This is a genomic window from Nesterenkonia marinintestina (assembly GCF_025420485.1).
Taxonomy (GTDB): Bacteria; Actinomycetota; Actinomycetes; order Actinomycetales; family Micrococcaceae; genus Nesterenkonia; species Nesterenkonia marinintestina.
This window is the reverse complement of record NZ_JAOEFD010000004.1, coordinates 1-113702: the sequence shown is the minus strand read 5'-3', so window position 1 is coordinate 113702 and position 113702 is coordinate 1. Positions and strand designations below refer to the sequence as shown.

Below are 113702 nucleotides of genomic sequence, written 5' to 3'. Positions count from 1 at the left end.
GACTTCAGCGCCGCCGTGGCGCAGGGCCGCAGTCAGGCTGAGACCGATCCGCAGGCGCACTTCGTGGACGACGAGTGTTCCCTGGATCTCTTCGCCGGGTATGCGGTGGCTGGTCGTCGGCTGGCCGGTCAGCTGCGGGCGCTGTCGGTGCCGGTGGATGAGCGGCATCCGCTGTTTGTGTACCTGCCGTGCGGGGTCGGCGGGGCGCCGGGAGGGGTGACCTTCGGTCTGAAGGAGGAGTTCGGGGAGGCGGTGCGGTGCTTCTTCGTGGAGCCGACGCATGCTCCGTCGGTGATGCTCGGTCGGCTGACCGGGCGGAATGAGGGCATCGCGGTGGATGAGATCGGTCTGGACGGGCTGACGGCGGCCGACGGCCTGGCGGTAGGGCGGCCCTCGGAGTTGGTGGGACGTCATATGGGCGGGCTGATCGACGGTTTCGTCACCGTCAGCGACGACTCCCTGCTGGAGACCGTGCGCCGACTCCACGATGCCGAGGATGTGATCGTGGAGCCTTCGGCGGCTGCGGGATTGGTTGCCGCCGGGATGGTGGGTCAGGCCCTCGACGACGACGGCTCGTCCCGGCCCGGACTCACCAGTGAGGCCTACAGCCGTGCGACCCACATCGCCTGGCTGACCGGCGGCTCCATGATGCCCGAGGCCGAGCGGCAGGCCCTCCTCACACCCCCGCCCCCACGATGACTCTGCAGTTCGTGCTGCTTTGAGCGCGATTTCGTTCCCAGAGCAGCACGAACAGCAGAGTCAACGGGGCGAGTGATCGAATTACGAGAACCCATGGTCCTTGGCCAGCCGAGAGTTCGCCCGTTTCCATCTGATCCCGAAGGCATCGGTGAAGAGCAGGGAGGTCACTATCCACTGTCGGTTCTTAGTCACAGGCCGTATTGCGTGATCAACCGAGTGGCGCTCCTCAGGAAACGTCCAGTTGTACTGCGGGTGGGCGGTGACGACGTAATCTCCAGGAGGTAACACGGCAAGCTTCAACGGTGACTGATGTTGAGGTTCGTGACCCTGTTTCTGAGCATAAGTGCTGTGAACTTCAACTTCGTAGACCGGCGAGGTTGAACTGTTGTGAAGCAACAAGCCGTGTCGTTGGTCTTCCGGGAGTTCCTCACAGTAGATACACCAGGCTGCGACGGCACTTGCTTGTGCTCTTTCATCGCGCTCCGCCGCAGTTCGATCCCGTTCACTTTCAATGGAGTAAAGGCGCTTGGATGTACGTGCGGCCCAGATTGCTGCAACCAGTGCCCCCAAGGCGACAAGCGCGTAAGCCCACTCCGCGATGTTCCCCCACATATCAGGGTCCTTTCGCTCCGACTTTGCGGTCCCGATCATGCCATCACACCGATGAGGCTGATCGCATCTCCAGATTCGACGCCGCATCTTCGTCGAGCAGGACGGTGACCTGCGGATGATCCTGGAGGATGCTGGCCGGGCAATCTGTGGTGACCGGTCCTTCGACCATGGCCTGCACTGCCGTCGCCTTCTCCTCTCCGACAGCGATGAGGACGATCTCTCGTGCCTCGAGGATGGTGGCGAGCCCCTGGGTCATGGCGTACTCGGGGACACGCTCGATGTCACCGTCGAAGAAGCGCGAATTCGCGTGTCGAGTCGAGTCCTCCAGCCGAACCAGGTGGGTCCGCTCGGTGAACGGAGTCCCGGGTTCGTTGAAACCGATGTGGCCGTTCTCCCCGAGCCCCAGCAGCTGCAGATCCACGCCCCCGAGCGAGGCGATCGTCGCCTCGAACCGCGACGCCGCCGTGACCGGATCCACCGCATCGGCATCAGGCACGTGCAGGTCCACATCCCGCAGCCCGGTATGCTCCGGTCCCACCAGAGCTTCACGGAGCACGGCACGGTACCGCTGAGGTGCGTCGGCTGGTAGGCCCCGATACTCGTCCAAAGCCACTGCGGCCACCTGCGTCAGCGCGGCTTCGCCGTCCTGGTGCTTCGTCCGCAGCAGCTCATAGACCGTGCGAGGACTCGAGCCCGTCGCCACCCCGAGCGTCGGCATTGCATCCGCAGCGTCGAGTGCCGCGCCGATCCGCCCCACTGCAGCGGCGGCGATGTCCCGCGGATCAGAGAACACCTCGACATCCAATGTTCACGCACCCCCTTGTCGCCCCTGTCTGAGCCCACACGTCGACAGGCTCACCGCGCCCCGTCTCCAGAATCGCACGGAACGGGCGACGGATGACGTCGATGTCTTGAGCGATGGGCCGAAATTCGGGGAGCGGTTTCGCCAGCAGGAACTTACGATAGGGCTCGCCCTTTGTGACTAACGCTTGAACACTTCGATCGATGAACAGAAGCCTGCCGAAGTGCATCGCGAGGACGATGTCGTCAACGGTGGCGCCTCGATTCAGAATTGCTCGATCTCTGGAACGACCGGGATGGTCGATAAGGGGACCTGAATCTCGCCGTCAACACCAGGATCCATGCCAGCCACTCATCGGCGCCCACGAGTCCCAAGTCACCATCGGCAAGGTCTGGACCAAACCGATAGATGTCCAGCAAGTCCGCGTCCTCGATGGAGTATCCGACTGTTCGCGTCGAGTGCGTGAGCGTTGACGCAGTAGTTCCTTGCCTGCGCAGCGCAAGAGTCATGAGAACTGAGGAAGTTTCTCAGGACATCTGGTCTCAGCTCCGCCGGTGTGGGGAGCGCACATTCGATACCCACCTGAGCTGGTACGCCGAGGGCTCATCCCCGCAGATGCGGGGAGCACCGGGACTATGCGGTGATCGCCGCGGCGGTGCTGGGTTCACCCCCGCAGATGCGGGGAGCACTCCACCGCCCGGGACTCCTCGACGGAGCCGGCGGGCTCACCCCCGCAGATGCGGGGAGCACTCCCTGGGGAGACCTGGCGATTCAAGACGACCGGGCTCACCCCCGCAGATGGGGGGAGCACGTGTCTCCACGGCGGACCGTGTAGCTCGCGGCGGGCTCACCCCCGCAGATGCGGGGAGCACCGCAGCCCCTCTGCAGCACCGGCGAAGCGCGTGGGCTCACCCCCGCAGATGCGGGGAGCACTCAGCGGCATTTCCGGAGTGGTGAGGAGTCTCGGGCTCACCCCCGCAGATGCGGGGAGCACTAAATCGCCGGCTTGCCGTAGACGGGGAAGATGGGCTCACCCCCGCAGATGCGGGGAGCACGACATCGCAGCAATAGCCGAAGTCTGGCACTACGGCTCACCCCCGCAGATGCGGGGAGCACACCCGACGACCTGGACCCGGGCTCACCCCCGCAGATGCGGGGAGCACACGGAGGGACGGGGCTTAGGGGGATTAGGTCGGGGCTCACCCCCGCAGATGCGGGGAGCACTTCCGCACCGTGGCCGAGGAGGCCGCCGCCGAGGGCTCACCCCCGCAGATGCGGGGAGCACACCCGACGGCCCGCACCCGACGACCTGGACCCGGGCTCATCCCCGCAGATGCGGGGAGCACCTCGATGACACTCCCGCTGACGGCGCACTCTACGGCTCATCCCCGCAGATGCGGGGAGCACCTGCCCGTACTGCTGGCGTTACCCGTAGTGCCGGGCTCATCCCCCCAGATGCGGGGAGCACGGAATCTTTTTCTACTCAATCCACGAAGAGGAGGGCTCATCCCCGCAGATGCGGGGAGCACGTTCTGACTTACCCCTCCTAAAGGAGGGCCACGGGCTCATCCCCGCAGATGCGGGGAGCACTTCCAGGCGCGCATCTTGGCCTCGGTGCTCCAGGGCTCATCCCCGCAGATGCGGGGAGCACAAGCCGGTCAGTGCCACTGTCCCCGCATAGTCGGGCTCATCCCCGCAGATGCGGGGAGCACCGGATCGGACCACCCCGTCTGACTCGGCGAAAGGGCTCATCCCCGCAGATGCGGGGAGCACGTGCCCTGAGTCTCGATGGTCACCGACCGGGCGGGCTCATCCCCGCAGATGCGGGGAGCACATCGTCTTCGGCGAGTATCCCGCCCGCGACCCGGGCTCATCCCCGCAGATGCGGGGAGCACGACAAGGTGGGCGTTCGCACGATGCGTGACGTGGGCTCATCCCCGCAGATGCGGGGAGCACGTGGCGATTGCTTCGCTCGCCGTCTCGGTTGCGGGCTCATCCCCGCAGATGCGGGGAGCACGGCACCGTGCGCGGGGCCTCGGAGGCACCCATGGGCTCATCCCCGCAGATGCGGGGAGCACACGGCAACGAGGTGTCTGGTAGGGACGCCTTGCGGCTCATCCCCGCAGATGCGGGGAGCACGCCGTCCCACCGTCGCCGTCTCGCCACGATCCGGGCTCATCCCCGCAGATGCGGGGAGCACCAGTCGGTGTGATCCAACTCGTAGGCCGCTGAGGGCTCATCCCCGCAGATGCGGGGAGCACCAACGCCCCGGACTGGTGGTCTGGCCTGGATGCGGCTCATCCCCGCAGATGCGGGGAGCACATCGAGAAGTACTCGGACAAGATCGAGGCTCGGGGCTCATCCCCGCAGATGCGGGGAGCACGGTGGTCGGCTCGGCAGAGACCACCGACTACGGGGCTCATCCCCGCAGATGCGGGGAGCACCGCCCTAGTGGGCATGACCGCCCGCGCTTCCCGGGCTCATCCCCGCAGATGCGGGGAGCACCAGGGCGTAGTGATAGTCGTCCCAGCGGTACTCGGGCTCATCCCCGCAGATGCGGGGAGCACCCGCCGGAGGTGGCACCGGAGGCCGCACGGGAGGGCTCATCCCCGCAGATGCGGGGAGCACGACTCATCGGCCATGGTCGCCAGTGCGGACTTGGGCTCATCCCCGCAGATGCGGGGAGCACGTGATCGCTTCGTCTCGGGTGGTGTACATGGTCGGCTCATCCCCGCAGATGCGGGGAGCACCACCGCCGTACCGGCAGGTCGGGATGACCGAGCGGCTCATCCCCGCAGATGCGGGGAGCACGCGGCGGGGGAGGACGTGGAGGGGCTGGCGAGGGGCTCATCCCCGCAGATGCGGGGAGCACGAGTTCGAGACCGGCTCTGGCGAGGTGGTCGAGGGCTCATCCCCGCAGATGCGGGGAGCACACCACTACCCGCAGGGCAAGCTCCTTGGCGGCGGGCTCATCCCCGCAGATGCGGGGAGCACAGTACGCACATCTCCTACTTCGACCAGCGGGTGGGCTCATCCCCGCAGATGCGGGGAGCACGGGACGGTCATCGTCTTCATCGGATTCATGATGGGCTCATCCCCGCAGATGCGGGGAGCACGCGGTCACATTGACGCCCAGCTCGAAGAAGCAGGGCTCATCCCCGCAGATGCGGGGAGCACGGCGCCATGAACATGATCGAAGTAACCAGAGAGGGCTCATCCCCGCAGATGCGGGGAGCACATCGCAATGACACCCGGCTCCGCGCCCCCCGACGGCTCATCCCCGCAGATGCGGGGAGCACGTGACCTTCCACGGCCCCATCGTGGACCCGGTGGGCTCATCCCCGCAGATGCGGGGAGCACTCCACGATGATCCCGGCCAATGGCTTGCGGGCGGGCTCATCCCCGCAGATGCGGGGAGCACTTGCAGAGGTAGTTCTGGGTTGGTCGGTCGCAGGGCTCATCCCCGCAGATGCGGGGAGCACCAAGGAAGCCGCCGATCTTGACCAGTGGAGTGGGGCTCATCCCCGCAGATGCGGGGAGCACCCCTGAAGGCATGGGAGTTAGGGGGGAGGTCTAGGCTCATCCCCGCAGATGCGGGGAGCACCGGATGCGCACGGGCCTAGCCTGCTGATACAGGGGCTCATCCCCGCAGATGCGGGGAGCAGCTGGGCCGATGCCTGCCGCGACCGTGCGTTGGGGCTCATCCCCGCAGATGCGGGGAGCACGAGCGGGTGGGCGCGTGCGGGGTGTATGAGTCGGGCTCATCCCCGCAGATGCGGGGAGCACATGCAAGGCTCATCGTTTGCGTAGCCGCGTTGCGGCTCATCCCCGCAGATGCGGGGAGCACCTCGCATGGGTGTATGGCTCAAGCACCGTGAACGGCTCATCCCCGCAGATGCGGGGAGCACCGAAACCCCCATGCCGAACGGCAGGGGGTGGTGGGCTCATCCCCGCAGATGCGGGGAGCACTCGACCTGCCCGCCGCAGAGATCACTCGCAGGCGGCTCATCCCCGCAGATGCGGGGAGCACGGGATGACCATCGGCCACATACACGGCCACCAAGGCTCATCCCCGCAGATGCGGGGAGCACGGTGACCACGCGCCTGCCTTCCTCTGCGAGTCGGGCTCATCCCCGCAGATGCGGGGAGCACGTGGGTGCGCCCTTGCGGTGTGCGGCCTGCTGGGGCTCATCCCCGCAGATGCGGGGAGCACCAGGTGGCAGAAAACTTCCATGCGTCATCCTCGGGCTCATCCCCGCAGATGCGGGGAGCACATTGCGATCTGGCGCAACAGCATCCGGCCGATGGGCTCATCCCCGCAGATGCGGGGAGCACTTGACATCTCGCAACCCCAACACGCGACCAGTGGGCTCATCCCCGCAGATGCGGGGAGCACCGATTTTTGACAGCGGCGTGTCACCAGAGGTCGGGCTCATCCCCGCAGATGCGGGGAGCACGATGCGGACCAGTGTCATGTCTCAGCCTCCGGGGGCTCATCCCCGCAGATGCGGGGAGCACGAGTTCACCACGGGCACCGGCGAGCACGTGGAGGGCTCATCCCCGCAGATGCGGGGAGCACCAGGTGGCACGCACGGGAACGCATCTATTCCTGGGCTCATCCCCGCAGATGCGGGGAGCACGATCAGAGGCCACGCGAGAAGTTGTTGATCAGGGGCTCATCCCCGCAGATGCGGGGAGCACTCGAAGGCTTCGCCCAGTGTCGGCCCCGTGTGCGGCTCATCCCCGCAGATGCGGGGAGCACGTCGGCTGCAAAGACTCCCCATACGTGGATTGGGGCTCATCCCCGCAGATGCGGGGAGCACTCGACCAACTGGCGGCAGATGGCGGCCTGGTGGGGCTCATCCCCGCAGATGCGGGGAGCACGTGCGCGGACGGCCATAGACCCGCCGCCACTCGGGCTCATCCCCGCAGATGCGGGGAGCACCTGGTGTGCTGGGCATGCCTCTCCTTGTCGGTGGGCTCATCCCCGCAGATGCGGGGAGCACTCGAGCTGCACGGTCGCCCCAGCAGTCCGCCAGGGCTCATCCCCGCAGATGCGGGGAGCACCCCCGCACGTTCGACCCGCCGGCCGGGGATAAGGGCTCATCCCCGCAGATGCGGGGAGCACCAGTCCATCAAGGAGCCCATCGGTGAGATGGAGGGCTCATCCCCGCAGATGCGGGGAGCACTCTTTCTGACCTGCGACGATATCAGTCTTTAGGTTGAATCGGGTGCACTTTGGTCGTCGGCATCATAGCGGCGGCGCCATGTTCCAGCTTGGCTCCGGCGCTGTCCGCGGGCGATGCTCCATCCTGTACGTCGCTTCGATGTTCGCCTGCGGGCGGGGCGGCGCATTACTGTAATTCCGTCGAGGTCGACGGGTTCCCAGTGGTGGTCATGGACTTCGAAGCTCAAGCGTTGCTCGTTGGGCGTGCTGTACACGAGAAGTGCGCGACCGTCACGGCACATCGATGTGACGCGAGACCACAGCTTCGTCCGGACTCGGCTGTTGACATTGCCCACGTACACTCCAGGGCTGATCTCCAGCAACCATTTGGTCAGATCGCCCCGCAACCCTGGGGGTGAGGACGTGAGTACAAGTACGATCATTGCTACGCCCCGTAGCTTCTGCCGGCTGGTACTTCACCATCGTCACTCCACAGAGTCACCGTGTCGCGGTCACGATCGGCCGTGATCTCTGGATCCCTGTTGTCAGAGGACAAGAGATCATAGATATCAGAAGTGCAGCGCTCGAGGAGCTTCGTCTTCACCACGGCGTCGCGGAGGCGTCGTCTGACTGATGTCGTCAATGATTCATCGGCCGATGCCGCAGCATCAAACGATGCGGGAATCGTCGTTTCGGCCTTATAGAGGTCAGCGATGTCGTAGACAAAAGATCTACTCGTCCCTGCGTGGACGAAACCGAGTCCCGGTGAGCATCCAAGCCCAGAGATGACCGAGTGCACGATCCCGTAGAGAGCCGCGTTCGCAGCTGTCAGCGCCTGATTCACGGGATTGCTCGCGTCGATCTCACCGGGCTTGTAATTGCGCCCACGCCAGTCGATCCCTACCCTCCGGGCCTGCTCAGCGTAAAGGCGGCGGACTCGGACACCTTCTCGACCTCGGAGCTGATGCATCGAGAGCTTCGAAACATCCTCTCCAGGAAAACGCATCTGGTACATCTTCCGAGCCACAGCCACACGTGAACGATTGTTGGAGACCAGTCGCGCCTGCTGTACGAGCAGATGATTGTTCTTCGCGACGGCAGACCCATGCGCGTAGAATCTCACTCCCCTCTCACCTGCCCAGATGACGCTCACTCCACAATCACCGAGCAGAGCCATAGCGGCGTGACTGACCCGAGTTCCCGGTCCCAACAGCAGGCATCCGAGACCAGCTGCAGGCAGATGCACCGTTCCCTCTTCATCTGTAGATGTGATGGCATTCTCGTCCCGGTGAACGACGGCCCGCTCGAGGTAGACGAACGAGATGCGGTCCTCAATACGCAGCAGTTCCCTCGGAACTGGTGGCGGGATACCCGGCACGCTCATCTCAGATTCGTTTCAGAGTTAACAGCCCGCATCCGTATGCCTTGCCTCTGCCGATCCCGTCGACGAGTGTCGCTCGAAAGGCGTCGGCGTCCTCAATGACCAATGACCCGTCGAACTGGGCCTGTCGGAGCGTAACTGTGGTGCGGCGAGCTGAATCAGGTGAACGTCTTCCAAATCGTTGATCGGTTCGCCCCGTCACCTCCGCCGTCAGGCTGCTCGGATCGGTCACTGAGCCGACTGAGAATCCGTGACGACCTGACCGATCGGTCAACCATGCCAACTGTTGATCAGGTGTCACATGCGGAACCACCTTTCCCCGACGCCCCTCTCGGGGGATGGACTTCACGGGGTTGGCTCGGAGTCGGAAGCCCCACTGCTGGCCTTTGCGCAGGCGTGAGAGAAAAGGGTCATACTCTGTGAACCTCGGTAGAGCCTGTTCCCACCCTGTGCCTTCGTGGAGAGCAGATAGGTCGGGTTTCTCGGGGGAAACGATGTAAAGGACCTGATCATGTTCTGAGGCGTCCAGGCGCCACAGAGCACGGCCTTCCTGCGATGGCTGGCTCTGAGGAGGGAACGCGTTGAGGACCGCGGCATGCAGACTCTGCGGGTCACTCATGTAGCGGCGTGCTTCCCGTCGTCTGGGATTCACCTGAAGTGCACTGAACCAAGTCATCCGTTGCTCACCGCCTCAAAGAAGACGTCGACGTCATCGTTGCCGTGGCGATTCTCCTTGATGACCGGCTCACCGGTGACGACTTCTCGCCATCCGTATCTCCGATGCCTCTGATCGAAACTGATAGGCACATCGCGTTGAGAGTCGCCTCGTTCTCCGGCAGTCGAGTCTCGGTATATCGGCAGATGCACCCGGCGCGATCTCTGTCGCTGGTGCCAGGGCCTTGCCTGCCACTCTGCTGCGCGAAGCGCCTCATCGATAGGCAGTTCGGTCGTGCCGAGGACGATGTCGGGATTGGCAGGACAGGAGCGGCGCCCGAGATAAAGCGGGAACTCCGGCGTACCCAGGGCTGTCTCAAGCGAATCGATGAGGGGCGCGGGACCTTCGACGGCGGCCACGAAGACGGCGTCAGCCAGGTAATACCGTGTGCTCAGCGGCATAGAGCGGTTGGACCGCCAGTCGATCGCCGTCTGGAAGTCTCGGAGCAGTTCGCCCGGCTGGTCGACACGCACGCCGAAAGTCAGTTCCGCGAGATCTTCGACCGGATCCGACCGTCGTCGGCCCTGGGCTGCGGCTAAGAGTCCTAGGACTCCTGACTTCGTCGGTTCGCTGCGTGTCTGACGGGTAGTGAACCGACTGTCGTCACCCCAGGCCTGCATCGGTCCATGGAGCTTCAGCAGCAGCGTCGTCACTGGCGCTCCTCCCGCAGCTCCTGGGACAGCTCAGTCAGAAGCTCGTTCTGCGTGACTGTCGGTCCGATGGGTGACAGCGCAGGAGCCAGGTCCTTCAGAGCCACCACCCAGGTGCGATTGCCCTTCGGCGTTCCGAAGGTTTCCTCCAGCGACGTCGCTTCGCGTGCGAGCTTCTCGGCTGCGGCGACGCGGCGATTGCTCGTCGAGTCCGACGGAACTGGCTCCTCGAAGGCGTTGACCCAAGACACCGGACGATCTGTGCGCAGCGCAACGACGACTGCCTCTGGGAGTGTGCGGTTGGCGAAGGTGTTCTGCTTCCCCGTGGGCATCGAGGTGATGAATGAACGGACGAAGGCGGCCGTCGCTTCCCTGGCAGCATCCTCTGAGGCCAGGTTTTCGCCCAGACGCTCGATATCAACTGTGGCGTACCGGTAAAGCGTCGACGACATCATCTGGACAGTGCCGATCATGGCGGCGCCGGTCTCCTCGGCGTCGTCGACGACGTCGTCCACAGCCGTGAAGTAGTCGAACTCGGGTTCCGCGGCGGACACGCCCAGAGCATGGGCCACCTGGACCGACGCATCCACGTTGAAATCCGCGGCGTCAGCCACCATTCGCCCGAACATGGCGATGTCCACGCTGTGCCGCTCGTCCAACAACGGCTCCACCTGCTTCTTCGTGTACTTCTCACCGTCGTTCTCAACGATGAACTCGGCGAGACGCTGAATCTGGTGGGCGCTCAGGAAGAGCAGGTATTTGGTCTCCCAGAGGTCCTCCGCATCGCGAGGGTCGTCCTCGTCCTGGGTCTTGTCCTTGGTGACTTCGATCTTGGCCGTCTTCAGAGCCTTCTCCACAGCCTCGGCCGCCCTGTCCTTCTCCCAGGAGCCATCGATGTCAGTGATGGCCTTGACGACTCTTGAGACGATTCGTCGGGTTCGTACGCCGAGTTCGTCCGGCCGCAGATGCTGTTCGAAGTCCTTCCTCATGGCGCGCTTCCACGCCTGCGACGACACGCGCTGGCGGATCACGCCGCCGAAGGTGGCAGTCTTGGGTGCTCCGGTGTCGTCGCGGTTCAGGTTATTGGGCGGAACGGTGTGCAGTGCGTGGATGTCGAGGTACAGCGGCATAGTCAGAACCTTTCAGCAGAGGGATTGGCGGATCAGGTGGTCTCGGAGGGCTGTTTCGCGCGACCTGCGGCCGCACCGCGGGCAAAGCCCCGACCCCATCGGAGGGCGACCCGTTGGCGCCCACCCGGACGCCGCAGAGCGGCGAGATCTTCCGCGAGCAGTCCATAGTCGGTGGAGATCGACGAGGCACGGAGGAGCTGGACGAGACTGCGCAGATGATGAAGAGTCGAAGCTTCGCCGGGACTGAGCAGGAGGGCGTCGAAGCGCGCCTTCGTCGACTCGGAGTTCCGTGCGACAGCGAGCCTGCCGACGCTGTGGCCGAAGTTGTGGCCTCGGTTCTTGGCTGTCACATGCATGGCCGACGGTATGGCTTGCTGATGCATAGCCCAGTGGGTCAGTGCTGTGAAGGCCGCCCATTCCTGTCGACTCGGTTCATCCGTGGATGTCCAATCGTCTGGAAACTCCGGAAGGAGCTTCCCCACGACCGTCGTCCACGCCATCAGACTCTGCTCAGGACTCCTTCCCACGGCGTTCCTCAGTTGGGCACGCGTGGCCGTCTGGCCGCGACCTTCAATGACCGATTCTCCTGAGGATGAGGAATAGAGCCGATGAATCGCGGACCGCACGGCATTGGCCAGGGAAGGACTCTGCAGTTCTGGTGTGTCGCCCCCGTCAGCAGGGAGGTCTGTCGTCTGTTCTGTCATGTCATTCGCCTTCCGCCTGTGCTGTCTCTGGATGCTTGCGGTCGAGGTCTGTTGTTGGGAGCAGCTCGTCCAACCGTCTCTGGAAACGCCCCCAGGCAGCGGCACCGGAGACGAGGCGAGGTGATTCGGCTCCGACGTAGGTGCCGATCATCGCCTTGGGTGAGGCGGATCTCAGGAGAGTCCGTGCTTCATCGATCACGGCGCGCCGAACGAGGTCTTCCCACTTCTGTGCGGCGTCATGCATATCGGCATCTGGGACGATGCCGACCACCCACTGCGCGAAATGCGACTGGAGTCCGTGGAGGACGGCTGCGCGGGGGGCAGATTGAAACTCGTAGTCGCCGCCAGCCGCCTGAAGCAGTGTGCCGGCGAACTGTCCGAGTGCCACGGTGGCGTCGAGTGCGACCCGCCCCGCGTTCACGACGGCCTGAGCCAGCCGGTCTTCCCTGGAGAGGAGGAAGCTCATGCGCAGCGGGAGCACTGTATGGATGGTGTCGGCGTGGGAGGACTGCTGGGCGCCGTATCGTGCTCCGATCAGCTCGGTGACGACCGTGAAGTCCTCCGGCAGCTTGGTAAGCGCCAGTCCCTGCAGTGCGTCGACAGTGCTCGGTATCCGGCCTGTCGGGGCGGAGCCCTCTGCCTCCGACTGCGGAGTGCGGGCCAGGATTGGGGCCAGACCGCGCCAGATCGTCAGGTCCGGATCGTGCTCCTGAGGCATGTGGACCGTATGGACCTTCGTCGACTGGTTCCGGCTGTAGCGGTAGGCCGTCATCGGATCGAGGAACTGGTTCTTGTTTTGGATCTTGTCACCGTTCGAGACCAGCACACCCACGACGAGGTCCTCGTCGCGATGCAGGCGGACGCGCCGAGACTGCCAGGTGAGAGTGTCACAGGGTCCCTCAGGACTGACCGCGTCAGCCGCCCGTGGTGCGGGTCCGTCGGGATCCCGCTCCCACGGCGGCGCATCCTGTTTGTTCTCCATGTAGAGAGACTGGATCAGAGATGCGGGGGTGTTCAGCAGCAGCGTCTCGCGCAGCGTCCGTCCGTGCAGGACGACGGCGCCGACCTGACCGCTCCAGCCCGGTCCGATGGGGTAGCCTTTTCCGCCTTTGACACGAGGATCGCCGACCGCACCCGGCTTGATTCCGGAGTAGTCGTAGGCCTGGATGCAGACCAGCCAGCGCGCCGCCTCTGCGTAGTCCAGGGCGGCTCGGCCTTCATCGGCCCGGAGGGCGAAGTAGTCGTTCTCAGCTTCGGGGATGAGTCGACTAATGGGACTGTAACTCTCATCTGCCTTCTGCAGGTCGGCGACCTGGAAGAACGGAGCAGTCGGGTGGAACAATGAGAATCGGTCACTGTGGGACTGCAGATATGCGTGGAGCGGACCGATGACTTGGTGCCGATCACCGTCCAGGAAGAGATCGGTCCACCACTGCTCGGCGTCTGTGCGGCGGCGGCCCAGCTCGCCGGCGGTGAGGTGCGCTCGCCAGAAGATGGACAGAAGAAGCCTCAGCATCGCTGTCGCCTGATGCGGGCTGTCGCCGCTGATGCGGGAGATGTCGTCGCAACAGTCCAGCACCCCCCTGAGGGAAAGCAGCTCTTCCTGTCCATCGATCATGAGGCAGGTGACCCATGGCTCCTCGAGGAGGTCGAACTTCTTCGATGTCGTCGGTGGCGTCTCAGTCGTCATGACTCTCCCTGTCTTCCTGCTGCACCTGAGCGCGCCAGGCGTCGTGGGTGTGGTCGACCAACCCTAGTTCGAGGTCGTACTCGAGCTCGTGACCGGCGACCGTCGTTCGCAGCGAGTCGTCGAACCGGAGCATCAGCTGCCCGCGCAACAGTGACGACTGCATCCACGCGGGATCTGTCTGCCCTTCGAGTTCGTCGATGAGGGTGTCCAGTGGGTCCGGCTGTCCTCGACGTGCCCTGGCGAATCGGGTGGGAAGCCTCAGGGTGGACGAGGCCAGACGTCGTTCCTGCGAGCCCTGGGGGATGACGCCCTCATGGATCATCTGCGGCCTTGTGTCGGCGGAACCTTCTGGCATCGGTGAGTAGGAGTCACCGGTGGTCACAACGGGGATGACTTCGATGCTCGGGTCAGCGTCACGGACCCGAGCCAGGCCCTGTTGCTCCCCGAGGTTCGTGCCCTCGTCCACAGCACCCACCTTGCTGGCGAAGGTGTCCGTCAGGGTTCCGTGATCCGGGGACTTGATCTGGAAGTTGCGCGCCCGGCTGCGGCGCTCACGCTCTTCGACCTGCCACTCTCTTCGTGTGTCCTCGAAGTGTTCGGACCAGGAATCTGGAACGGAGGGGGCCTCATAGGCGGCATGGACGAGCCGGGGAATGTCTGTCGGGAGCTCGATCTCCGTCTCGGGGCTAGTCAGGCTCAGTGCAGCGATGCTGCTGAGGAGCAGGGGCTCGGGATAGACGAAGTTCACGCCAGGGGAGAAGGTCGGAGGACGTTCACCTGGTGCCGAATTCAGAAGCCCGCGGATTTTGACGCGAGGCTGGTGCGCCCACCGAGGACGGTCACGCAAGTTCCTCTTGTGTCGGTGCAACCGGCCGGTCCGCTGGAGGAGGAGGTCAGCAGGAGCGACATCAGTGATCAGGTGGTCGACGTCGAGATCCAGAGACTGCTCGATCACCTGTGTAGCGACGACGACACGTCGGTGAGGTCGGCCTGAGTCCCTGCCGGCATGCGGTCCCAATTCCTGCAGCAGCTGGCGTTCTTTGGACAATCGGTGGGAGGCCGTGAATTGGGCGTGCAGAAGCACGGCGTCGTCGCCGACCATGTTGCGAGCGATACGGAAGGCGTCCTGGGCGCGGGATACTGTGCTGCACACGACGGCGGTGCATCCGCCCTCATCACGTGTGAGGAGGAGGGCATTGTGGAGTGCGGCGTCGTCATCGGCGATGACAGTGAGAGTGACCTGAACCGACTTGCGGAAGCTGCCCGGCGTCACGGTCTGCTCGCGATCATCGGTGACGAGTGTGAGTCGGGGATAGTCGACTCCGTCCGTACTCGCTGCGGGGCCGGTCGGACCTTCCGGCGTGATCGCAGGTTCGTAGTCGATGTCGAGCCCTGCTCGGTAGGCGTCCATGAGTTCGCGACGACGTGTGGCCGGCAGCGTCGCGGACAACAGGACCACGGGTGCTCTGTACTTCCCCAGCCAGTGCAGGGCGGTCGCCAGGTAGGCCGACATGTAGGAGTCATAGGCGTGGCACTCATCGATGATGACCACCTTGCTGCTCAGGCCCAGATGCCGGAGCATCACATGCTTGCTCTGGAGCGCCATGAACAGCACCTGGTCGACCGTCCCGACGACGGCGTTGGACAGAATTCCCTTCTTGCGTCCGCTGAGCCACTGGTGTGCCACAGTCGGTGCGCGCACCTCGTCGCCGTCGATGCCCTGAAAGCGAAGGGTGCGCATATCCGGATTCAGCTTGCTGCGTGAGTGTCCGAGAAAGAGCGACATGGGGCGGTCGGCCGTCGTGGTGGACTCAGCCCAACGTGCGACTCGGGTGAGCAGTCCGTCCGCTGTTGCAGTGGTGGGCGCGGCGACCATGACTCCTGATGATCCAGATCTTTGAGCCAAGACTTCGGCACTGAGGAGAGCACCCTCAGTCTTTCCCTCGCCCATGGCCGCTTCGATGACGAGCATGCCGGTCTCACCTGGGGTTAGGGAGCGACACAGCTCCAACGCAGAGACCTGTGACGGGTGCGCCTTGCGGTTCTCGGGCCAGTCGAATCGGGCGGCGAAGTCATCAGTAGTCTTCCCTGTATCCGGGAGGTGAGGCGACCAGGGGGTGGTCGGGCGGATGGCGATGACGGCGGCCCGCGCCCTCTTCGGGTCGGAGCTATGACCGGTTGCTGTCATAGGACAGGCTGTGGGGTTCGAGGCGATCCAGTCCGTCATGATGGTCAGCCCTGTGATGATCATCTGCGTCTGGGGCGACAGCTTCGTTTTCGTCAAGAGCGGGATTACCTCGTCTGCGCCGGTATGAGCCGCCAGGGAATCGAGGAGTTCGGTGTGCAGGGTCATCCACTGAGGGTCCATAGCCGCGCGGTAGCGACGCGCCTCGTTAAAGGCGGCTGTGCTGGCCGGCAATCCGTGGTGGGAGCCTGCGACTGAGGCCAATGTTCGCGCAGTGCGTGGGGGGATTCCCCAGCGTGCATCTAGGTAATGAGTGATGATCGCCGCGCCCAGAGTTGAGTGCGCGAGCTTTCCGGGGAACTGTGCGTCCCGCTCTAGGGGGAGTCCCGCGTCGCTGATCTTGTCGACCAGGTACCTGTGCTCCGGCCGGTCTTCGATCTGCCTCAAGAATGCCGGATCGGCTTTCGCGACGTCGTGGCTGCCGGCCAGCCAGGCCACCTTCCGAGTGACGTTTTCTGAAGAGATGCCGAGATTCCCCTCGACAAGCCGTCGCTGTGACGGTGCCACCCACTCGTTCCAGAGGATCTCTGCCACCCCAGCACTGTCGATCATGTGCTGGGGGAGTGAGAGCCATCCACTCTCGTCGCCACTCTTAGCCCAGATGCTCCAACCACCGAGCGGCCATGCGGTGCGCTGAAGCATCTGGGAGCCTTTCGTGTGATGAGAGTCACAATGCCTTACAGCTTAGCACGGGACGACCAATAAAGAACCACAGCGAATCAATCGTTAGAGGTCGTGACTGCGCTTCTGTTTGCCTCGTGATCTTCAGAAGCGTATGACAGAGTTGCCACTGCCCCGCGCGGCGGGGGTGAGCCCGATTGATTCGCCGCTGTGACTGACGGTTCGAACTGCTCCCTGCTTCAGCGGGGATACCTACCCCTTACTCGAGCTGGTCCGGAGGAAGAGGTGCGGGAGTCATCGTAGAGGTCTACTTGCCGCTACCCCTCGAGAGTGAAATCACCCGCCAAACTGTCGGCGGGTGATTTCACTCTCGACGGGTGAGAACGCGCGAAGCATCAGGCAATCGTGCAGGGGGTCGGAACGGTCACCCCAACTCGGGATTGTGCCGGCGCAGGGACGCTTGGACACGTCCCTCGCCCGGTGTCACCCGTGCGCACAGCTGGTTGCCCTGGGTGGGCATGACGAACGGGCCCTTGTCCGTCTCGCGGTCGCCCTTCTCCACCAGGTGCTTACCGGCCACCGGCCACAGGTTCAGCCCCGGCTTCTCCTTCTTCGGGCGCACTCGCCGCAGCCCGAACTGGTGCATCAGCGCCACCCGCTGGGCCGGCACATCGGCGAACATCAGGGCCACCCCGGTGTGCCGGGACAGCCGCACTGCGTGGGAGAGCAGCACCTTCTCAAGATCCCCGATGTCGTGGGACCCTGCGCGCTCGCCGTCGACGGCGAGGGTCGTGATCTCGGTGACGTGGACGATCAGCGCCGCCGCCTGGGTGCCGGCGTAGCCCTTCTTCAGCAGCTGGGCGATCAGCCCCATGGGCGGTCCCATCCGTACGAACCCGGCGCGCTCGCCGTCGACTTCCGCGATGAGGTCGAACTGCGCGGCACCGGCTGCGGCGTTCCAGTCGTTCCGCTCAGGATCGGCCTGCTTCGGAGCCTCGGTCACCGCCTTCCGGAACCCTCGGTACCCCTCGGAGAGTCCTGCGCGCACACCGCTCTGATAGTGCGGATGCTCGAAGCGTCCGTTCCCCGGACGGGAACCGGCGGCCTCCGCAAGCTCCACGCAGAAGTCCGCATCGTCGCTCGTGGCAAGGCGGATCGTCACCTCCGGAAGCTTCGTCTCGAGCGGGCCTTCCAGCAGTGCGGTCAGATGCGGTGACGTCATGGCCACCATTATGGGTCAGTGCGGAGGCGCCGTCTGCGGGATTCTTGGACCGAGCCTGCATGTTTCAGGCGCAGACCCTGGATCACTGCAGGTCAGAGAGATACAGTCACACTCACATCGCCCATACCGATCTGTCAGGAGGCGAGACGATGTCTGAGACACCGAACCCCGAGCGAGACCGCCGTGATCCCTACAGTGAGCCGGGCCCTGGGCACTATGACGACCGTCCTCACCGTGACGGAGGTCTGAGCGAAGACGCGCGCCGCGACGTGCCACGGGATGCGGGGGGCCACCCCGATCGCCGCCACGACGAGCCGTACCGAGACGACGTGCGTCACGACGGCAGGCACGACGATTTCAGACGGGATGTGCATCACGACGAGGTCCGCCACGATGGCAGGCACGACCACGTGCGGCACGACGACGGTTACCAGCGAGAGGTGCATCATCACCACGAGGCGCCGCCGGCCTACGCGGCCCACCCGGATGCGGTTCCGCCTCGCCGTTCCAGGGGTCTCGGCGTCGCCGCCATGATCTGCGGCATCGTCGGTCTTCTGCTGCTGTTCGTCCCGCTGCTGCAGCTCGCCAGCCTGATCCTCTGCCCGCTGGCCATCATTCTGGGGATCATCGCGGCGAAGAAGCGGGAAGGACGGGGCCAGGGCATCGCCGGCATCATCACCGGAGCTATCGGCCTGTTCCTGATCGCTCTCGGGGTCGTCATCGGCATCATCTATGGCGACGACATCATGGATCGGCTGAACCAGCTCGAGCAGGAGGCCGGGGCGATCATGACCCTGCTCTCCTGATCAGGGGATCAGGGCTTCAGAGGTTCCCGCCCTCACAGCCACGTGGGGGCGGGAACCTCCGAACCCGATGCCAGCCCCTCGCCGCCGCGGCCAGATGCCCAGGCCACCACGGCCCACAGCGGACCGCTGATGCGCAGCGACTCCGCGGACGAGTCCTCAGACGTGGAGGCCTCCAGGTCAGGCCGACCCTCGACCGACACGACGAACCGGCGGCCACTCTCCCGCGCGCGGAGGCTTCCGACGACGTCGACGAAGAGCTGCTCCAAGAACTCCTCCGGCATGTCGGCGAAGCCGAAACCCGCATCCAGGTCTGCGGCGTGGATCCACACCTCTCGGGCCCGCATCCACACGGTCTGTCGCACCGGGATCATCGTTCCCTGCCGGGTCCGGACCTCGGCCTCCCAACGGTCCGCGGGCAGGGCGTCCCAGCCTGTGGCCAGCGCCTCAGCCGACTCGCGGTCCAGTCGACGCAGCTGCTCGCCGGTCAGCTCCGCACCCCGGGCGATCTCCTCGTCGCGCGCCTCCTGGGAGGCGTACATCGGGTGTTCCACCCCGGTGCGGGCCCACTCGGTGAGCCGTCCCAGCGCGCGGGCGTTGAACGCGACATGAGCGATCAGATGCCGCCGCGTCCACCCCTCGAGGAGAGTCGGAGCATCTAACTCCGCGTCATCGAGCGTCGCCACCAGATCGCGCCAGCACTGCGTCCCGTCACGGACGAGGTCAAGCTCCGCCGTTCCGTTCATCTGCACCGTCCTTTGTACCCCTTGCACGTGAGGTATGCCTGTTCAGACCCTATCGACCAGGGCGAAGACGCGGCACGGGCTTCCCGTCCCGCCGACGATCGGCAGCGGCGAGACGATGATCATCGCTCCGGTGGACGGGAGCTCACCCAGCCGCTGGAGAGACGTGATGCCGTACTTGTCGTTGCCCAGGAGATGGTAGTGGGCCGGGAACGGAGGATCGAGCTCGGCGCCGCGACCAGCATCGATGCCGACGGTCTCGACGCCGATCCCAGACAACGGCGTTTCCTCCGCCAGCCACCGCGCGCATTCGGCGGAGACCCCGGGCGTGTGCGACCCTGTCGCGTCGGTGTTGAGGAACGCCTCCTCATCGTCGGCGAATCGGTCCCATCCGGTGCGCAGCAGCAGCCAACCTCCTTCGGGCAGCCCGCCGTTCTCGACTTCCCACCGACGGACGTGATCGACCTCCAGGAGGAAGTCCGGATCCGCCGTCACCTGCTCCGTCAGATCCATCACCGCGGCCGGGCCGACCAGCCGCTCCGGGGGGATCTGCGAGACGTCCAGCCCGTCCCGCCCCGAGACCCAGTGCACCGGTGCGTCGATGTGCGTGCCGACATGCTCACCGGTATGGATGTTGTGGTGCTTCCAGAACGGACCCGGCTCGTCGTACGCGCTGACCTGATCGAGGCTGAAGTCGATGAGGTTCGGGAAAGGCTCCGGAAGGGTGAGGGTCGGAGTCGTCTCTGACAGCCGGTTGGTGAGATCGACGACCCGCACCTCCCCGCCCCGGAGTGCCCCGAGGATGGCTGCGACTGCCGTCATGACCCTGCCCCCTGCCGGTGCTGCTCCGGGTTGACCGTCGTGCCGGCCTCCACCTCGATCGCGGTGGCCGTCGGCTTCTCCCGCGGGATGCCGGCCAGACACAGGGCGGCCATCCCGGCCACAGCGGCGAAGATGTAGAAGTTCCAGGCGAAGCCGAGCGCCGAGGCCGCGATCCAACCGCCCAGGATCGGGCCCATGATCGCGCCGACCCGAGCGAAGCTCAGGGCCCATCCGGCCGCCGTCGCCCGGGCATTGGGCGGGTAGAAGTCGGTGATGTAGCCGGTGAGGATCGCCGAGGTGCCGATGGCTCCGAGCCCGGCGAACCCGACGAGGATCATGTTCACCCAGAACGGGTAGTCCATCATCAGCAGGATGACGCCCAGGCCGCCCAGCACGTAGAAGATGGCGAGCACCGGTCGGCGACCGAAGCGGTCGGCGGCCCATCCCAGGGCCAGCCCCCCGAAGCCTGCCGAGAGGCTGAACACCAGCAGGAACGTCAGCGAGCCGCCGAGGTCGTAGCCGGCCTCACGCATGATCGAGGGCAGCCAGGTGTTGAGTCCGTAGACCAGCAGCAGTCCGCAGAACAGTGCGACCCAGAAGAGGATGGTCGACCGCAGGAACTTCGGCGAGAAGATGGCCGCCAGCACCTGACGCCACGGGACCTCCGAGACCTTCTCCGACTCGGCGATGCGGATCGTGTCGGGGTCGAACGGCCGGATGCCGAGCTTCTCGGCCTGCGCACGGGCCTGGTCGATCTGTCCCTTGTTGACCTGATATTCGAGCGACTCCGGCAGCATCTTCGCGATGACCGGCAGGAAGACGATCGGCACCGCCCCGATGCCGACGACCCAGCGCCACATCTCCGGGTCGTCCGAGTTGGTGAAGGTCACCAGTGCCACCAGCGCGGCGACGACGATCCCGAAGGAGTACGCGGAGAACATCAGCGTGTAGTTCAGCGACCGGCGCCACGGCGGGGAGAACTCGATGGTCATGGCGGCGGCGATCGGAATGAGCCCACCCATGCCGAGGCCACCGATGAACCTGAAGATGCCGAAGACCTCCGGGGTCGGCGCCAGTGCCACCCCCAGGGCGGAGGCGTTATAGATGACGAAGGCGAAGAGCAGCACACGACGGCGACCGATGAGGTCGCTGAGCTGACCGATGAACAATGCACCGATCAGCATGCCGATCAGGGCGTAGGATCCCAGACCGCCGAGCTCCATGGGGGAGAGGCCCCACGGTTCGTATTCGGCCAGTGCGGGCAGCACCGCGCCCAGGACGCCGATGTCGTAACCTTCGGCCAGTACGGCGAACCAGCAGGCGCTGAGCACCAGGACGGTGACCCTGTCAGGGATGTTCCAATCCGCCCGGGCCTGGGCGTTTCGTGCAGCGGACATGACGTCCTCCTCGGTGTGGGTCCGGACCACTCGGGTACGGGGTGATCTCTTATGTCTTCGCTCGGTGAGCGATCAATGTCCTCTGAACGCCTCGGACAGCCACCATGAGCCGCCGTCGGAGGCGATCTTCGCGTCGACCACCAGCGGGGCGGCCACGCCGGCGCGTATTCGTTCCGCCGCCCGGGCCAGGTCGCCCTCGTTCCGAACGGTCATCGCCTCTGCGCCGAAGCCTCTCGCGATACTCGCGATGTCGGTCTCGGGGAAGGTGACGATCGACATCGACTCCTCGTCCACGTCGAAGTGATGCACCTCAGCCCCGTAGGCGGAGTCGTCATAGACGATCACGAGCAGCGGCAGCTGCAGACGGACTGCCGTCTCCAGCTCGGCGACCGACATGAGGAAGCCGCCGTCGCCTGCGCCCAGCACGGTGACCCGCTCGGGTGCGGCCATGGAGGCCCCGATCGCTGTGTACAGGCCCAGCCCGATGGACTGGAAGGCCTGTGTCATACAGAATCCGCGGGCATCGGGTACCGCCAGGTGTGCTGCCGGATAACCCATGAAATTCCCTGAGTCGACCGTGACCACCCGTTCCGCGGGTATCGCCTCGTCCAGCACGTTCGTCAGACGCCGAGGGTCCACGCGGCCTTCGCCGGTGATGTCCTCGAAGTCCTGGTGGCTCCGCCGAGCAGAGTTCGCGATCTGTCGGCGCATCGCCGCATCGCGCAGTCCGGTCCGGACGGGTTCGGTGCTCCGCAGCTCGTCCAAGACATCTTCGGCGGTTAAGGCCGCATCGCCGCGTACCCCCAGGGTGATGGCGCGATGTGCGCCCAACGCCTGCTGCTCGACGTCGATCTGGACGACCCGGGTCTCCGGGCCGATGAGAGAACCGTGGCGCATGGTCCACATGTTCAGTGCACAGCCGAAGGCGATGATCAGATCCGCCGAGGTGATCGTCTCAGCGGTGAAGTCGGAGGAGAATCCGCCGGAGATCCCCAGAGAGAAGGGGTCATCGGCGAAGAGCCCATGAGCCGCCGCGGAGGTGGCCGTCAGGGCTCCGGTGTGCTCTGCCAGAGCGCGGATCTCCGCACCTGCCTCGCGGGCGCCCCGTCCCGCGACGAACACCGGGCGACGGGACCCGCGCAGCAGTTCGGAGAGCTGTACCACCGATCTCCGGTCCGGGCGGACGGGAACAGCAGGCGTGACCTCCGGCGCTTCCGTCTGCGAATCCGAGACTGTCTGAGCGCCGACATCGGTCGGGACGGAGAGCACCACCGTCCGTCGGTCCTGCCACGCGGTGCGGAAGGCCCGCACGGTGTCGCGGACTGCAGTGGCCGCGGAGAGGATGCGGGCCGGCTCGGCGCCGACGCTGCGGGCCAGGCCGTCCTGGTCGATACGGAAGTTCGACAGGCGTGCGGTGGTACCGGTGTCGGCAGTGAGCACGATCATCGGTGTGCGGCTCTTCGCGGCCTCAGCGATACCGGTCACCGCGTTCGTCAGCCCGCAGCCCTGGTGCGTCGAGACGACAGGTACCGTGCCGGTCATCCGAGCGAAGGCGTCGGCCATGGTGGCCGCGCCGCCCTCGTGTCGGGCGGCCACGTACCGCGCGCCGTGGCGGCGCAGTGCGTCCACGAGGTGGAAGTTGCCGCTGCCGACCACGCCGAAGACCGTGGTGACCCCCAGTTCAGCCAGCGTCCGACCGACGGCGTCGGCCACAGTCGTTTCGCCTCGGGCGGCGGGGGTGCTCATCGGTTTGCTCCGACGGGTTCGGCGACCTTCTCCGACGGCCTCCACCGCAGGTGGGTCGGCTGTCCGTCGTCGTCCTGCCGGACCAGCGCAAGCCGGGGTCGGACGGCATCGGTGCGTCCTGCCGGCGGTTTCCGGCGTCCGGCCCGGAACTGGTCGGGCCAGGTGGCGCCCGCCACTCCGTCGATGCCCTGTTCGGCCGCCGCGTTAAGCGTCCAGTGGGGATTGTAGAGATGCGGGCGGCCCAGAGCGCAGAAGTCGGCGCGGCCGGCCAGCAGGATCGAGTTCATGTCGTCGTACGAGGAGATGGCACCTACTGCGATGACCTTGGCACCGGCCGGCTCGGCCACGTCCTGGCGGATACGGTCGGCGAACGGGGTCTGATAGCTGCGTCCGTAGGCCGGCTTCTCCTCCTTGGTGACCTGACCTGATGAGACGTCGATGGCGTGTGCACCGTGTTCGATGAACGCCCTGGCGATCTCCACCGCGTCGTCGACGGTGTTGCCGTCGGTGTGCCAGTCGGTGGCGGAGATCCGCACGGTCAGCGCCCGATCCTCCGGCCACACGGCGCGTACCGCGTCGAAGACCTCGAGCGGGAAGCGCAGACGGTTCGTCAGCGATCCGCCGTACTCATCGGTCCGACGGTTCGCCACCGGTGAGAGGAACGAGGACAACAGGTATCCGTGGGCGGCGTGGACCTCCAACAGGTCGAATCCGGCCTTCCGCGCCCGGTGGGCCGCCTGCACGAACTGCTCGACGACGGCGTCCATATCCGTCCGGTCCATCTCCCGAGGCACCTGGTTCTCGGGCCCGTACGGCAGCTGAGAGGGACCGATGGTCTCCCAGTTCCCCTGGTCCAGAGGCTGGTCGATGCCCTCCCACATCAGCTTCGTCGACCCCTTGCGGCCGGAGTGGCCGATCTGTGCACCGATCTTGGCGGTGGAGTGGCCATGCACGAAGTCCACGACTTCGCGCCAGGACTCGGTGTGCTCCTCGGTATAGAGCCCCGAACATCCCGGAGTGATCCGACCCTCTTCCGAGACGCAGACCATCTCGGTCATCACCAGGCCTGCGCCTCCCAATGCCTTCGATCCCAGATGCACCAGGTGGAAGTTCCCGGCGACGCCGTCGTCGGCCGAGTACATGTCCATCGGTGAGACGACCACACGGTTCTTCAGCGCCAGCGGCCCGATCTCGCCCGGCTGGAACATGGCCGGCACCACCTCGTCGCGTCCCTCGACCGCGGCGAAGTCCTCGTCCACCAGCTGCGCGAACTCCGGGTCCCGCACCCGCAGGTTCTCCTGGGTGATACGGCGGGAACGGGTCAACAGGTTGAAGGCGAAGCGCATCGGGTCCTGTCCCACGTAGCGGCCGATGTCCTCGAACCACTCCAGGGAGGCCTGCGCGGCACGCTGCGTCGACTCCACCACGGGTCGGCGTTCGGTCTCATAGGCCTCCAGCGCGGCGTCCACGGAATCGTGTTCATGCAGGCACGCGGCCAGCGCCAACGAGTCCTCCATCGCCAGCTTGGTGCCGGAACCGATGGAGAAGTGGGCGGTGTGGGCGGCGTCACCGAGCAGGACGACGTTGCCGTCCCGCCACCGCTCATTGCGCACAGTGGTGAAGTTGATCCATTTGGAGTTGTTGGCCAGCAGCTCGTGACCTGCCAACTCTTCGGCGAACAGCCCACGGAGCCGGTCGACCGCGTATTCGTCGTTGACACCCGGAGGGAACACCTCGTCCTCGGTCGCGTCGAAGCCGGCGGCCCGCCATACGTCCTCGTGCATCTCTACGATGAAGGTCGAGCGCTCCGCCGAGTAGGGGTAGGCGTGCACCTGTATGACTCCCCATTCGGTCTCGCGGATGAAGAAGGTGAACGCCTCGAAGACTTGGTCGGTGCCCAGCCACATGAACTTCGAATGCCGCGGGTCCAGCGTGGTGCCGAAGGTCTCCTCCCGCCCGCGCCGCACACCGGAATTGATGCCGTCGGAGGCGAGCACCAGGTCGTACATCGTCGACAGTTCGTCGACCGGCGGGGCGTCGGTGCTGAAGCGGACGTCGACGCCGACCTCCACCGCACGCGACTGCAGCAGATGCAGGAGCTCATGTCGGCTCATCGCAGCGAAGCCCTGCCCGCCGACGGTCATCTGCCGCCCCCGGTAGTTGACGTCCATGTCGGTCCATCGGGCGAAGCGCCGCTCCATCTCCTCGGCGAAGACGGGGTCGGCATGTTCGATGCCGCCCAACGTCTCGTCCGAGAAGACCACACCGAAGCCGAAGGTGTCGGTCGCCGCGTTGCGCTCCCACACGGTGATCTCGTGCGTGGGGTCGAGCTGCTTCATCAGGGCGGAGAAGTAGAGGCCACCGGGGCCACCGCCGATCACTGCGATCTTCATATGGACTCCTCGGGTCGTAGGTGGGTCAGCTCGCCTGCAGCTGGCCGCGGAGCTTGAAGTGCTGGAGCTTCCCGCTGGGGTTCTTCGGGAGCTCGTCCACGAAGCGCACGTCGCGCGGGTACTTATACGGAGCGATGGTGCTCTTGACGTGGTCCTGCAGACTGCGCCGCAGGACGTCGTCGCCCTCGACGCCGTCGCGCAGGACGACGAAGGCGCAGACCACCGAGCCGCGGTCTTCGTCGGGCTTAGCCACCACGGCGCATTCCAGAACGTCATCGTGGGCGGACAGGGCCTCCTCCACCTCGGGGGCGCTGATGTTGTACCCGGAGGAGATGATCATGCTGTCCGAACGCGCTTGGTAGACGAACGAGCCGTCCGCTGTCCGGACGAACGTGTCACCGGTGATGTTCCATCCGTCCTGTACATAGACCGACTGCCGGTCATCAGCCAGGTAGCGGCACCCGGTGGGTCCGATGACGGCGAGCCGTCCCTGTTCCCCGTCGGGGACATCCTGACCCATCTCGTCGACGATCTTGGCGCGGAAACCGGGAATCGGGCGTCCCGTCGTCCCGGGGCCCGGTTCGTCCTGGGTGGTGGAGATGAAGACGTGGAGCAGCTCGGTGGCGCCGATGCCGTTGATGAGTGTCAGCCCGGTGTGTTCCTGGACCTCGTGCCATGTGGACTCCGGAAGATGCTCCCCGGCCGAGACCCCGAGTCGCAGGCCACGCAGACGGTCCCCGCAGCCTTCTCTGATGATGGCCCGGTATGCGGTCGGTGCGGTGAACAGCACGGTGACGGTATGCTCCGCGACGAGCTCGGCGAGCTCGACGGGGGTGACCCGCTCGGTCAGCAGCGCCGAGGCCCCGAACCGCAGAGGAAAGACCACCAGACCGCCCAGTCCGAAGGTGAACGCCAGGGGCGGCGACCCGGCGAACACGTCGTCCGGTGCGGGTCGAAGGATATGACGGGCGAAGGTGTCCGCGTTGGCCAGGACGTCGCGATGGAAATGCATGGTCACCTTCGGCGCCCCGGTGGATCCGGACGTCGGCGCGAGAAGGGCGACATCGTCCTGCGAAGTCTCCACGGCCTGGAACGGATCGCGATAGTGGCCAGCCCGGCTCACGAGGTCCTCCGGACCCCCACCTCCGATCGTGACGACGGGGACCTCTGTCACCTCGTCAGTGAGTCCGTCTACGAAACGGTGGTCGGTCAGCAGCACGGTGGGCCGGGTCAGATCCACCAGCTTCTGGACTTCGGCGGGGCGCAGGACGGGCATGGTGGTGACGGCGACCGCTCCGGCCTTCAGCACACCGAGCCAACTGGCGACCAGCCAGGGATTGTTGGGTGACCGGAGCATCACACGATTTCCGGGCTCCACCCCCATCTCCTGGGTGAGGACGTGGGCGACCTGGTCAGCTCGCAGCTGCAGGTCGCCGTAGGACCACCGTTCGCCGTTCGGAGTGAGGAGAGCGGGCCGATCGGCACCGAAGGCGTCGACGGCCTGATCGATCAGCACCTCGGCGGCGTTGAGCCGATCGGGGTAGTGAAGCTCCGGCAGGGTGAATTCCATCGTCGGCCACTGCTCCTGGGGTGGGAGATTGTCGCGGCAGAACGTGTCATGGTGTGCGCTGGTGAGAAGTACCATCGATGGTCCTCGTGTGCAGGGTTCGGAGGTCACTGGGACCCGGGACGGATGAGACCCTCTTGTGCGACGGTAGCGACGAGTTCGCCGCCACGCGTGTAGAAGCGCCCCAAAGAGAGGCCTCGCTGTCGGCCAACGTCGAGGCTCTCCTGGAGGTAGAGCAGCCACTGGTCGACACGTGCCGGCCGGTGGAACCACATGGCGTGGTCGAGACTGGCCGTGACGAGCCCCGGCGAGGACCAGCACAGCCCCTGGGCCCGGAGTGAGGGCTCGAGGATCGTGTAGTCGCAGGCGTAGGTCAGCGCGGCCTGGTGGAGAGCGGGTTCGTCCGGAAGCTGGTCGTAGGAGCGGACCCATACCGCCTGGTGGGGCGACCTGTCCTCGTCATGTTCTAGGTAGAGGGGGCCGGGGACATGGCGCATGTCGAAGCTGCGTCCCCGTGCCCAGTAGTCCGCCGCCGGGTCGGCGGAGTCCGGAAGGACCTCCGCGGAACTCGGCAGAGACTCCGGATCGGGGATGTCCCGTCCCAGGGGAGCTGCCGCCTCGGACAGCGGGGTGTGGAACTCGGCTCCGTCGGCCTCGGGCGTCAGGGAGCCGATGCTCAGATAGACGTCCTTGTCGTTCTGTACGGCGCGGACGTGGCGGGTGGAGTAGCTGCGGCCGTCGCGGATCACCTCCACCTCGTAGGTGATCTCGGCACCGATGTCGACCGGTCGCATGAAGTAGCTGTGCAGCGAATGCAGGGACCGGTCCTCCGGGGCCGAGCGGAGCATCGCGAGCGTGGCCTGTGCCGCCATGTCCCCTCCGTACGCCTTGGGCCACGGCACGTATTGGGTGGTCGCGGACCAGGCGACGTCGCCTCGCTGCGGAGTGACCTCTCGGAGGTCGAGGGCCGCGAGCATCCGGCTGCTGTCTTCGGCGTTCCGGGAGAAGTCTCCGGTGCGACCGAGTTCCTCGGTGGTCATGCGCGGCGGTATCCCTCGAGCGAGTCGTCCGGCACGTCCTCCAGGTTGACCACGATGTTCTCCGGGGTGCGGGTGGTGAGCCAGATCAGGTCCTCGGTCACTGACATGTTGGCCTCCACATGCGGCATGTAGGGCGGGACGAAGACCCAGTCTCCGGCCTCCATGTCCAGGTATTGGGCGTACCCCTCGCCGAAGTAGATCCTGCCGTGTCCGCGCAGCACGTAGCCCCCGGTCTCGGCCTCACCGTGGTGGTGGGGGAGAGATCGGTATCCGGGTTTGTTCGAGACCTGTCCGAACCAGATCTTGGTCGCCGGTGTGTGCTGGATGGAGACGCCTGAGACGCGTATGCAGTCACCGGACTGGGTGGTGTTCGTGTCTTCGTGTCCGGCGCGGGTCACGACCGGCACGACGTCCGGTCCGACGGTGGGAGTGGATTCGTCCTGCGTCATGGTGGGCCTCCGGTCCTTGTGATGACGTGCCGACCTTCATCGGTTCGACACGTGTTCGTCAGCGGTGCTGTGAGGTATATTACATGCGTGACGGGCGTCACGGAAGTGATAGACCATGATCAATCCGAGAACTGGTATGAGGACGCTCACGTACTATGACAGAGAGGTTTATGGCATGGAGAATCTGATTCTGAACCCCGATGGGCTGGCAGAGGCTCGAGGTTACGCGCACGGAGTGAAGGCCGGACGACGCGTGTATCTGGGCGGGCAGACCGCCCTGGACGAGAACGGCCGGATCGTCGACGGAGACGTCGTCGCCCAGTTCGAGCAGGCTCTGGGTAACGTGCTGGCCACCCTGGCGGAGGCAGGTGGCCGACCGGAGGACCTGGTCTCAGTGACGATCTATCTCACCGATGTCGACGACTATCTGGAGCACGGCCGTGAGGTCGGACGGGTCTGGCAGCGGATGGTGGGCCGCAGGTATCCGGCGATGGCTGGGATCGGCGTCTCCCGCCTGTGGCAGAAGGAAGCCGTGGTCGAGATCCAGGGCGTGGCCGAGATTCAGGACGACGCCTGAACCGCATCCTCCTCGAGGACTGAGCGCGCATACTCATCCGCGGCGGCGTGAAGCGCCCTGTCCAGGGCGATGAACAGATCCCAGGCTCGATGTCCCGGCCATGTAGGCGGGAGCATGTCGTCCGGGAGGCCGGGATCCAGATAGGGGAGCTGTCGCCAGTGGGTGAGCATGACCATGTAGACGGAGAACGCGGTCTGCAGCGATGAGTCCGACTCGTCGACGCGTTCGGAGACCTCCGTGTACGCCTGGAGGAACCAGGAGTAGCGGGACTCCAAGAGATCCAGATTCCACCAGTCGGCGTCGGGCCCGCCGTGGACCGAGTGGGCTCTGAAGATCGCCGTGTGCTCCATCAGTCCGTGACGTTCGAGGTATTGGCGTGCTTCCTCCTCGACGTGGACCGGCGCGATCCACAGACCGGGACTGATGGTGCCGAAACCGAGTCGACTCAGCCCGCTGCGGAGCCTGTGCCTGACATCGCGCTGCGACTCGGAGACGCTGAAGGTGACCAGCAGCCACGGGTCGTCTGGCGATGCGCGGACCGGCTCGAAGATCCTGCGGTCACCGGAGGAGAACGCGTAGACGAGGTTGGGACTGAGCCGATACTCGCTGTTCCTGCCCCGGCGTCGGTTCTCGAGGTTTCCTCGCTTGGTCATCCGCGAGATGGTGGCCCGTACGCCCGGCGCGTCAGCGCCGCAGTCCTCCAACAGCCTGACCAAGGTCCCGACCGGAATCCACTCCTGCCCGTTGCGTCCGAACAGGCCGAACGCCGTGAGGACCAGCTCACGATAAGGGGGCAGCGGGACCGTCATGAGCTCAGGGCTCCACGATGAGAGTCCGCAGAGTGCCGAGTCCGTCGATCAGCACCTCGACCACATCTCCGGCCGACAGGTAGACCTGTGGGTCTCTGGCACGTCCCACGCCGCCGGGTGTGCCCGTGAGGATGAGATCACCGGGATTGAGGGGGAGCATGGTGGAGATGTAGGCGACGAGCTGTTCCGGAGAGAACACGAGGTCGCCGATCGCGTGGTCCTGCATGACCTGGCCGTTGACGGTGGTGCGAAGTCGCGACCGAGACCAGTCGAAGGCTTCCGTGGTGACCAGGTACGGTCCTACGGGGGTCGACTCGGCCCAGATCTTTCCCTGGAGCCACTCCACCGTGCGGAACTGCCATCCCCGCATGGAGATGTCGTTGGCCACCGTGTAGCCGGCGATCCGTGACCGTGCCTCAGCCTCCGTCACTCGGTGGGCTCGGGCGCCGATGACCAGCGCCATCTCACCCTCCCAATCCAGCTCGGAGTCCTCGGCCACGGCGATGACGGGATCAGTGGGACCGGTGAGGGTCTCGGCGAACTTCGCGAAGAGCGTGGGATGTGCGGGGAGTTCACGGCCCATCTCGCGGATATGGGAGGCGTAGTTGAGGCCGACGCAGATCACCTTGCCCGGTGCAGGCACGACGGCGGCTAATTCCAGGGTCGACTCGTCGAGGGGCGAGACGTCCTCCCGGTGTCCGGCCGCATCGGCGAACTCACGCCAGTCCGGACGACTGAGCAGGTCGTTGACGTCGGACACACCGTTGATCGGCCTCCACCCGGAACCGGTGTCCACCGCCGCTGCGGTTCCTTGGGCGTTACGGATCGTCGCGAGCCTCATGGTCGGTCTCCTCAGTGCAGCGGACGGTGTGTGGGGAATCACGACCATCCTAATGAGGACGGTGCGCCGCGACCGCAGGCAGGGGCACCGTCCGGGCGCCGGCCGAGGGCGTGATCTCCACGAACCGTGGTCGTCGATGGCCGGCACCGGCGCAGGCGCGGTCGACGGCGGCCTCCAGCGCGGTGACGTCGTCGCGCCGGGAGAGCAGCAGCACTGAACCCCCGAAGCCGCCGCCGATGAGCCGGCCGCCCGGAGCTCCATGTCGCACCGCGGCGTCGACGATCGCATCGGCGGCGGGGAAGGACACCTGCGCCGAGTCCCGCATCGAGGCGTGGCCGGAGAGCATCAGCTGCCCGATCAGGGTCGCCGCGTCCTCGGGACCGACCTCCGGGTCCGGCACGGTCTCGGCGAAGATCTCCGCCAGCTCGTCAGAACGCACCATCTCCGAGAGCGCATGGCGCAGGCGCCGACGCACCGCGTCCGCAGGACGCCCCGCCACCATGGCAGCCGCTCCCACCCGCTCATCGAACCTTTCGCGGACCCGGCGGGCATCAGCCGCCGTCGCCTGCTCCGGCAGCGCGTAGCGCAGCTGCTCGACGCCCAGCACCTGAGCCGCAGCCTCGGAATCGGCGCGTCGGTCGTCGAACTGGCCGTCCCCCAACCAATGGGCCTGGCGGGTGTCCACGGCCAGGAACACGTAGTCATCCAGCAGCCGTCCCACCGGCAACCAGTCCACCGAGAAGTCCCGGCAGTCCAGGGACAGGACGTCGCCGGCCAGCCCACGCAGGCTCACCGTCTGGTCGAGCCCGCCGGTGCCCGCTCCGACGACCTCCACCTCGGCGCGCATACAGGCCGCGGCGACCTCGGCTCGGAGCGCGTCGGTCAGCGCCGCATCCAGCTCCGAACCCGAGTGTTGAGCGCCCAACGGCGTGCCCAGGGCGATGACCGCCAGGGCCGTGGCGCATTCCAGCGCCGCCGAGGAGGACAGGCCTCCCCCGATGGGGAGGGTGGAGACGATGAGCAGGTCGACGCCGAACCCCGGGTCCAGAGCGAAGCCGGGCGACTCCTCACCCAGCTGAGCCAACGCCCAGATGGTGCCTGCCACATACCGGGTCCAGCTGGGTGCGGCGTCCATCGAGTGCGCCCCCGCGGCCCGTCCGGCGGGTTCGGGGGAGTCCACCGGGGCCACCTCGTCGAGTCGGATGGTGTGCACACCGTCGTCGAGCGCGGCGTCCAGAGTCCGCACGCGCAGCAGCCCGTCGCTGCGCGGGGCGGCCGCCGCGTAGGTGCCGTGCGCCAGAGCCATCGGCAGGCAGCGGCCGGAGTGGAAATCGATGTGCTCACCGTTGATGTTCGCCCGGCCCGGCGCGAACCACACACCGTCGGCCGAGCGGCCGAAGACCTCCCCGAACCGGGCACGGAAGTCCGCGGCGATCTGCTGCGGATCTCCGGGAGAGAGCCGATCGACGTCGTGGCACTGCATATCGACCCAATTCTGCCCTGACCCCGGCCCGCAGCGGAACTGGGAGCTCGGCGACCTGTGTCGTGCCCGGCGAAGCGCCCGGGGGTGGGACAGGATGAAGGAGACGGGCCGACAGCCCCCAGGGGCGGTGGACGACTGAGGGGGAACTCCATGGCCAAGAGCAGCTCAGCAGGATCGAAGCAGACCTCACGCGTATTCGACGCCATCGAACGCCTGGGCAACAAGTTGCCCGATCCGTTCGTCCTCTTCGTCGTCTTGGCCCTCATCGTCATCGTGCTCTCCGCGGTGGCCAGCGGGCTGGGCGCCTCCGCCGAGCATCCGCAGACCGGCGACGAGGAATCGGTGCGGAGTCTGCTCACGGGCGAGGGCGTCGAGTTCATGCTCACCTCGATGCTGGACAACTTCACCGGCTTCGCCCCGCTGGGTCTGGTGCTGGGCATCATGCTGGGCATCGGATTGGTCGAACAGGTCGGGTACCTCGACTACGCCATCCGCAAGAGCGTCAGCCGCGTACCCGGGTTCCTGCTGCCCTATATGGCCGTCTTCGTCGGCATCATGGGCAACATCGCCTCCGACGCCGCCATGGTGCTGATCCCGCCGCTGATGGCCATGGCCTTCTACAAGGTCGGACGCCACCCCATCGCCGGGCTCGTCGCCGGCTTCGCCGGAGCCGGAGCGGGCTTCACGGCCAACCTCATGGTCGCCGGCACCGATGCGCTCCTGGCCGGCATCACCACCGAAGCGGCCCGCATCGTCGACGACTCGATGACGGTCTCCCCTGTGGCCAACTGGTACTTCAACATCGTCTGCGTCTTCGTTCTCACCTTCGTGGGCGGTCTGATCACCACCCGGATCACCGAGCGGCGGCTGGGCACCTACGAGGGCGCCGCGGTCCAGATGGAGGACGATCGCGCCCCGACCGCCCGTGAGCATAAGGGCTTCCTGCTGGCCTCGGGAGCCGGCCTGCTCTACGTGCTGCTGATCGCCGTGGCCGTGATGATCCCGGGAAGCCCGCTGCAGGGTGAGGACGGCGCGGTCATCGACTCGCCCTTCATGGACGGGATCGTTCCGCTCATCCTGATCTTCTTCATCGTCATCGGTGTCACCTACGGCATCGTCGTCGGGGAGATCCGCAGCACCGGCGACGTCTCCAAGCACATGGCCGCCGCGATGGCGACGATGGGCACCTACATCGTCATGGTGTTCGCCATCGCCCAGTTCATCGAGTACTTCAACTGGTCGAACCTCGGACTCTGGGTGGCCGTCTCCGGCGCGGAGTTCCTGGAACGCGTCGGCTTCACCGGCGTGCTGCTGATCCTCACCTACACGCTGTTCACCGTGCTGCTCAACCTGCTGATCACCTCAGGCTCCGCCCAGTGGGCCCTGCAGGCGCCGATCTTCGTGCCGATGCTCATGCAGCTCGGCTACCACCCGGGATTCATCCAGGCGGCCTACCGGATCGGCGACTCCTCGACGAACATCGTCACACCGCTCTTCCCCTTCATGCCGGTAATCCTGGCCTACATGCAGAAGTACGACAAGAAGGCCGGCATCGGCACATACATCTCGCTGATGCTCCCGTACGCGGTGGGCTTCTTCATCGCTTTCAACATCGTGCTCTACGTGTTCTTCTTCCTCGGGATCCCGTTCGGCCCAGGTGTTCCGGTGTACCTGGACCAGTGAGCCGGTGCCGGGCGAGGTCCGGCGCCCTCGGCCGTCCGCGACCACGTGGTCCGGCAACATGCTCCGACCACATGCCCCGACCACGAACCGCGTTCACATGCCGCGTCGGCATGTCACGATGAAGTCCCACGATGAAAGGTGAGTGCAGCGCACAGTGCGGCGAGAATACGAGAACCTCAGCGGCCCCTCCGACTTCTATCTGTCCCAGCTCGACAGGGAGACCGCACAGCGCGCCGAGGCGGCCGCGCACCTGCAGGACGCGCCGGACGAGGCCGACGGTGCGGCGGACTCCGGGGCGTCGGATCAGCTCCGCAGCGCCCTGGAGACCATCACGGAATCGCTGCGCACCGACCTGATCGACCTGCTCTACAGCCTCCATCAGCACCCGGAGGTCGCCTTCGAGGAGCACCGGTCGGCCGCGGAGGTGGCGGAGCTGCTGCGTCGACACGGGCTGGACGCCGTCATCGGCGGCTTCGGGCTCGACACCGCGGTGCACGCCGAGGTGACCTCGGCCGACTTCGACCCCGAGACCGACCGGACGATCGCCGTGCTGGCCGAGTACGACGCACTGGTCGGACTCGGCCACGGCTGCGGCCACAACGTGATCGCCGCGACCGCCGTAGGGTCGGTCGTGTCCCTGGCCCGGCTCCTCACCGAGGACCCCGCCGCGTTCCGGGGCCGGGTGGTGCTGCTGGGCACACCGGCCGAAGAGGGCCGCACCGGCAAGGAGCACATGGCGCAGCACGGAGCCTTCGACGACCTCGACGCGGCGATCATGATCCACCCCTACGGCTACGACCTGGCCGACCAGGTGTGGCTCGGACGCAGAGTGCTGACCGCCGAGTTCGAGGGCGTCTCCGCCCACGCCTCGGCCCAGCCGTTCCAGGGACGCAACGCCCTGGATGCGGCGTCGTTGGCCTACCAGGGCCTCGGGCTGCTCAGGCAGCAGATGCTGCCGGTGGACCGGCTGCACGCGGTCATCACCGAGGGCGGGGAGAGGGCCTCGATCATCCCCGACCGCGCCTCGATGGACCTCTACGTCCGGTCCAAGTACCCCGAGAGCCTGCGCGAACTCTCCGAGCGTGTGGAGGACGTGCTCAGGGGTGCCGCCCTGATGACCGGGACCAACCTGGCGCTGACCTGGGACGAAGACCCTCCCAGCCTTCCGGTCCGGACGAACTCGGCGCTCACCGACCGTTGGACGGCCGCGCAGTCGCGGCGGGGGCGGTCACCGCTGCCCGGCGGCGTCGTCCCCGAGACCGTCGCCGCGTCCACCGACTTCGGAAACGTCAGCTACAGGGTGCCCGGGATCCACCCGCTGCTGAAGATCTCGGACTCCGACGTGGCCCTGCACACCGTCGAGTTCCGAGAGGCCGCAGGCTCGCCCCGTGCCGAGGACGCCGCGGTCGACGGAGCCTTCGGGCTCGCGGCCACCGCACTGGACTTCCTCGTCGACGACGAGCTGGCGGCCCGGGTGCGTGAGGAGTTCGAGGCCTCCGGCGGAGCGGTCGACGTCCCGAGCTTCTTCGACTGAGGCCGCCCGGCCCCACGACGTTCCGGCCCCGGGCCCCTGGACGCCTCTGCGGCGATGTGTTGAGCTGGAGGAGCCAGCAGACCTGGACACATCACGGCCCGTCAGGGCCCGTAAGGAGGACAGTATGGAGACCCTGTACACCGCAGAGGCCATCGCCACCGGCTCCGGCCGGGACGGCCACGTGCGCACCGACGACTCCCGCATCGACCTCGGCCTCTCCGCCCCGGAGGCGATGGGAGGCGACGGGCAGGGCTCCAACCCGGAGCAGCTGTTCGCCTCCGGATACGCCGCCTGCTTCCACGGCGCCCTGCAGCTGGTCGCCAAGCAGGCCGGCAAGGACGTCGGCGACTCCTCGGTCGGTGCGAAGGTCAGCATCGGCAAGGGCGAGGACGGCATGGGGCTCGCGGTCACCCTGGAGGTCGTCGTGCCGAACCTGCCGCAGTCCGAGGCCCAGGAGCTCGCCGACCAGGCGCACCAGGTGTGCCCGTACTCCAAGGCGACCCGGGGCAACATCGACGTCGACGTCGTGGTCACCGACGACTGACCAGTCACGACTGACGTCAGGCCACTGACGAGAGTCCACTGACGCTGTCCGGCCGGTCCGCCGAGGATCATCCTCGGCGGACCGGCCGACGTCGTCCTGCGCCGGACCTCCCCGACCGGAACGACCGATAGGGTGGAGGACCACCGTCGGGGCCGCGGCGGAACCGTCGAGAGCAGGGAGCAGAGGCAGGATGACGACGATCGGGTACTTCGTAGGCAGCTGGGCGGAAGGATCGGTCAATCGGAAGCTGGCCCGCACACTCGTCGAACAGGCTCCGGAGGACGTGGAGATGCGGGACCTGGACATCAGCGGACTCCCGCTCTACGGCCGGCACCTGGACGAGGACTTCCCCCAGGTGATGCAGGACTTCAAGGACCGGGTGGAGGCTGTGGACGGGCTGCTGATCGTCACCCCGGAGCACAACCAGTCCTTCCCCGCGGCGGTGAAGAACGCCGTCGACATCCTCACCCGGCCCGGCGGCACCTCGGTGCTGCGCGGCAGGCCGGTCACGATCGCCGGCGCCTCCCCGGGCCGATTCGGCACCATCAGCAGCCAGTCCCAGCTGCGGCAGTTCCTGCCGATGCTGGGTGTGCGGTTCATGGGGACGCCCAACCTCGCCGTCGGCGGAGCGAAGGACGTCTTCGACGACGACGGCGTCGCCGACGAGCAGACCGCCGCCCGGGCACGGAAGTTCGTCGCCGCGTTCGCCGACTTCATCCGCGCCTGAGCGGCGGCCTCCGACCAGACGGCGGTCCGTCGTACGAGATCCCTCAGACGGGTCTCCTCAGACGAGGTCCTTCATCTTCTCGGCGACCATGCGGATCGCCCGCTTCGGCGTGACGGTGCTCAGCGCACGGAAGGCCTTGGCGTCCTTGCCGATGTGCACGCGGAAGGAGCCCTTCTCCACGGCGTCGACGATGAGCCGTCCCGCCTCCTGCGGCGGGGTCATCGACGGGTCCGAGCTCTTGCCCCCGCCGCCGAACTCGGGAGCCTCCTCGCCCTCGGTGCGGTCGACGCCGGAGTTGGTGCTGATCTCGGTGGCGATCGCGCCCGGGTAGACGGTCGTCACCCGCACGGGGCCGCCCTGCAGCTCCGCGAAGAGGCCCTCGGTGAAGAGGTTGACCGCCGCCTTGGAGGCGCCGTAGACGGTCTGCCCGGGCACCGGGAGGATCGACCCCATCGAGGAGACGTTCACCAGCGAGGACACCGGGCGGCGCTGCAGTTCGGGCAGGAACGCCTTGACCGTGTTCACCGTGCCCCAGAAGTTCACCGCCAGGATCCGCTCCATGGTCGTGAACTCCAGCTCCGTGACGTGGACGAAGGGCTGGATGATCCCGGCGACGTTGATCAGCCCGTCGATCCCGCCGTGCTCATCGCGGATCGCCTGGGGCAGGGCGAGCACCGAGGAGCGGTCGGTGATGTCGATCGGGTGGGCCGAGAACATCGCCCCGAAGTCGGGGTTCTCCGCACCGGCCAGCCGCAGGGTCTCGTCGAGCCCCTCCGAACGGAGGTCGATCCCCGCGACGCGTCCCCCGCGGCGGAGGACCTCCAAGGCGGTGTGCTGTCCGATGCCGGCGCCGGCCCCGGTGATGACGAAGGTGCGTCCTGAGATGTCCATGGTCTCGCTCGACTCCCTGCTGCTCGTCGGCGGCTCGGTGCCGCCCTGGGTCATGATGTGCGGACGTGCGTGTCCTCACGATACTCCGTCGTCGCCCCGCAGGTCAGGGGCGCGGAGATCTGCCCGGGGCGGCACCAGGCCGGGGCGCCCGGAGCCGTGCTCAGGGAAGCAGCTCGTAGGCGGGGATCGTCAGGTAGTCCACGTACTCATCGTCCAGGACCAGCTTCCTGACCACCTCGGCCGCCGGCTCGAAGTAGTCGGCGAAGGCGTCGGCGTCGTCGATCTCGCCGCGGAGCTGCTCGACGACCTCCCGGAGGAGCCGGTCGACAGTCGACGAGCTGATGCGTTCGCCGGTGTCGGCGGCCACGATGCCGTTGTGGATCTGCTGCCACACCTGCGAACGGGAGATCTCGGCGGTGGCCGCATCCTCCATGAGGTTGTGGATGGCGACCGCACCGTTGCCCGAGAGCCAGATCGCGGTGTAGTAGATCGCGACGTAGAGGTTCGTGCGGACCCCCGCCTCGGTGACATCGCCGTCGGCGCCCGCGATGTCGAGGAGGTCCTCCGCCGAGACGCTGACGTCCTCGCGAGTCCGGTCCACCTGGTTCGGGCGCTCGCCGAGGACCGCGTCGAACTCCTCCCGGCAGATGGAGACCAGGTCCGGATGGGCCACCCAGGAGCCGTCGAAGCCGTCGTGGGCTTCGCGGCCCTTGTCCTCGCGGACCTTCGCGATGGCCTGTTCGGTGACGTCGGGCTCGCGCCGGTTCGGGATGAAGGCGGCCATACCGCCCATCGCGAAGGCGCCGCGTCGGTGACACACCTGGACGAGCCGCTCCGTGTAGGCGCGCATGAAGGGCTGGGTCATCGATACCTGGGCGCGGTCGGGCATCACGAAGTGCTCGCCCGAGCTGCGGAAGTGCTTGATGATCGAGAACAGGTAGTCCCACCGCCCGGCGTTGAGCCCTGCGGCATGGTCGCGCAGCTCGTAGAGGATCTCATCCATGTGGAACGCCGCGGGGATGGTCTCGATCAGCACGGTGGCGCGCACCGTGCCGTGCGGGATCCCGAGCCGCTCCTCCGCGAAGGTGAAGATCTCGTCCCAGAGCCGAGCCTCCAGGTAGTGCTCCAGCTTCGGCAGGTAGTAGAAGGGGCCGGTGCCCTTGGACCGACCCAGCTCGGCGTTGTGGAAGAAGTGCAGTCCGAAGTCGACCAGGGCGCCGATCGCCGGACGGCCGTCGATCTCGATGTGCTTCTCCGGCAGGTGCCACCCCCGGGGGCGGACGACGATCGTGGGAAGGTCGACGTCGTCGCGCAGCCGGTACTCCTTGCCCTCCGGGGAGGTGAACTGCAGCGTCCCGCGTGCGGCTTCATACAGGTTCAGCTGCCCCTCGATGAGGTTCTTCCAATGCGGAGACAGGGCATCCTCCAGGCAGGCCAGCCAGACGGCGGCCCCCGAGTTCAGCGCGTTGATGGCCATCTTGGCCGGAGCCGGCGGACCGGTGATCTCCACCCGGCGGTCCCGCAGCGAGTCCGGAGGCTCCGGGACCGTCCAGTCGCCCTCCCGCACGTCCCGCGTCTCGGAGGGGAAGTCCAGCGACCCGGCCTCCGCCGCCTCCTGCTGGGCGGTGCCGCGTGCCCGGAGCCGCTCGTCGCGCACGTCGGCGAAGCGTCGGTGGAGCTCGGCGACGAACTCCAGCGCCTCCCGGGTGAGGACAGTCTCGGCTCCGAAGACCTCGTAGGGCTCATTGACTTCGATGGTCATCGTCTCCCGCTCCTTCAGGGTCGGTGTCTGCGGACGTGAGGGCAGTCTCACTGATTCCGCACACCAGTATCCATGATGTGGAATCACGCGTCCAGATCGCGGATCAGGGGCGATGCAGGCCGCTGGCGGCGGTTGACACGCCGATGAGGGGTGGGTCACACTGCGAAGCGCAGGTGGAACTCAGATTCCACCATACGATAAATCTCGACGAGGAGGTCGTGTGGATCTGGAAGAGTTCAACAGTCTCCCCGCCGAGCAGGCACGTTCGCTGCTGCGTCCGTGCCTCGACGTGGAGAGGTGGACGGAGGTCGTCTCCGCAGGGCGCCCCTACGACGACCTCGACCGATGCCTGGAGGCCGCACGCACCGGCGCCCATCCGCTGACCTCGGAGGAGATCGAGGCGGCGATGGCCCACCACCCGCGGATCGGTGAGCGGGCGGGCGGAGACTCCGTCGAGGCCACCCATTCCCGGCGGGAGCAGGCCGGTCTCGGCGAGCTGGGCGACACGGTCCGGACCCGGCTCGCAGAGGGCAACATCGCCTACGAACAGCGCTTCGGCCGCGTCTTCCTCATCCGAGCCGCGGGACGCAGCTCCGAGGAGATCCTCGCCGAGCTCGAGCGGCGCCTGGAGAACTCCGCCGAGCAGGAGCTCGCCGAGACCGGCGAGCAGCTGGAACAGATCGCAGCCCTCAGATTGGAAGGAATGCTCCGATGAGCCACATCACCGCCCACGTCCTGGACTCGACCGCCGGCACACCTGCTCGCGGCATCGACATCACCCTCTCGACGAGCGACGGGGCGCACATCGCCTCGGCCACCACCGATGACGACGGTCGCGTCGGAGAGCTGGGTCCCGAGACCCTGGAGCCGGGCGGCTATCGGATCGTGTTCGCCGTCGGCGCCTACTTCGAGGCCCGCGGACAGGACCACTTCCACCCCACAGTGACGGTGGACTTCAGCGTCAGGGCCGGCGAGGACCACTACCACATCCCACTGCTGCTGAGTCCGTTCGCCTACACCACCTATCGAGGCAGCTGAGACCGGCACCTCCCCGGCGCAGCTGCGCCGCCACCCCCCCCTCGGCATCCGCCGCAACCCATCCCAGACAGGAGAGCATCGTGAGCAACGTCAGGCTCGGCAGCAATCAGTACGGCAAGGCCGAGAACCGTGTCGTCAGGGTCGTCCGTGACACGGACCGTCATGAGATCCGCGATCTCAACGTCACCTCTCAGCTGTGGGGCGACTTCACCACCGCCCACACCGAAGGCAGCAACGAGCACGTCGTCGCCACGGACACGCAGAAGAACACGATCTTCGCCAAGGCGAAGGAGGTCGGGATCTCCTCGCCGGAGGAGTTCCTGACGGCGCTGGCCGACAGCTTCACCTCCCGCTTCTCCTGGGTCACCGGGGGCCGCTGGGCGGCAGAGGAGTACGGCTGGTCGCGCATCGACGACCACGATCACGCCTTCTTCCGCTCGGCCCCCGAGGTCCGCACCGTCGTGCTGAGCCGCGACGGCGACACCGACCACCTCATCTCCGGCTTCCACGGCCTCACCGTGCTCAAGTCGACCGGCTCCGGGTTCGTCGGCTACCCCCGGGACGAATACACGACTCTGCCGGAGACCGAGGACCGGGTCCTGGCCACGGACATCGCCACCCGCTGGCGCTACAACACCACTTCGCTGGACTTCGAGGCGGTCTACCGGCGCGTGAAGCAGCTGATCATGTCGTCGTTCACCGACCACTACTCCTACGCCCTGCAGGAGACGCTCTACAAGATGGGGGAGAGGGTCATCTCCGAGGTCCCGGAGATCGATGAGATCCGCTTCTCCTGCCCGAACAAGCACCACTTCGTGCAGGACCTGTCTCCGTTCGGCCTGGAGAATCCGAACGAGGTGTTCTACGCGGCCGACCGTCCCTACGGACTGATCGAAGCCAGCATCATGCGTGACTCCGCCCCGGACGTGCCGGAGGCGTGGCAGGGCATCGGCGGCTTCTGCTGAGAGAGGTCCGCTCATCACGCTGAGACGCCTCGGCCCTCCCCCGAATGCCGGGGGAGGGCCGAGGCGTCTCAGCGTGCCGTCAGGTCAGCGGCACTGGGGGAGCAGGCCTCGGAGAGCGGGGACGGAGCAGACCAGAGGGGGCCGCGGTGCGCCCGACGGCTTCATAAAGAAGTCCGGGTCGTCACCTCCGAAGGCGAGCTCCTCGGCGGTCACGTGGATGGGGGTCCTCGACGATGCGGGGACTTCCGGGGTGTTCGAGCAGGTGGTCATGTGAACTCTCCGTCCAGTGGTGAGGGAGCGACTGCGCTGCGATTGTTCTCGCATTGCGGAAGTGTCGTTCCGCTTCATGACATCCAGTGTCCGCGGAGAGTGGGTGAGAGTCAAGGGTCAGGGAGTCTTGAGCTCCTGTGAGATCCGGGAGGCGGCCTCCTGCAGCAGCGGCACCGCCCTGTCGGCGAAGGCCTGATCCACTCGGCTGGTGGGTCCCGAGACCGAGATCGCCAAGGGGGTCGGGGCGTCCGGGACTGCGACTGCGAAGCAGCGGACCCCCAGCTCCTGCTCCTGCTCGTCGACGGAGAAGCCGCGCTCGCGGATCCGCTCCAGCTCCCTCTCCAGGTCCTCGAGCGTGGCGAGGCTGTGGGGGGTGGGGGTCGGCATCCCCGCGGCCGCCACGATCCGGCGCACCTGGTCCCGGGGAAGCTGGGCCAGGATGGCCTTGCCGACGCCGGTGTCGTGGGTGTGCGTGCGCCGGCCCACCTCGGTGAACATGCGCATCTGGTGCGGGGAGGGCACCTGGTCCACGTAGACGACCATGTCTCCGTCGAGCGTCGCGACGTTGGCGCTCTCGCTCAGGTCACGGACCAGCGAGCGCAGGTACGGTCGGGCGATCGCTCCGAGCTGTTCGCCGGCGAGGTTGCCGAGGCGGATGAGTCCGGGTCCGAGGGCGTACCCGCGGTCCGGAAGCTGTCGGACCACCCCGAGTCCGACCAGTGTCTTCAGGAGGCGGTGGATGGTCGGCATCGGCAGGTCCACTGCGGCGGCCAGCTCGCTGAGCGTGGTGTGGCCTCCGGCCTCGGCGATGAGGCCGAGCAGGTCGAACGCCCGCTCGACGGACTGGACGCCGCTGCGTGCAGGGCGGGTCGGCGACGTCTCGGAAGTGGTGCGCATCATGGTGCGAGGTCCCTCCTGGCATGATGTGAGGCGGGGCGCAGTCGACCCGCACGTCGGCGGATCGGTGGGCCTCCCGGAGTTCTTGGGTGAGTCTATAGGGTGGTCGCGATTCCGTATAACAGAAGGTAGTATCCGAGATACGGAAACTTCACTGGATGGGAGGACGCTCATGGCTGCGCCGAGCCCCGGAAACTCGATCACACTGCGGGTGGCCGCACCGGTCGGACAGACCGCCGCATCGGACCTGGTGAGCGTGGTCGCAGGCACAGGGGCGGTCCTGACCTCCCTCGACGTCGCCGAGTCCACCCCTGAGGCGCTGATCGTCGACGTCAGCTGCGACACCCGCGACGCCGCGCACGGCGAGGAGGTGGAGGCGGCCCTGGAGGCTCTCGACGGAGTCGAGGTGCGCACGGTCTCGGACCGAACATTCCTGCTGCACCTCGGGGGCAAGCTGGAGTCCGCGCCCAAGGTGCCCCTCCGCACACGGGACGACCTCTCCGGCGCCTACACCCCGGGTGTGGCACGCGTCTGCCGGGCCATCGCGGCCGATCCCCGGGAGGCGCGTCGGCTGACCATCAGGCGGAACACGGTGGCCGTGGTGACCGACGGCTCCGCGGTGCTGGGTCTGGGGAACATCGGCCCGGAGGCGGCCATGCCCGTCATGGAGGGCAAGGCGGTCCTGTTCAAGCAGTTCGCCGGGGTCGATGCGTGGCCGGTCGCCCTCGACACCCAGGACACCGAGGAGATCATCAGCATCTGCCGAGCGATCGCACCGGCGTACGGCGGGATCAACCTGGAGGACATCTCCGCCCCGCGCTGCTTCGAGATCGAGGCGCGGCTGCGCGAGGAGCTCGACGTCCCGGTCTTCCACGACGACCAGCACGGCACCGCCGTCGTGACCCTGGCGGCCCTGCGCAACGCGCTGCGCGTGGTGGACAAGCGCATGGAGGAGGTGCGCACCGTCGTCTCCGGGGTGGGAGCGGCCGGTCACGCGATCATCCGACTGCTGATGGCCGCCGGGGCGCCTCACATCGTGGCCTGCGGCCGCAGCGGCGCCATCGAGCCGGGATCGGACCAGAGCGACCCGCACAAGGCCTGGATCGCTGAGCATACGAACACCGAGGGCTTCTCCGGCACGCTGAAGGAGGCCGTCGTCGGGGCCGACGTGTTCATCGGCGTCTCCGCACCCGACCTGCTGGGCGCCGAGGACATCGCCGCCATGGCCGAGGGCGCCGCCGTGTTCGCGATGTCCAACCCGGACCCTGAGGTCGATCCGGCCGAGGCGGGGAAGCACGCCGCCGTGGTGGCCACCGGCCGCAGCGACCATCCGAACCAGATCAACAACGTCCTGGCCTTCCCCGGCTTCTTCCGCGGACTCCTCGACGCCGAAGCCTCCGACATCACCGACGCCATGCTCGTCGGAGCGGCCGAGGCGATCGCGGCATGCGTCCCCTCGGAGGAGCTGAACCCCCGCTGCATCGTCCCCTCCGTGTTCGACCCCGAGGTCGCCGAGAAGGTGGCCCTGGCCGTGGTGGAGGCCGCACGCGCCCCGCAGGACGGAGGACGCTCATGAGCGGATCGACCGAAGCCCACCGCGCCCCCACGCTCACCCAGGATCTGCTGCGCGGCATCGACGAGGACCTGGCGACCACGGACGAGCTGCTGCGCACCCGCTACCCCGGGGAACGCGACGTCCGGCAGCCTGTGCACACCGTCTACGTGCCTGCCGACACCTACACCCCGGATCTGCCGCAGCGGTGGGGCCGGCAGGCCGTCGAGGCCGTGGAGGAGCACGGAGGGCTGGTGCGTCTCGCGCAGCAGGTCCTCGACGGTTCCCGCCGCGGGCCCGGACTCATCGCCGCCCCGGAGCGTGCAGGTGCTGACGGTGCTGACGGTGCCGATGACGGATCGGCCGAGGCCGAACGGCTCGCCGACGCGGTGGATCGGAAGCTGCGCACCGAACCCGTCGAGGACCTGAGGATCGACTTCGAGGACGGCTTCGGCGACCGGTCCGACGAGGAGGAGGACCACTGGGCGCGGACGGCCGCGGAGTACGCCGCGCGCGGACTCGCGGCCGAGGCCGCTCCCGGGTCGATCGGGATCCGGTTCAAGAGCATGGAGGCCCAGACTCGGCGTCGCGGCCTCCGCACCCTCGACCTCTTCCTCTCCACCCTGCTGCACGCCTCGGGCGGGCTGCCCGAGCAGCTCGTGCTCACGCTGCCCAAGGTCAGCACCCCCGACCAGGTGGCGGCCATGGTCACCGCCTGCCGCGGACTCGAGCAGGGGCACGGCCTCCCGGAGGGGACCCTCGGCTTCGAGATCCAGGTGGAGACCCCGCAGCTGATCCTGGGAGCGGACGGGACGGTGCCGCTGGGCCCCGCCCTGGACGCCGGAGAGGGGCGCGTGACCTCGCTCCACTACGGCACGTACGACTATTCGGCGTCCTTGGGGATCGCCGCCGCCTACCAGGGGATGGATCACCCGGGGGCCGACTTCGCCAAACATCAGATGATGCTGGCCGTGGCCGGGACCGGCGTCCACGTCTCCGACGGCTCGACCAACATCCTGCCCGTCGGCGAACCCGATGCGGTGGCCGCGGCCTGGGATCTGCACGCCCGTCTGGTCCGTCGTCACCTGCAGCACGGCATCCATCAGGGCTGGGACCTCCACCCCCACCAGCTCCCCACACGGTTCCTGGCCACCTTCTGCTTCTTCCGCGGAGGGTTCGACTCCGCGGCCCGGCGACTGCGCAGCTACGTCCGCCGCGAGGACTCGGCGGTCCTCGACGAGCCCGCCACCGCCAAGGCCCTCGCCCGATACCTCGAGCGGGCCCTGGCCTGCGGTGCGGTGACCGGTGCGGAGGTCGAATCCGCGGCCGGGTTCGCCCCTGAGGGGCTGCGCGGGCTGGCCCGCACGGGTCGGATGGACGACGGCGATGCCATAGGGTGAGGTCGGCCGATGAGGAACCGGGTGGGACGTCGAGAGAGGAAGTGACGATGAACGAGGCCGAGAACGGCACGCAGGCCACCAGCACGAGCACCAGCACGAGCACCGAGACCGCTGCCCGAGCAGAGGCCCGCGGGACGGAGCCGCAGTACTACGCGCCCCACGGCGGACACCCGCCGCAGAGCGACCTGCTCACCGACCGGGCCGTGGTCACCACCGCGTACACCGTGATCCCCCGCGGCGTGCTGCGTGACATCGTGACCACGGTGCTCCCCGAGTGGCGCGCCACCAGATCCTGGGTGCTCAGCCGACCTGTCGCCGGCGGCCCCGTGACGTTCTCACAGACCATCCTGGAGGTCTCTCCCGGCGGAGGCTCGGACGCCCCGGAGCCGCAGGACGAGGTGCAGGGGTTCCTCTTCCTCATGGAAGGTGAGGCCGAGGTCACCCTCGACGGCACCACCCACACTCTGGGTCCCGGCGGATTCGCCTTCCTGCCGGCAGGTGCGCAGTGGACGCTGAAGGCCGTCGGTGACGCACCCGCCCGCCTGCACTGGCTGCGCAAGCGCCACCAGCCTCTGCCCGGGCACAGCCCCGCACCCGTGTTCGGCGACGAACGGGACGTCGAGGCCCGTCCGATGCCGGGCACGGAGGGTCGCTGGCGGACCACCAGGATGCTGGACCCGAAGGATCCGGCCTACGACATGCACGTCAACATCGTCACCTTCGAGGCCGGTGCCGTGATCCCGTTCGCGGAGACCCACGAGATGGAGCACGGCATCTACATCCTCCAGGGCAAGGGCGTCTATCGGCTCAACGAGGATTGGGTGGAGGTCCAGGCGGGCGACTTCCTCGCGCTCCGGGCGTTCTGTCCCCAGGCCTGCTACGCGGGCGGTCCCGAACCGTTCCGCTACCTGCTCTACAAGGACGTGAACCGCCAGGTGCAGCTGTGAGCTGACCCCGGTCGAGGGGCGCGCGGCGGGTGCCGGCGGCCCGCCGACCTGCGGTCCGCCGGCCTGATCACTCTGGACGTCGTGGGCCGCCCGGCTCCCGGTCTGTGACCTCCGAGTCCGGGTCTGCGATCTCCGACTCCTGAGCACGGTCCGGACTCCGGGGGTCGTCCTCCCCGTGGAGCGCCGGGCGTCCGCTCTCGGCGACGATCTGCACCTGAGACGTGTCGGTGATCTCCCCGGCGTCGATCGCGTCGCGGATCTCTGCGACCTTGTCGTCGGGCACCACGGGGATCTCCTCCCCGTCGCAGTCCAGGAACCGTCCGTCGACGAAGACGTCGTCCTCCTTGAGCTCCTTGAGGTTCGTCGGCGACAGCACCCTGATGGGCTTGGCGGCGAAGACCGAGGGATCCTTCGGCGTGCCGAAGCGCAGCTCGTTGAACAGCAGGTTCAGCAGCACGGCCATGACGGCGGCCGATGAGATGCCGGAGTGGAAGATCGTCTGGAACCAGGACGGGAACGCGTGGTAGAAGTCCTCCTGGACCACCGGGATCATCGCGAAGGCCAGGGAGGCCGAGACGATGATGAGGTTCATGTTGCCGTCGAACGCGACGGTCTTCAGATAGCGGATGCCCGATCCGGCCACCGTGCCGAACAGCATGATGCCCGCACCGCCGAGCACAGGCATCGGGATCGCCGCGATGGCCTGTCCCAGCACCGGCAGCAGTCCCATCGTCACGAGGAACACGCCTCCGGCCGCGACCACGAAGCGGCTCTTGACCCTCGTCAGGGCGACGAGGCCGACGTTCTGGGAGAAGGCGGTCTGGGTGAAGGAGCCGAACACCGGGGCGATCGCGGAGGAGAGCATGTCGGCGCGGAGCCCGTCCGCGATCCGGCGACGATCCACCCGGGTATCGATGATCTCGCTGACGGCGATCAGGTCGGCCACGGTCTCGGTCTTGGCGACCAGGATGACGATGAACATGGAGATGATGGCGGCGGCGTCGAACGTCGGCACTCCGAAGGCGAAGACTCCGGGCAGGGAGGCCCATGCGCCGTCGCCGACCTCTGTGAAGTCGGTGAGCCCCATGAGGCCGCCGACGGCCGTGCCCAGGATGAGACCCAGCAGGATCGAGAGCCGTGAGATCGCCGCCGAGCCGATCTTGCTGAGCAGCATGATCGCGCCCAGCGTGATGAACGCGAGGGTGATGTTGGCCAGGGACCCGTAGTCGTCGGCCTCCGAATCGCCGCCCATCGACCAGTTCGCCGCGACGGGGATCAGGCTGAGGCCGATCGCGGTGATGACCGTGCCCGTCACCACGGGAGGGAAGAAGCGGATGATCGAGGCGAAGAAGGGTGCGATGACGAATCCCGCGAGACTGGCGACGATGACCGCGCCGAGCACCGTGGTCAGATCGTTTCCGGGTCCGGCCAGGATGGCCAGCATGGTCGCGACGCCGGCGAAGGAGACCCCCTGCACCAGGGGCAGCTTGGCCCCGAGGTAGGGGAGACCCACACTCTGCAGGACGGTGGCGAGGCCCCCGACGAAGAGGCTGGCCGTCACCAGCAGGGCGGTCTGCTCACCGGTCAGCCCCGCCGCCGTGCCGATGATCAGCGGCACGGCGATGATGCCCCCGTACATGGTCAGCACGTGCTGCAGTCCGAACATCGCGAGCCTCGGGATGGGCAGCCATTCGTCCTCGGGGCGGTCCGACCCGCGAGGCACCGTGGTCTTCCTGCGGGCCCTCCGGCCGGGTGTCTCTGCGCTCATGGGGCGATACCTCTCAGTCATGCCGTCGCGACACATGAAGCTGTCGGATTACGGAAGTCATATTCCAGATAGTGAATTCGAGTGTAACCCCGGTCACACTCGTCGCGTCAAGGTCGACACGGCGCAGGGGCGGCCCCAGGGGTTCCGGGGATGTTGACGGAGGTGTGCTCGAGTCGTAGTATCACTTTCAAGATGCGGATGAGAGTTCTCGCATCACGAAATCTGATCCGTCGATCACCCGTGCAGGAGGGCCCCGATGACTGCGACCTTCGACTTCACCTCTCCGCGGAGCTATGTGCTGAACTGCTCGACGCTCCTCACCGAGCTCCCCGTGATGGAGCGGCCCGCGGCCGCCCGAGCCGCAGGCTTCACCGACGTGGAGTTCTGGTGGCCCTTCGACGGCGAACCCACTCCCTCGTCCGAGGACGTCGATCGGTTCGTCGTCTCCCTCGAGGACGCCGGGGTCGCCCTCCGTGGGCTCAACTTCTGGGCCGGCGACATGTCCCGCGGCGACCGGGGGATGGTCTCGGTGAAGGGCCGGTGCGAGGACTTCGCCGAGAACGTCGCGCTCGCGACCTCGATCGGGGAGCGGACGGGGTGCACCGCCTTCAACGCCCTCTACGGGCTGCGGCAGGACGGGCAGACCGAGCAGGCCCAGGACGACATCGCCGTCGAGAACCTCCTCCTGGCCGCCGAGAAGGTGGCCCCGATCGGCGGCACGGTGCTCGTCGAGCCGGTCTCCGGGGCGGACGAGTACCCCCTGAAGACCGCCGCCGCCGCCCTGGACGTGGTCCGCCGCGTGCGGGAGCAGGGCGGGGAGAACGTCGGCCTGCTCGCCGACCTCTTCCACATGCACGTCAACGGCGACGACGTCGGAGCCGTGATCGAGGCGCACGCCGCCGAGTTCGCGCACGTCCAGATCGCCGATGCTCCCGGTCGCGGAGCTCCCGGCACCGGAGAGCTCCCGCTCCGGCGGTGGATCGAACGGTCCTACGAGCTCGGCTACACCGGCCGCATCGCACTGGAGTACAAGCAGGACAGGGAGACGGCCTTCGACTGGCTCTCCGCCTAGGCCCCGACGCAGCCCCGATCCACGAGAGAGAGGACCCCCACTCATGAGCAGGACGATCGCATTCATCGGACTCGGAATCATGGGCCTTCCCATGGCGAAGAACCTCCAGGCCGCCGGATTCTCCGTCGTCGGCTGCAACCGGTCCCCCGAGCGGGCCGAGCAGCTCGCCGAGGCCGGTGGCCGCGCCGCCGGCTCCATCGCCGAGGCGGTGCAGGGCGCCGACGTGATCATCACGATGGTCCCGGACTCCCCGGACGTCCGAGAGGTGCTCACCGCCGACGACGGAGTGCTCGCGCACGCGGAGCCGGGCGCCTACTGGATCGACGCCTCGACCATCCGCCCCGACGTCGCCGGCGAGCTCGCCGACCAGGCCCGTGAGGCGGGGCTGCACCCGCTGGACGCACCGGTCTCAGGCGGTGAGCAGGGCGCCATCGACGCGGCGCTGTCCATCATGGTCGGCGGTGAGCAGGCCGACTTCGACGCCGTCGGCGACGTCCTCGGGGCCGTCGGGAAGACCGTCGTCCGGGTCGGCCCCTCGGGGTCCGGCCAGACCGTCAAGGCCGCCAATCAGCTCATCGTCGCGGGCAACATCCAGATGCTGGCCGAGGCCGTCGTCTTCCTCGAGGCCTACGGCGTCGACACCGACTCCGCCCTCGAGGTCCTCGGCGGAGGGCTGGCCGGCTCCAAGGTGCTGGACCAGAAGGGTCGGAAGATGTTGGACCGGTCCTTCGACCCCGGATTCCGACTCGAGCTGCACCACAAGGACATGGGCATCGTGACCGCCGCCGCCCGCGAAGCCGGCGTCGTCATCCCCCTCGCCGGCGCCGTGGCCCAGCTCGTCGCAGCCACTGTGCGGCAGGGCGACGGAGGTCTCGACCACTCCGGACTCTTCAAGCTGGTCGAGCAGCTCTCAGGCACGGGCGACCCGACCCGAGGCTGAGCACCCCACGGGGACCCTCTGACGAATGGAGCAGCACTCATGACCCGCATGCGAGCCGTGGACGCCGTCGCCCTCATCCTCGAGAAGGAGGGGGCCTCGGAGACGTTCGGACTCCCAGGAGCCGCCATCAATCCCCTCTACTCAGCGATGAGGGCCCATGGGGGCATCCGCCACACCCTGGCCCGACATGTCGAGGGCGCCTCCCACATGGCCGACGGCTTCACCCGGGCGGCCCCCGGCAACATCGGGGTGTGCATCGGCACCTCGGGCCCCGCCGGCACCGACATGATCACCGGACTCTACGCCGCCCAGGCCGACTCCCAGCCCATCCTGTGCATCACCGGGCAGGCGCCGGTCCCGGTCCTCGACAAGGAGGACTTCCAGGCGGTGGACATCGCCGCAGTCGCCGAGCCGCTGACGAAGATGGCCAAGACCGTGCTCGAGGCGGGGCAGGTGCCGGGCGCCTTCCAGAAGGCCTTCGGGCTCATGAGGTCCGGCCGTCCCGGCCCCGTGCTGATCGACCTCCCCCTGGACGTGCAGCTCACGGAGATCGAGTTCGACATCGACATGTACGAACCGCTGCCCGTCGGACGGCCGGAGGCCACCGACGCGCAGGCGGAGAAGATCCTGGACATGATCGCGTCGGCCGAACGTCCGATCATCGTGGCCGGAGGCGGGATACTCAACGCCGGCGCCGAGGACCGACTGGTCGAGTTCGCCGAGCTCCTCGACGTCCCCGTCTCCCCGACGCTCATGGCCTGGGGCGCGATCCCCGACGACCATCGGCTGATGTCCGGGATGGTGGGAATCCAGACCCACTCCCGCTACGGCAACGTCTCCTTCCTGGAGTCCGACCTGGTGGTCGGCATCGGCAACCGGTGGGCCAACAGGCACACCGGGGACCTCGAGGTGTACCGCCGCGGTCGGCGGTTCGTGCACATCGACGTCGAGCCCACCCAGATCGGACGGGTCTTCGCCCCCGACTTCGGCGTGGTCTCGGACGCGGGTGCGGCGCTGGACGCGCTGCTGCGGGCCGCCCGGCGTCGTCGCGACGGCGCCGGACTCCCGGACTTCTCGGACTGGTCGCAGAGCTGCGAACGGAGGAAGTCCACGCTCCACCGGAAGACGAATTTCACCGAGCGGCCGATCAAGCCCCAGCGCGTCTACCAGGAGATGAACTCCGTCTTCGGTCAGGACGCCACGTATGTGACCACCATCGGTCTGAGCCAGATCGCCGGCGCCCAGATGCTGCACGTCTACCACCCCCGCCGCTGGATCAACGCAGGGCAGGCCGGGCCGCTCGGCTGGACCGGACCCGCCGCCCTCGGGGTCGCTCGGGCTACGCCTGACGCCACGGTCGTCGCCCTCTCGGGAGACTACGACTTCCAGTTCATGGTGGAGGAGCTGGCCGTCGGCGCCCAGCACCGGATCCCCTACCTCCATGTGGTGGTCAACAACTCGTATCTGGGACTGATCCGCCAGTCCCAGAGGGGCTTCGACATGGACTTCGAGGTCTCGCTGGCGTTCGAGAACATCAACCTGACCGGGCCCTCCGCCGGCTATGGCGTCGACCACGTGGCCGTCGCCGAGGGGCTGGGCTGCAAGGCGCTGCGCGTGGAGGACCCCGAACGGATCGCCGACGGACTCCGGGAGGGCCTGGAGCTGATGCGGGAGCACCAGGTGCCGGTGGTGGTGGAGGTCATCCTCGAGCGGGTGACCAACATCGCGATGGGCAGGGCCCTCGATAGTATCGAAGAGTTCGAGGCGCTCGCCCAGACCGCGGGCGAGGCACCCACCGCGCTGACCCCGCTCGCAGAGCTGACGCCCACGCCGTGACGCCGGTCCCGGGACCGCGTCGGGAGGAGGACAGATGACGTCGATGCCCGAACAGGCCGCAGACGCCCCACATCTGGACATGGTGATCCGCGCCGAGCGCGCCATGCTGCCGGAGGGCCCGTCGGCCGCGGAGATCGGGGTCCGCGACGGCCGGATCGCCGTCGTCGCCGACCTCGGGACCGGGCTCACGGGGGAGGAGGTCCTCGACCTCTCCGCGGAGCAGGTGCTCCTGCCCGGGCTCGTGGACACCCACGTCCACGTCAACGATCCCGGCAGGACGGAGTGGGAGGGCTTCGGCACCGCAACCCGCGCGGCCGCGGCCGGCGGAGTGACCACGCTGATCGACATGCCGCTGAACTCCCTCCCGCCGACGGTCGACGTCGATGCCCTGGAGGAGAAGCGGCGGACGGCGGAGCCGAAGGCGTTCGTCGACGTCGGCTTCTGGGGCGGCGCGATCCCCGGCAGCACCGAGCACCTCATACCCCTGCACCGTGAAGGCGTGTACGGGTTCAAGAGCTTCCTCTCCGACTCCGGGGTCGAGGAGTTCCCGCCCCTGAGCCCGGCCGAGCTGGAGCGGGACATGGCCGTCCTGGCCGAGGCGGACTCTCTGATGATCGTCCACGCGGAGTCCCCCCGCGCTCTGGAGTCGGCCCCCGCGGCGGAGGGCAGGTCGTACGGCAGCTTCCTCAGCTCCCGGCCCCGGGAGGCTGAGAACGAAGCGATCCGTGCCGTGATCGAGGCCGCCCGCCGCACCGGCTGCCGGGCACACATCCTCCACCTCTCCTCGGCCGAGGCCCTGGAGGACATCGCCGCCGCGCGGGAGGAGGGAGTCCGCCTGACGGTCGAGACCTGCCCGCACTACCTCGTGCTGTCCGCCGAGGAGGTCCCCGAAGGGGCCACCACGTTCAAGTGCTGCCCGCCGATCCGCGAGGAGTCCAACCGACGGGCGCTGTGGGAGGGGCTGCGCGCCGGGGTCATCGACTGCGTGGTCTCAGACCATTCGCCCTCGACCGCAGAGCTCAAGCTGCTGGACGGAGGGGACTTCGGCGGAGCCTGGGGAGGGATCTCCTCGCTCCAGCTCGGACTCTCGCTGATGTGGACGGAGGCGCAGCGGCAGGGGGTGGACCTGGCCGATGCGGTCCGGTGGATGTCCTCCGCGCCGGCGCGGATCGCCGGAGTCGCCGACAAGGGGCGCATCGCCGAGGGCTGCAGCGCCGACTTCGCGGTCTTCGACCCCCACGCCCGATGGGACGTCCGGGCCGACGACCTCTGGCATCGGAACCGGATCACCGCCTATGACGCGCGTGAGGTCCTCGGACGGGTGGACCGCACGATCCTGCGCGGGCGGACCGTCGACTTCACCACCCCGCACGGGCGGCTTCTGAGGCGCAGCGGCTGAGCGTACGCGGCGTGACGAGGCTCAGGCCGGTGTGGGCACAGGCCGTTGCGGGATCAGGTCCCGAGCGACTCGCGGAGCCGGGCGACGTGGCCCTCGGCGTCGACGTCGTATTCGACGTAGGACAGCCGACCGTCGGGATCGACGACGAAGGTCGAGCGCAGCGTGCCCTCGACGGTGCGGTCCCGGATCATCTTCTCGCCGAAGCTGCCGTAGGCCCGGGCGGCGGCGTGCTCCGGGTCCGAGAGCAGCGGGAAGGTCAGCTCTTCGGCGGCGGCGAAGTCTCGGATCGCCGCGGGCTCGTCGGGCGAGACGCCCAGGACCCCGTACCCCGAGGACTGCAGGGAGCTCAGACTGTCCCGGAAGTCGCAGGCTTCGGTCGTGCACCCCGGGGTGGCGGCCTTCGGGTAGAAGTAGACGATGACGTGACTGCCGGCGTAGTCGGCGAGCGAGACGGTCCTGCCGTCCGAGTCGTCGAGGGTGAAGTCCGGTGCGGGGTCTCCTGCGGCGAGGTGGCGGGTCATGATCCATCCTTCGTGGGATTCGGGTCGTCGAGAGTCATCGATATCCGCGATATGGAATTGTGTTTCTATTATACGGACGAACCGGGTCGGTGTCTCACACGGCCGCGAGCGCGCAGGCGTGGGCCGCGGCATCTTCGATGAGCGGCAGGGCCTCCTCCAGCAGCGTCTCCAGCGATGCGGCTCCGGGAGCGATGGACAGCGCCGCCGTCACGCCGGCCTCACGGCACTCGGCCGGGGTCAGCCGCACCGTCCCGGCCACCACGATCACCGCTGCCGACTGCGGGGCGTGGCGCCGCACCGCCGCGACGACCTTGCCGTCCAGGGACTGTGAGTCCAGCGACCCTTCGCCGGTGAGGACCAGGTCTGCTCCGGACAGCGCGTCGCTGAGACCCACCGCGTCGGCCACCATCTGTGAGCCGGGCACCACCTCGGCCCGCAGCAGCGTCGCCGTCGTGACCGGGATGCCTCCGGCGGCGCCGAACCCTCGGCGCTCAGCGATCTCCTCTACGGAGTCTTCGGTGGAGCCCTCGGTGGAGTCCTCGATGGAGTCATCCTGGTGGTCGGAGGCGGTGCCGGCTCGGGCGGAGAGCACGCGGGCGAGCTGGGCGAGGCCGGCGTCGAGGGTGGCCACGTCCTGTTCGTCCGCACCCTTCTGCGGGCCGAAGACGGCGGCCGCGCCGCGCGGACCCGTGAGCGGATTGTCGACGTCGACCGCGATCCGCCAGCGCACCTCGGTCGCACGCGGATGCAGGTCGGACACGTCGATCTCGACGATGCTCGCCAGTCCCTGACCGCCGGGATCCACCTCGTGACCGGAGTCGTCGAGGAAGCGGGCGCCCAGCGCGGTGAGCAGTCCGGTGCCGCCGTCCGTGCTCGCCGAGCCGCCGATGCAGAGCAGGATCTCGTCGACCTCGTCCAGGACGTGCGCGGCGATCATCCCGACCCCGAAGGTGTCGGCGCGGAGCGGGCGCAGGGGCACGTCGGAGACCTGCGGGAGCCCGTTGGCCTGGGCCGCCTCGATCACGGCGGTGCGGCCGTCGGGCGAGCGGCCGAACAGTGCGGTGGCCGGGCGGCCGAGGGCGTCGACGACGTCGACCTCCTCGGCCTGAGTGCCCCAGACGGCCAGCAGCGCATCCAGGGTCCCCTCGCCGCCGTCGGCGAACGGCAGCTCGACGATCTCGGAGTGCGGGAACACCTGACGTGCACCGCGGGCCAGGGCGGCGGCGGCCTCCGGCGCGGAGGCGGAGCCCTTGAACGAGTCCGGGGCGCAGACGATGCGCGGCGATGTGATGCTCATGACAGCATCCTATGAGCACCGGCGCGGGGTGCGGCGGGGGACGTTCCTGGAGGTCGTCCCTCCTCCTCGTCCGGAGAGACCGGAGGGCCATCCGACCCACCCTGCTAGCATCGCGAAGGTGATGAGCGACGGAGCACATGCACGACCACTGACAGCCTTGGGTCCTGACTTCCCCTTCCCCTACGACGAGTGGCTCACGCACCCGGCAGGGCTGGGGAGCGTGCCGGAGGAGCGACGGGGGGAGGAGGTCGCGATCATCGGAGGCGGCATCGCCGGCATCGTCGCCGCCTACGAGCTCATGCGCCTGGGCCTGCGCCCGGTGATCTACGAGGCCTCGCGGCTGGGAGGTCGGCTGCGCTCCGAGCCCTTCGGATACGACACCGAGACGATCGCCGAGCTCGGCGGCATGCGGTTCCCGCGCTCCTCGGCGGCCTTCTTCCACTACGTCGACATGCTCGGGCTGCAGACCGCACCCTTCCCGAACCCGCTCACCGACGCGGCCGGATCCACCGTGATCGAGCTCGGCGGGCAGTCCTGGTACGCCCGCGACGTCGACGACCTGCCGCCGCTGTTCCGCGAGATCGCCGAGGCCTGGGACGGTGCCCTGGACTCGGTCCTGCGGCTGGGCGAGCTGCAGGACGCGATGCGTCGTCGGGATCCTCAGACCATCAAGCGGATATGGGACGAGCTGGTGCCCCGCTGGGACGACCACAGCTTCTACGAGTTCATCGCCACCTCCGAGGAGTTCTCGCGGCTGAGCTTCCGCCATCGAGAGGTCTTCGGCCAGGTCGGCTTCGGCACCGGCGGCTGGGACTCCGACTTCCCCAATTCGATGCTCGAGATCCTGCGGGTCGCGGCCTGCGAGTTCGACGACGACCAGCACCTGATCCGCGGCGGCGTCGAACAGCTCCCCCGGGGGCTGTGGGAGCGCGGGGTGGACGACGCCGCCCACTGGCCGGCAGGCACCTCCCTGGCCTCACTGCACGGAGGTGCGCCCTACGGCGGCGTCGACCGGGTCAGCCGCGCAGAGGACGGCCGCCTCGTCGTCGTCGACTCCGCCGGCACGACGCGTCACTACCGCACCGTACTGGCGACCTGTCAGTCCTGGCTGCTGACCACGCAGGTGCAGGTCGAGGAGGAGCTGTTCTCCCAGGACCTGTGGATGGCGCTGGACCGCACCCGATACATGCAGTCCTCCAAGACCTTCGTGAAGGTCGACCGCCCCTTCTGGCGCGACCTCGATCCGGCCACCGGCCGCGAGACCATGTCCATGACGCTGACCGACCGGCTCACCCGCGGCACCTACTTCTTCGAAGAGGGGCCCGACGAGCCGGCGGTCATCTGCCTGAGCTACTCGTGGATGTCGGATGCGCTGAAGATGCTCCCGCACACCTCCCGCCGCCGGGCCGACCTGGCGCTGGAGGCCCTGGAGAAGATCTACCCCGACGTCGACGTCCGCTCCCACATCATCGGCGACCCCATCACCGTCTCCTGGGAGTCCGACCCCTACTTCCTCGGTGCGTTCAAGGGCGCCCTGCCCGGCCACTACCGGTACAACGAACGCATGTACCGCCACTTCATCCAGAGGGACCTCCCGGAGGCCGAGAGGGGGATCTTCCTCGCCGGCGACGACGTCTCCTTCACCCCCGCCTGGGCCGAAGGCGCGGTGCAGACCGCGCTCAACGCCGTGTGGGGGATCGTCGACCATCTGGGAGGTCGGTCGGCGCCGCAGAACCCCGGCCCCGGGGACCGATACCCCGAGCTGGGGCCCGTAGAGTTGTCCCCATGAGCAGGGGATCACGGTGAACGGCGTACTGAGGGTCGCTGCGGGGCAGTGCGGGGCCGTGCCCGGCGACGTGCAGGCCAACCTGGAGTCGGTCGGGCGTCTGACCAGCGACGCCGCGGAGGCCGGGGCGGACCTGCTCGTGCTGCCGGAGATGATCCTCACCGGCTACGGCATCGGCGCGGAGGCCGTGTCTCGGCTCGCCGAACCGCTGGACGGCCCGATGCTCACCCGGGTGGGGGAGATCGCCCGAGACCACGGTGTGGCGCTGTGCCTCGGACATCCCGAGCGGGACGGGCAGGACGTCTACAACTCCGCCTCGTTCTTCGACGAGCACGGAGAGCGGCTCACCGGTGGCCGGAAGATGCATATGTTCGGCGACGTCGACGTCGAGCAGTTCACCCGCGGCGACGCCGTCCCCGCCGCCGCACGCTGGCGCGGAACCACCGTGGCCACGGCCATCTGCTACGACATCGAATTCCCCGAGACCGCCCGCGCGCTCGCCTCCGCCGGTGCCCAGCTGCTCTGCGTGCCCACCGCCAACATGGTCGGCTTCGACGTCGTCTCCCGGCTGCTGGTGCCCGCCCGGGCGGCGGAGAACCAGGTCTTCGTGGTCTACGCCAACCACACCGGGACGGACCCGGTGTTCGAGTACAACGGACTCAGCGTCGTCGTCGGACCCGACGGTCAGCCTCTGGGGACCGCAGGACGCGGTGCGGAGATGGTGCTCGCCGACGTCGACGTCGAGGCGATCGGCGCCGCCCGTGCGGAGAACGACTACCTCGCAGACCGCCGGAGCGACCTCTTCGGCTGAGGCGCCCCGGGGTGTGCCCGGCCCAGGAATGTTCACGCTCCGAACCTCGTTGCCCCAGGTGAGAGCGCCGTCGGGTCCACTCGGCGGCACCGGTTCATATGCGAGAGGAGCCCACCCATGGCTGAGCAGAACCTGACCGGAAAGACCGTCGCCTTCCTGCTGACCGACGGAGTCGAGCAGCCGGAGCTGACCAGCCCGAAGGCCGCCGTCGAGCAGGCCGGAGGCACGGTGAGGATCGTGTCCCCGAAGGCCGAGTCGTTGCAGGCGATGGAGGGCGACTGGGACCACGCCGACCACTTCGACGTCGACGCCAAGCTCGGCACCGTCTCCGCCGACGAGTTCCACGCCCTGGTGCTACCCGGCGGCACCCTGAACTCGGACACCCTGCGCGCCGACGAGCAGGCCCAGGCCTTCGCGAAGGAGTTCTTCGACGCCGGGAAGCCGGTCGCGGCGATCTGCCACGGCCCCTGGCTGCTCATCGAGATCGACCAGGTCAGGGGCCGCCGGATGACCTCCGTCGGAAACGTCCGCTCGGACCTGGTCAACGCCGGTGCCGAGTGGGTCGACGAGCCCGTCGTCGTCGACGGCACGCTCATCACCTCCCGCACCCCGGCCGACCTGGAGGCGTTCAACGACGCTGTCCTGCAGGCCGTCTCCGGCTGAGGGAGCCGAGATTGTAGGGTTGTGGCCGGGTCGATGACCCGGCCACAGCTGTATGTGCGGGAAGAGGACGGTGGGGCGCGATGGACGGCGTGCTGATGGGGTTCAGCGTCATCGCCGTCCCGGTGCTCATCGGTGTGGTCACCTGTCTCCTGGCCCCGGAGACCGCGCAGAAGATGCGCACGGGCATCACCCCGCTGGTGTACTTCATCGCCAACCCGCTGCTGATGGTGATCGTCGTCGCCGACACCGACGTCCGCGCCGTCGCCGGGATCTACACGCCGCTCGCCCTGGGCGTCGCGCTGCTCTCAGCGGCGGTCTTCACGCTCTACGGGGTGCTGGCCCGGCGCTCGCGGGCGCAGATCGCCGTCGGTGCGATGTCCGCCTCCTACGCGAACGCGGGGAACATGGGTGTGCCGATCGCGCTCTACGTCGTCGGGTCCACCGCGCCGGTGGTGGCGGTGCTGCTGGCCCAGCTGCTGTTCCTCGCCCCGCTCTACATCACCGTCTTCGGACTGATCCGCGGGGCGCAGTCCGGTGAGACGAGCGCACGACGGCGGGCGGTCACCATCGTGCGCTCCGTGCTGAATCCGATCACCCTCGGTGTGGTGGTCGGTGCCCTGTTCTCCCTGCTGCGGTGGCGGCCTCCCGAGATGCTGTGGGAGCCGATCACGATGATCGGGCAGTCCTCGATCCCGCTGATGCTGCTGGCCTTCGGGATCGCCCTGGCCCAGCAGCGACCGTTCGCCGAACGCTCGGCGGTCGGAGACGACGTCGTCGGCATCGCCTGCAAGCTGGTGGTCATGCCGCTGGCCGCCTGGGTCCTGGGAGGTCCTGTGTTCGGACTGACCGGGGCGGAGCTGCTCGGCGTGGTGGCGATGGCGGCCCTGCCCACCGCACAGAACGTCTTCATCTTCGCCGCCCACCACGGCATGCCCACGACGACGGCGAAGGACATCACCTTCGCGACGTCGGTGCTCTCCCTGCCGGTGGTCATGCTCGCCGCCTGGCTCCTCGGCGCGTGAGACTCCACGTGCTGGTCGACCCGCCGAAAGTGAGATCACACAGCGACAGTGTGGTGTGTCGATTCACCGTCGACGGGTCGCACCGGCACGCGGGACACCTGCGGCCTCAAGCATCGCGGCGAACTCAGACGGCCGTCGCAGGCTCTCCCACGTCCACCTGAGAAACCCGAAGCCCATCCGCCGCAGTTCGTCCTCCCGTCTCTTCTCCGCCTGGACGACGCGCGACGGAGGTTCGCCGCTGAACTCTCGGGACCGTGCGTACTTCACCGCACCGTCGAACTCACCGATCAGTCCGACGCCTCGCCAGAAGAAGTCCACGCGCGCGAAGCCGGCGCCGGGCAGTCGGATCTCGTGCTGGAGCTCGGGCGTCGCAAATCCTGAGTCAGCCATGAGTACGCGGGAGAGTGACTCTCCGGGCGACTCGGCGGCGGAGGAGGACCGGTCACGGGCCCGCGTCCACCGGGTCCAGGCCGCCTGGGGAGAGCGGATGGGGATACGGCCTTCGATCTCGGCGAGAGCGATCGGCCGACCTCCCGACCAGCGGGCGGCGAGCGCTCCGTCCAGTGCGACGACGGCGTCCGACGGCTCCATCACCGGAAGGGTCTCGGCGAGGGCGACGACGGCCGGATCGACGCTGAGCCCCGGGAGCGGACTCTCCGGGGTCACAGGTTTGGCGCTCTGAGGAGTCAGGACCCGGCGGACCGGCGGTCGTCGGAGATCCGTCTCGTCGAGCGGTCGCCTGCGGGTCCGGTCGTTCTGGTGCTCAGCGAGGACGGTCCTCGCGGCGACGGTGGTCTGTCCGGTCGACTGCACCTTCTGCCGACCCACGCTCGCAGGACTGGTGGTCCGCACATGAATCTCCGTCGGTGTCCGAAGAAGCGGGACGCCGTGCAGCGCCAAGGCGGTCTCACGGCAGAGCACCGCATCCGGTCGTCGTCGCGCATAGGCGAGGGCGGCGTACAGATGGCGCGTCCAGGGTGCTGCTCGGAGCCAGTCTCCCGGCCGGATGTAGACCCCGTGGGCGACACGGAGGAGAGTGCCGCGCCGGGCGGCCGCGCTGACTCGTGCTCGTGCCCGTCCGCCGTCCTCGGTGCCGCAGACGCTGATGAGATCGGAGTCGAGCCTGCGCAGGTGGTCTCCGGTGGTGTCACTGGTCATGCCTGCCAGGATGACTGACATCCTCGAGGGCCGCAGGCACTTTCCACAGGCCTGTGGAAGACGACCCACGCCCGGAAACTGACCCGCCGACTGTGAGATCACACGGCAACATGTCGCTGTGTGATCTCACAGTCGGCGGGTCAGATGCTCGATCGGGTCAGGTCTTGCGGCGGCGCAGCTCCTCGAGCATCTGCGGGATCACCTCGAACAGGTCCCCGACGACGCCGAAGTCGGCGATCTCGAACACCGGAGCGTCCTCGTCCTTGTTGATCGCGACGATCGTCTGTGCGGTCTGCATGCCTGCGCGCTGCTGCACCGCACCGGAGATCCCGGCGGAGAGGTATAGCTGCGGGGAGACGGTCACACCGGTCTGTCCCACCTGCGCGGCATGGTCGATCCACCCCGCGTCCGTCGCCGCACGGGAGGCGCCGATCGCCGCGCCCAGCTCATCGGCCAGCTCCTCCAGCGGACCGAAGTTTCCGTCCATGCCGCGGCCGCCGGCCACCACGACCCGCGCCTCGGTCAGCGCCGGACGCTCGGAGGCCTCCAGCTCAGTGCGTCCGAGCACCTCGACCCCCGACGAGGAGGCCGAGACCGGCAGCGCGGTCACCTCCGGGGCGGCACCGGCGCTCAGCGCGGCCTCCACCGAGTTCGGCCTCACCGTGATCACTGCGGGACCGGAGGTCACCTGCGCACTGGTGGTGTAGCCGCCGGCCAGGACGGACTTGTGCACGGTCAGCGACGTCGCACCGGAGGAGGCGTCCCCGTCGACGCCGACGGCGTCGGTGATCAGTCCCGCCTCCAGGCGCACCGCCAGGCGGGCCAGCGCATCGGTGGAGTCGGCCGAGTCGGTTCCCAGGACGACGTCGGCGCCGGACTCGCGCACCGCCGTCTCGAGGAGGTCCACCAGGGCCGGGTCGGGGGCGGAGATCTCGGACTCACCGGTCCACACGACTTCGACGCCGTCGAAGGCCAGCGCCTCCGAGGGGTCCGCAGCTCCGGTGACGACGTGGGCCTCACCCAGCGACGCGGCCAGGGTCAGCAGCTCCTGCTGCCCCGAACTCAGCGATCCGTCCACAGCGTCGAAGAACACCAGCACAGCACTCACAGCACACGCTCCTTCGCGAGGAACTCGACGATCCTCTTTCCGGCGTCACCCTCGTCGGTGATGACCTCCCCGGCCTCGCGCGGCGGGCGGGGGGCGGCCGCGGTGACCTGCGTCCTCGAGGCGACGTCGTCGGCAGTGAGACCCACCTCACTCAGAGCCCAGGAGGTCGTGGTCTTCTTCTTCGCCGCCATGATGGCCTTGAAGTTGGGGTAGCGGGGGTCGTTGGCCTGGTCGGTCACCGAGACCACGGCCGGCAGGTCCGCCCGGACCTTCTGCTGTTCGGACGCCGAGATGCGGTCGACGACGACGGCGTCGCCCTCCAGGGAGATCCCCGTGGCGTTGGTGACCAGTGCGACGCCGAGCCGCTCGGCGAGCTGGGCCGGCACGGCGGAGGTCTCGCCGTCCTCGGAGGCCATGCCGGTCAGCACCAGGCGCACGGCCTCGGTCTCTTCGTCGCCGGTGGCGAAGGCCTGTTCGACGGCGCCCCGCAGGGCGACGGAGGTGGCGGCCACATCGGCGCCGGCCAGCGCGTCGTCGGTGAGGTGGAAGGCGTCGTCGGCGCCGATCTGCAGGGCCTTCTTCGCCGATGCGGAGGCCCCGGACGGACCGAGGGTCAGTGCGGAGACCCGGACCGGACGCTCGGCGGCCTCACGGATCTGCAGGGCGGCCTCGAGCGGATACTCGTCCAGCTCGCTGAGCACGCCGCCGGAGCGGTCCATGCGCCGGTCCTCGGCGATCCGACGCTCGAGCTGGTAGTCGGGAACCCACTTGACCAGGACGATGATGTGCAAAGGCGTCGCAGCCGCCGACTCTGCCATGGTGCTGGACTCGCCTCCCTCCGATGGATGTGCCTGCGATCCCGTCCCGCACGGACCGCCCGGCCGAGCAGTGCTCGGCCGGGCGGGGCCGCCGGACGGCTGTCCGGCTATGGTGTCACGGATCGGAGTGCCGGTCATCACACGATGACCTGGGTGAGCGTCAGGACTTCAGCTCGGCGGGGGCCTCGAACCGGAGGATCGCTCCGACCCCGTCCTGCAGCTCGGCGGCGACGAGACCGACGGAGGCGTCGATCTGCGCGGCGGCTGCCAGCAGACGGGCCTCATCCTGACCGGCGTGCTCAGCCTGCAGGACCAGAGTGTCGACCGCGCCCATCTGCGCGGCCTTGGCCACCGCGTCGGATCCCTCCACGCCCTGGTCGTGGGCCTTGGCCTGCTCGAACCGGCCGTGGGTGTCTCCGATGACCTCCTCGGCGTGCTCGCCGGCGATGCGCCGCAGCTCCTCGTTCAGCGACTGCTCGGCACCGTCGTCCTCTGTGCCGCCGCGGTCGGTCTCCACGAGGATCTCCTGCAGGTCGGGGGAGAGCTCGTCGCGCAGCGCGCTGCGGCCCTGGACCTCACCGGCGAGGACGAACACGTCCGGGCCGCGACGGCGCGCGATGCGGTCGAGCGACTCGGCGATGTCCTTCGCGTTGCGCTTCACGGCCTCGTCCGAGCGGTTCTGGATCTTGGAGAAGGCGCCCTCGGTGGGCTTCTGGACCGGTGCATCGGAGGAGCCCTCGACCTCGCGGCCGATCTGGTTCAGCGTCTGCTCCTGGGTCGCGACGACGCGGCGCAGCACTGCGCCCTCCTGGTCGGTGATCGCCACGAGCATGTCCACCGAGGAGGCGCGCTCGCGGACGTAGGCGCCCAGCTCCGGCTGGGAGGACCAGTGGGCGGCGTCCCCGGCGCCGAGCGCGGCGTCCCAGGGCTTCTCCAGCAGCACGCGGTCGCCGCCGGCGACCAGCACGCGCCCGTCGGTCAGGACCTCGGTGATGTCATCGACCATGATCGCGCCGTCGAGGGCCTCGAGCGTGGCCTCCTCGGCTCCGGCCTCGGCCAGCTGGCCGCGCAGGTCGTCCCAGCGCAGACGGATCCGGTGCTCGGCGTCCTCGGCAGGGGAGCCGGACTCCAGGTACACGGTGGCGAAGGGTCCGTCGTTCTCGATGATCGGCTTCAGGGCGTCGAGCTTCATGGTGTGCGCTCCTAAGTGGTGCCCCTCGGTGGGGCTCCGGGGTATGGACTCTCCTGCGAGATTATCGGTCGTCACGGGTGATTGGCCAACGACGGAAGCCCGTCGCCGCATGTCAGCGATCCGAACGAGGTGTCGACGCCGGGTGCGTGGTCGTTCCCGGTACTCTCGTGCCGACGCGGCGCACCATGCGGCACGGTGAGGGGACCATGACACGACACAGCAGCCGGCGGCTCCGCCGCGTCGGACTCATCTATGCCTTCGGTGCGCTGGGCGGCCTCAACTGGGGATACGACACCGGTGTCATCTCCGCGGCCCTGGTCTACCTGCGGCGCGACTTCTCCCTCACCAGCTGGTCCGAGGCCTGGGTCGTGACCGGTCTCATCCTGGGTGCCATGGGCGGCGCCGCCGTCGGCGGGCGGCTCTCGGACCGCTTCGGCCGGTGGAAGGTGCTGCTGGCGACCGCCGGGATCTTCCTCGTCGCCCCGCTGGGCATGGCCGCGGCGCCCGATGAGACGGTGCTGTTCCTCTTCCGGCTGCTCGCCGGCGTCGGTGCGGGACTCACCGCCGTGATCCTTCCCGTCTATCTCTCAGAGATCGCGCCGGCCCGGATCCGGGGACGCGTCACCGCGCTGTACGTGCTGGCCATCGTCTCCGGACAGTTCCTCGGGTTCGTGGTCGGGCTGCTCTACGCGCCGATGGAGTCGTGGCGCTGGATGCTGGGGCTCTCGGTGGTCCCCTCGGTCCTGTTCGCCGCGGGGCTGTTCGTCATCTGGGAGACTCCGCGCTGGCTGGTGCTGCAGGGCCGGGAGACCGATGCGCTGCGCGTGCTGCGCTACGCCCGCACCGAGCAGGAGGCCCATCGGGAGCTCGCAGAGATCCGCGCCGCGGAGGCGAGGGGGGCCGGCGAGGAGCGCTCGGTCCTCGGGCTGCTCCGCCGTCGGTGGGTGCGTCCGATCCTGGTCGTCGGCGTCGTGGTGGCGGTGCTGCAGCAGATCACCGGTGCGAACGCGATCATCTACTACGCGCCGACGACGCTGCAGCGGGTGGGGTTCACCGACCACGCCGCCATCGCTTCGAACCTGCTGATCGGTGTGATGAACGTGATCGCCCTGATCATCGCCCTGAGGTACGCGGACCGGTGGGGACGCCGACCCCTTCTGCTGCTCGGCACGGTGGGGATGGCACTGAGCCTGTCGGTCCTGGCCGCCGCGAACCTGCTGATGCCGACGCCGGACGGATTCGGCCCCGTCGGGGTGCTCACCCTGGTCTGCATGGCCCTGTACATCCTGATGTTCCAGATGAGCTGGGGGTCGCTGACGTGGGTGCTGCTGGGGGAGATCTTCCCGCTGCGGGTGCGGGCCACGGCGATGGCGGTGGCGACGACGTCGCTGTGGTCGGCGAACGCCGTCGTCGCCCTGGGATTCCCTCCGCTGCTGGAGGCGGTCGGGGTGGGTGCCCTGTTCGCCGGCTTCGCCGGGGTCTGCGTCCTGGCGCTCGCGTTCACGTGGAGATGGGTCCCGGAGACCAAGGGGCGCAGCCTCGAGGAGATCGAGGCGCATTTCCGCGACGCCCGACCGACCCGCTGAAAGTGATTCCACCGAGCGACAGTTCGGCTGGTGGATTCACTTTGAGCAGGTGATGTCAGAGCCGACGTCGCAGCCGGAGCCTCTCCAGCACCACGGGGGTGTCGTCGTCGAGGTTCGCCGAGCCTCCGAGCTCGGCCGTCACCTGGTCCGAGCGCCAGTACTCCTCGTGCGCCCGGCGCGACGACGTCGTGGTCTTCTCCCCGCTCAGGATGGCAGCGACGAGGGCGTCACGCATCGGCCCAGGGGCGCCGAACTCCGCGATCGGCAGCTGGTCATCGCGCATCGGCGGCACCCCTCGACCCCCGCTCAGGACTCGGCGGCGGCGTGCTCCTCGGCGAGCAGCCGCTCCACGCTGCCGTGCACCCCGGTCGACTCCTGCCGGGCGTAGTGCCCCAGCTCCACCGTCCACCGTTCGCCCGGGTGCAGCTGCTTGGCCTGCCCCTCCACATTGACGTCGATGGGTTCGGCCGACCCCGCAGAGAGCTTCAGGGTCACCATGTCGTGGTCGACGTGGACCAGGATCGGCTGGTTGCGGTACCGCATGCGGAACGTGATCTCCGGCAGCTCGTCCGGAAGCAGCGGGTGCAGCCAGAGCGCGTCGGCGCGGGTCTCCACGCCGGCGTAGCAGCGCAGCACCATGTCCACGGTCCCCGCCATCGCACCCAGGTGGATGCCCTCACGGGTGGTGCCGCCCTGGGTGTCGGCCAGGTCGGCCTCCAGAGCCTCCTTGAACATGGACCATGAGCCGCTGCGGTCGAAGCGCGCGGCCACCCAGCTGTGCACCAGGCGGGAGAGCGTGGACCCGTGGGCCGAACGCGCCAGGTAGTACTGCACGGTCCGCCGGCACTCGTCGATGCTGATGTCGTACCCCATGTGCGCCATGGTCTCGATGAGCTCCTGCGCGGAGAACAGGTAGTACAGCATCAGGACGTCGGCCTGCTTGGACAGCTTGTACCGGTTGGTCTGATCGCCCTCGGCCTGCAGGATCAGGTCCAGCCGTCCGATGTTGCCGTACCGGGCCTTGTAGCCCTCCCAGTCGAACTCCAGCAGGTCCTCATAGCCCTCGAACTGGCTGATCACCCCGTCGGAGTGGAACGGGACGCGCAGCCGCTGGGCGATGTGCGACCAGCGGTCCAGCTCGTCCGGGAAGATGTCGAGCCACTCCGAGAGCGGATCGTCGCGACCGTCGAGGTCCCGGACCAGCAGGGCGGTGCGCCGCAGCACCCACGAGGTGAGCACGTTGGTGTAGGCGTTGTTCCGCAGGCCCGACCCGGGGGTCTCCGGGTAGCCGTCGTGGTACTCGTCGGGGCCCATCACGCCGTCGATGTCGTACCGGTCGGCGTCGGCGTCGTAGGTCGTCATCGAGGCGAAGAACCGGCTGATCTCGACCAGCATCTCGGCGCCGTAGTCGGAGAGGAACGTGTAGTCCTGGGTGGCCTCGAAGTACTGCAGCACCGAGTAGGCGATCGCCAGCGAGACGTGCCGCTGCCGGTGGGAGTTGTCCGGCATCCACATCTGCGACCGCGGGTTCCACAGCTCGGTGGGGGTCTCCTCCCGCCCGTCGGAGCCGGCCTGCCACGGGTACATGGCCCCCGCATAGCCCTCCTCGCGGGCCATCGCTCGGGCTTCGCCGAGCCGTCGGAACCGGTACATCAGGATCCCGCGGGTCAGCTCCGGACGCCGCAGGGTCAGCATCGGGTAGACGTACATCTCGTCCCAGAACAGGTGGCCCCGGTAGCCCTCGCCGTGCAGACCGCGGGCCCCGACGCCGGCGTCGAGCTCGTGCCGGGCGCCGAATGCGGTCTGCAGCACGTGGAAGGTGTGCAGGTTCAGCGCCAGCTGCTGCCGCTGGTGCCCCTGACCGATGGACACCGCGAACCGGTGCCACAGCAGGCCCCACATCTCCTCGTGGTAGGTCAGCAGCGACCGGAAGTCCGAGGCCCGGCGCACCCGCTTGGCCACCGAGTCGCCGACGGTGGACAGCGCGTGGTCCCGCGAGTTCGCCACCGCCGCAGTCTTCTCCAGGGTGACCGGACGTCCCTCCTTGAGCTGCAGTGAGATGTCCTGCCCGGCCACCAGGTCGCTCTCGACGACGGGCCGGCGCATAGGCTGGGTGGTCCCGTTCGCGGTCACACGGGTCCGCGCGGCGATCCCGATGCGCACCTGGGACTGGTTGGTCTGGGTCTCCAGCAGCACGGTGTCGCCGTCGAGCTCCATGGACTCCACGGGCTCGAGGTGGTTGCCGGCCAGCTGGCGGTCGGCCTCGACGTTGCGGTTGGCCACTCGGCCGTCGATCATCGAGCGCACCTCGACCGCGCCGGACCAGTTCTCCGCCACGATGGTCATCTGGATAGCGGCCAGCTGCACGCCGGCCAGGGACTGCAGCTGTCGGGTGTGGACCCGCGTGCGCCGACCCTGCTCGTCCTCGAACCTCATGGTCCGCGAGAGCAGCCCGCGGCGCATGTCGAGCTCCTGGCGGTAGTCGATGAGCGTCGAGGCCTCCGGCAGCAGCGGCTGCCCCTCCTCTGGGGTGACCAGCATGTAGGTCCAGTCGGGCACGTTGACCAGGTGTTCGGTCTCGACCGTGCGACCCATCAGGTTCGTCTTCAGCCGGTTGAACACCCCGGCGATGTAGCTGCCGGGGTAGTGCAGCGAGTCTGCGGTGGTGCCGGGCACGGAGCCTCGGGTGCCCCAGTATCCGTTGGCCAGGGCGCACAGCGCTTCACGGGTCGGCTCCTGGTCCGGGTCGAAGTCGTCGTAGCGCAGCACCCAGTCGGCGTCGAAGGGCGGGGTGGTGCGGGTGGCCAGCTGCAGGGTGGTGATGTCCTCGACGACGACGTCGGCGCCGTGGGCCTTGAGGCGGTCGTGGCCCTCACCGCGGTCCAGCCCGACGACCATCCCGAAGTTGCCCCGGCGTCCCGCTTCGACCCCGGAACCTGCATCCTCGACGACGACGGCGTCCTGCGGCTCGATCTCGAGCAGTCCGGCGGCGTGGAGGAACATGGCCGGGTTGGGCTTGCCGGGCAGTCGCAGCCGGGCGCCGTCGGTCCCGTCGACGATCACGTCGAACTCCTCGAGCAGACCGGCTCCGCCGAGGATGCTCCGCCCGTTGCGCGAAGAGGTCACCAGTCCGGTGGCGACTCCGCGGGCCCGCAGCTCGCGGACCAGGTCGACGGTGGGGTCGAAGACGGCGACGCCGTCGTCGGCCACGGCCTCCTCGAAGAAGCGCTGCTTGCGTGCGGCCAGGCCGTGGACGGTGAGCTTCGAGGCGTCGTCGTTGGCCGACCCCTCACGGACTGTGAGGCTGCGGGCCTCGAGCAGCGAACGCACCCCGTCGAGGCGGGGTCTGCCGTCGACGAAGTTCAGGTAGTCCGCGTCGGTGAACTCGGGCTGCGGGGATCCGGCGATCTCCGGCAGTGCGGCGTCGAACAGCCGTTTCCAGGCGCGCGCGTGGACCCCGGCGGTGTCGGTGACGACCCCGTCCATGTCGAAGAGCACGGCGCGGAAGTGGCGCAGCGCATGGCGCTTGGCCTCATCGCGGTGCTGGAAGGGGTTCTCGAACGGGTGCATGTGTGCTCCTCCGCGCGGGGCCGGGGCGTGTCGGTCTGCGGGCAGATCTCTGCGGGGTCGGTCGTGCGACGGGTGTTCGGTCCTGACCATCCTATGACGGCTGCTGCGGGGATCGGCAGGTCCGACCGGGCGGGGTCGGGTGCTAGGTTCGTCACTATGGCCCGGCGCAGCACCATCGAACTGACGTTCCAGGAGGTCCAGGGGACCTCTCCGGAGCGTGCCGTGCCCGGCGGCACCGTCGTCGACTGGATCGACCGCACCGCCTATGCGTGTGCCGCCTCGTGGGCCCGGGCGGACTGTGTGACCTCCTACGTGGGCAACATGCACTTCACCACCCCGGTGCCCAAGGGTCGGCCGGTCACCGTCCAGGCGCGGCTGGTGCACACGGGCACGACGTCGGTGCACATCCAGTCCCGGGTCCTGGTGCGTCGCGGCGACGGCTCCTGGGAGGTGGTCACCGAGTGCATGATGATCTACGTGGCCGTGGACTCAGAGGGCCGGCCGAAGGCGGTGGACCCCTTCGTCCCCTCGACGGAGCGGGAGGTCCAGCGCGACGTCGACGCCGTGCGTCGCATCGCCTCACGCGGCCGCCTGGAGGAGACGATCCACTCGCTGCCCGAGGGTATGGGCACCTCGGAGGCGCTGACCCTGAGGTTCCTGGCCGACTCCGACGAACGGTACCCGGACGGGAAGATCCGCGGCGGTGAGGTGATGCGGTGGATCGACCAGGCCGCCCAGATCTGCGCGGAGCGCTACTGCGGGTACACCGCGGTGGCGGCTCTGACCGGCGGGGTGCGCTTCTACAGGCCGGTGCGCGCCGGTGATCTGGTGGAGGTCGACGCGCGTCTGGTGCTCACGGCCCACACGGCGATGCACGTGCTGGTCAGCGTGCGTTCGGGGTCCCGATGGGAGACGCGGCCGGAACAGGTGGCCTATGGCCTGCCGGTGATGATCGCCCCGGAGGAGGACGGGTCGCCCCGCCACATCACCCCGTGGCAGCCGATCACCGACGAGGACCATGCGGTGGCGGAGAAGGCCCGTCGACTGCGCGAGCAGCGCAATGAGCTGATGATCATGCCCAACCCCGTCGCGATGGGCTGAAGTACCTCGGGTCCTCTGACCGCGGTCCGCACCGGTCCCGCCGCGTGGCGGACGGGCGGGGATCAGGTCTGCTCGTCCTTCTCGAGGTTCTCGATCCGTGCTTCGAGCATGTCCAGTCGCCACCGGTCCTCGGCCGTCAGGTTCTCCTCACGGCGGGTGGGCACCTGAGGCCCCTCGAGTTCGCCGGCTGAGCCGCGCGACTCGAGCTCGGCGACGCGACGCCGCAGCTCTTCGAGGCCCTCGGAGTCGTGCGAGTCCTCGTCGCCCCAGGGCACGGTGCGACCGGTGAGCATGGAGATGATCATCAGCGAACCCCAGACGAGGATCCCGACGACGGCGATCCACCCGAACCATGGCATGCTTCGAGCCTAGCCGACCCGGACGGATCCGGCGACGGTCGGTCCGGCCACGGATGCAGGACTAGGCTGGGCGGTGATGACGATGCCTCCTCCTCAGTCGCCGCAGCCTCCGTACGGGCAGCAGCCTCCCTACGGCCAGCAGCTCCCGTACGGCTACCATCCGCCCTACCACCAGCAGCCGCAGGACGGGTCCGTCCCGCTATACGGTCCTGACGGAGCTCCTGCCCAGTATGGGCAGTACGGCCAGTACAACCCCTACGGCGGGTTCGGTCACTACGCACCTCCGCGGCGTCCGACGTTCCGTGAGCGCTTCCTCCCGGACGCCGAGCCGGGTCGGCTCAGCTGGTGGGACCTGGCGGCGACCCTGGTCTACCTGATCGGATTCACGCTCGGCATCATCCCGATGCTGGTCATGCTCACCCCCCTGGGGACGATGGCCCAGTCGGCCGACCCGGCCGATCAGGCGGTGGGCGGCTTCCTCACCAACATGGTCAGCTACCTGATCGTCGGCGTCGTCGTGGTGCTGGCCTGCTGGCGCCCCCTGGCACGCTCGGTGCGGGCCTTCCTCCCGCTGTGGTGGGCCAAGCTGCTCGTCATCCCCGTCATCTGGGTCACCGGCATCGTCTGCTCCGGCATCGCGGTCGGAGTGCTCGGCCTCTTCGGCATCGAACCTGAGGTGTCCCAGAACCAGCAGGACATCGAACTCATGCTCGCCCAGGTGCCGTTCCTCGCCTCGGCGTTCCTCATGGTCGTGCTCGCACCGCTGATGGAGGAGTACTTCTTCCGCCACCTGCTCATCGGCCGGCTCTCCCGATTCATCAATCGGTGGATCCTCGGTGCGGTCTCCGTGGTGCTGTTCGCCCTGATGCACGTCACCGTGGAGCTGATCGACCCGACGCAGACCTTCAACGTCGCCGCCGTCGTGCCCTACGTGATGATGGGCGTGGTCTTCGTGCTGGTCTACATCCTCAGCGGACGTTCGCTGCTCTACGCCTGGCTGGTCCACGCCTTCTTCAACCTCATGGCGTTGGTGATGCAGTACTTCGTGGTGCCGCGCCTCCAGGAGACCTTCCCCGAGCTGGACCAGACCGCCGCGCTGCTTCTGCTCCTGCTCGGATGACCACCTCCGGCAGCCGGACCCGGGACCCGCGTCCGCTCCCGCGTCAGATCCTCGCCCTGGCCGTCCCGGCGCTGGGGGCGCTGGTCGCCGAACCGGCGTTCCTGCTGGCCGACACCGTCATCATCGGACGACTGGGGGTCGAGGAGCTCGCCGGCGCCGCGCTGGGCATCACCGTGATGCAGACGGTCACCGGGCTGATGATCTTCCTGGCCTACTCCACGACGCCGGCCGTCGCCCGGTACATCGGCGCCGGGAAGATCGCACAGGCGTTGGCCGCCGGACGCGACGGACTGTGGCTCGCCGCGATCCTCGGCGTGGTCCTGTCCCTGCTGGGCCTGTTCGGGGGCGGAGCCCTGCTGCGCGCCATGGGAGGCACCGGGGCGGTGCACGGCTTCGCGTGGGACTACCTGCTGTGGTCGCTGCCGGGATTCGTCGGAATCCTGCTGGTCTTCGCCGCCACCGGGGTGCTGCGCGGGATGCAGGACACCAAGACCCCGCTGATCGTCGCCGCGGCGGGCTTCGGCGCGAACATCGTGCTCAACGTGGTCCTGGTCCACGGCGTGGGACTCGGTGTGGCCGGGGCGGCGATCGGCACCTCCGTCGCCCAGTGGGGGATGGCCCTGGTCTACCTGCGGATCCTGGTGCCCCGGCTGCGGGAGCAGGGCGTCGGACTGGGCCTGGACGGCGCCGGGCTGAAGGCGGCCTTCAGCGTCGGATGGTGGATGCTGCTGCGGACCGCCAGCCTCCGGGCGGCCATCCTGGCCACCGTGCTGGTCGCCACCGACCTCGGCGACGACGCCCTGGCCGCCCACCAGGTGACCTTCGTCGTCTTCTCCACCCTGGCGTTCGTGCTCGACGCCCTGGCCATCGCCGCCCAGGCGCTCATCGGCAAGGAGCTGGGCGCCTCGCGCCGGGAGACGGCCAGGACGCTCACCCGGGTGATGACGCTGTGGGGGATCGGATTCGGAGTGGTCACCGGCGCGGTGATCGCGCTCGCCGCCCCGTTCGGCGCCGGCCTGTTCACACCCGATGAGCAGGTGGCCTCGATGATCACCGCGGCCCTCTTCGTGGTCGCCGCCTCCCAGCCGATCGCCGGGTTCGTCTTCGTGCTCGACGGCGTGCTCATGGGCGCCGGAGACGTGCGGTACCTGGCCCTGGCCGGGATCCTGAACCTGGTGGTCTACCTGCCGGTGCTGTGGTGTATCGCCGACCGGTCGATGAGCGGCACGGAGGCGATCGTGTGGCTGTGGATCGGATTCGCCGTCGTGTTCATCGGTGCCCGCGCCCTGACCCTGGGCGTCCGGATCGCCGGCGACCGCTGGATGGTGCTCGGCGAGCAGAGGTGAGGGTCCACGCCCGGCTCGGGTCCGGTGCCGGCCGTCACACCCGGTCAGGCCGGCGGATCCGTGATGAGTAGAATCCCCGTGTGGCTGTGAAGAGAACCCCCGCCCCGACGGCCGAGGCCCTGATCCGGCCGGTCTGGGTCCGTGCCGTGGTGACCGCACTGTTCGCCGTCGTGGCGATCTTCTGGCAGGACGAGACGCTGACCCTGCTGAAGTTCTCGTTGGCGGCGTACTTCGTCATCGGAGCCTCCGCCGTCTGGGACTACGCCAAGGACGTCGGCGTCGTCCCCGACTCCGTGCGGGGCCCGCTGGCCTTCGGCGCGGCCGCCTGGGTGCTCTCCGGCGTGGCCGCGGTCTTCGTGGGCACGACGACGGCGGCCGCCGTGGTGGCCGCGGTGGGATTCCTGGCCATGGGCGTCGCCGAGCTCGTCGCCGGGATCCGAGGCCGCCGGGAGTTCGTCCCGGCACGCGACCAGATGGTGCTCGGCGGGGTGGGAGCGCTCACCGGCGTCGGACTGCTGGCCGGGATGGGGCTCGACGTCCACGGGGTGCTCGGCATGGCCGGCACCGGGGTCATCGTGATGGCGGTGCTGCTGCTGATCAGCGGTGCGGGGCTGGTCCACGACGCCAAGCGCGGCTGAGGGCGCCGCAGCTCGCGCGCCGTCCCTGAGCCTCTCCTGCGCCGTCGCACGGTCGGTCGGCCGTCGTCGGTCGTCACAGGGCCGCGACGGTTCGCCGGTGCTCAGGCGGACGGCGTAGACTGGCTCGGGCGCTCAGCGCGCCGCGCACGCTCCCCGATCGGGTGAGCGACCACTCGGGGACTCGAAAGGGACGAGGATTCTGTTGGCAGAGGACGAGAAGGAGCGGCGGTCTCTCATCGAGACCGTGAAGGCTCCGCTGATCTTCTCGGCCGCCCTCGGATTCGTGGCCGGGTTCGTCACACTCATCGCCGCCACCGGCGGGACCGATAACGAGGCTCGGCTGGATCTGGGGCTCATCGCCGGCGGCATCGCCTTCATCGTCTCGCTGCTCGTGGTCTCGATGCTGCAGCTGGCCTCCCGGGAGAACCCGGACCACCTCGCCCAGGGCTCGGGGGTCAACCGCGACTCGGAGGAGCTGTACCGACGGCAGGTGGCCGAGCGGCGTCGGAAGGCCGCTCAGAAGCGCGCCCAGGAGGCGCGAGAGTCAGGCGAGGACGAGCCCCAGTACGGGCGCCGCGCCGACCCGGAGGACTGACCGGGCGCAGCACGTGCTCACTTCGAGGACTTCTTCTCGGACTTCTTGCCGTCCTTCTTCTTCCCATCCTTCTTCTTGTCGGCCTTCTTCTTCTTTTTCTTCTTGTCCTTCTTCTTGTCCTGCTTGGCGCGGGAGTCCATCAGCTCGTCGCGCATGCGGCTGCGGAACTCCTTGGCCGCGACCGCCGACTCCGAAGTGGGCTCGTCGAGCTGCGCGGCCTTGTCCTTGGCGCTGGGCTTGGCCAGGCGCTCCTCGTCCGCCGGTGCGGACTTGTCGCTGCGTCGTGCCGCCTCCCGCTCGGCGGCCTTGCGGGCCCGGTAGGCGCGCACATGGGCCCGGTTCGCGCAGTTGCCGAAGTCGCAGAACAGCTTGGACCGGTTGCGGGTCAGGTCCACGATCTTCGCCTCACAGTCCTCGCCGCGGCAGGTGCGCAGCCGTGCCGACTCGTCGAGGATGACCAGCTGGGACAGCGCATAGGCGATCTGCGCGGTCATCACATCGGCCAGCTCACGGCTGACGGGCACCGGGGCGGCGTGGACCTCGGAGTCCCCGCCGTCACCCTCACCGGTGGTCAGGGTGAATCCGACGCCCTCGAGCAGACCGTTCAGCGTCGTCAGGTCCTTCTCGGCGTCCAGCGGAGTCGCCGACCAGATAGCGTGCAGGGTGTCTCGAAGCGCGAGGACGCGTTCGAGCTGGGCCCGGTCGAGGCGTCCGACGGGCCACTGCTGGGCCTCCCGTTCGCCGACGAAGGAGCGCAGAGACTCGACGGTGGTGAGCTCGTCGGGGGAGGGGGATCCGCTGCGGGCCCCCTCGGAGGTGTTGAGCAGATCGGCGGCGACGACCAGGGTGCGGTTCAGATCAGCGTGGAACAACGGCTCTCCTGAGAAGGTCGAGTGATCCGCCGGACTGCCACGTCGCAGGCCGGGGACGCACGGTGTGAAGATGCGACGACGGACGGGCCGTCAGCGCGTTCACCTGGGATTATTCCACCTTTCGGATGTCTGCACGACATCTCGCGTCGTATTCGGCACAGGTCCGAGTCCGGAATCGGTCCTGGGTCAGGCCGAGGGATCGGATTCGGACCAGTGATCGCGGATCTTCTGCAGCGAGGACTTGATGCCGTTGGCGTTGTCGGCCGGCACGCGCAGCAGCTCGAGCCCCCGACGGACCAGGTCGTGCTGACCGGAGGCATCGTAGCTCTCCGTCACCACCGTGGACCCGTCGTCGGTGGGGTCCAGCTCCCAGCGCCACTGATGACCGGCCGGGTGCCGCCACTCGACGACGCGGCCGTCCACCACCTCGGTCACGCGCATGGTCAGGGCGTACGGGATCCCGAACTTCCGCATGTCCACACGGAACCGATCGCCCTCATAGACCCGACGCGGTCCCACGGCGGTGTCGCGCACCGTGCCGGACCCGTCGAGCTCATGGTGACGGTGCGGGTCGACGATGATCTCGAAGAGCCTCTCGGCCCGCACCGGGACCGTCACCTGGTAGGCCACGGTGTGCGGCCCCCTGTTCAGTCGGCGGGGCTTGACCCCGGCATCGTGCTCGCGGCTCTGCTCAGTGCTGTGCTCGGCGTTGCGCTCGGCGTCGTGCCGGGCATCGTGCTCGGTGTGGTCTTCGCTGTGATCAACCATGGTCGCGAGTCTACGGAGGTCTGCTGGACATCGGCCCGACGTCGCCCGAGACTGCCGCGGTGGTCGTAGACTGAGTGACCGGTCGCCCGGGCCCCGCCGAGGCTCCGTGCGGCGGCCCCAGACGCATGCGAGGGGAGGACGGCGTCCATGGCAGAGAGCCCGGAGCGCGAGCGCGACCACTCTCGCGACCCCTCTCGCGACGACGGCCCGGGCGCCTCCCTCCGGCGCGACTCGGCGCGCCGCCTGGCCGCCTACGCCGCCGTGGAGGAGGCCGCCCACCCGGCCGTGCGGACCCCCGAGGAGATGATCAGCCGGGCGCGGCTGCAGGTCCTCATCGAATCGCGGGCCATCTGGAGCGCCATCGTCGGAGCCGCCTTCGGAGTCCTCCTCGGGCTCGTCGTCTTCCAGGACCACCGCCCGCCGCTGGCCGGCGACGAGTCCATCCAGTTCTACGGAGCCGTCGTCGGCGGGGTGGCCGCGGGACTCGCGTTCCTGCTGGGCTTCTCGCTGAACACCCGGATGGCGAACCTGTGGCTGGGACAGCGGCCGAAGCTGCGGCAGCTCGCCGACACCGTGGCGCTGCTGGTGGTCCACGCCTCCATCGCCGTGATGTTCTCCATCGGCATCTTCCGGCTGTTCCAGGAGGCGTTCATCGGGCTGACGGTGGACACCATCGCCGGTGCGGCGCTGCTGGGGATCGTCGGAGCCGCCGCCGCCTACTTCGCCTTCAACTCCGCCGCGCGGATCAGCGCCTTCAGCCTCTCCACCCTGCTGGCGGTCTTCATGATCTCCGGGATGCTCGTCTCGATGCTCTTCGCCGAGAACCCGTTCTGGTGGCACGTGATGTTCTCCGAGCTCGGCACCGGACAGGCGGGACTGACCTCGTTCTGGACGTTCAACACGACCCTGGTCGTCTCCGGGCTGATCATCACCACCCTGAGCGCCTTCATCACTCGGGACCTCGAGGTCTGGAACCGGTACCTGCGTGACGAGCACCGGGATCGCAACGTACTGATCCGGCACCTGACGCGCCCGCGGATCATGATGGTCCGGGTGATGATGATCGGCATGGGGCTGAGCCTGGCCGGCGTCGGGCTGGTGCCGATCACCGTGCACAACGAGATCCACTCGGCCTTCACCCTCGGCTTCGCCGGCTGCTTCCTCGCCCTGCTGCTCGGCATGCCGTACTGGCTGCCCGGATTCCCGCGCGCCTTCTACCTGGTCTCCTACCTGTGGGCCGGAGCGCTGATCATGTCGGGAGCCCTGTGGCGTCCCATCGGCTACTACAACCTCACCGCCCTGGAGCTCATCGCCGCCGCGATCCTGTTCTCCTGGCTCATCGTGTTCATCCGGAACATCGCCGCCCTGTCCGCCGGGTCCGTGACCGGCGGCCCGCAGAGCTGAGCAGGGATGATGGGTCCATGATGCCTCCGCAGCAGGACTCGGACCCTCATCCCGACCGTGCCCGACGCGCCGCAGTGGTCGGATCCGGCCCGAACGGGCTGACCGCCGCCTGCCGCCTGGCGCGGGCCGGCTGGGAGGTCACCGTCCACGAGGCCGCCGCCGAGCCCGGCGGCGCGCTGCGCTCCGGGCGGCTCTTCAGCTCCGACCCGACCGCGCTCAGCGACCTCGGAGCGAGCGTGCACCCCTTCGGCGCCGCCTCCCCGGCCTTCGGAGAGCTCGACCTCACCGCCCACGGACTCCGGTGGGCGCACCCTCAGGTGCCGCTGGCCCACGGGCTCGACGGGGCGCCGCCGGCGCTGCTCCACCACGAGCCGGACCGGACCGCCCGCGGGCTCGGAGACGACGGAGAGGCCTGGCGGCGGCTCATGTCTCCCCTGATCGGGTCCGGGGACGCCTCAGACCGGGGTCGGCGGCTGCTCGGCGCCGCGATGACCGCCCCGGGCCACCTGCTCCGCGACCCCGGCGGGCGGCTCAGCGCGGACCACATCGGAGCGCTGCTGCACCGCGCGCCCGAGGTCGTCTCGCCGCTGTCCCGGCTGGTCCGCCGATTCGACCAGGAACCCGCGCGGGCCCTGCTGGCCGGTGCGGCGGCCCACAGCACCGCGCCGTTGGGGCTGCCCGGCACCGCCGCCTTCGGACTGCTCTTCGCCCTGGCCGCCCACACCGTCGGCTGGCCGGTGGTCCGCGGGGGCTCCCAGGGCCTGGTCGACGCGCTGGTCTCCGCACTGCACGGAGCCGGCGGTGTCGTCCGCACCGGCGAGCCGGTGGACGACGTCGCCCGACTGCGCGCCGAGACCGGAGCCGACGTGGTGCTCTGCGACGTCACCCCTGCGCAGCTGCTGCGGATCGCCGGCGAGGAGATCGCCCCCCGGCTCCGCCCCCGTCTGCGGAGCTGGGAGCCGGGGCCCGGGATCGTGAAGCTCGACCTGCTGCTGGACGGGCCGATCCCCTGGCGGCACGCCGAGACGGCTCGGGCGGGCACGGTGCATCTGGGCGGAGGCCACGGGCAGATCATCGCCTCGGAGCGGGCCGTCTCGCGGGGGATCCTCCCCGCCCGGCCCTTCGTGCTGCTCGCCCAGCCCGCCGCGGCGGACGAGTCCCGCGCCGAGGCCGGACGCACCGTGTGCTGGTCGTACGCCCACGTGCCCGCCGGTCTGGAGGGAGTCGGCGTCGTGCGGGCCGCCCGGATGATCGAGCAGGAGATCGCGGCCCAGGCCCCGGGCCTGGCCGACCGGATCCTGGAGCGCAGGATCTGGTCGCCCGGGGAGCTGGAGCGGTGGAACCCGAACCTGGCGGGCGGCTCGCTCAGCGGCGGGGTGCCCACCCCGGGCCAGCTGGTGCGCCGGCCCGCCTCGCTGACCGCCCCCTACCGCATGGGTCGGGGTCTGTACCTGTGCTCGGCGTCGACCCCGCCCGGCGGCGGGGCGCACGGGATGTGCGGCTGGGGCGCGGCCGGTCAGGTCCTCGGCGACCTCGCCCGCGACGGTGGTCCGCTCAGAGCCCTCGGATGATCAGCAGCCCGGCGACCACGATCATCGTGACGCCGACGGCGACGTCGATTCCCTTCCACACGCGGGGGCTGGAGAGCCATCGGGAGAGCAGCGAGCCGCCGTAGAGCAGCAGCGTGAACCAGAGGAGCGAGGCGAGGGCGATGCCGGCGGCGAAGAGCCACCGGTCCGCGCCGAAGGAGTTCGCCATGGCGCCGAGGACGACCAGGGTGTCCACCCAGGCGTGCGGGTTGAGCATGCTCACGCTGATGCCCATCAGCACCACGGTCCGCACCGAAGACCTGCCGGGGTGCGTCGGGCGGCCGGCCCGTCGCCGCGTCTGAGTCTCGGCCCTGCCCCGAACGTTCCCGTCGGAGCCGGCGGCGGTCGCCTCGGAACCGACGGCGTCGACCACCGGCATCGATCCGGTGGCCAGCAGGGCGGCGTCGTCGGTGTCGACGTCGATCGTCAGCGTCTGGGCCTCCTGCGGACCGAAGGCGGCCCGGAAGGACCGGGCGGCGAACCACAGCAGGTAGGCCGCTCCCAGCCAGCGCAGGGCCTCCAGCAGCCACGGGGCGCCGTCGAGGATGATGCCCACCCCGGCGGTGCCCATCACCACGAGCGCGGTGTCGGCGACCCAGGACACCACGAGGGCCAGGCCCACGCGGTCACGACGGAGCCCCTGGCGCAGCTGCCAGGCGGACTGCGGTCCGACGGCGACGATGAGGGCCAGGCAGGTGATGAAGCCGGTGAGGATGATGGTCACACAGGCCATCCTGCGTCCCGCCGAAGCATCCGCACCAGCTCATGATCCTTCATCATATGAAGGATCGCTTCATATGATGGTCGGATGAACACCGAACACCTGCGGGCCTTCGTCACCGCCGTGGACGAGGGCACCTTCGACGCCGCGGCCGCACTGCTGCGGATCTCCGGCTCGGCGTTCTCCCAGAGGATCAAGGCGCTCGAGCGCGAGGTCGGTCAGGTGCTCCTCACCCGGACGGTCCCGGTCCGGGCGACGACCGCCGGTGCGGACCTGCTGCGGACGGCCCGGCAGATCGTGCTGCTCGAGGACGACGCGCGGCGCCGACTCGGGCTGCGAGCGGCCGGGGATCCGCAGGAGATCATCACGCTCTCGGCGGCGGTCAACGCGGACTCGCTGGCCACCTGGTTCATCGGTGTGCTGCGGGAGGCCGCGGCCTGGGACGACGTCGAGCTGCACGTGGTCTCGGAGGACCAGGGCCACACCCAGCAGCTGCTTCGATCGGGCACAGTGCTCGCCGCCGTCGCGGAGTCTCCGGCCCCGGTCTCCGGGTGCCGCTCCACGCGGCTGGGGACCATGCGCTACTGGCCTGTGGCCACCCGCGAGCTGGTCGATCGGAGCACCTCGGCGGGGGTCTCCGGCGGGGAGGGCGTCGCCGACCTCTCCCGGATGCCCCGTCTGGACTTCTCGGTCCGGGATCCGCTGCAGCGTGCGGGCCTGTCCCGCGTCGGGGTGGACCGGACGCCGGTGACCCATCTGATCCCGTCGGTGGAGGCCTACAACGCCTCGGTCTTCGGCGGTCTGGGGTGGGGGATGATCCCGGAGCGGATGATGCCCGACGGCGTGGTGGACGGGACGCACGAGGAGCTGACCGTGCTGGAGGAGATCGGGCCGGCCGAGTCGACCCTGTACTGGCAGCGGTGGACCACGGCCACACCGGCGCTGGACCGGCTGACCGAGGCGGTGCGCCGCGCGGCCGACCGGGGGCTGCGGTGATCCGGCCCGCCTCGGCAGAGTATCCTTCAAAATTGAAGGAATGTCGGACGGAGGTGTGGTGTTGTCTCAGGCATGACCGACACTGAGCACCCCCCGACCCGGCCGGCCCGATCCGACGAGCGCCACAGCGGACGCTTCGAGCTGGGCCTGCACACCTTCGGCGACGTCACCCGCGACCCCGACGGCCGCAGGCTCAGCCACCCGGAGGTGCTGCGGGACCTCCTGTCCCAGGCGCGGCTGGCCGACGAGGTCGGCGTCGACGTCTTCGGGGTCGGTGAGCACCACCGCCCCGACTTCGCCGTCTCGGCACCGGACATCGTGCTCTCGGCCATCGGTGCGGCCACCGAGCGCATCAAGCTCATCTCCGCGGTGACGGTGCTCTCCTCCGACGACCCCGTCCGGGTGTATCAGCGCTTCGCCACCCTCGACGGACTGACCGACGGGCGCGCCGAGGTGTCGCTGGGCCGCGGGTCCTTCGTCGAATCGTTCCCGCTGTTCGGCTATGAGCTCTCCGACTACGACCAGCTCTTCGAGGAGAAGACCGAGCTGTTCGCGGCCCTGCGACGTGAGGGGCCGGTCAGCTGGTCCGGTCGGACCCGCACGGGACTGAGCAGCCAGCGGATCTACCCGACCACCGACCACGAACACGGTCTGCCCACGTGGATCGCCGTCGGCGGCACCCCCAACTCGGCGGTGCGCGCCGCCCGGCACGGTGCGGGGCTCGAACTGGCCATCATCGGCGGGGCGCCGGAACGGTTCGCCCCGATCGCCGAGCTCTATCGTCGGGCGCTTCCGGAGTTCGGGCACACCGAGCCGAGGCGGGTGGCGGTGCACTCCCACGGGTTCGTCGCCGACTCCGATGAGGAGGCCGCAGAGACGTTCTACCCCGCCTGGGCCGAGGCCATGGGGCGGATCGGCCGGGAGCGCGGATGGGGCCGGGAGGACCCGCCGCGCAGCCAGTTCGACCAGGAGGTCGCACAGGGATCCCTCTACGTCGGGTCTCCGGAGACCGTGGCGCGGAAGATCGTCTCCACCTCCCGAGCGCTGGGGGCGACCCGCTTCGGCATGAAGTACGGCAACGCCTCCCTGTCCCATGAGGCGATGATGTCGGCGATCGACCTCTACGGCCGGAAGGTCGGCCCTCTGGTGCGGGAGATGCTCGACGAGGACTGAGCGTCCGCCGCCCTACGGTGCTCCGGCCGGACTCACCGGTCGGAGCATGACGGTACTGTGGAGTGTTCCGCCTCGTCAGAGGCACACCTCTGCGCACCGACCGACCGAGGGAGACCATGACCGACGAGCGGCGCACGGATTATCAGCGCACCGACGAGCAGCGCATCGACGACGAGTACGACACGGAGAATCAGGGGCAGACCGAGCGGCGGTCCGCCGCCGGCTCGATACGCACCGTCGCCATCTACTCGGACCCGGGTCGGACCTCCATGCTGGTGCGCAGGCTCCTCGACGAGCCGGCTGGGAGCTGGCGGCGGGACAGCGACGTGGTGCACCAGCAGATCCTGCTGCCGCTGACCTCCGACGGCTCGCTGGACCTGGACGCCGTCCAGCGGTGGGTGCGTGAGGATGAGAGCGACGTCGCCGTCGTCGTCACCGAGATCCCGCGGGTCGGTTCGGAGGGGCCGAAGTCCGTCGAGCTGGAGTTCGACCGTGGTCTCGCGGTGATCTCGCTGCCGGTCCTCGGACCTGTGGCGGTGAAGCGGTCCCTGCGCCGGGATCTGGACCGGGCGGTCGAATCGCTGGAGCACGATTCGGTCGACCAGGCGCGTGCCCGCGGCGGGCTCCCCTGCCGCGTGGAGCAGGACCGCGAGGACGGCTCGGTCTACGTCACCCCGAAGGTGACCTCACTGGGCAGGATCTGGACCACCCTCGGCGTCACAGCCTCCAACGAACCGCTGTGGTCGTTGGCCCGCCTGTCAGGGGTCTTCGCCGCCGCCTCGGCCACCGGGGCGTTCGGCATCTTCTACAACGCCATCTGGGACATGGCGAACACCATCTCGCCGCTGCGCCTGGGTTCGGTGACCGTCGCGGCGATCACGATCGTCATGGCCTGGCTGATCCTGAGCAACCGCCTGTGGGAGCGCCCGGGACGGGTGGGCGGCCGACGTCTGGCGATCATCTACAACGCCTCGACGGTGCTGAGCCTGCTGATCAGCATCACCGTGCTGTACGCGACGCTGTTCCTCGCGATCCTCGGGCTCTCGCTGGTGCTGATCGATCCGGAGTTCATGGGGGAGAACGTCGACGTCGACCACGCCGGGGAGTTCGTCAGCTACCTGCGCATCGCCTGGCTGGCCGCGTCGTTGGGGACCGTGGCCGGTGCCATCGGATCGAACTTCGACTCCGACGACGCGATCCGCAAGCTCACCCAGGGGAGCCGGGAGCTCGACCGCTACCCCCGCGACGAGGAGCAGGGCTGATCCCCAGCCCCCGCCGCGCCACCACCCCATCGAAGGAGAGAGTCTCGTGCCCGCATTCGGCGAGTCGCCACGAGATCTGCTCCCTCGACTGAGGGTGGGTCAGTCCAGGTCGACCGGCTTGAGGTCCTCCCACAGGTCACCGGGACCCGGGTTCTCCGGGGCGGAGGAGCCGCCCAGGTGGTCCATCACGCCCCAGACCGCGTTGAGCGCAGTGGTCACCGCGCCCTCGGCCCAGCCCGCAGTCCAGGAGATGTCGTCCCCGGCGAGGAAGATCCCCCGCTCGTGCTCCGGGAGGTCGCGCTGCACGAAGTGGCTGAACAGCCGCCGCTGGTATCGGTAGTGCCCGGGGAGGTTGTTCTTGAACGCCCCCATGAAGTTCGGGTCGGCCTCCCAGGACACCGTGATCGGCCGTCCCACGATGTGTGAGCCGATGTCCAGGTCGGGGTAGATCTTGTGCAGCGAGTGCAGCATCATCCGGCTGCGCTCGTCGGCGTCGAGCGCCAGCCACTTCAGGGCGTCGTCGTTCCAGGTGTACGACAGCAGGATCGACGCCGGACGGTCAGGGCCCTCATCGAGGAGGTAGGTGGCCCGCGGCAGCCGGTCGGTCAGCGTCATCGACATGCACGGCCGTCCCGTCCGGGGGTCCTCGTCCCGCCAGAACGGCCGGTCCACCATGACGAAGGTCTTCGAGGAGAGCATGTAGTGGCTCTTCTCCATCGCCCGCCACATCGGAGGGGCGAACAGCTCCTCCTCGGTGTCGATGCGGGCCGAGAGCAGCCAGGACTGGCAGGTGATCACCGCCGTGGGGAACTCCGAGACCCGGCCCCACTTCTCGGTGATCCGGATGCCTCCGGCCTGACCCCGATGGATCCCGGTCACTTCGCCCCGCGGGGCCCCGCCGTGCAGCGAGGCCAGCGTGGTGCCCGCCGGCCAGTGCGCCGTGTGCTCAGGGGCGTGTCGCCAGAGCCGCTCGGGCAGCTGCTGCGCCCCGCCGACGATGCTGCGGTGCCCGTCGTCGGCGTCGGTGAAGACGACGCGCAGGACCTCCAGGATCGAGTTGGTGAAGTCGGTGTCCCATCCGCCGGTGCCGAAGCCCACCTGACCGAAGGTCTCGATGTGCTCGAAGGAGAGTCGCCGGAACGCGTCCGTGGAGGCCATGAACCCGTAGAAGGACTCGTCGTCCAGCCGACGGACCATCTCGTCCCACAGCCGCTTCAGCCCGACCACGTCACGCCGGCGGATCGCGTCCTGCACGGCGTCGAGCTCGGCGTCCTGACGCAGCGCGTCCTTCCACGCCGCCGCCACCTCGCGGTAGAACCCCGGCAGCTGGTCGGGGGTCTCGGCGTAGATGGTCTCGCCGTTGAGGTCGATCACCGTCGACGGGGTCGCCTCGGTCAGCGGATTGGGGAACTCCCGGGTCTCGATGTCCAGCAGATCGATGTAGTGGTACAGCGCCCGCCCGGAGACCGGGAAGCGCATCCCGCCCAGATCGGCGATGATCTCCGGATTCGTGTCGAAGGCCTGGGACTTCAGCCGTCCGCCGATGGTTCCGGCCTCGAACACGACCGGCCGCAGCCCCATCTTCATCAGTTCGTAGGCGGCCACCAGGCCGGCCGCCCCGGCTCCGACGACGGCGACCTCGGTCCCGTGCGCGGCCTCGGGCACCGAACCCAGCCCGGCCGGGTGGGAGAGGTGGTGGTCGTAGCTGAACGGAAAGTCGGGGTTGAGCATCGTCAGGGGCGGTTCGCCCGCTTCGGCGCCGGAGGTGTCCAGGTCCTCGTCGTGCAGGGGTCCGGACATCGTCATCAGCGAGTACCCCCTTCGGTGCTGAGTCCCATCAGGGCGATCAGGTCATACACGACATGGGCGGCGGCGATTCCGGTCAGCTCGGCGTGGTCGTAGGCGGGGGAGACCTCGACGACGTCGGCGCCGACCAGATGCACTCCGCGCAGCCCGCGGAGCACGGCCAGCAGCTCCCGGCTGGTCATGCCCCCGGCCTCCGGGGTGCCGGTGCCCGGCGCGTGGGCGGGGTCGAGCACGTCGATGTCGATGGACAGGTAGGTCGGCCGGCCCCCGAGCACGGTGCGGATCTGCTCGACGACGTCGTCGACGCCGCGGCGCATGATCCCTTCGCAGGTGATGTGGGAGAAGCCGAAGCTCGCATCATCGTCGAGGTCCTTCTTCCCGTACAGCGGGCCGCGGGTGCCGACGTGCATGACCGCCTCGGTGTCGATCAGTCCCTCCTCGAAGGCCCGTCGGAAGGGCGTCCCGTGGGTGTAGGGCTGGCCGAAGTAGGTGTCCCAGGTGTCCAGGTGGGCGTCGAAGTGGATGAGCGCGACCCTGCCGTGGTGACGGTGGGCGTTGCGCAGCAGCGGCAGGGCGATGGTGTGGTCGCCGCCGATGGTCACGATGCGCGAACCGCGGGCCGTCAGCGCCGAGGCGGCCCGCTCCACGGTGCCCATGGCCTCTTCGACGTCGTACGGGTTGACCCCGACGTCTCCGGCGTCGGCGACCTGCTGCACTCCGAACGGGTCGGTGTCCAGCACCGGGTGGTACGGGCGCATCAGCCGAGAGGACTCGCGGACGTGGGTGGGGCCGAACCGGGCGCCCGAGCGGTAGGAGACGCCGGTGTCGAAGGGGACCCCCATCAGGGCGACGTCGGTGTGCTCCACCTCGTCGATGCGCGGCAGCCGGGCGAAGGTCGCCGGTCCGGCGAAGCGGGGCAGCTGGGTCGCGTCCACGGGACCGATGTGCCCGTCCTTCTCGATGCGGTCCGGGTTCGTCCAGAACAGGTCGTCACTACTCACAGGGCTCGGCCTCCTCGCCGGTCGGAGTGCGCAGCGCTGCGCCGTGCGCGTGGATCGAGCACGCCGGAGGGGCATGCTGACGGGCCCGTGTGTCCCGGGCCACTGCATCACCCTACCGCGGTGTCTCTCCGTGCTCCGCGGCCCACCGGCGGTAGAGCGACGGCCGCCTGTCCTCCAGGTACCAGGGCCCCTCGGGACGCTCACGGACCGGTGGCCCGTGCAGGGCGGGGCCGACCTCGGCGAAGAACACCCCGGTCCGTGTGCCGGCCGACACCAGCACCTGACCGCCCGGCCCGGCGACGAGGCTCTCACCGTCGAAATCCAGGCCCGCCTCCTCCCCGACGTGGTTCGCGTAGGCCACCGAGAGCAGGTTCTCCGCGGCGCGGGACGGGACCAGCAGACCGGTGACGGCGGGCGCCCCGGCCAGTGCGGTGGGCACGAGCACGACGTCGGCGCCGGCGGCGGCCAGGTGCCGCACGGTCTCGGGGAACTCGACGTCGTAGCAGACCAGCAGGCCGAATCGCAGACCCTCCCAGCGGATCACCGGGGGTGCTGAGGTGCCGGCGCGGAACGCCGCACGCTCCTCAGGCCCGAACAGGTGTGTCTTCTCGTACACGGCGCGTTCTATGCCGGCGTCGTCGACGAAGACCACGGTGATGGCCGGCTCCACGGAGGCGTCCGGGGAGACGGAGGCGGCGCTCGCGACGCCCGGCAGGCAGTGGACCAGGGCGATGCCGCGGGTCCGGGCGATCTCTGCCAGTCGGGTGCGTGCTGCGGTGATCCGATCCTCGGGGAGTCGGTCGCGGACGTCCTGCGGTGCGTAGCCGGTGGCGAACAGCTCCGGCGTGAGCAGCAGCTGGGCGGCGCCGGCCCGGGCCTTCCCGGCGGCGTCGTCGATGAGGTCGAGGTTGGCCTCCAGGTCCAGGGGGACCGCGGCCACCTGCAGCAGTGCGATGCGCATGTCCTCAGCCTCTCACTCCCCACTCTCGGGGGCGACGGGCCTTCAGGGAGGACCGGGGCGTCCCGACGGGGGTCGGCGACTCGGCGGCGGGAGCCGGGTCCGCACGGCCAGCGCGGCGCAGACGACGACGGCGATCGCGCCGGCCGCGGTGAGCCACGTGATGTGCTCCCCGAGCAGCAGCGCCGCCCAGACGAGGGTCATCACCGGTTGGACGAGCTGGATCTGGCTGACCTGCGCCATGGGGCCCACCGCCAGGCCGCGGTACCAGGCGAAGAAGCCGAGGTACATGCTGATCAGCGCCAGATAGGCGAAGCCCGCCCAGTGCACCGGCTGCGCCTCGACCGGGGGAGCCGTGACCAGGGAGCCGACGGTGAGCGCCGCCGTCACCGGCGTGCAGAGGACCAGGGCCCAGGAGATGGTCTGCCACGATCCCAGTTCTCGGCTCAGCAGGCCCCCTTCGGCGTAGCCCGCGGCCGCGGCGACCACAGCGCCCAGCAGGAGCAGGTCCGACCAGTTCAGGCCGTACAGCTCACCGCCGTGGAGCACGGCGAAGCCGACTCCCACCACCGCCCCCAGTGCGGCGAAGACCCAGAACCGCGGGGCGGGGCGCTCGCCGGTGCGCAGCACGGCGGCGGTCGCGGTGGCCGCCGGAAGTACGCCGATCACCACCGCGCCGTGGTTGGCCGAGGCGGTGGTCAGCGCCAGGGAGGTGAGCACGGGGAATCCGAGGACGATGCCGGCGGCGACCACCAGCAGCCGCATCGTCTGACGGCGCGAGGGGAGGGGCTGTCGGGTGATCAGCAGAACCGTCGCGGCGACCAGCCCGGCGACGAGGCCCCGTCCGGCGCCGATGAGCAGCGGTTCCAGCTCCTCGACGGCGATCCGGGTGAACGGCAGGGTGAAGGAGAAGGCCAGCACGCCGAGGAAGCCCCAGACGAGGCCGCCCGAGAGCAGGGTGCCTGTGCGGGAGGCGGAGGGGCGGCGGCTCGGCATGGCTCAGAGTAGCAGTGGGAGGTCCGACCGCCCTGTGCCGACTATCCTGGCCTGCGACCGTGATTCCGACGGTCGCGACGATCCCGACCCGGCCACCCTTCGACCGAGACACCAGGAGCCCCATGGACGTCCAGACCCTGCTCGCCGAGCTGCCCGCGTCGGTCGAGGTGGAGTACCGCGGGGACGAGACGGTGGACTTCGGCGGCATGGTCGCGATCCCGCGGTCGAAGGAGCGGCTGGGACGATTCGTCATCCTGGTGGACCGACGGTGGGGGAAGGTCAACATGGGCCGGTTCGTCGGCAGGGACCTCGACGCCTCTGAGCGGATCGCCCGGGCGTCGGGCTCCGGATCCCCGGGATTCCTCTGCACCCCCGAGACCGCCGAGGCTCAGGCCGAGGCGCTGCGCGGAGCGAACCTGTTCATCGCCGAGGACACTCTGGGGCTCGCGCTGCGGATCGCGGAGGTGATCCGGGACCGACGCGGCGACCGGCGGATCACGGCGGTGACCGGGTCGGCCGGCAAGTCCACGACCAAGGCCATGATCACCCACGCGCTGAAGGCCGTCGGACCGCAGTGGACGGTCGCCTCGCCGCCCAACCCGCAGAACGTGGGGGTCCATGTGGCGGCGCACCAGGCGCGTTCGGACCGCTACGACCACTCCGTGATCGAGGTCGCCGGCGGCACATTCATCAGTCTGCGACGACATGACTTCGTCCTCGCCGCCGACGTCGCAGTGCTGACCTCGATCTCCGAGGCGCATCTGAACTATCTGAAGAGCCTGGAGGGGGTGGCCCGGCAGAAGCGGCACATCTTCGACGGGCTGCCGGCCTCCGGGGTCGGCGCGGCCGTGGTGTGCCGCGACGCCCCCCATTCCGACATGCTCATCGACTACGCACGAGCCCAGGGTCGGACGGTCACCACCTATGGGGAGGCCGACGACGCCGACATCCGGCTGGTCGGCTACGACCCGACCGACGGGACGGTGCGTGCGGCGGTCGACGGTGAGCCGTTCGACTACCGGATCGGTGCTGAGGGGCGCCACATGGCGCTGAACTCACTCGCCGTCATCGCGGTGCTGCGGGCCCACGGCATCAGCACCTGGGAGGAGGGTGCGGCCTCGTTGGAGAGCTTCAGCGCCCTGTGGGGCCGGGGCATGGTCTCCGAGGTGACTCTGCCCGGTGAGCGTCGGGTGACGGTGATCGATGAGGCCTACAACGCGAATCCGCTCTCGATGGTGGCCTCGCTGGAGGCTCTGGCCGCGCGCAGCCCGGAGCGGGCCGGGCGACGCATCGCCGTGCTCGGTGACATCCGGGAGCTGGGGCGGGGGACGAACGCGATCCATCGTCGGATGGCCGACGACGTCGACGGCCTGGACCTGGACGTGCTGCACCTTTTCGGGCCCCGGATGCGCCGTCTGGCCGAGGGTCTGGGCGAGCGCGAGGCGACGACCCACTGGACGGACCGCGCGGAGCTCACCGACCACCTGCTGTCCGAGCTGCGCGACGGTGACGTCATACTCGTCAAGGGTTCCCAGGCCACCGGGCTCCACGCCCTGGTCAGCGCGCTCCTCGACGCCGCTCAGGGGTGATCCCCGCGGGAGTGGGGGAGATCGATGCCGGCGACCTCTACGATGTGCCCATGGATCGGACCGTGTCGGACGAGGTGGTCGGTGCTGCGGCGGACGAGGCGCCGCTGCGGCGTCGCGTCCTGGTCCTGCTGAACCCTCGCGCCGGACGTCGTCGGACTCTGGAGCGGGCCCGGCGGCGCATCGCCGAACACTCCAGCCTGTCGCTGGAGCTCATCGTCCCGGATCCGAGCGATCACGCCGCCCAGATGAGCCGTGCGCGGCGGGCCGTCGGGGAGGGGGTCGACGCCGTCGTCGTCCGCGGCGGTGATGGGATGGTCGGTGCCGGGTTCGCGCTCGCGGCCGAGGGTGCCGAGGGCGACCGAGCCGTCCCGCTGGGTGTGGTCCCGGCGGGGACCGGCAACGACTTCGCCCGGGCGGCCGGGTTGGCCCGTCATGATCCGCGGAAGGCGCTCGACGTGGTGCTCCGTGCTCTGGAGTCGCCGAGCATGAGCACCTCCGAGGTCGACGCGCTGCGGCTCCTCGTCACCGTCGACCAGGGGGTTCGGGAGGAGCGGTGGGTGGCGAACTCGGTCAACATCGGCTTCGACGCGCAGGTCAACCGCCGGGCGGAGGTCCTCCGCGTGCTGCCGGGTCCGTTGCGGTACCTCGCGGCCCTGCTCGTCGAGGTGCGCAGGTTCAGGCCGATCAGCTTCGACGTCGCCGTCGAGGACGCAGCGTTCCGGGCTCGCCGCTCAGCGCTGATCTGTGTGCAGAACGGTCCGACCATCGGCGGTGGGATACCACTCGCCCCGAGTGCCGACGTCGCCGACGGCCGGGCGGAGGTCTCCTTCGTGGATCCGCTCTCCCGAGCGGGGCTGATGGGCCTGTTCCCACTGGTGTACCTCCGGGCGCACCGGCTGATCCGCCCGCTGCGGACCTCTCGCGTCCGGGGACTGCGCGTCCGCGTGCCGGCCGGTGTGCCGATCTTCGCCGACGGCGAGGAGGTGCTCGGAGGGCAACATCGCGGCTGCGAGGTCGAAGTCGTCGTCGCCCCCGGTGCGGTGCGCCTCCTCCGCTGATCAGCCCACAGTCAGGCCTCATCCCCGCTGAAAGCGCCCCACTCCCATCCCCAACCCCGGTTGACTCTGGAGTTCGTGTCACTCTCAGCCTGAGATCGGGCTCAGAGCCGCACGAACTCCAGAGTCATCGGGACGGGGAGGAGCGGAAGGGACGGTCAGCCCACCGGTGACACCGCGCGGGATCCGGGTCAGACTCATCCTGACCGGATCGCGCAGATGATCTCGTCGAGCTGTCGATCTGCGGACCCGGACTTCGTCTACTGGGTGACCCGCCCATCCGGCCGGGTCCACGACCATCTCTCACGAGAGGACCGGAACCATGAAATACGTACTGCTGCTCATGGCGAACCTGACGGATGCCCGCTGCGGGGAAGAGTCGCCCGAAGCGCCGACCGTCGAGGAGTTCATGGCCTTCGACGCCGAACTGGAGGAGGCCGGAGTCCTCGCCGGGGGATTCGGACTCAGCGACCCCGAAGAGGGGACCATCGTCACGAAGAGGGACCGCGACGCCGAACCCGTGGTGACCTCCGGACCGTACGCGGAGAGCCGCGAGTTCGTCGGGGGCACGATCGTCATCGACGTGAAGGACCTCGACGAGGCGCTGCATTGGGCGGGCCGGTGTCCCGGTGCGGTCGGGGGCCGGGTGGAGATCCGCCCCATGCTCGAGTTCTGAGCTGGGCATGCGCGAGACGACGGACGTGGTGCTCGCCCGGTTCTTCCGGGACGAGCACTCACGTCTGCTCGCCGTGCTGGTGCGCCGGTTCGGCAGTCTCGACCTGGCCGAAGAGGCCGCCCAGGAGGCCATGGCGGCCGCACTGGAGACCTGGCCGCGCGACGGCATGCCCAGCAGCCCCCTGGCCTGGCTGATCACAGCGGCCCGGCGTCGGGCGCTCGACCGCGTCCGCCGCGATGCGGTCTTCGCCCGACGGATCGCCGAACTCCGGCTGCAGGAAGAGCTGGCGCCGCCGTCGGCCGAGGACGACGCCCTCGACGCACTGGGCGGGCAGGACGAGCGCCTGGCCATGCTGATGGGCTGCTGTCATCCGGCCATCTCCGGAGCCGACCAGATCGCCCTGATGCTGCGGTTCGTCGGCGGGCTGACCACTGCGGAGGTGGCCCAGTCCCTGCTGCTGCCGGTCCCGACGGTGCAGGCGCGCATCACCCGCGCGAAGAAGCGGATCCGGGCGAATCGGATTCCGCTCGAGGTGCCGGATGACCCCGGTGCTCTGCAGGCCCGGCTGCCGTCGGTGCTGACGGCGATCTCCCTGATCTTCACCGAAGGCTACGACGCCACCGCCGGAGACTCGCTGCTGCGGAGGGATCTGACGTCGGAGGCCGTCCGGCTGGCGCGCATCGTACAGACCTCCCTTCCGGAGGAGGCCGAGCCGTGCGGGCTGCTGGGACTGCTGCTGCTCACCGAGGCCCGCGCATCGGCCAGGGTCGACGCCGACGGCGTCCCCGTCGCGTTGGAGGACCAGGATCGCGGCCTCTGGGACGGCGCGCTCACGATGGAGGGCCTCGCGCTGGTGGAGCGAGCCGCGGCCATGCCCTCGGCCGGACGCTTCACCGTCCAGGGCGCGATCGCCGCAGTGCACGCCGAGGCGCGCGACTTCGATTCGACGGACTGGCGGCAGATCGTCGCCCTCTACGACATCCTGCTCCACCACCGTGATGATCCGGTGGTGCGCATGAACAGGGCCGTCGCGGTCGGTCGGCGTGACGGACCGGAGGCCGGGCTGCGGGGGCTGCTCGCGCTCGCGGATGAGCCCGAGCTGACGCGGCATCGTCCGTTCCACGTCTGCTGTGCGCTCTTCTACGACGAGGTCCATGATGCGCCGGCGGCGTCGGCGTCCTGGGCCCGTGCGCTGGAGCTCGCCGAGAACGAGGCCCAGCGGCAGTTCATCGCACGGCGACTGGTCCCCGACCGGCCCGCCCCTTAGGAGGGATTGAGCTCGCTCGGGTGCGGGCCGGTGCGGCCGTCGCGCTCCAGAGCATCGATGCCGGCCATCTGGTCCTCGGAGAGCTCGAACCCGAACACGTCGAAGTTCGAGGCGATGCGCTCCGGAGTCACCGACTTGGGGATCACGATGTTCCCGCGCTGCAGATGCCACCGGATCACGGCCTGGGCCGGGGTCACGCCGTGGGACTCCGCCGCCTGCACCACGGCGTCGTCCTCCAGGACCGCGCCCTGGGCCAGCGGGCTCCAAGCCTCGGTGGCGATGTCGAAGCGGCGGTTCGCATCGACCGTGATGCGGTTCTGGAGTGCGGGGTGCAGCTCGATCTGGTTCACCACGGGGACGGTGCCGCCGAGGCCCACCACGCGGTCCAGGTGCTCGGGGAGGAAGTTCGAGACGCCGATGGAGCGCGTCAGTCCGGCGTCGCGCAGCTGCTCCAGCACCGTCCAGGCCTCGAGGTAGGCGTCGGTGGCCGGCGCCGGCCAGTGGATCAGGTACAGGTCGACGTGGTCCAGGCCGAGCTGGTCCAGGCTGTGCTCCAGGGCCCGGCGCGGGGCGTCGAAGTCGGCGGCCCACAGTTTGGTGGTGATGAACAGCTCGTCCCGGTCCAGTCCGGACTCGGCGACGGCCCGGCCGACCCCGCTCTCATTGCGGTAGATCGCGGCGGTGTCGATGTGGCGGTACCCGGTCTCCAGGGCGGTGCTCACCGCGGCGGAGGTCTCGGCCTCGGGCACCTGGAACACCCCGAATCCCAGCTGGGGCATGCGGCGTCCGTCGTGGAGTGTGACGTCTGGGACCGGGTTCGTCATCGGTGTGCTCCTTGCGGTGGGGTGGGGTCGAGCGACGACGGTTCCGATCCTCTCACCATCGAGTCCCCGACTTCTGCGGCATGTCGGCCGCAGAACGGTCGATGATGCGCCTGGAACAGGGGTCTCGATGCCGGACGGGGCATGGAGCCATCACGTAGGGACGTGGCGTAGGGTAGGTGCTGACCACTCCGAGGGCGCCCGACGACGCGCGCCACGATCCGCGAGGGAGCCCGTATGCCTTTCGCCGACCCGCACCACGACGCCGCGGAGCTCGACTTCCTGGAGGACTTCCGGCAGATGTCCGCCTTCGGAGCGACCGACGGCGGGGGAGTCGACCGAGAGGCCGCCACGCCCGCCGACCATGCCACCAGGGAATGGTTCGCCGGACGGATGCGGGACCAGGGACTGACCGTCGGGGCCGACGGCATCGGCAACCTCTTCGGCACCTGCGAGTTCGTCCCCGACGCCCCCTTCCTGATGATGGGATCCCACCTGGACTCCCAGCCGATGGCGGGGAAGTACGACGGCGCCTACGGAGTCCTCGCAGCCGCCCACGCCGCCGCGCGGCTCCGGGCCGCCGTCGAGGCCGGCACGCTCCGACCGACCATGAACCTCTGTGTGGTCGACTGGTTCAACGAGGAGGGGTCCCGCTTCGGCCCCAGCATGATGGGCAGCGGCGTCTACACCGGGGTGCTGGACCGTCGGACCGCCCTCGCCACCGCCGACCGGGCCGGGGTCACCGTCGCCGAGGCCCTGGGCCGGGGTCCGGAGTTTCCGCCCGCCGAGCTTCCGACTCCGGCCGCCTACGCCGAGATCCACGTCGAGCAGGGGCGCGAGCTGGAGGACGCCCGCATCCCGGCGGGCCTGGTCGATCGGACGTGGGGAGCACGCAAGTTCCGGATCACCGTGCGCGGCGAGCAGTCGCACACCGGTGCCGCACTCATGGCCGACCGTCGGGACGCGCTCTTCGGCGCCTCGCTGATCGTCGTGGCGGTGCGCCGCCTGTGCGCACGCTTCGGGCACGACGAGCTGCGCACCGCAGTCTCGACCCTGGAGCTCGCACCGAACTCTCCGGTCACCATCGCCCGGGAGGTGACGTTCCAGGCCGACCTCCGCTCGCCCGACGAGGACGTCCTCGACGCCGCCGCCGAGCTGCTCGTCGAGGCCTGCCGCGAGGCGGAGCAGGAGGCCTCCGTCGTCGTCGAGCAGGACCTCACCCACTCGTGGGGGCAGCTGGCCTACTCCACCGACGGCGTCGCACTCGCACGGAAGGCCGCCGAGGACCTGGAGCTGCCGCATATGGAGGTGATGACCGTCGCCGGTCACGACTCCACCAATATGAAGGACCTGGTGCCCACGGTGATGCTCTTCGTCCCCAGTGTCGACGGGCTCTCCCACAACGAGGCCGAGTACACCCGCGACGAGGACCTGCTGCGCGGAGTCGACCTCCTCACCGAGGTCGGTCGACGCATCCTCGCCGGCGAGCTGACCTGACTTCGGCGTGACGTGACGCGCACCTGGGGAGAAGCGCACCTGAGGAGGGGACCCATGGACCACTCGGACCAGCTCTCGCTGCGGCGGCTGCACCAGTTCCTCACCGTGGTCGACCTCGGTACGGTGACCCGGGCCGCAGAGGTGCTCCACACGGCGCAGCCGGCCCTGAGCCGACAGATCAAGGCCCTGGAGCGGGAGCTCGACCTGAAGCTCTTCGAACCGCAGGGCAACCGGCTGGTCCTCACCCCGACCGGCCGGGCGTTCGTCCCCGTGGCCCAGCGGCTGATGCGCGAGGCCCGCGGACTGTCCCAGGCCGTCCACGTCCTGCAGACCGGTCGGGTGAGCTCTCTGACGGTGGCGGCGACCACGGCTTCCATCCGCAGCGTGCTGGCCCCGTTCATCGCCACGATGAGCAGCGACGATCCCATGCTCATCAGTCAGGACCACCCGCACTTCGAGCTCGACGCCGCGCTCCGCACGGGTGCGGACATGGCGATCTCCCCGGTCGCCCCCGCCCCTCATCTGCGCTCGTTCCCGCTGGCGTTCCCGCCCATCCGGGCCTCGGCGGCCCCGGGGCATCCGCTCTTCCCCGGAGAGCAGGGGGACGGGGCGCCCATGAGCATCGCCGAGCTCCGTGACGAGCACGTGATCCTGCCCTCGCCGCGCAGTGTGAGCCGACTGCTGGTGGACGGCTGCCTCAGCGACGAGGGTGTGACCTTCTCCCGGATCACCGAATGCGAGGACGGACACACGAGCATGGCTCTGGCCGCCGCCGGCCACGGGGTCGCACTGGTGACCGAGCCGCCGCAGTACGGCCTGCGCTCACGGATCGTGCACCCCTCGCTCTCCGGGGGCCGGGCCCCGCTGCACCTGCCGCTGCACGTCACCTGGCTTCCGGGCCACCATGCCGAGGGGGTCATCGGCTCGATCGCCCAGCGGCTCCAGCAGTTCCTCCGCCGGGATGAGGCCGCGGACTGGGCCGCCGGCTCCTGAACCCCAACGGCGAGCCGCCGGCACCGGAACTGACGCCGGCGAAGGGCGACGCCACTATGTCTCATCGGCATGGACCACCTGCCGGACCGCTATTGGACGTGACCTGCGTCGCACCCGGACAATCAGGGTGCGCACACCGAGCCGGCGGGCGCAGCGCTCCGCCGCCCACCTGAGGAGGAGCCGCACCATGTCCGAGACGCCGAAGAGCCCGCACCGCCACGTCGGAGCGGCGATCGCCGAGAGCCTCGTCGCCCACGACGTCCGCCGGGTCTTCTCCGTCCCCGGGGAGAGCTTCCTCGCCGTGCTCGACGGACTCCACGACACCGACATCACCAACGTCGTCACCCGGCACGAGGGCGGCGCCGCCTACATGGCCGAGGCCCACGGCAAGCTGACGGGCCGCCCCGGAGTCGCCCTGGTGACCCGCGGGCCCGGCGCCGCCAACGCCTTCGTCGCGGTGCACACCGCCTGGCAGGACGGCACTCCGATGGTCCTCTTCGTCGGCCTGGTCCCGGTGTCCGACCGGGGCCGCGAGTCCTTCCAGGAGTTCGACACCCAGGCCTGGTTCGGCACCCAGACCAAGCGGGTCCTCACGGTCGAAGACCCGGCCCGCGCCTCCGACGTCGTCGCCGAGGCCTTCTTCGCCGCCTCCTCCGGTCGTCCCGGACCCGTGATCGTCGGACTCCCCGAGGACGTCATCCGCGCACCCTTCGACCGGCCGATCACCGCCCCGCTGCCGGTCGCCGAAGGTGGACTGAGCCACACCGACGTCGACGAGATCTCCCGGGCGCTCTCCGGCGCCGAGCGGCCCCTGCTGTACCTCGGGGGGCCTCGCTGGACCCCGGAGGCCTCGGCGCGGACGGCCCGCTTCGCGGAGGAGCACGGCATCCCGGTGGTCCACGAATGGCGGGCCACCGACCGGATCCCCTACTCCTCGCCGGTCAACGCCGGCTGGCTCGGCTACGGACGCGCCGAGACCCCCGCCCAGATGTTCGAGGAGGCCGACGTCGTCCTGGCAGTGGGCGCAGTGCCCAGCGATGTGCCCACCGACGGCTACACGCTGCGCCAGCGGCCCGAGGCGACGACCATCATCGTCGCCGCCGACCCCGCGCTGCAGGGACTCTCCGGACCGGTGACCCGGCACGTGCTCGCCTCGCCCACCGCGTTCGGCGAGGCCCTCGACGAGCTCACGATCGTCCCCGCCGCGGACTGGGAGCCCTGGTGCCGCCGGGGTGTCGAGGCCCATCGGCGGAGCTCGGTCCCCACCTCCCGGGACCGACTCCCGGAGATCGCCCGGGGCACCGCGCACATGGCCGTGGTCATGGAGGAGCTGCGCAGCCGCCTCCCCGAGGATGTGCTGACCACCTTCGGCGCGGGCAACCACTGCGTCTGGGCCCAGTACCACATGCCCACCGAGGTCCACCCCGCACAGCTGAGCACCCGGAACGGTTCCATGGGGTACTCCGTGCCGGCCGCGGTCGCCGCCGCCCTGGAGCACCCCGATCGGTTCGTCGTGGCCGTCACCGGCGACGGCGAGTTCCTCATGAACGGACAGGAGCTGGCCACCGCCGCCCAGTTCGGGGCCGCGTTCCTGGTCATCATCGTGGACAACGGCGAGTACGGGACCATCCGGGCCCACCAGGAGAGGGACTACCCGGACCGGATCTCGGGCACTCAGATCGCCAACCCCGACTTCGCCGCCTACGGGCAGGCCTTCGGCGGGCGGGCGGAGCTGATCGCCGACGACGCCGACGCCGCCGGGGCGGTGGAGCGCGCCGTGCGGACGGTGACCGAGGAACGGCGCACCGCTGTGCTGCACGTGCTCATCGATCAGAGCATGTCCACCCCCTGACCCCCGAGCCCACGTACGAGACGGAGTCGCCCCATGCTCTTCGACACCCTGTACCTCAACGGTGAGATCCACACCCATGACGCCCGGCGCCCCCGTGCCCGGGCACTGGGCGTCCACCAGGGACGCATCATCAGCCTCGACGACGAGATCGACGCCTCACAGTTCCGCACCGTCCACGACCTCCGCGGGGCGGCGGTCGTCCCGGGGTTCAACGATGCGCACTGCCACCTGTCGATGGTCGGCCTCGCCGAGCTGCAGGTCGACGTCGGCCCCGGCGCGGTCGCCACCACCGAGGAGCTGCTCGAGGCGGTCCGCCGCGCCTGCGAGACCGCCGCGCCGGGCTCCTGGGTGATCGGCTCGGGCTACGACCAGAACCGGCTCGGCGGAGCGCACCCCACGGCCGAGCAGCTCGACGCCGTCTCCGGCGACCACCCGGTCTGGCTGCACCACAAGTCTCGGCATCTCGGCGTCGCCAACACCGAGGCGTTCCGCCGCGCCGGTCATCCCGACCGGCGGGGAGTCCCCGTCCCCGACGGCGGCGGAGTGCCGCTCGACGCCGAGGGCCGGGCCCGCGGAGTGCTGCTGGAGACCGCCCGCGCGGTCATCCTCGACCGCATCCCCACCCCCTCGGTGCAGGAGGTGGCCGATATGGTCGCCGCCGGCAGCCGCAGGGCGCTGTCGCTGGGCATCACCTCCATCACGGAGCCGGGGCTGGGTGCGGCCGATCACATCGGTCAGAGCCCGTACGACATCGCCGGCTACCAGGCCGCGCGGGACCAGGGTCGTCTCGGCGTGCGCGCCACTGTGATGCCGTATCTGACCAGGCTCCACGGGATCGGCCTGGAGGACGAGGCGGGGTCCGTGCCCAGCCTCGGACTGGACCTCGGCGTCCGGACCGGCCTGGGCGACGAGCGTCTGCGCATCGGCGCCACCAAGATCCTCGGCGACGGGTCGCTGATCGGGCGCAGCGCGTTCATGTGCTGCGACTATGCGGTCGGCTCCGGCGACGACGACGCCCCCCGGGGGATGCTCCAGTTCACCTACGACACCCTGCGCGAGCGGATCATCGGCGCCCACCGCACCGGGTGGCAGGTGGCCGCCCACGCCATCGGCGACGCCGCCCTGGACGCGGTGCTCGACATCTTCGCCGAGGCGCAGACCCTGCACCCGCGCACCGATGCCCGGCACCGGGTGGAGCACGTCTGCGTGGCCTCCGACGACCAGCTGGCCAGGATGCGCACCCTCGGCCTGATCCCGGTGCCGCAGGGACGCTTCGTCCAGGAGCTCGGCGACGGAGTCCGGGAGGCGGTCGGCGACGACCGGCTGCCGCTGGCCTACCGGCTCAAGGGCCTCTTCGACGCCGGCCTCACCGTGCCGGCCAGCACCGACGCCCCGGTGGTGGCCCCCGACCCGATGCTCAACGTCCATGACATGGTCCACCGTGAGACCCATACCGGCTACGTGTTCTCGCCGCAGGAGCGCATCACCGTGGAGCAGGCGATGCACGCCTACACGGTCGGCAGCGCCTACACCTCCCACGAGGAGCACCTGAAGGGCCGTCTGGTGCACGGGATGCTCGCCGACGTCGTCGTGCTCTCCGAGGATCCGTACGCCGTGGATCCCCGCAGGCTGAAGGACATCGCCCCCACGGCGACGGTCGTCGGAGGCGAGCTGTGCTGGGGCGATCTCTGACCGCGCCCCCGGCGGCGTTCCCGATCACCCGTGACCATACGTCTGCGGCATAGAGGTCATCCGAAACAGGTCTTTGATCCCTGTCACATCACGGACCGAGACTGGGACACATCGCACAGATATGTGAGGGACGTCACCGACCGACGGGGTCGGTGAGCCCTCCGGGAGGCACAGCACCATGTACACCGAGCAGCAGACGACCGTCCTCACCGGCGTCGTCATCGTCTACTTCCTGTTCCTCGTCGGATTCGCCTATATGGTCAATCGCCGGGTGAAGACCTATGAGGACTACTCCGTGGCCGGCCGCAGCGTCGGGATCTTCCCGATGATCCTCACCCTGATCGGCACGGCCATCGGCGGTTCCATCCTGCTGGGCTATATGGCCAACGGGTACTCGTTGGGCGCGGGGCAGATCTGGCTGGGCCTGGTCATGGTCCCCACCACGCTGGTCATCATCCTGTTCATGACCGGGCCCGTCCGACGGCTCGGCGCTCGGCACAACATGGTCACCATGGGTGACTTCACCTCGCTCCTCTACGGAGAGAAGGCGCGCGTGCCGACTGCGATCAGCATGCTCTTCGCCTACTGCGCGATCACCGGGATGCAGTTCGTCTCCATCGCCACGATCCTTTACCTGACCCTCGATCTGAACATGACCACGGGAATCGTCATCTCCTGGGTCATGCTCACGATCAAGACGGTGCTCGGCGGGCTGAAGTCGGTGGTCTTCCAGGACGCCCTCCACGGCACCGTTCAGACGGTCGGCATCTTCGTGCTCTTCGTCGTCGTCATCTTCGCCGCCGGCGGGTGGGAGGCCATCGAGTCCAACGCCGCGGCCGCCGGCGAGGAGGACATGCTCGACGTCCTCGGCATCGCACCCGGCATGCTGGGGGTCTACCTGCTCACCATCGGCGCCTACCAGATGGTCCGACAGGACCTGTGGCAGCGCATCTGGGCGGCGCGGACCATGCGGGTGCTGAAGACGGGCCTGTGGACCGCGATCGTGCTGCAGACCATCATCTGCACCGTGGTGGTGCTCATCGGCGTGATGACCCGGTGGGGCCTCGAGCTCGACGTGCCGGACCCCAACCAGGTGTACTACGCCGTCATCGGCGACGTGTTCCCGTTCCCGATGATCATCATCATGATCATCGCGGTGCTGGCCACCGTGATCTCCTGCGCCGACTCGTTCTTCCTCGCCGCGAGCTCCACCATCGTCAACGACATCATCCGCCCGCGCATGAAGGCCCCGACCTCCGAGCGCCTGCTGCTGTGGTCGAAGATCTCGGTGCTCCTCACCTCCGTGATCGCCGTCCTGCTCGCCCTCTACATGCCCCAGCTGGTGGTCCTGTGGGTGACCGGCACCGCGATGCTGGTCTCCGGGCTGCTGGCCCCGGTGCTGCTGGGACTGTTCTGGCGCAGGGTCACCCGCATCGCCGGGCTGGCGTCGATGTGGTCGGGTCTGCTGCTCGCAGTGGTCTGGCAGGTGATGGGAGAGCCGCTGGGCTGGCACCCGGTCTTCGTGGGGCTGCCGGCCTCGATCGTGGTGCTCGTCGTCGGATCGCTGATGACTCAGCACACCGTGACCCGCGACCGGTCCTGGGCGGCCGAGTCCCGGGACATCGAGGAGGATTCGCGGCCTGAGGAGCACGCCGACCTGGACTCCCGGTCGGGGGCGGGCCGAGGCGCGGAGCTGCGATGACGGGTCGGATCGAGGCGGATGAGGCCCCCGAGCTCATCCTGCACGGAGGGCGGATCTCCACGCCGCGGCGCACGGAGGCCGGGGTCGAGTGGTCCACCTGCTCTGCGATGGCCGTACGCGGGGAACGGGTGGCGCGGCTCGGCGACGACGCCGAGATCCTCGACGCCGCCGGCCCGCAGACCCGGACGATCGACCTGGCCGGAGCACGGGTGCTGCCCGGGCTCATCGAGTCGCACATGCACGTGGTCCTGTTCGGCCTCAGCCTGCTGGGGTGTTCCTGCCGACCGGCGGACACCGACTCGGTGGAGGAGATCCGGGAGGCCGTGGCCGCGGAGGCCGCTCAGCGGGGGTCCGGCGAGTGGATCCGCGGCTGGGGCTGGGACGAGAGCCGCATGGTCGACGGGCGCGCCCCCACGCGGGCCGACCTCGACGCCGCCGCTCCGGACCACCCCGTGGTGCTGCGGCGGACCTGCGCGCATATGGCGGTGGTCAACTCGGCCGCACTGCGCGCCTGCGGCGTCGATCGGGACACCCCCGACCCTGAGGGCGGACGTCTGCTCCGCGACGAGGACGGGGAGCTCACCGGCCTGCTGCAGGAGCGCGCCATGGACCTGGTGAAGCCGCCCGAGCCGACCCGCGCGGACATCGCCGAGGCGGTCGCCGCCGCGCAGGAGGCGCTGCTGGCCCGGGGGATCACCACCGCCCACGATATGGCCGCCGAGGGGGAGCATCTGCGCGAGTTCTCGCGGCTGCGGCGGGCCGGTCGCCTGAAGGTCCGCCTGCGTCCCTGGCTGTGGGCCATCGACGGCCACGGCTTCTCCGGCTCCCTGGACGGCGCCCGTCAGGTGGGCCTGACCGCCGGCTTCGGGGATGAGATGCTGCGCGTCCAGGGGTCGAAGTTCATGCTCGACGGCAGTGTGGGAGGCCGGACCGCGGCGGTGGACGAGCCGTATGAGGGCACTCAGGAGCGCGGCTTCCTGACCAGCGAGCCCGGGGAGATCGTCGACGCCGTCGTCGGTGCGGCTGAGGACGGGCTGCGCGCGGCGGTGCACGGGATCGGGGACCGGGCCGTGGACGCCGCCGTCGAGGTGCTCGTCGAGGTGTGCCGGCGGGTGCCCGGGGCGGAACGGATGCGGCACCGGATCGAGCACTGCGGCCTGCCGTCCCAGCGGCACCTGGAGCTGATGGCGGAGCACGGGATCATGGCCGGCTCCTCGGTCGGGTTCCTCCACGAGCTGGGGGACCGGTACCGGGAGGTGCTCGGCCCCGAACGCGTGGGGCGGGCCTACCCGCAGCGGTCCTTCGAGGACGCCGGGATCGTGGCGCCTCCGAACTCGGACGCGCCGATCACCGACCCGAACCCCTGGCATACGATCTCCGCCGCTGTGACGCGGACCTCGGCCTCGGGTCAGGTCCTGGACGACGGTTCCGAGCGGATGGAGCTGGAGGCGGCGCTGGGTGGGATGACCTGCGACGCCGCCTATGCCTCGTTCGAGGAGGACGTGCTGGGCAGCTTGGACGTGGGGTCCTGGGCCGACTTCGTGGTCTGTGCCCAGGATCCGTTCGCCGTCTCCGTCGAGGAGCTGGCGGGGCTGACGGTGGAGCGGACCTTCGTCGCCGGTGAGTGCATGTATGACCGGGACGCGACCCCCTGACCCGGACCCTTCACCAGACGCTGACCCTGCACCCCTCCCCACCCTCCATCGAGTCCCCGATCCCTGCAGCGTGTCGGAGCCGAAACGACCGAAACTGTGCCGGAAACAGGGGATTCGATGCGGTGGTGTGTCCGTTCAGGACTCCCAGCAGAGGCAGAAGGGGTGCCCGGCGGGGTCGGCGTAGACGATGAACCCGCGGTCGTCGTCTCCGACCCGATCCTGGAGCATGAGGGCGCCGCAGGAGGTGACGTGGTCGTGGGCCGCGTCGACGTCGTCCACGTAGAAGTCCAGGTGCACCTGCTCCGGTGCGCCGTCGGGCCACTGCGGCGGGGTGTGGTCCGGGGCGTGCTGGACGGCCATCTCCCAGCCGTCCTCGGTGGTGAGGGTCCGCCACTGGTGGTCGCCCTCGGCCCGGATCCCGAGCACCTGCGCCCAGAAGCTGCTCACTGCATCGATGTCCGCGGCGTCCAGGACGACCATTCGGCGAGTCATACGCATGAACCCCAGTGTGCGGCGGGCGTGCACAGCCGGCAACACCTCCGGGCCCCGTCCCCGTCCCATCGAGTCCCCGATCCCTGCGGCGTGTCGGGTCTGAACCCGCCCGAAGTGTGCCTGGAACAGGGGACCCGATGGGGGAGGGGTCAGCCTTCCAGCAGTTCCTGCCGCAGGGTCTCCACCCGCTCGGCGATGTCGTCGCGGACCAGCCGCATCCGTTCCAGCCCTTCGATGCCCCGTTCCGACGGTTCGTCGGTGTGCCACGTCTCGATACGCCCGCGCATACCGTCGACCGGTGTCACCTGCGCCTCCGAGCCCAGGACGATCACCCGGTCCGCGCGTCGCAGCAGCTCGGCGTCCAACGCTTTGGGCACCTCGCCGTGCATGTCCGCGCCGACCTCCTCGACCACCTGGCGCGACTGCTCATTCACAGCCCCACCCGGACGCGTGCCCGCCGAGTGGACTTCGACGGCGTCGCCGGCGGAGCTGCGCATCAGAGCCGCCGCCATCTGGGACTTCCCGCCGTTCTTCACACACACGAACAGTGCGGTCGGTCGGTCATCGGCCCCCGGTGTCGTGGCCCCCGGTGTCGTGGAGTCCGGTGTCGTGTGCTGGGGAGTCATAGGGCGATCCTTCAGGTCGGAGGGGTCGGTTCGGGGTCTCAGTCCAGGATCTCGCGCAGGAGGTCGGTGACGCGAGACTGGACGTCGTCGCGGATCTCACGGACCACCTCGAGCGTCTCGCCCTCGGGGTCGCGGACGTCCCAGTCTTCGTAACGCTTCCCGGGGTACACCGGGCAGGCATCTCCACACCCCATCGTGACGATGACGTCGGCGGCACGCACCACGCTGTCGGAGAGCGGCTTCGGATACGACGTGCCCAGGGGGATCCCACGCTCCTGCAGCGCGGTGACCACGGTGGGATTGATCTCTCCGGTGGGGGCGCTGCCGGCCGAGCGGACGTGCACCCGGCGCGCCGACAGGTGATCGGCGAGCGCGGCGGCCATCTGGGACCGCCCCGCATTGTGCACGCACACGAAGAGGAGCTCCGGAACCTGCTTCGCGATCCGTCCTTCCGCCTGGGCTCGTGCCATCAGCTGTTCGCGCGCCTGGCGCGCGATGAGGACGGGCAGGAAGGTCTGCACCGTTGAGCGGGGAGCGAGGTCGTCCCAGGCGTCGGCGACGGCCTGCTCGACGACGTCGGTGTCGAACACCCCTCGATAGGAGTAGCAGAGGTCAGCAGTGAGTTCGCGCACCAGCTGGTTCCGGTCGGGTGTCATGGAGTCCTCGTCTCTGATCGGCGGCTACAGGTCTCGAGCTCCCGCTCGTCCGCGGGCGGCCGGCTCAGCGGTCCCCGGATACCGTCTCCGCAGCCACAGGGCCGCGTAGACCAGCGCGACGAGCACCGGCACCTCGATCAGCGGCCCGACCACCCCGGCCAGCGCCTGCCCGGAGGTGACGCCGAAGGCTGCGATGGCCACAGCGATGGCGAGCTCGAAGTTGTTGCCGGCGGCGGTGAAGGCCAGGGTGGTCGTGCGTGCATAGGACAGACGCACAGCCCATCCGAAGGCGAATCCGACGCCCCACATCACCACGAAGTACACCAGCAGCGGCACCGCGATCCGTGCCACGTCCAACGGCTGGCTGGTGATCCGGTCCCCCTGCAGGGCGAAGAGCAGGACGACGGTGAACAGCAGGCCGTAGAGCGCCCAGGGTCCGATCCGCGGAATCAGGGTCTCCTCGTACCAGGTGCGTCCCTTAGCGGCCTCACCCACCCGGCGGGTCAGGTACCCGGCGGCCAGCGGCACGCCGAGGAAGACCAGCACGGAGAGGAAGATGTGCCAGGTGGAGACGTCCAGCCCCTGGGTGTCGAGGCCGAGCCATCCCGGCAGCAGATCGAGGTAGAACCAGGCGAGGCCGGAGAACGCGATGACCTGGAAGACGCTGTTGAGCGCGACGAGCACGGCCGCCGCCTCCCGGTCGCCGCACGCCAGATCGTTCCAGATGATGACCATCGCGATGCATCGGGCCAGCCCGACGATGATCAGCCCGGTGCGGAACTCGGGGAGATCCGGAAGGAAGATCCAGGCCAGGGCGAACATCAGCGCCGGGCCGATGAGCCAGTTCAGCGCCAGGGAGGAGAGGAGGATCCGTCGGTCCGAGGTGACCGTTCCGAGTCGGTCGTATCGGACCTTTGCCAGGACCGGGTACATCATCACCAGCAGGCCCAGGGCGATGGGGAGGGAGATGCCCCCGACCTCCAATGCGGTCAGCGCCTCGTCGAGACCGGGGACGAAGCGGCCGAGGAGCAGACCGGCGACCATGGCCAGACCGATCCACAGGGGCAGGAGCCTGTCCAGCGCGGAGAGCTTCGCTTCGATCGGATCCGCGGGAGTCTCCACTGTGCTCATCGATCCGTCCCCCGTCCCGTCGCACGCTCGGCACGGATGATCGCGGCCTGGGCGTGGGAGTGGACTCGGTGGGTGTAGGTGATGTCGACGTCGGTCCAGCCGGCCCGCTCCAGCGACCGGCGGTACTCGGTCTCGGTCAGCGCCCCGGCGATGCAGCCGGTGTGGGCGGCGACGTCGTGGCGGGTGGCCTCGTCCATGTCTTCGGAGGCGACGACGTCGGAGACTGCGAACCGACCGCCTGGCCGGGTGACCCGAGCGGCCTCCTGCAGCACCACGTCCTTGTCTGCGGCGAGGTTGATCACGCAGTTCGAGATGACGACGTCGACCGATGCTTCCGGAAGCGGAACCTCTTCGAGGTAACCCCGCACGAACTCGACGTTGTCCGCACCGGCCTCCGCCGCGTGTCGGCGCGCGGCCTCGAGCATCTCCTCCGTCATGTCCAGGCCGATGGCCCGACCCTCGGGGCCGACGCGGCGCGCCGAGATCAGCACGTCGCCGCCCGCCCCCGAGCCGAGGTCGAGCACCGTCTCGCCCTCGACGAGTTCGGCGACGGCGGTGGGCACGCCGCAGCCCAGGGAGGCCTCGACCGCAGGGCCTCCGGAGGCGGAGGCGTCGGCGTCGTAGAGTGAGGAGCCGAAGATCCCCGCACGGGCGAGGTCCGTGGTGCTCTCGGTTCCGCAGCAGCCGGTGGCCGTCCCGGTCAGACGGAGGGCCGCGTCGGCGTATCGACGGCGGACGGCCTCGCGGAGCTCATCGGATGAGGTGGTCATCGCATCTCCGACGTTGTATCGATCATCGTCTATACAGCAGACATTGCCCTATGATTCGATATTCGTCAATATAGAGGGACGGGTGACGGAAGGGGACCCATGGAACAGCAGTGCTGCCAGGCCGACGGTCTCAGAGAGGGCCTCGCCTCAGAGGCCGACCCGGAGGACTTCGTCGGTACGGCGGGGCTGCTGCGCGGGCTGGCCGACCCGGTGCGGCTGCGTCTCTTCCTGCTGATCGCCGAAGCGCCCGTCGAGATCTGCGTCTGCGACCTCGACGACGTCGGCGTCTCCCAGCCCACCGTCTCCCACCACCTGAAGAAGCTCCGAGGAGCGGGACTCATCACCTCTGAGCGGCGCGGCACCTGGGTCTACTACCGGCTCACCGAGGCCGGAGTGCAGGCCTGCCGCGGAGTCGCGGAGTTCCTCAGGTTAGCCAGGACGTCCCAGGTCAGAGCCCTGTCGGCGTGACGTCGCCGTCGCTCGGCCGACGGCGACGATGAGAGACTGGGACCATGGTCGGTGCCAGCGTGAGGACGGTCAGGAGCCTGTGGGCCTCCTCCCATCCCGGTCCGACGCTGGTGGTCACCGTGCTCGCCCTCGCACTCGGCGTCGCCTCCGGCCTGCCGGTCTGGCGGCTCGTGGTACTCACCGCGGCGGTCTTCGCCGGACAGCTCTCGGTCGGCATCTCGAACGACGCCTTCGACGCCGCCCGTGACCGCAGCGTCGGGAGGGGCGACAAGCCCATCGCCCGGGGGGAGCTCTCCGTCGGCGGTGCGTGGACTGCGGCCTTCGCCTGCCTGGGGGCGGCGCTGATCCTCTCGGCCGTCCTGGGTCCCGGGTTCCTGATCGCCCACCTGATCGCCCTGATCTCGGCCTGGGCCTACAACGCCCGGCTGAAGGCCACCGCGGCCTCGATACTCCCGTTCATCCTCAGCTTCGGACTCTTCCCCTCCTTGGCGACCCTGGCCGCCACGGACCCGCAGCTCGCCCACGGTTGGGCGTGGATCGCCGGCGGCGCCCTGGGAGCGGCGATCCACCTGACCAATGTGCTGCCCGACCTCGACGACGACGCCCGCACCGGGATCCGCGGGTTCCCCCACCGCATCGGTGCACGGCCCTCCGCCGCCCTGGCCGGCCTCGCCGTCCTCGGCGGTGCGATCGCGGCCACGATCGGACCCGTGGGGTGGCACCTCGATGCGGTCTCCGCCGTGTCCGCGGTGCTGTTCGCCGCAGTGCTGCTCATCGTCCTGCTCACCCTGGTGATGGGTCGGGCCGGTCACTCCGGACGCACCCTGTTCCGACTGGTCATGCTCTCGGCCCTGCTGCTGGCGATTCAGCTGGTGGCGGCGTCGAAGCCCATCGCGTAGGCGTGGGCGAAGACCCGCCCGGCACCCGGACCGAGCATGGCGCGCAGCATCCGGCGTCGCAGCGCGTCGACGGAGGGCCCGGCGGGACGGCCCAGCCGGGTGTTCAGCGCTGCCAGATCTGCGGCTCGTCGGGCCGAGCGGATCCGTTCCCTCTCCCAGCTCCGCAGGTCCGCCTCGGGGGCGGTGCCGGTGTGCACCCAGTCCGCCAGCAGGGGTGCCAGCGTCGCGGCGTCGAGCAGGCCGAGGTTCATGCCCTGCCCGCCGATGGGGCTGACTTCGTGTGCGGCGTCGCCGACGACGAAGAGCCGGCCGTTCCGCATCTGCGGGGCCACGTAGCGGCGCACCGCGAAGGCGGTGACCTCCGCTGGTCCGCGCTCGCCGCGCCGCTCCAGGGCGTGACCCATCCGTCGCCGACGAGCCTCAGGGTCCGCCGAAGCCTCCGCCGGGTCCCAGGCGACGAACCGACGCCGCCCCCCGGGCAGGGGGAAGGACTCGAGCACGCCGTCGCCGTCGAGGTGGACCACGGCGGTCTCGGAGTCCCGGTGGGCGCCGAGGTCGACGTCGGTCATCAGGTAGCGGTCGGGGTAGGTGCGGGCGGCCGGGTGGGCGTACACCAGATCTCGAGACCGTGCGCCGCCGGCCAAGACCACCAGCGGTGCGGACCGGACGTCTTCGTCGCTCTCCAGCTCCACCCGATGTCCCATCGGGTGCAGGCCGGTGATGCGCACCCCTCGGTCGGGCGCGGGGGCTGCGGCGGCGAGGACCCGCTCGGTGTCGGCCTGCGGCAGGGTGGCGACGAAGGGGAACCTGGCGCTCAGGCGGTCGAAGCGCACGGTGCCGAGCCGTCGACCCTCCGACCGAGCCTCCCCGCGGTCCACGCGCAGGGCGTGGACCAACAGCTGCTCAGTGAGTCCGGACGGTTCCAGGGCCGCGAGGGTCGGGGCGTGGACGCCCACGGCGCGGCTGCCTGGACCGGGTGAGGCGCGCTGCTCGAGGATCTCGACGTCGATGCCGTGCCGCCGCAGCTCGGCACCCAGGAGCAGCCCGACGGGACCGGCTCCGATGACGATGACCTCAGGCACGACCGTCGGCCTCGGCGAGCAGTCGGAAGGGCGCCGGCGAGGTGACCGACCAGTCCGGCCCCAGTGCGGCGGAGAGCTCCGCGGGACGGTGGCTGCGGCGGATCGACCGCAGTCCGTCGGTGCGCAGGAACGTTCCCGGTGCCAGCGGCAGGATGCCGACGGAGTAGAGGTGGTAGGCGAGCCGCCCCCGGGCGATGTCGCCGTGGAGGACCCGGTGCGAGGCCAGATCGCGCGAGGCTTCGGTGAAGTCGTGCAGCCCCTGGGTGTCGAGGTGGTGGACCACGTGGTTGGAGATGACGACGTCGAAGGCCTCTCCGGCCTCGTGCAGGGCGTCGGCGTCGGCGCACAGGAACCGGGCGTTCGGGATCTCTCGTGCGGCGGCGACCTCGTGGGCGCGGGGATCCGGGTCGGCTCCGGTCCAGCGGACCTCGAACCCGTCGGCGGCGGCGAGCGACGCGAGCCGAGCGACGACGTCTCCGCCGCCGGAGCCGAGGTCGAGGATCCGTGCGGGACGCTCCAGGCCTGCGATCAGCGGTCGCAGCCGGTGCCGGTAGACCGTCCCCCAACCGGAGATCAGTCGGTTCACCAGGCCGAAGCGACGCAGCGTGGCGTCCAGGCGCCGGGGGTCGCAGTTCGGGTCGTCCATGAGCTCGACGAGGTGTTCGTCCCGTGCACTCAAGTCAGGTCCGAGCATCGGGTGACACCTTGTGAATCAGGGCTGATTCGACGGTGAGACCTGGACCGAAGGCCAGGGCGACCAGGGGTGCATCCTCGATGGTCGGGTCGTCCAGCAGTTCGGCGAGGATGAAGAGCAGCGTCGCACTGGACATGTTCCCGCGGTCTCGCAGGACGGCCCGCGAGGTCGTCAGCGCCGAGTCGGGCAGCTCGAGTCCGGCCTCGACTCGGTCCAGCACGCTGCGCCCGCCCGGATGGACGGCCCAGGTGTCCGGAGTCGGCTCCCCGCCCAAGAAGCTCTGGACCGCCGAGCGGATCTCGCGGCCGATGATGCGCGGGACCTCGGCCGAGAGCCGCATCCGGAAGCCGTGGTCGCCGACGGTCCACACCATGTCGGACTCGCCCTCCTCGGTCAGCGTGGTGCCGAACCGTTCCAGGACCAGTCCACCCGGGGTCCCGACGGCGTCGTCGGCGGTCACGACGGCTGCCGCCGCTCCGTCGGCGAACACCGAGGCGGCGACGATCTGCTCCGGGTCGGGCAGGTCCCGGATGTGCAGGGAGCACAGCTCCACACAGACCACCAGGACCACGGCGTGGGGTTCCGCGGCGGTGATCTGGGAGGCGGTGCGGAGCGCGGGCAGGGCGGCGGCGCAGCCGATGAAGCCCAGATGCGTGCGGGCGACGTCGGCGTCGAGCCCGAGGTCACGGACCAGGCGGTAGTCGATCCCCGGGGCGAAGAAGCCGGTGCAGGAGACGCTGACCACGTGGGTGATCTGTTCGGCGGCGACGGCCCCGTCGCTCAGCGCGCGGCGGGCGGCGTCGGCGGCCAGGTCCGGCGCCGTCTCACGGTAGAGGTCGTTGCGCACGCCCGTCGTCGGTCGACGCAGCGCGCCGTCCTCGGCGACGAAGACGCCGTCGGGAAGCCCGCCGAGTCCGCTCAGCACGGAGTGCCGGGTGGAGATTCCCGCGGCGTCGAAGGCCGCCGAGATGAGTCTCCTGGTCAGCGGATCGGTGCCCGGCTGTCCGGCGAAGAAGTCCCGCAGCTCCTGCTGGGACACGGCGGTGTCCGGGACGGCGGTGCCGAGGGAGACGATGCGCGCGGACATGCTCCCACTCAATCACGTCTGACGTGCAGTTCGTCCCGCCGGTCATGCCCACACCCCTGCATCGAATCCCCTGTTCCAGGCACAGTTCGGGCCTCTGGGGCCGCAACACGCTGCAGGAACAGGGGACTCGATCGGAGGTGTGGGTCGAGTTCGTCGGAATCGTAGCCAGATCAGCCGCCTCCGGCGATGTAGGTTCCCACTGAAGTTGTCAGGGGTGCATGGCGCTGACCTGGGGTTTGACAACTCGGTGAGCGGGTCCCTGTCTCAGTAACTTGTCACAATCCTCAGCGCTGCGGCAGCGCATAAACTTCTCTGTAGGTCGCCAGCTCCAAGAGCAGGTGTTTCTTTTGGGGGATCGGCTACCGGTACGCTCTGGTCTAGGGTGTGCCCGATTCAGGGACCTGACTCTACGACTGATGCTGATGAGCACGAGCGGCGAGTTGATCCGTCCACCTCTAGAATGGGTGCGCACTATGACTCGGAATCAGAAGCAACGTGGGCTACCACTCTGGGCAGCTCTGGGAATGGTTGGGTTCAGTGTCCTAAGCGCCATCATCACCATTAGGGCGGTGCAGGGGGGAGACACAGTTGGCGTAGTCTCTGAGGGCATCATTTTTATTGGGTCATTGGTCTACATCGCTGGATATGTGGTCACCCGGTTCGAGGGCAGCACACGCTAGCTCTACCCCACCTGTGGAAGCGCCCCGTTGCGCTCTTTTTATGGGTACGACGCGACTGCGGGCCACGCATTGATGACGACACCGGAGTGCCGGCTGGGGATCCTTTACGGACGTGCTTAGCCGGTCAGGCGTCGAAACGAACGAACGCTCGCAGGGAACCAGCGCCGTGGTCTCGGGTCTCCTGGTATCCCAAGGACTCGTAGAAGGCGCGTTGACCTGGCTCGTCATCGGTAAGCAGAACCTTCTAACGCACAGAGGCGTACGGCTCCAAGGCGGCAAGGACGAGTGCGCGGCCCATACCGGCTCGCTGAGCGTCAGGGCGGACCAGTACGTCTTGCAGGTAACAGATCGTGGCTCCGTCAGAAATCACCCGCGCCACCCCGACGAGGCGACCATCGCGCCGAGCCGCCACGACGCGGGAAGAGCCGGCCAACGCTGCCTCAAGTGTCACGACATCATCGGCGTAGGTCGTCCACCCCACCTCGCGGTAGAGCGCTGCGACTTCGCCCATGCCCAGTACCGGAGACGACTCCACGGTGAAACCTTCGGTTTGCATGCTGACCACAGTAGGCGAGCGAACGTGAACGGCTTAAACAGCGGATGGAGAACCGCGCCGCCGTAAGGGGAACGGCTTGCGGGACGGAGGGGCAAGTTAACTTGCCAACAGTGGCCCTGCAAAGTATCTCGTAGGTATGGATGTCGCTCCGATCATCGCGGACAGTGCTCGGAAGCACGGTGTCAGCGATGAAGACATCTTGCACGCATATTCCAATCCGATTCGAGTCTTCGACCTCGATTAGGGTTTCACGATGGTCATCGGCGCGAACCTGGCGACCATCATATTCGAGATCGGCGTTGTCAACGGCGCCACAGCCCCGGTCATCGTCCACGCAATGAAAGCACGCGATAAATTCTTTGAGGTGATGATCATGCCCCGTACAGTCCAAGACATACTGGACCACGCTGACGAACTTGCCAAGCGCTTTGAAGACTATGAACCGTCTCGAGCCGAGGAACGCGACCCTCAGGTGTTCACCGAACTACGCCAAGCGATCCTGGCCCGAGCTGACGCCGAACGCTCAATCAAAGAAGCCGTCAGCCGAGGCCGTAAAGATGGCTACTCATGGTCGTTTATCGGATCCCTGATCGGTACCTCCGGTGAAGCAGCCCGCCAACGATACGGTCACAAACAAGACGCGTGACCACCGAAGCGCCGTCCCGCAAGCGGATCCGTCACCGGGACGTCGGTTAGGTTGACCCACGCTGATTCGTCAGTGGGCACTGTATAGTCAGTACATGCTGACTATTGCTTCGCGTCTTGATGTGATGAACAGGCTTGGCCGGGCCATGGCTGACGCAACCCGTTCCCGAATCCTGTTATCCCTCCTGAAGGGTCCTGGCTACCCGGCCCAGTTGTCCCGGGACTTGGAGCTGACCCGGACCAACGTGTCGAACCACTTAGCCTGTCTGCGAGACTGCGGGATCGTGGTCACTGAACCTGAAGGCCGCCAAACCCGCTACGAGATCGCAGATGCGCATCTAACCCAAGCGCTGAATGCACTTGTCGAGACCACACTCGCAGTCGACCAGGATGCACCCTGTGTAGATCCAGAGTGTTCTCTACCCGGCTGCGCTCAGGCGCGTAGCAGCTGATGCTGGCTACCGCTGCACAGGCGTTCGGACTGTTCATCGCCACCAACATCGATGACATTATCGTCTTATCTCTGTTCTTCGGTCGTGGCCAAGGACAGCCAGGGACCACCCGCCGCATCCTGCTGGGACAGTACGTGGGTTTCATCGGCATTCTGGGGACTGCTGTAGTTGTGGCGCTGGGAGCTCAAGTGGTCCTCCCGGAAGAAGTCTTGCCCTACTTCGGGCTGATCCCACTAAGTCTCGGGCTCTGGGCAGCATGGCGAACATGGCGCAACCGCGATGAAGAAGACGACGAAGCCCAACTGGAGGACAAACGGGTCTCTGTCGGCACGGTGGCTCTGGTGACCTTCGCTAATGGTGGAGACAACATCGGAATCTATGTGCCAGTCTTCGTCAGCCTTAACTGGCCCGCTGTCCTGGCCTTCTGTCTCGTCTTCCTGCTACTGGTTGCACTCCTGGTCTTCGCTGCTAGATGGATCACCGCACGAAAACCCATCGCCGAAGCCCTTGAACGCTGGGAGAGCATCCTCTTCCCACTGGTGCTCATCGCCCTAGGCGTCATCATCCTGGTCACCGGTGGTGCCTTTGGGATCTAACAAGGGGAGAGGTGCTCAAGGTTGCGCCCTGGGTGCTTTAACTGTTGGGCGGCTTGCTAGCGAGCTGAGTCTTCGGCAGGTCATGGCAGCAGCAATCTGGGTAGTGATCGCAGGCGCGTACGACGACGCCTCGATTGACCACGCATCCGCAGTCTGCGCACCCCATTTCCATTAGGCCATTCTATCGGACGTGCCGTATCTGAGCCTGGGGTACATCAAGGTTCAGCCCAGGTCGAGAAAGCTGTGGAGTTCGGCGAAGGCCTCGCGCACCACGAAGTAGCGGGCCCACCGTCCGCGGG

99 protein-coding genes, 1 pseudogene and 1 CRISPR repeat array (1 of these 101 running past the window's edge) are annotated in these 113702 nt (G+C 68.7%); of the genes and pseudogenes, 47 read left to right on the top strand and 53 right to left on the bottom strand.

From position 1 onward, the window contains the following. Positions 1-699, top strand: partial view of a D-serine ammonia-lyase gene (locus tag N7E59_RS04970; RefSeq protein WP_261623811.1) — the 3' portion only. The gene continues 630 nt to the left of window position 1, outside the view; the window shows 699 of its 1329 coding nt (coding positions 631-1329); its start codon lies off the left edge, out of view; the stop codon is at positions 697-699. A gap of 81 nt (positions 700-780) precedes the next feature. Here N7E59_RS04970 and N7E59_RS04965 read toward each other — a convergent pair whose 3' ends face one another. From N7E59_RS04965 to N7E59_RS04915, 12 genes are all read right to left on the bottom strand, one after another. Further along, positions 781-1350: a hypothetical protein gene (locus N7E59_RS04965; protein ID WP_261623810.1), complete on the bottom strand. Its 570-nt coding sequence runs from the start codon at positions 1348-1350 to the stop codon at positions 781-783. Between the two features lie 4 nt (positions 1351-1354). Then, the gene (locus N7E59_RS04960; RefSeq protein ID WP_261623809.1) at positions 1355-2104 is read right to left on the bottom strand and encodes a glucosamine-6-phosphate deaminase; all 750 of its coding nucleotides are present in this window, start codon (positions 2102-2104) and stop codon (positions 1355-1357) included. Between the two features lie 608 nt (positions 2105-2712). Continuing rightward, a CRISPR array of direct repeats spans positions 2713-7302; the repeat unit is 29 nt; unit sequence GGGCTCATCCCCGCAGATGCGGGGAGCAC. Between the two features lie 28 nt (positions 7303-7330). Next, positions 7331-7723 carry a type I-E CRISPR-associated endoribonuclease Cas2e gene (gene cas2e / locus N7E59_RS04955; RefSeq protein WP_261623808.1) on the bottom strand — a complete coding sequence of 131 codons (393 nt, stop codon included), beginning with the start codon at positions 7721-7723 and terminating at the stop codon, positions 7331-7333. A 2-nt stretch (positions 7724-7725) separates the two neighbouring features. Beyond that, complete coding sequence (cas1e, locus tag N7E59_RS04950) at positions 7726-8664, bottom strand: type I-E CRISPR-associated endonuclease Cas1e (RefSeq protein ID WP_261623807.1); 939 nt, start codon at positions 8662-8664, stop codon at positions 7726-7728. Position 8665: 1 nt separating this feature from the next. Further along, complete coding sequence (gene cas6e / locus N7E59_RS04945; protein ID WP_261623806.1) at positions 8666-9337, bottom strand: type I-E CRISPR-associated protein Cas6/Cse3/CasE; 672 nt, start codon at positions 9335-9337, stop codon at positions 8666-8668. Then, complete coding sequence (gene cas5e, locus N7E59_RS04940) at positions 9334-10029, bottom strand: type I-E CRISPR-associated protein Cas5/CasD (protein WP_261623805.1); 696 nt, start codon at positions 10027-10029, stop codon at positions 9334-9336. The genes cas6e and cas5e overlap by 4 nt, the downstream gene beginning before the upstream one ends. Then, on the bottom strand, positions 10026-11156 hold the full coding sequence (gene cas7e, locus N7E59_RS04935) for a type I-E CRISPR-associated protein Cas7/Cse4/CasC (RefSeq protein WP_261623804.1): 1131 nt from the start codon (positions 11154-11156) through the stop codon (positions 10026-10028). The genes cas5e and cas7e overlap by 4 nt, the downstream gene beginning before the upstream one ends. Positions 11157-11188: 32 nt before the next feature. Further along, positions 11189-11860 (bottom strand): type I-E CRISPR-associated protein Cse2/CasB, encoded by a 672-nt coding sequence (gene casB / locus N7E59_RS11900; protein ID WP_390905009.1) that lies wholly within the window; start codon positions 11858-11860, stop codon positions 11189-11191. Between the two features lies 1 nt (position 11861). Beyond that, positions 11862-13550 (bottom strand): type I-E CRISPR-associated protein Cse1/CasA, encoded by a 1689-nt coding sequence (gene casA, locus N7E59_RS04930; protein ID WP_261623803.1) that lies wholly within the window; start codon positions 13548-13550, stop codon positions 11862-11864. Then, entirely contained in the window at positions 13540-16437 is a 2898-nt protein-coding gene (gene cas3, locus N7E59_RS04925; protein ID WP_261623802.1) for a CRISPR-associated helicase Cas3', read from the bottom strand. Before cas3 ends, casA begins: the two co-directional genes overlap by 11 nt. Before the next feature lie 403 nt (positions 16438-16840). Beyond that, on the bottom strand, positions 16841-17638 hold the full coding sequence (locus N7E59_RS04920; RefSeq protein WP_261623801.1) for a hypothetical protein: 798 nt from the start codon (positions 17636-17638) through the stop codon (positions 16841-16843). 134 nt (positions 17639-17772) lie between these two features. Beyond that, complete coding sequence (locus N7E59_RS04915) at positions 17773-18087, bottom strand: hypothetical protein (protein WP_261623800.1); 315 nt, start codon at positions 18085-18087, stop codon at positions 17773-17775. Between N7E59_RS04915 and N7E59_RS04910 the strand changes: the two genes are divergently transcribed. After that, positions 18079-18444: a DUF4190 domain-containing protein gene (locus N7E59_RS04910; protein WP_261623799.1), complete on the top strand. Its 366-nt coding sequence runs from the start codon at positions 18079-18081 to the stop codon at positions 18442-18444. The genes N7E59_RS04915 and N7E59_RS04910 overlap by 9 nt on opposite strands. A 32-nt stretch (positions 18445-18476) precedes the next feature. Here N7E59_RS04910 and N7E59_RS04905 read toward each other — a convergent pair whose 3' ends face one another. From N7E59_RS04905 to N7E59_RS04870, 8 genes are all read right to left on the bottom strand, one after another. Then, positions 18477-19187, bottom strand: a complete 711-nt coding sequence (locus N7E59_RS04905; RefSeq protein WP_261623798.1) for a maleylpyruvate isomerase family mycothiol-dependent enzyme — start codon at positions 19185-19187, stop codon at positions 18477-18479. A 42-nt stretch (positions 19188-19229) separates the two neighbouring features. Then, positions 19230-20006 (bottom strand): cyclase family protein, encoded by a 777-nt coding sequence (locus N7E59_RS04900; RefSeq protein WP_261623797.1) that lies wholly within the window; start codon positions 20004-20006, stop codon positions 19230-19232. Beyond that, on the bottom strand, positions 20003-21403 hold the full coding sequence (locus tag N7E59_RS04895; protein ID WP_261623796.1) for an MFS transporter: 1401 nt from the start codon (positions 21401-21403) through the stop codon (positions 20003-20005). Before N7E59_RS04895 ends, N7E59_RS04900 begins: the two co-directional genes overlap by 4 nt. 72 nt (positions 21404-21475) lie before the next feature. Further along, positions 21476-23149, bottom strand: coding sequence for a thiamine pyrophosphate-binding protein (locus N7E59_RS04890; protein WP_261623795.1), 1674 nt, complete (start codon positions 23147-23149; stop codon positions 21476-21478). Then, positions 23146-25542, bottom strand: coding sequence for a bifunctional salicylyl-CoA 5-hydroxylase/oxidoreductase (locus N7E59_RS04885; protein ID WP_261623794.1), 2397 nt, complete (start codon positions 25540-25542; stop codon positions 23146-23148). The genes N7E59_RS04890 and N7E59_RS04885 overlap by 4 nt, the downstream gene beginning before the upstream one ends. Before the next feature lie 25 nt (positions 25543-25567). Continuing rightward, positions 25568-27187, bottom strand: coding sequence for an AMP-binding protein (locus N7E59_RS04880; RefSeq protein ID WP_261623793.1), 1620 nt, complete (start codon positions 27185-27187; stop codon positions 25568-25570). 29 nt (positions 27188-27216) lie between these two features. After that, positions 27217-28149, bottom strand: coding sequence for an acyl-CoA thioesterase (locus N7E59_RS04875; RefSeq protein WP_315942986.1), 933 nt, complete (start codon positions 28147-28149; stop codon positions 27217-27219). Beyond that, on the bottom strand, positions 28146-28598 hold the full coding sequence (locus N7E59_RS04870; protein WP_261623792.1) for a cupin domain-containing protein: 453 nt from the start codon (positions 28596-28598) through the stop codon (positions 28146-28148). The genes N7E59_RS04875 and N7E59_RS04870 overlap by 4 nt, the downstream gene beginning before the upstream one ends. A 175-nt stretch (positions 28599-28773) precedes the next feature. Here N7E59_RS04870 and N7E59_RS04865 point away from each other — a divergent pair, with 175 nt between their 5' ends. Continuing rightward, positions 28774-29175, top strand: coding sequence for a RidA family protein (locus tag N7E59_RS04865; RefSeq protein ID WP_261623791.1), 402 nt, complete (start codon positions 28774-28776; stop codon positions 29173-29175). Here the strand turns inward: N7E59_RS04865 and N7E59_RS04860 are convergent. Genes N7E59_RS04860 through N7E59_RS04850 form a run of 3 tightly spaced genes read right to left on the bottom strand, consistent with a single transcriptional unit; the run spans position 29160 to position 32308 of the window. After that, entirely contained in the window at positions 29160-29984 is an 825-nt protein-coding gene (locus N7E59_RS04860; protein WP_261623790.1) for a PaaX family transcriptional regulator, read from the bottom strand. The two genes, N7E59_RS04865 and N7E59_RS04860, sit on opposite strands and share 16 nt — an antisense overlap. Positions 29985-29988: 4 nt before the next feature. Further along, on the bottom strand, positions 29989-30825 hold the full coding sequence (locus tag N7E59_RS04855; RefSeq protein ID WP_261623789.1) for a fumarylacetoacetate hydrolase family protein: 837 nt from the start codon (positions 30823-30825) through the stop codon (positions 29989-29991). A 49-nt stretch (positions 30826-30874) separates the two neighbouring features. Beyond that, positions 30875-32308, bottom strand: coding sequence for a galactokinase (locus N7E59_RS04850; protein WP_261623788.1), 1434 nt, complete (start codon positions 32306-32308; stop codon positions 30875-30877). 150 nt (positions 32309-32458) lie between these two features. Here N7E59_RS04850 and N7E59_RS04845 point away from each other — a divergent pair, with 150 nt between their 5' ends. The 4 genes from N7E59_RS04845 (at position 32459) to N7E59_RS04830 (ending at position 36796) form a co-directional block, all read left to right on the top strand. Beyond that, positions 32459-33991: an AbgT family transporter gene (locus N7E59_RS04845; RefSeq protein WP_261623787.1), complete on the top strand. Its 1533-nt coding sequence runs from the start codon at positions 32459-32461 to the stop codon at positions 33989-33991. Between the two features lie 154 nt (positions 33992-34145). Then, the gene (locus N7E59_RS04840) at positions 34146-35525 is read left to right on the top strand and encodes a M20 family metallopeptidase (protein WP_261623786.1); all 1380 of its coding nucleotides are present in this window, start codon (positions 34146-34148) and stop codon (positions 35523-35525) included. Between the two features lie 124 nt (positions 35526-35649). Next, positions 35650-36069: an organic hydroperoxide resistance protein gene (locus N7E59_RS04835; RefSeq protein WP_261623785.1), complete on the top strand. Its 420-nt coding sequence runs from the start codon at positions 35650-35652 to the stop codon at positions 36067-36069. 190 nt (positions 36070-36259) lie between these two features. Beyond that, positions 36260-36796 carry an NADPH-dependent FMN reductase gene (locus N7E59_RS04830; protein ID WP_261623784.1) on the top strand — a complete coding sequence of 179 codons (537 nt, stop codon included), beginning with the start codon at positions 36260-36262 and terminating at the stop codon, positions 36794-36796. Positions 36797-36853: 57 nt separating this feature from the next. On the opposite strand, the gene N7E59_RS04825 is transcribed toward N7E59_RS04830, so the two are convergent. Further along, positions 36854-37687 carry an SDR family NAD(P)-dependent oxidoreductase gene (locus N7E59_RS04825; RefSeq protein ID WP_261623783.1) on the bottom strand — a complete coding sequence of 278 codons (834 nt, stop codon included), beginning with the start codon at positions 37685-37687 and terminating at the stop codon, positions 36854-36856. Positions 37688-37847: 160 nt separating this feature from the next. Further along, on the bottom strand, positions 37848-39449 hold the full coding sequence (gene aceB, locus N7E59_RS04820; protein WP_261623782.1) for a malate synthase A: 1602 nt from the start codon (positions 39447-39449) through the stop codon (positions 37848-37850). Between the two features lie 220 nt (positions 39450-39669). Between aceB and uraD the strand changes: the two genes are divergently transcribed. The 3 genes from uraD to pucL all read left to right on the top strand — a co-directional run bounded on the left by uraD (position 39670) and on the right by pucL (position 41452). Then, a complete protein-coding gene (uraD, locus tag N7E59_RS04815) occupies positions 39670-40164 on the top strand; it encodes a 2-oxo-4-hydroxy-4-carboxy-5-ureidoimidazoline decarboxylase (RefSeq protein WP_261623781.1) in 495 nt (164 codons plus the stop codon). After that, positions 40161-40487, top strand: coding sequence for a hydroxyisourate hydrolase (uraH, locus tag N7E59_RS04810; protein ID WP_261623780.1), 327 nt, complete (start codon positions 40161-40163; stop codon positions 40485-40487). Before uraD ends, uraH begins: the two co-directional genes overlap by 4 nt. A 77-nt stretch (positions 40488-40564) precedes the next feature. Beyond that, positions 40565-41452 (top strand): factor-independent urate hydroxylase, encoded by an 888-nt coding sequence (pucL, locus tag N7E59_RS04805; RefSeq protein ID WP_261623874.1) that lies wholly within the window; start codon positions 40565-40567, stop codon positions 41450-41452. A 387-nt stretch (positions 41453-41839) separates the two neighbouring features. Here pucL and N7E59_RS04800 read toward each other — a convergent pair whose 3' ends face one another. Then, entirely contained in the window at positions 41840-42622 is a 783-nt protein-coding gene (locus N7E59_RS04800; RefSeq protein WP_315942985.1) for an IclR family transcriptional regulator, read from the bottom strand. A gap of 169 nt (positions 42623-42791) precedes the next feature. On the opposite strand from N7E59_RS04800, the gene N7E59_RS04795 reads away from it, so the two are divergent. From N7E59_RS04795 to N7E59_RS04785, 3 genes are read left to right on the top strand one after another with little or no spacing between them, the layout of a single operon-like run. Continuing rightward, the gene (locus N7E59_RS04795; protein ID WP_261623779.1) at positions 42792-44195 is read left to right on the top strand and encodes an NAD-dependent malic enzyme; all 1404 of its coding nucleotides are present in this window, start codon (positions 42792-42794) and stop codon (positions 44193-44195) included. Beyond that, complete coding sequence (locus N7E59_RS04790; RefSeq protein WP_261623778.1) at positions 44192-45571, top strand: HpcH/HpaI aldolase/citrate lyase family protein; 1380 nt, start codon at positions 44192-44194, stop codon at positions 45569-45571. Before N7E59_RS04795 ends, N7E59_RS04790 begins: the two co-directional genes overlap by 4 nt. A 47-nt stretch (positions 45572-45618) precedes the next feature. Beyond that, positions 45619-46518: a bifunctional allantoicase/(S)-ureidoglycine aminohydrolase gene (locus N7E59_RS04785; protein ID WP_261623777.1), complete on the top strand. Its 900-nt coding sequence runs from the start codon at positions 45619-45621 to the stop codon at positions 46516-46518. A 67-nt stretch (positions 46519-46585) separates the two neighbouring features. Here the strand turns inward: N7E59_RS04785 and N7E59_RS04780 are convergent, their stop codons facing one another. Further along, positions 46586-48286 carry a nucleobase:cation symporter-2 family protein gene (locus N7E59_RS04780; protein WP_261623776.1) on the bottom strand — a complete coding sequence of 567 codons (1701 nt, stop codon included), beginning with the start codon at positions 48284-48286 and terminating at the stop codon, positions 46586-46588. Positions 48287-48542: 256 nt separating this feature from the next. On the opposite strand from N7E59_RS04780, the pseudogene N7E59_RS04775 reads away from it, so the two are divergent. From N7E59_RS04775 to allB, 4 genes and pseudogenes are all read left to right on the top strand, one after another. After that, positions 48543-49316, top strand: a pseudogene (locus tag N7E59_RS04775) (hydroxypyruvate isomerase family protein); the annotation flags it as partial. Next, positions 49213-50298 carry a 2-hydroxy-3-oxopropionate reductase gene (locus N7E59_RS04770; RefSeq protein ID WP_315942984.1) on the top strand — a complete coding sequence of 362 codons (1086 nt, stop codon included), beginning with the start codon at positions 49213-49215 and terminating at the stop codon, positions 50296-50298. The pseudogene N7E59_RS04775 and the gene N7E59_RS04770, both read left to right, overlap by 104 nt. 39 nt (positions 50299-50337) lie before the next feature. Beyond that, positions 50338-52134 carry a glyoxylate carboligase gene (gene gcl, locus N7E59_RS04765; protein ID WP_261623774.1) on the top strand — a complete coding sequence of 599 codons (1797 nt, stop codon included), beginning with the start codon at positions 50338-50340 and terminating at the stop codon, positions 52132-52134. A 43-nt stretch (positions 52135-52177) separates the two neighbouring features. Next, a complete protein-coding gene (gene allB / locus N7E59_RS04760) occupies positions 52178-53533 on the top strand; it encodes an allantoinase AllB (protein ID WP_449289659.1) in 1356 nt (451 codons plus the stop codon). A gap of 53 nt (positions 53534-53586) precedes the next feature. Here the strand turns inward: allB and bcp are convergent, their stop codons facing one another. Together bcp and N7E59_RS04750 are read right to left on the bottom strand one after the other, a co-directional pair. Next, the gene (gene bcp, locus N7E59_RS04755; RefSeq protein WP_261623772.1) at positions 53587-54054 is read right to left on the bottom strand and encodes a thioredoxin-dependent thiol peroxidase; all 468 of its coding nucleotides are present in this window, start codon (positions 54052-54054) and stop codon (positions 53587-53589) included. Positions 54055-54148: 94 nt separating this feature from the next. Further along, the gene (locus tag N7E59_RS04750; RefSeq protein ID WP_261623771.1) at positions 54149-55351 is read right to left on the bottom strand and encodes a glycerate kinase; all 1203 of its coding nucleotides are present in this window, start codon (positions 55349-55351) and stop codon (positions 54149-54151) included. 157 nt (positions 55352-55508) lie between these two features. Here N7E59_RS04750 and N7E59_RS04745 point away from each other — a divergent pair, with 157 nt between their 5' ends. The 4 genes from N7E59_RS04745 to N7E59_RS04730 all read left to right on the top strand — a co-directional run bounded on the left by N7E59_RS04745 (position 55509) and on the right by N7E59_RS04730 (position 59633). Beyond that, positions 55509-57140 carry a flavin monoamine oxidase family protein gene (locus tag N7E59_RS04745; RefSeq protein ID WP_315942983.1) on the top strand — a complete coding sequence of 544 codons (1632 nt, stop codon included), beginning with the start codon at positions 55509-55511 and terminating at the stop codon, positions 57138-57140. A gap of 13 nt (positions 57141-57153) precedes the next feature. Further along, on the top strand, positions 57154-57948 hold the full coding sequence (locus N7E59_RS04740) for a carbon-nitrogen hydrolase family protein (protein WP_261623769.1): 795 nt from the start codon (positions 57154-57156) through the stop codon (positions 57946-57948). Between the two features lie 117 nt (positions 57949-58065). Beyond that, the gene (locus tag N7E59_RS04735) at positions 58066-58611 is read left to right on the top strand and encodes a type 1 glutamine amidotransferase domain-containing protein (protein WP_261623768.1); all 546 of its coding nucleotides are present in this window, start codon (positions 58066-58068) and stop codon (positions 58609-58611) included. 80 nt (positions 58612-58691) lie between these two features. Further along, positions 58692-59633 (top strand): AEC family transporter, encoded by a 942-nt coding sequence (locus tag N7E59_RS04730; RefSeq protein ID WP_261623767.1) that lies wholly within the window; start codon positions 58692-58694, stop codon positions 59631-59633. Positions 59634-59696: 63 nt separating this feature from the next. Here N7E59_RS04730 and N7E59_RS04725 read toward each other — a convergent pair whose 3' ends face one another. The 4 genes from N7E59_RS04725 to N7E59_RS04710 all read right to left on the bottom strand — a co-directional run bounded on the left by N7E59_RS04725 (position 59697) and on the right by N7E59_RS04710 (position 63909). Beyond that, positions 59697-60791, bottom strand: coding sequence for a hypothetical protein (locus N7E59_RS04725; RefSeq protein WP_261623766.1), 1095 nt, complete (start codon positions 60789-60791; stop codon positions 59697-59699). Between the two features lie 157 nt (positions 60792-60948). Further along, positions 60949-61899, bottom strand: coding sequence for an electron transfer flavoprotein subunit alpha/FixB family protein (locus tag N7E59_RS04720; protein ID WP_261623765.1), 951 nt, complete (start codon positions 61897-61899; stop codon positions 60949-60951). Then, the gene (locus N7E59_RS04715; RefSeq protein WP_261623764.1) at positions 61896-62717 is read right to left on the bottom strand and encodes an electron transfer flavoprotein subunit beta/FixA family protein; all 822 of its coding nucleotides are present in this window, start codon (positions 62715-62717) and stop codon (positions 61896-61898) included. The genes N7E59_RS04720 and N7E59_RS04715 overlap by 4 nt, the downstream gene beginning before the upstream one ends. Positions 62718-62877: 160 nt before the next feature. Further along, positions 62878-63909, bottom strand: a complete 1032-nt coding sequence (locus tag N7E59_RS04710; RefSeq protein WP_261623763.1) for a baeRF2 domain-containing protein — start codon at positions 63907-63909, stop codon at positions 62878-62880. 206 nt (positions 63910-64115) lie between these two features. Between N7E59_RS04710 and N7E59_RS04705 the strand changes: the two genes are divergently transcribed. Beyond that, entirely contained in the window at positions 64116-65495 is a 1380-nt protein-coding gene (locus tag N7E59_RS04705) for a sugar porter family MFS transporter (protein ID WP_261623762.1), read from the top strand. Positions 65496-65550: 55 nt separating this feature from the next. Here the strand turns inward: N7E59_RS04705 and N7E59_RS04700 are convergent, their stop codons facing one another. Both N7E59_RS04700 and N7E59_RS04695 read right to left on the bottom strand, forming a co-directional pair. Continuing rightward, positions 65551-65778, bottom strand: a complete 228-nt coding sequence (locus tag N7E59_RS04700; RefSeq protein ID WP_261623761.1) for a hypothetical protein — start codon at positions 65776-65778, stop codon at positions 65551-65553. A gap of 23 nt (positions 65779-65801) precedes the next feature. Continuing rightward, positions 65802-69065, bottom strand: coding sequence for a beta-phosphoglucomutase family hydrolase (locus tag N7E59_RS04695; protein WP_261623760.1), 3264 nt, complete (start codon positions 69063-69065; stop codon positions 65802-65804). A 156-nt stretch (positions 69066-69221) separates the two neighbouring features. Between N7E59_RS04695 and N7E59_RS04690 the strand changes: the two genes are divergently transcribed. Then, on the top strand, positions 69222-70166 hold the full coding sequence (locus tag N7E59_RS04690; protein WP_261623759.1) for an acyl-CoA thioesterase: 945 nt from the start codon (positions 69222-69224) through the stop codon (positions 70164-70166). Between the two features lie 62 nt (positions 70167-70228). On the opposite strand, the gene N7E59_RS04685 is transcribed toward N7E59_RS04690, so the two are convergent. Next, positions 70229-70525, bottom strand: a complete 297-nt coding sequence (locus N7E59_RS04685) for a hypothetical protein (RefSeq protein ID WP_261623758.1) — start codon at positions 70523-70525, stop codon at positions 70229-70231. A 76-nt stretch (positions 70526-70601) separates the two neighbouring features. Here N7E59_RS04685 and N7E59_RS04680 point away from each other — a divergent pair, with 76 nt between their 5' ends. The 4 genes from N7E59_RS04680 (at position 70602) to N7E59_RS04665 (ending at position 74224) form a co-directional block, all read left to right on the top strand. Beyond that, a complete protein-coding gene (locus N7E59_RS04680; RefSeq protein WP_261623757.1) occupies positions 70602-71645 on the top strand; it encodes a CPBP family intramembrane metalloprotease in 1044 nt (347 codons plus the stop codon). Next, positions 71642-72991, top strand: a complete 1350-nt coding sequence (locus N7E59_RS04675; RefSeq protein WP_261623756.1) for an MATE family efflux transporter — start codon at positions 71642-71644, stop codon at positions 72989-72991. Before N7E59_RS04680 ends, N7E59_RS04675 begins: the two co-directional genes overlap by 4 nt. An 80-nt stretch (positions 72992-73071) precedes the next feature. Next, entirely contained in the window at positions 73072-73629 is a 558-nt protein-coding gene (locus tag N7E59_RS04670) for a hypothetical protein (protein ID WP_261623755.1), read from the top strand. Positions 73630-73831: 202 nt separating this feature from the next. After that, positions 73832-74224, top strand: a complete 393-nt coding sequence (locus N7E59_RS04665) for a hypothetical protein (protein WP_261623754.1) — start codon at positions 73832-73834, stop codon at positions 74222-74224. Positions 74225-74241: 17 nt separating this feature from the next. On the opposite strand, the gene N7E59_RS04660 is transcribed toward N7E59_RS04665, so the two are convergent. Further along, complete coding sequence (locus N7E59_RS04660) at positions 74242-75096, bottom strand: CGNR zinc finger domain-containing protein (protein WP_261623753.1); 855 nt, start codon at positions 75094-75096, stop codon at positions 74242-74244. Between the two features lie 186 nt (positions 75097-75282). Further along, complete coding sequence (locus N7E59_RS04655; protein ID WP_261623752.1) at positions 75283-75864, bottom strand: SRPBCC family protein; 582 nt, start codon at positions 75862-75864, stop codon at positions 75283-75285. 147 nt (positions 75865-76011) lie between these two features. Between N7E59_RS04655 and N7E59_RS04650 the strand changes: the two genes are divergently transcribed. Both N7E59_RS04650 and N7E59_RS04645 read left to right on the top strand, forming a co-directional pair. Next, positions 76012-77268 carry a hypothetical protein gene (locus tag N7E59_RS04650; protein ID WP_261623751.1) on the top strand — a complete coding sequence of 419 codons (1257 nt, stop codon included), beginning with the start codon at positions 76012-76014 and terminating at the stop codon, positions 77266-77268. A 17-nt stretch (positions 77269-77285) separates the two neighbouring features. After that, positions 77286-78839: a phytoene desaturase family protein gene (locus tag N7E59_RS04645; protein WP_261623750.1), complete on the top strand. Its 1554-nt coding sequence runs from the start codon at positions 77286-77288 to the stop codon at positions 78837-78839. Here the strand turns inward: N7E59_RS04645 and N7E59_RS04640 are convergent. Further along, the gene (locus N7E59_RS04640; protein WP_261623749.1) at positions 78823-79581 is read right to left on the bottom strand and encodes a LysE/ArgO family amino acid transporter; all 759 of its coding nucleotides are present in this window, start codon (positions 79579-79581) and stop codon (positions 78823-78825) included. The genes N7E59_RS04645 and N7E59_RS04640 overlap by 17 nt on opposite strands. A gap of 84 nt (positions 79582-79665) precedes the next feature. Between N7E59_RS04640 and N7E59_RS04635 the strand changes: the two genes are divergently transcribed. From N7E59_RS04635 to N7E59_RS04625, 3 genes are all read left to right on the top strand, one after another. Next, entirely contained in the window at positions 79666-80574 is a 909-nt protein-coding gene (locus N7E59_RS04635) for an ArgP/LysG family DNA-binding transcriptional regulator (protein WP_261623748.1), read from the top strand. 72 nt (positions 80575-80646) lie between these two features. Then, complete coding sequence (locus N7E59_RS04630) at positions 80647-81747, top strand: LLM class flavin-dependent oxidoreductase (RefSeq protein WP_261623747.1); 1101 nt, start codon at positions 80647-80649, stop codon at positions 81745-81747. A 116-nt stretch (positions 81748-81863) separates the two neighbouring features. Continuing rightward, entirely contained in the window at positions 81864-83009 is a 1146-nt protein-coding gene (locus N7E59_RS04625) for a hypothetical protein (RefSeq protein WP_261623746.1), read from the top strand. A gap of 99 nt (positions 83010-83108) precedes the next feature. On the opposite strand, the gene N7E59_RS04620 is transcribed toward N7E59_RS04625, so the two are convergent. The 4 genes from N7E59_RS04620 to N7E59_RS04605 all read right to left on the bottom strand — a co-directional run bounded on the left by N7E59_RS04620 (position 83109) and on the right by N7E59_RS04605 (position 87770). Then, the gene (locus N7E59_RS04620) at positions 83109-84809 is read right to left on the bottom strand and encodes a flavin monoamine oxidase family protein (protein ID WP_261623872.1); all 1701 of its coding nucleotides are present in this window, start codon (positions 84807-84809) and stop codon (positions 83109-83111) included. A gap of 5 nt (positions 84810-84814) precedes the next feature. Then, complete coding sequence (gene speB, locus N7E59_RS04615; RefSeq protein ID WP_261623745.1) at positions 84815-85816, bottom strand: agmatinase; 1002 nt, start codon at positions 85814-85816, stop codon at positions 84815-84817. 112 nt (positions 85817-85928) lie between these two features. After that, positions 85929-86777, bottom strand: a complete 849-nt coding sequence (locus N7E59_RS04610; protein ID WP_261623744.1) for a nitrilase-related carbon-nitrogen hydrolase — start codon at positions 86775-86777, stop codon at positions 85929-85931. Between the two features lie 42 nt (positions 86778-86819). Continuing rightward, positions 86820-87770, bottom strand: coding sequence for a DMT family transporter (locus N7E59_RS04605; RefSeq protein ID WP_261623743.1), 951 nt, complete (start codon positions 87768-87770; stop codon positions 86820-86822). A gap of 122 nt (positions 87771-87892) precedes the next feature. On the opposite strand from N7E59_RS04605, the gene N7E59_RS04600 reads away from it, so the two are divergent. From N7E59_RS04600 to N7E59_RS04585, 4 genes are all read left to right on the top strand, one after another. After that, positions 87893-89359, top strand: coding sequence for a Mur ligase family protein (locus N7E59_RS04600; RefSeq protein ID WP_261623742.1), 1467 nt, complete (start codon positions 87893-87895; stop codon positions 89357-89359). 50 nt (positions 89360-89409) lie between these two features. Continuing rightward, positions 89410-90417, top strand: coding sequence for a diacylglycerol/lipid kinase family protein (locus N7E59_RS04595; RefSeq protein WP_261623741.1), 1008 nt, complete (start codon positions 89410-89412; stop codon positions 90415-90417). Between the two features lie 319 nt (positions 90418-90736). Next, positions 90737-91090: a YciI family protein gene (locus N7E59_RS04590; RefSeq protein WP_261623740.1), complete on the top strand. Its 354-nt coding sequence runs from the start codon at positions 90737-90739 to the stop codon at positions 91088-91090. Positions 91091-91097: 7 nt separating this feature from the next. Then, the gene (locus tag N7E59_RS04585; protein WP_261623739.1) at positions 91098-92357 is read left to right on the top strand and encodes an RNA polymerase sigma factor; all 1260 of its coding nucleotides are present in this window, start codon (positions 91098-91100) and stop codon (positions 92355-92357) included. Here N7E59_RS04585 and N7E59_RS04580 read toward each other — a convergent pair. After that, positions 92354-93181: an aldo/keto reductase gene (locus N7E59_RS04580; protein WP_261623738.1), complete on the bottom strand. Its 828-nt coding sequence runs from the start codon at positions 93179-93181 to the stop codon at positions 92354-92356. The two genes, N7E59_RS04585 and N7E59_RS04580, sit on opposite strands and share 4 nt — an antisense overlap. A gap of 234 nt (positions 93182-93415) precedes the next feature. Here N7E59_RS04580 and N7E59_RS04575 point away from each other — a divergent pair, with 234 nt between their 5' ends. The 6 genes from N7E59_RS04575 (at position 93416) to N7E59_RS04550 (ending at position 102569) form a co-directional block, all read left to right on the top strand. Next, entirely contained in the window at positions 93416-94675 is a 1260-nt protein-coding gene (locus N7E59_RS04575) for a M20 family metallo-hydrolase (RefSeq protein ID WP_261623737.1), read from the top strand. A gap of 54 nt (positions 94676-94729) precedes the next feature. Then, positions 94730-95668, top strand: coding sequence for a LysR family transcriptional regulator (locus tag N7E59_RS04570; RefSeq protein WP_261623736.1), 939 nt, complete (start codon positions 94730-94732; stop codon positions 95666-95668). A 187-nt stretch (positions 95669-95855) separates the two neighbouring features. Further along, the gene (locus tag N7E59_RS04565) at positions 95856-97520 is read left to right on the top strand and encodes a thiamine pyrophosphate-binding protein (protein ID WP_261623735.1); all 1665 of its coding nucleotides are present in this window, start codon (positions 95856-95858) and stop codon (positions 97518-97520) included. 33 nt (positions 97521-97553) lie between these two features. Beyond that, a complete protein-coding gene (locus N7E59_RS04560) occupies positions 97554-99212 on the top strand; it encodes an amidohydrolase (RefSeq protein ID WP_261623734.1) in 1659 nt (552 codons plus the stop codon). 178 nt (positions 99213-99390) lie between these two features. Then, positions 99391-100914, top strand: a complete 1524-nt coding sequence (locus tag N7E59_RS04555) for a sodium:solute symporter family protein (protein WP_261623733.1) — start codon at positions 99391-99393, stop codon at positions 100912-100914. Further along, positions 100911-102569 carry an amidohydrolase gene (locus tag N7E59_RS04550; protein WP_261623732.1) on the top strand — a complete coding sequence of 553 codons (1659 nt, stop codon included), beginning with the start codon at positions 100911-100913 and terminating at the stop codon, positions 102567-102569. The genes N7E59_RS04555 and N7E59_RS04550 overlap by 4 nt, the downstream gene beginning before the upstream one ends. 135 nt (positions 102570-102704) lie before the next feature. On the opposite strand, the gene N7E59_RS04545 is transcribed toward N7E59_RS04550, so the two are convergent. The 5 genes from N7E59_RS04545 to arsM all read right to left on the bottom strand — a co-directional run bounded on the left by N7E59_RS04545 (position 102705) and on the right by arsM (position 106244). Continuing rightward, positions 102705-103067, bottom strand: a complete 363-nt coding sequence (locus N7E59_RS04545) for a VOC family protein (protein WP_261623731.1) — start codon at positions 103065-103067, stop codon at positions 102705-102707. 143 nt (positions 103068-103210) lie between these two features. Continuing rightward, entirely contained in the window at positions 103211-103687 is a 477-nt protein-coding gene (locus tag N7E59_RS04540; protein WP_261623730.1) for an arsenate-mycothiol transferase ArsC, read from the bottom strand. A 38-nt stretch (positions 103688-103725) separates the two neighbouring features. Continuing rightward, positions 103726-104343 carry an arsenate-mycothiol transferase ArsC gene (locus tag N7E59_RS04535; protein WP_261623729.1) on the bottom strand — a complete coding sequence of 206 codons (618 nt, stop codon included), beginning with the start codon at positions 104341-104343 and terminating at the stop codon, positions 103726-103728. Between the two features lie 24 nt (positions 104344-104367). After that, positions 104368-105474 carry an ACR3 family arsenite efflux transporter gene (gene arsB, locus N7E59_RS04530; protein WP_261623728.1) on the bottom strand — a complete coding sequence of 369 codons (1107 nt, stop codon included), beginning with the start codon at positions 105472-105474 and terminating at the stop codon, positions 104368-104370. Then, positions 105471-106244 (bottom strand): arsenite methyltransferase, encoded by a 774-nt coding sequence (gene arsM, locus N7E59_RS04525; protein ID WP_261623727.1) that lies wholly within the window; start codon positions 106242-106244, stop codon positions 105471-105473. Before arsM ends, arsB begins: the two co-directional genes overlap by 4 nt. A gap of 99 nt (positions 106245-106343) precedes the next feature. Between arsM and N7E59_RS04520 the strand changes: the two genes are divergently transcribed. Beyond that, a complete protein-coding gene (locus tag N7E59_RS04520) occupies positions 106344-106712 on the top strand; it encodes an ArsR/SmtB family transcription factor (protein ID WP_261623726.1) in 369 nt (122 codons plus the stop codon). 44 nt (positions 106713-106756) lie between these two features. Beyond that, on the top strand, positions 106757-107611 hold the full coding sequence (locus N7E59_RS04515) for a UbiA family prenyltransferase (protein WP_261623725.1): 855 nt from the start codon (positions 106757-106759) through the stop codon (positions 107609-107611). On the opposite strand, the gene N7E59_RS04510 is transcribed toward N7E59_RS04515, so the two are convergent. From N7E59_RS04510 to N7E59_RS04495, 4 genes are all read right to left on the bottom strand, one after another. Continuing rightward, the gene (locus tag N7E59_RS04510) at positions 107578-108693 is read right to left on the bottom strand and encodes an FAD-dependent oxidoreductase (protein ID WP_261623724.1); all 1116 of its coding nucleotides are present in this window, start codon (positions 108691-108693) and stop codon (positions 107578-107580) included. The two genes, N7E59_RS04515 and N7E59_RS04510, sit on opposite strands and share 34 nt — an antisense overlap. Further along, positions 108686-109387 carry a methyltransferase domain-containing protein gene (locus N7E59_RS04505; RefSeq protein ID WP_261623723.1) on the bottom strand — a complete coding sequence of 234 codons (702 nt, stop codon included), beginning with the start codon at positions 109385-109387 and terminating at the stop codon, positions 108686-108688. Before N7E59_RS04505 ends, N7E59_RS04510 begins: the two co-directional genes overlap by 8 nt. Then, positions 109374-110474, bottom strand: coding sequence for a type III polyketide synthase (locus N7E59_RS04500; RefSeq protein ID WP_261623722.1), 1101 nt, complete (start codon positions 110472-110474; stop codon positions 109374-109376). Before N7E59_RS04500 ends, N7E59_RS04505 begins: the two co-directional genes overlap by 14 nt. 924 nt (positions 110475-111398) lie before the next feature. Then, entirely contained in the window at positions 111399-111665 is a 267-nt protein-coding gene (locus tag N7E59_RS04495; RefSeq protein ID WP_315942988.1) for a GNAT family N-acetyltransferase, read from the bottom strand. A 298-nt stretch (positions 111666-111963) separates the two neighbouring features. Here N7E59_RS04495 and N7E59_RS04490 point away from each other — a divergent pair, with 298 nt between their 5' ends. The 3 genes from N7E59_RS04490 to N7E59_RS04480 all read left to right on the top strand — a co-directional run bounded on the left by N7E59_RS04490 (position 111964) and on the right by N7E59_RS04480 (position 113403). Beyond that, positions 111964-112356: a hypothetical protein gene (locus N7E59_RS04490; protein WP_261623721.1), complete on the top strand. Its 393-nt coding sequence runs from the start codon at positions 111964-111966 to the stop codon at positions 112354-112356. Between the two features lie 94 nt (positions 112357-112450). Next, a complete protein-coding gene (cmtR, locus tag N7E59_RS04485) occupies positions 112451-112807 on the top strand; it encodes a Cd(II)/Pb(II)-sensing metalloregulatory transcriptional regulator CmtR (protein ID WP_261623720.1) in 357 nt (118 codons plus the stop codon). Further along, positions 112807-113403: a cadmium resistance transporter gene (locus N7E59_RS04480; protein WP_390905008.1), complete on the top strand. Its 597-nt coding sequence runs from the start codon at positions 112807-112809 to the stop codon at positions 113401-113403. The genes cmtR and N7E59_RS04480 overlap by 1 nt, the downstream gene beginning before the upstream one ends. Positions 113404-113702: the final 299 nt, after the last annotated feature.

Bases quoted from the DNA above. Each gene is read 5' to 3' on its own strand.
- N7E59_RS04890 (WP_261623795.1), bottom strand. From the start codon at position 23,149: ATGAGCACCCCCGCCGCCCGAGGCGAAACGACTGTGGCCGACGCCGTC.
- N7E59_RS04505 (WP_261623723.1), bottom strand. From the start codon at position 109,387: ATGCTCGGACCTGACTTGAGTGCACGGGACGAACACCTCGTCGAGCTC.
- allB (WP_449289659.1), top strand. From the start codon at position 52,178: ATGCCCGAACAGGCCGCAGACGCCCCACATCTGGACATGGTGATCCGC.
- N7E59_RS04850 (WP_261623788.1), bottom strand. From the start codon at position 32,308: ATGCAGTGCCACGACGTCGATCGGCTCTCTCCCGGAGATCCGCAGCAG.
- N7E59_RS04575 (WP_261623737.1), top strand. From the start codon at position 93,416: ATGCCTTTCGCCGACCCGCACCACGACGCCGCGGAGCTCGACTTCCTG.
- cas7e (WP_261623804.1), bottom strand. From the start codon at position 11,156: ATGCCGCTGTACCTCGACATCCACGCACTGCACACCGTTCCGCCCAAT.
- N7E59_RS04870 (WP_261623792.1), bottom strand. From the start codon at position 28,598: ATGACGCAGGACGAATCCACTCCCACCGTCGGACCGGACGTCGTGCCG.
- N7E59_RS04595 (WP_261623741.1), top strand. From the start codon at position 89,410: ATGGATCGGACCGTGTCGGACGAGGTGGTCGGTGCTGCGGCGGACGAG.
- N7E59_RS04690 (WP_261623759.1), top strand. From the start codon at position 69,222: ATGGCCCGGCGCAGCACCATCGAACTGACGTTCCAGGAGGTCCAGGGG.
- N7E59_RS04515 (WP_261623725.1), top strand. From the start codon at position 106,757: ATGGTCGGTGCCAGCGTGAGGACGGTCAGGAGCCTGTGGGCCTCCTCC.
- N7E59_RS04480 (WP_390905008.1), top strand. From the start codon at position 112,807: ATGCTGGCTACCGCTGCACAGGCGTTCGGACTGTTCATCGCCACCAAC.
- N7E59_RS04735 (WP_261623768.1), top strand. From the start codon at position 58,066: ATGGCTGAGCAGAACCTGACCGGAAAGACCGTCGCCTTCCTGCTGACC.
- casA (WP_261623803.1), bottom strand. From the start codon at position 13,550: ATGACGACTGAGACGCCACCGACGACATCGAAGAAGTTCGACCTCCTC.
- N7E59_RS04605 (WP_261623743.1), bottom strand. From the start codon at position 87,770: ATGCCGAGCCGCCGCCCCTCCGCCTCCCGCACAGGCACCCTGCTCTCG.
- N7E59_RS04905 (WP_261623798.1), bottom strand. From the start codon at position 19,187: ATGAACGGAACGGCGGAGCTTGACCTCGTCCGTGACGGGACGCAGTGC.
- N7E59_RS04770 (WP_315942984.1), top strand. From the start codon at position 49,213: ATGCTCCCGGTCGCGGAGCTCCCGGCACCGGAGAGCTCCCGCTCCGGC.
- N7E59_RS04495 (WP_315942988.1), bottom strand. From the start codon at position 111,665: ATGGGCGAAGTCGCAGCGCTCTACCGCGAGGTGGGGTGGACGACCTAC.
- gcl (WP_261623774.1), top strand. From the start codon at position 50,338: ATGACCCGCATGCGAGCCGTGGACGCCGTCGCCCTCATCCTCGAGAAG.
- N7E59_RS04550 (WP_261623732.1), top strand. From the start codon at position 100,911: ATGACGGGTCGGATCGAGGCGGATGAGGCCCCCGAGCTCATCCTGCAC.
- N7E59_RS04845 (WP_261623787.1), top strand. From the start codon at position 32,459: ATGGCCAAGAGCAGCTCAGCAGGATCGAAGCAGACCTCACGCGTATTC.
- N7E59_RS04680 (WP_261623757.1), top strand. From the start codon at position 70,602: ATGACGATGCCTCCTCCTCAGTCGCCGCAGCCTCCGTACGGGCAGCAG.
- cas1e (WP_261623807.1), bottom strand. From the start codon at position 8,664: ATGAGCGTGCCGGGTATCCCGCCACCAGTTCCGAGGGAACTGCTGCGT.
- N7E59_RS04695 (WP_261623760.1), bottom strand. From the start codon at position 69,065: ATGCACCCGTTCGAGAACCCCTTCCAGCACCGCGATGAGGCCAAGCGC.
- N7E59_RS04500 (WP_261623722.1), bottom strand. From the start codon at position 110,474: ATGTCCGCGCGCATCGTCTCCCTCGGCACCGCCGTCCCGGACACCGCC.
- arsB (WP_261623728.1), bottom strand. From the start codon at position 105,474: ATGAGCACAGTGGAGACTCCCGCGGATCCGATCGAAGCGAAGCTCTCC.
- N7E59_RS04795 (WP_261623779.1), top strand. From the start codon at position 42,792: ATGGCTGCGCCGAGCCCCGGAAACTCGATCACACTGCGGGTGGCCGCA.
- N7E59_RS04875 (WP_315942986.1), bottom strand. From the start codon at position 28,149: ATGACCACCGAGGAACTCGGTCGCACCGGAGACTTCTCCCGGAACGCC.
- N7E59_RS04560 (WP_261623734.1), top strand. From the start codon at position 97,554: ATGCTCTTCGACACCCTGTACCTCAACGGTGAGATCCACACCCATGAC.
- N7E59_RS04650 (WP_261623751.1), top strand. From the start codon at position 76,012: ATGGCAGAGAGCCCGGAGCGCGAGCGCGACCACTCTCGCGACCCCTCT.
- N7E59_RS04835 (WP_261623785.1), top strand. From the start codon at position 35,650: ATGGAGACCCTGTACACCGCAGAGGCCATCGCCACCGGCTCCGGCCGG.
- casB (WP_390905009.1), bottom strand. From the start codon at position 11,860: ATGACAGAACAGACGACAGACCTCCCTGCTGACGGGGGCGACACACCA.
- N7E59_RS04700 (WP_261623761.1), bottom strand. From the start codon at position 65,778: ATGCGCGATGACCAGCTGCCGATCGCGGAGTTCGGCGCCCCTGGGCCG.
- N7E59_RS04705 (WP_261623762.1), top strand. From the start codon at position 64,116: ATGACACGACACAGCAGCCGGCGGCTCCGCCGCGTCGGACTCATCTAT.
- N7E59_RS04920 (WP_261623801.1), bottom strand. From the start codon at position 17,638: ATGACGTCACCGCATCTGACCGCACTGCTGGAAGGCCCGCTCGAGACG.
- N7E59_RS04715 (WP_261623764.1), bottom strand. From the start codon at position 62,717: ATGGCAGAGTCGGCGGCTGCGACGCCTTTGCACATCATCGTCCTGGTC.
- uraH (WP_261623780.1), top strand. From the start codon at position 40,161: ATGAGCCACATCACCGCCCACGTCCTGGACTCGACCGCCGGCACACCT.
- N7E59_RS04555 (WP_261623733.1), top strand. From the start codon at position 99,391: ATGTACACCGAGCAGCAGACGACCGTCCTCACCGGCGTCGTCATCGTC.
- N7E59_RS04625 (WP_261623746.1), top strand. From the start codon at position 81,864: ATGACCGACGAGCGGCGCACGGATTATCAGCGCACCGACGAGCAGCGC.
- arsM (WP_261623727.1), bottom strand. From the start codon at position 106,244: ATGACCACCTCATCCGATGAGCTCCGCGAGGCCGTCCGCCGTCGATAC.
- N7E59_RS04620 (WP_261623872.1), bottom strand. From the start codon at position 84,809: ATGTCCGGACCCCTGCACGACGAGGACCTGGACACCTCCGGCGCCGAA.
- N7E59_RS04865 (WP_261623791.1), top strand. From the start codon at position 28,774: ATGGAGAATCTGATTCTGAACCCCGATGGGCTGGCAGAGGCTCGAGGT.
- aceB (WP_261623782.1), bottom strand. From the start codon at position 39,449: ATGACCATCGAAGTCAATGAGCCCTACGAGGTCTTCGGAGCCGAGACT.
- N7E59_RS04885 (WP_261623794.1), bottom strand. From the start codon at position 25,542: ATGAAGATCGCAGTGATCGGCGGTGGCCCCGGTGGCCTCTACTTCTCC.
- N7E59_RS04540 (WP_261623730.1), bottom strand. From the start codon at position 103,687: ATGACTCCCCAGCACACGACACCGGACTCCACGACACCGGGGGCCACG.
- N7E59_RS04655 (WP_261623752.1), bottom strand. From the start codon at position 75,864: ATGGTTGATCACAGCGAAGACCACACCGAGCACGATGCCCGGCACGAC.
- N7E59_RS04635 (WP_261623748.1), top strand. From the start codon at position 79,666: ATGAACACCGAACACCTGCGGGCCTTCGTCACCGCCGTGGACGAGGGC.
- cmtR (WP_261623720.1), top strand. From the start codon at position 112,451: ATGCTGACTATTGCTTCGCGTCTTGATGTGATGAACAGGCTTGGCCGG.
- N7E59_RS04490 (WP_261623721.1), top strand. From the start codon at position 111,964: ATGGTCATCGGCGCGAACCTGGCGACCATCATATTCGAGATCGGCGTT.
- N7E59_RS04685 (WP_261623758.1), bottom strand. From the start codon at position 70,525: ATGCCATGGTTCGGGTGGATCGCCGTCGTCGGGATCCTCGTCTGGGGT.
- cas6e (WP_261623806.1), bottom strand. From the start codon at position 9,337: ATGACTTGGTTCAGTGCACTTCAGGTGAATCCCAGACGACGGGAAGCA.
- cas3 (WP_261623802.1), bottom strand. From the start codon at position 16,437: ATGCTTCAGCGCACCGCATGGCCGCTCGGTGGTTGGAGCATCTGGGCT.
- bcp (WP_261623772.1), bottom strand. From the start codon at position 54,054: ATGACCCGCCACCTCGCCGCAGGAGACCCCGCACCGGACTTCACCCTC.
- N7E59_RS04750 (WP_261623771.1), bottom strand. From the start codon at position 55,351: ATGAGCATCACATCGCCGCGCATCGTCTGCGCCCCGGACTCGTTCAAG.
- N7E59_RS04880 (WP_261623793.1), bottom strand. From the start codon at position 27,187: ATGGTACTTCTCACCAGCGCACACCATGACACGTTCTGCCGCGACAAT.
- N7E59_RS04610 (WP_261623744.1), bottom strand. From the start codon at position 86,777: ATGCGCATCGCACTGCTGCAGGTGGCCGCGGTCCCCCTGGACCTGGAG.
- N7E59_RS04590 (WP_261623740.1), top strand. From the start codon at position 90,737: ATGAAATACGTACTGCTGCTCATGGCGAACCTGACGGATGCCCGCTGC.
- cas2e (WP_261623808.1), bottom strand. From the start codon at position 7,723: ATGATCGTACTTGTACTCACGTCCTCACCCCCAGGGTTGCGGGGCGAT.
- N7E59_RS04545 (WP_261623731.1), bottom strand. From the start codon at position 103,067: ATGCGTATGACTCGCCGAATGGTCGTCCTGGACGCCGCGGACATCGAT.
- N7E59_RS04730 (WP_261623767.1), top strand. From the start codon at position 58,692: ATGGACGGCGTGCTGATGGGGTTCAGCGTCATCGCCGTCCCGGTGCTC.
- N7E59_RS04600 (WP_261623742.1), top strand. From the start codon at position 87,893: ATGGACGTCCAGACCCTGCTCGCCGAGCTGCCCGCGTCGGTCGAGGTG.
- N7E59_RS04790 (WP_261623778.1), top strand. From the start codon at position 44,192: ATGAGCGGATCGACCGAAGCCCACCGCGCCCCCACGCTCACCCAGGAT.
- N7E59_RS04800 (WP_315942985.1), bottom strand. From the start codon at position 42,622: ATGATGCGCACCACTTCCGAGACGTCGCCGACCCGCCCTGCACGCAGC.
- N7E59_RS04675 (WP_261623756.1), top strand. From the start codon at position 71,642: ATGACCACCTCCGGCAGCCGGACCCGGGACCCGCGTCCGCTCCCGCGT.
- N7E59_RS04780 (WP_261623776.1), bottom strand. From the start codon at position 48,286: ATGAGCGCAGAGACACCCGGCCGGAGGGCCCGCAGGAAGACCACGGTG.
- N7E59_RS04535 (WP_261623729.1), bottom strand. From the start codon at position 104,343: ATGACACCCGACCGGAACCAGCTGGTGCGCGAACTCACTGCTGACCTC.
- N7E59_RS04645 (WP_261623750.1), top strand. From the start codon at position 77,286: ATGATGCCTCCGCAGCAGGACTCGGACCCTCATCCCGACCGTGCCCGA.
- N7E59_RS04965 (WP_261623810.1), bottom strand. From the start codon at position 1,350: ATGATCGGGACCGCAAAGTCGGAGCGAAAGGACCCTGATATGTGGGGG.
- N7E59_RS04565 (WP_261623735.1), top strand. From the start codon at position 95,856: ATGTCCGAGACGCCGAAGAGCCCGCACCGCCACGTCGGAGCGGCGATC.
- N7E59_RS04520 (WP_261623726.1), top strand. From the start codon at position 106,344: ATGGAACAGCAGTGCTGCCAGGCCGACGGTCTCAGAGAGGGCCTCGCC.
- N7E59_RS04630 (WP_261623747.1), top strand. From the start codon at position 80,647: ATGACCGACACTGAGCACCCCCCGACCCGGCCGGCCCGATCCGACGAG.
- N7E59_RS04570 (WP_261623736.1), top strand. From the start codon at position 94,730: ATGGACCACTCGGACCAGCTCTCGCTGCGGCGGCTGCACCAGTTCCTC.
- N7E59_RS04860 (WP_261623790.1), bottom strand. From the start codon at position 29,984: ATGACGGTCCCGCTGCCCCCTTATCGTGAGCTGGTCCTCACGGCGTTC.
- N7E59_RS04710 (WP_261623763.1), bottom strand. From the start codon at position 63,909: ATGAAGCTCGACGCCCTGAAGCCGATCATCGAGAACGACGGACCCTTC.
- N7E59_RS04825 (WP_261623783.1), bottom strand. From the start codon at position 37,687: ATGGACATCTCAGGACGCACCTTCGTCATCACCGGGGCCGGCGCCGGC.
- N7E59_RS04585 (WP_261623739.1), top strand. From the start codon at position 91,098: ATGCGCGAGACGACGGACGTGGTGCTCGCCCGGTTCTTCCGGGACGAG.
- N7E59_RS04915 (WP_261623800.1), bottom strand. From the start codon at position 18,087: ATGATGCACCTCTCGCTGGTAACCGTCGTCGTGCCGCACGTGGTCGTG.
- N7E59_RS04900 (WP_261623797.1), bottom strand. From the start codon at position 20,006: ATGACGGCAGTCGCAGCCATCCTCGGGGCACTCCGGGGCGGGGAGGTG.
- N7E59_RS04580 (WP_261623738.1), bottom strand. From the start codon at position 93,181: ATGACGAACCCGGTCCCAGACGTCACACTCCACGACGGACGCCGCATG.
- N7E59_RS04830 (WP_261623784.1), top strand. From the start codon at position 36,260: ATGACGACGATCGGGTACTTCGTAGGCAGCTGGGCGGAAGGATCGGTC.
- N7E59_RS04895 (WP_261623796.1), bottom strand. From the start codon at position 21,403: ATGTCCGCTGCACGAAACGCCCAGGCCCGGGCGGATTGGAACATCCCT.
- N7E59_RS04725 (WP_261623766.1), bottom strand. From the start codon at position 60,791: ATGACCAGTGACACCACCGGAGACCACCTGCGCAGGCTCGACTCCGAT.
- N7E59_RS04855 (WP_261623789.1), bottom strand. From the start codon at position 30,825: ATGAGGCTCGCGACGATCCGTAACGCCCAAGGAACCGCAGCGGCGGTG.
- N7E59_RS04785 (WP_261623777.1), top strand. From the start codon at position 45,619: ATGAACGAGGCCGAGAACGGCACGCAGGCCACCAGCACGAGCACCAGC.